Here is a 115,343-nt window from a genome sequence, read left to right on the forward strand (position 1 = left end):
GGCCGGGTTTTTGTTTCCATATGTGCGTGGACCGGGTCGTGGCGGGGCCCCCTCTGGGCGCGGGCGCCCCGCCCGGGGGGTAGCACCCAAAACGGGGGGGGGGCCCCGGCTGGTTTACGGGGGACCCGCGCCGTTCGCACCGGTCAGGGGCGCGTGGTCACCGCGCCGGGCAGATCGGCCAGCGAGCCGAGGGCGGCCCGGTGCCGGTCCGCCGTACCGAGCGCGAGCGCCGTGCTCTTCGCCCGCTTGAGGTACAGATGGACGGGGTGTTCCCAGGTGAACCCGATGCCCCCGTGCAACTGGAGGGCTTCCTCCGCCACCTCGACCACGGCTTCCGACGAGAACGCCTGCGCCACCGCCACTTCGGTACGCATGGTCACGGAGTCCGCGGAGAGGGCGGCAGCGGCGTTGCGGGCGACGGCCCGCGCCTGCGCCACCAGCACCCACAAGTCGGCCAGGCGGTGCTTCACCGCCTGGAAGGAGCCGATGGGACGTCCGAACTGGTGACGCTCCTTCACGTACGCCACCGTCGTGTCCAGGCACCATTGGGCCACGCCCAGCTGCTCGGAGGGCAGCAGCGCCGCGCCCGTGACGAGTGCCTGCTCCACAGCGCGCTCCGCGTCGGCGCCGACGGCGACCGCCGTGGCGGGCGCCGACATCAGGACGACATCGGCGAGCGGACGGGTGAGGTCCAGCGACGTGACCGACCGGCGGTCCACCGCCCGCCCGGCGCAGGACAGCTCGACGGCGTACAGGCCCGGACCGTCCGGACCGGTCGCCGGTACGAGCAGGACATCAGCCGCGAGCGCGTCGGCCACGCCCGGCACCGTGCCGTCGAGTCTGCCACCGGTCTCCCGTACGGAGCCGGGGAGGCCGTATCCGGGCCAGATGGCGAAGGGAACGGCCAAGGCGGCGATCCGCTGCCCGGAGGCGACCGCGGGCAGTATGCGGGTGTCCCCCGCCGCCAGCAGCGCGGCCGTGGCGAGGACGCTGCTGCCCAGGTACGGCACGGGCGCGGCGGCGCGCCCCAGCTCCTCGAGCACGAGGGCGGTCTCGCTCCAGGTGGCACCGGCCCCGCCCAGCTCCTCCGGGACGCTCAGCCCGGCGACCCCGATGCCGTCGGCCAGCAACCGCCACAGCGCCGGGTCGTGGACGCTGTCGGTCTCGACCCGGGCGAGCAGCGCTTCTGGTGGGCAGCGGTCGGCGAGCAGGGCGCGCACCTGGGTGCGCAGGTCCTCCTCGACCTCGCTGTAGAGGAGGTTGACCGTGGGGGAGACTTCGCGGGCGGTGCTCACCTGGGCAGGTCCTTCCATGGTGTGTGCTTGTCGGTCCTGACGTCCTGGGGCAGGCCGAGGACTCGTTCCGCGACGATGGTGCGAAGCACCTCGGTGGTGCCGCCCTCGATGGACAGTCCTTTGCTGCGCAGATAGAGGTAGCCGAACGAACGCTCTGCGATGTCCCGGCCGGGGTCCGGGCGGCGGAACGTCCAGTCGTCGTAGCGCAGCCCCTCCTCCCCGAGGAAGTCGAGGGCGAGCCCGGAGACCTTCTGGTTCAGCCGGGCGAAAGCGATCTTCGTGGCGGACCCCTCGGGGCCGGGCTGCCCGACGGCGAGGCCCTGCCGCAGGCGCTCGGCGGTCAGCCGCAGGGCCTCGGCGTCCACCCACTGCCGTACCAGCGTCGCATGCAGTCCCGGCGTGCGGAGCTCCGGCCGTGCGCGCCAGGCGTCGGCCAGCTTGCCGATCATCCCGCCCTCACGGGGCAGGGGGTCGGCGCCGATGGCGACGCGCTCGTTCATCAGCGTGGTGCCGGCGACCTTCCACCCCTCGCCCACCTCCCCCAGCCGGTGGGAGTCGGGCACACGCACGGCGGTGAGGAACACTTCGTTGAACTCGGCCTCGCCCGTCGCCTGCCGGAGCGGACGTACCTCGACGCCCGGCGCGGTCATGTCGACCACGAAGTAGGTCAGACCCTGGTGCTTGGGGAGGGCGGGGTCGGTCCGGGCCAGCAGGAGCCCCCACCGCGCCTCGTGGGCGTGGGAGGTCCACACCTTCTGTCCGTCGACCACCCAGTCGCCGGTGGCCGGGTCGGGAACCGCCCGGGTGCCGAGCGCCGCCAGGTCGGACCCGGCGCCCGGCTCGCTGAAGAGCTGGCACCACGCCTCCTGCCGGGCGAACAGAGGGCGCAGGAACCGCTGCTTCTGGTCCTGCGTGCCCCACGCGATCAGCACCGGTGCTGCCATGCCGAGAGCGATGACGAAGGTGGAAGGGCTGTCGACGACGGCGCCGGCGGCCTCCAGTTCCGCGTCCAGGACCGGCTGGAGTGCGCGCGGGGCGCCCAGCCCGCCGCAGCCGGGAGGGAAATGGATCCAGGCCAGCCCCGCGTCGTACCGGGCAGACAGGAACGCGGTGCTGTCCATGCCCCGGGGGTCGTTCTCGGCGAGGAAGCGTCTGGCGGTCGACCGGACGAGTTCCGGTGTCCAGGACTTCCCGTCCCTGCCGTTCTGTGGCTTTGTCATTGCCATGGAAATGCCTCTCGTGCGCTCAAGAGAAAAATCCACTCCCCCCTCCCGCAGCCACCGGGAGGGGGGAGTGGATTGACTTTCGGAGGCCGCGAAACCCACCGGCAGTCGGCCAGGCCGTCCCCACGTTCCAGCCATGCCCCATGCAACCGCGCAGGGGGCGCCTTCTCATGAGTGATGTGTACTCTCGGCCGGCTGCCGGCCGAGGGCGGGGCAGACCTCCTCCGGGGCGGAGGCGGACCCGGTGGCCGGCGTGTCCGCATCGGGCTGCGGCTCGTCCGGGCGATCGGCGACGTGGACGACGACGGCGCTGCCGCTGTCCCCGGGCACCGCGGTGATGAACAGGTCCTCGACGAGGGCCTCGGCGAGCGTCAGGCCGTGCTGCTCGATGTAGTGCGCGGCGACCAGCGGCTTGCGTACCGGGGAAGCACTGCGCACGGCGATCGCGATGTGACCCGGGCGGCGGGCCACCTCCAGCATCAGGGGCGGGGCGCTGTGCTCGACGGCTGCGGCGACCAGTTCCTCGACGGCGAGCGCGACGAGGCCGGAGGTCGTCGCCCCGACCCGCCACAGGGCGAGCTGGCGGCGGACCAGACGTCCGGCGGCGGGCGCGGAAACGGGGTCCGGCTGGACGAACCAGGTGTACGCCGCGCCGAGGACGCCGCAGAGGGGAGGCAGGGGCCACACCGCGTCCTCGTCCCGGACGGACTGGGTGGTTTCGGGCCGGGTGGTCATTGCCAACACCCCTCAACTCGGGGACCGAAGCTTTCACCTCCACTCCACCGTTTCGCCGTACCGGCGACATCGGGGCCGCCCCCCAAACCAGCCCCAAGCCCTAAGGCCCCTACCCCCAGACCCCGGCACCGTCAGATGCCGGGATCGTCGTCCGTGATCATCTTCTCGGCGGCGGCGAGCTGCTCGTCGGGCAGCGCGACGGCCCGCCGTGCCGTGGTGTCGATGTGGACTCCCGTGATGACGGTGATCGCGGATACCTCGCCCGTGGCCGCGTTCTCCATCCGGTGGAAGAAGCGGATGGTCTTGGCCCTCACCTCTAGGACCCCCGTGCGCACGACCACCACGTCTCCGGCGTGGAGTTCGCGCCTGTAGGCGATCCGCTGCTCGACGGCGACCATGCCCCGCCCTTGTTCCCGGAGGTAGGAGGGGGTCAGCCCGATCCGGGAGAACATCTGCCAGGTCGCCTCGTCGAACTTGCCCACGTACCACATGACGTTCATGTGGCCCATGTGGTCGCAGTGCCACGGGTAGACAGTTCCTCGGTACATGATGTCCAGGTCCAGCACGTGGAGCGTCTCCTCGGATGTGCGGGGCGCCGGCCGGCGGCGGGTCAGCGCACCGCGTCCGCCCCTTTTGCTTGTAGGGGCCAACTTATGGAGCGGGGCGCGGATGTCTTGAGTAGCGCCTACTCGTCCGGCATGCGGGCCTGCAAGGAGCCGGGACGCCAGGCGGACCGTCGCCGGGGCCGGGGCAGTGCCGCCCACGTCCACCAGGCCGCGTAGCGCAGCCGGGCCGCCACCATGCGGTGGGCATGCCGCCGGGGAAGACGGCCTCCGCCGCCAGTCGCCGGCTCCGGAGCGCGGCCCTGTACCGAGGTGTCCATCACGTCGACGGCCTCTCTGTCACCCTTGCGCCCCGCGGCCGCGTCCGGCCGCGGCCGGACGGCGAGCCCGAACGAGCCGGCCAGCAGGACGCAGGCGACGACGGCGTCCAGCCAGTAGTGATTGGCCGTGCCGACGACCACCAGCAGGGTGACGAGCGGATGGATCAGCCAGAGCCACCGCCACCGACACCGGGAGACGGCTATGAGGCCCACCGCGACGACGACGGCCCAGCCCACGTGCAGGGAGGGCATGGCTGCGTACTGGTTGGCCATCGAGTCGGTGCCGGGGGCGCCGTACACGGAGGGACCGAAGATGCGTCCGGTGTCCACCATGCCGGCCTCGGCCAGCATCCGGGGCGGGGCCAGCGGGGCCACCAGGTGCACCACGAGGGCCGCCGCGGTGAGCAGCACCATCACCCGGCGTACCCAGTAGTAGTGGCGTCGCTTGCGCCAGTACATCCACACGAGGAAGAGACCTGTCGCCGGGAAGTGCACCCACGCGTAGTAGCTGTTGGCCATCTCGGTGAGGCCCGCGCTGCGCAGCAGGAGGTCCTGGACGGCATCCTCGGAAGGCCAGCGCAGCATCCGTTCGAGGTGCCAGACGTCGTGTGCCGTCTCGAAGGCCCTCTCGACGTGTCCGTCCGCGGCGAGGCGGCCGGACTTGTAGGCCAGGAAGAGCACCGCGACCAGCGTCAGTTCCTTGATCGCCGCCCTCCACGCGCCTGGTGCGCCGGATGCCGTGGCCGTCGGACCGGGCGGACTGAACCGTCGGACGGGGCTTCGTGGAGGTACGCGGGTCGGGAGGTGCACGGGAGGATCCTGTCCGGCTATGACGACAACAGCCGGCGCAGATGACGCCGGTCGGATGCGCCGACCTTCTGGTAGATGCGGTACAAGGTGTTGCTGACGGTGCGCGGCGAGACCACCAACTGGCCGGCGATCTCCTTGTCGGTGAGCCCTTGGGCGGCCAGGCGTGCCACGGTCCGCTCCCTCGGTGACAGCGCCGCTGTCTCTCCCAGGAAGTGCAGGGGCGGCGTGGCCACCTCACCGCACTGCGCGAGCAATGAGCGCGCCTGCGCGGTGGATGCCGTCGCCGCGCGGTCCTTGCCGCAGCGGCGCTGCAGCCGGGCCAGCTCGGCGTAGCCCTCGGCCGCGTACAGGAGGGCTCCCGCGTCGGCCAGGACCCGGCACGCCTGTCCCAGCTGTTTCACGTCGCCGGAGCTCACGGCGCGCGCGAGGTGCAGGCGACCGCGCAGGAACGCGCCCTGCAGCGGAATGTCCCGATCGACTGCCGGATGCGCGGGCAGGCCCAGCCTGGCGAGTTCGTGGAAGACGAGGACGGCGTCCGCGTACCTGCCGTCGTCGAGCGCGGCGTCACCCGCGGCGTGCAACAGTCCGGTCGCCACGTCCTGGTCGCCCCGCCGGTGGGCCTGCCAGGCGCGGGCGACGGCGAGTTCCGCACCGTAGAACCCCCCCTCCAGGTCGTCCAGTCGATCGGCCACCTGGCCGTGCGGCGTCGGCGGCAGAGAACTGTGGGCCAGCGCGCTGTGGATGCGCGCCTTGGCGTGCCACGGCTGCCAGCCGACCTGGTAGGCAGGGGTGAAGGCGAAATGGGGGAGCGCGTCGCGGACGCGGCCGCGTTCCTGGAGCGCGATGCCGAGGGCCAGCCCGCGCTGGGCGTCGACGCGTACGCAGCTGCGCTGGGTGACCCGGCGGTATTCGCCGGTCAGGACGGTCTCCGCGTCCTCCAGCCGTCCGACACCCAGCAGGGCGAGCGCGTGCATCTCCTCGAGCGAGTCCTCGCCGAACGGCAGTGACGGCTCGCCGGGTGCGGGGACCCCACGGAGGTCGCGGCGCTCGCGCAGGTCCGCGTACAGATCGAGGGCGTCGTGCGGACGGCCGAGGCGGCACAGGGACCCCATGGCGATCAGTCCCGCCTCCATCCAGTACGGCGCTGTGTGGTCGCGGCAGACGCCTTCGGCGTGGTGGAGGGCGTCCGAGAAGCGCCCGCGCAAGAAGGCCGTCACGGCGGCGAGGGCGACGCACTGACCATCTGCCAGTTCCCTTGCGACACGGTCCGCTTCCTCGTACCGGCCTTCGACGAGGTAGGCCCTTGCCTCGACCGGTGCGAGCAGCGTGGCGTGTTCGGGGTGGCCGAGCCCCACCTTCGCGACGAAGTCGTGCAGGTCCTGGAAGGCGGCCGCGGCGAACATGGCCCGCGCGTTGAGCTCGGCCGCCGCAGCGGTGGGGTGGGCGTCCCACGCGGCCGCCGCCAACCTGACGGCGGTCGGGACGTCGTGGTCCCGGAGCGCCTGTGCCACGCTGTCCAGCAGCAGGCCCTGCTCAGGGATGTCGCCGGCGTCGAGGTGCCACTGGGTGAGGCGGACGCGGTCGACCGGCCGCCGGGCGTCCAGCGGTGGGAGAGCCGCCGCCCATGTCCGCAGATAGTGCCTCCGGCGCAGCGGGGCGACGCTCTGGCGCAGCACATGACCGAGGTAGGGGTGGGCGACGGTCACTGACGACCCGTCCTGTCCCGTCCGGTGGCCCCGGGGGTCCGGCACACGGAGCAGCCCTTGGTCCTCCAGGGCCAGGAGCGTGTCGGCGGGCGCGATCTTCTCCAGGACATGGAGGGGAGCCGGTTCGGCCAGGGCAATGAGTTCCAGCACCTGCCGGCAGTCGTCGGACAGAGGGGAGAGCCGCCGGGCGACCAGCTCCCTCAGCGCCCTGGAGCCGGGTACACCGCTGCCCAGCCGCCATGCCTGACTGTCGTCCTGGACCAGAAGGTTCTGCGCCAGGGCGGCCCGGACCAGTTCCCGGAGCAGCAGCGGATTGCCGGCCGACATCGTGGCCAGCCGCACCACGCTCGGCTGCGTGAGCTGGTGGTCCAGCAGCGCGCTGGCGAGACGCCGGGTGGAGAGGACGTCGAGGGGGCCGAGGTCCACACGGACGAGGTGCTGGTCCTTCCAGAGCGGCGGGAAGTGAGCGGGCACCTCATCGGCGGTGACCGCCAGCAGCAACCGGGCCTGCCGCTGGTGGACGAGTTCACGCAAGGACTCCAGGCCGTCCGGCGGCACCAGATGGGCATCGTCGACCCACAGGATCCGCGGGCGGCGCGAGGCGGCGCGCAGGAGGCGCTGCGCCGCCGCCCGCACTCCCCAGGGGGTGAGGTGCTCGACGTGGTGTGCCGTGGCGCGGGGCACGGCCGGCAGGGCGCCCTCGGCGGAGCGGTCCTCGGCCGCCGGGCCGCCGCCGGGGTCCCCCGAGGAGGACGCGGCGGCCACGATCTCCTCGCCCAGGCGGGTCTTCCCGACGCCCGGGGCGCCGACGATCAGGACCCCACCCGGTCCGGTGGAGGGATGGAGGGCACGCAGTGCGAGGCACAACTCACGGTCACGTCCGACCAGGGCGGGTCGGTCGACCATGGTGAGCTCGGCGGACCCATGGATGAGGTACGGGCCGGCGGAGGGTGCCGTGTGCACGGTCGAGGCCATCGTGATCCCCCATGCGTCGGGTAGGTGGTGGTGAAGTGAGGTCCCGTACGGGCCCTGTCATCGATGCTCCGGCGCGGGCCGTCTCCCTCGCGTTGGGGCAGCACCCCAAGGTTTGGGGCGGCCGGGACGCTGCGCGGGTACTGATGCCGGTGCGGTGCCCTGCTGCCCCTCGGGGCGGTGGAGGTGGTGGTGTTCAGAGGGGCGGGCCACCCGAGGGGAAAGCGTCACCGGGTACGACGGCTCTCCAGCGCCCCGGCAGCCAGGTGTCACGGGCGCCCGGCACCTCGACTGCGGGGCGTCCCGGAGGCTCGACGGCGTGAACAGCGGCGAACGCTCCCGGCACGCGCGGCCACACCGGAGACGTATCCGGTACGCGCCAGCGCGGCGGCGTATCCAGTACGGCGCACGGCGTCCAGGTATCCGGTACGGGGGACGCCGGGGGCGTATTCAGCACCGCACACGGCGGAGGCGTCTCCGGGACGGCGCCGGGCCGACGCGTAACCGGCAACGCGCCCGACGGAGACATATCCGGTACGGCGCTCGGCGGGCAGCCGCGACTGCCGCGCACCGGCGGGCGCCTCCCCGGTCTGCCGTGGCCGGTGGCACCCGCCAGGAAGACGCCCGCAGTCTCGCCGACCGCACTCCTACCGGCGCGCACTGCCCTGCGTCGTTTCCGACGTGGGCGCTGCGTGCTGGCCGCTTCCATGACATCTCCTGGCCGTTCCTGGGCACAACAGGCCACACTGCGAGATCGGTATGCCGTTCGCATCCGTGCGTTCACTGGGCTTGTCGGTGATCGAGCCTCAGGCAGCGGCCGACGGGCCGGGCAAAGGACAAGCGACCTCGGTCCCGGCAGTGGAGTACCGCTTACTCACCGCGCCCGATGGCGCGCTCGTAGCCTTTTTCCGTCACAGCACACGACGAGGCGGCCCTGACGCGGTGGCCCGCGGAGTGCTGGGCGAGCAGGCAGGGCACCGCCGCCGGGTGGCGTCCGCCTGCGTCCGCGCTGCGTGCCGCCCTCGCCCACCCCGGGGAGCCGCCCCGGCCGACGGCGGCCGCGCAGTCCGCTCTCTGGAGGTTTCATGAACACCGCACCGAACGGCGAGTCGATCGCCGACGGTCCCCCGAGGGCTGCCGACAAGGCGCCCCTGCCCCTCGCACTCGCCGCTGTCCTGGCCGTTGTCCAGCTGGTCGTACTGATCGCCTTCGCGTGGCCGGCAGCGCGGATGAGCCCCCATGACGTGCCGGTCGTCGTCGCGGGCGAGGGTCCGGTCTCGGCCGCCCTGCAAGAACAGCTCGAGCGGGCCAAGCCCGGCGCCTTCGACATCTCCACCCGCGCCGACGAGGCCGCCGCTCGGCAGGCACTGCTCGACCGGGACGCCTACGCGGCCGTCGTGGTCCGGGGTAGTGAGGTGAAGGTGCTGGTCGCAACCGCCGCCAGCGCCGCCGTCAGCTCCGCGTTCGGCCAGGTAGCCGCAGAACTCGGCAAGAAGACCGGCGACGACGTCCCGGTCGAGGACATCAAGCCGGCGCCCGCCAAGGACTCGCACGGCGCCGCATTCGCGTCCAGTGTCCTGCCGGTGGTCCTGACCGGCATCATCGGCGGCGTTCTCTTCGCGGTGCGGCTGACCAGCCGCACGTCACGATTCCTGGGCGTCTGCCTGTTCGCCACCTTCGCGGGTCTGGCCACCACGGCGCTGGTGCACGGCTGGATCGGGGCACTGAACGGCTCGTACCTGATGGAGGCGTCGGTCGTCGCGCTGATGGTGATGGCGATATCCGGCAGCGTCGCCGGCCTCGGCTCCGCTCTGGGCCACCCCGGCCTGGGGCTGGGCGCCCTGACGATCCTTCTGCTGGGCAATCCGCTCTCCGGGGTCGCCTCCGCTCCCGAGATGCTCCCGACGCCATGGGGGTCCATCGGACAACTGCTGCCACCGGGTGCGGGCGCGAGCCTGCTGCGGTCCGTCACCTTCTTCGACGGCGCAGGTGCGGCCAAGCCGCTCACCGTTCTCCTCGTGTGGGCCCTCGGAGGCCTGGCGCTGCTGGCTCTGAGCGGTCGTCGAAGGGCTCACCAGGAGGCGCCGGCACTCATGACGGCGTAGTACGGGCGCCTGCCGCACCAGTCCCCTCAGTGGCCTTCCTCCCCCAGGTCACTGAGGGGACTTCGTCGTGCCCGGGGCACCGTGCGGCGCCCGAAGGGGGCCACACGGCGCGCCCCGGTGAGGGGGCATCCTCGCCTTCCGCCGTGAGGGGGCACCTGGGCGGAAGGCGAGGATCCCCCGCCGGCACGGTCGTCCGCCGTCGTCCCTCCGTGCCGGGCCCCCGGCCGACGCCCCCCACGGGGCGGGCCGGGGTCGGGGCGGCCCCTGTCCGCCCTGCTTCTCCGAGTCAACCCCGTCGGACGGCGGGCGACCTGAGGGATCGCTACTCCACGTTTCCCGGAGGCGTGTCTGTCCGGAACGGATGCGAGTAACCACTACCCATGCGCACCGGCGACCGGCGGAAGATCCTGGTTCCACGCGAGACCGCGCAGCTGACCTCTCTGCGCACTCGCCCGGCGGTGCAACCTGACATCCCCCGATCAGGTCGCACCGCCTCTTCTCTGTCCGGCAGGGAGCACGGTGGGCCGGTCCGGAGACCTTGGGGTGTGTTTGGGGAGGACCCCGAGCGCGCAAGCGGCCGGACGTACGGTGATGTGGAAGGCGCCCCCGCCCCCTCACTTGGTCAAGGTGACGCCTCATGCCCTCTCGTATCCATGTTGCCGACTCCGACTTCACCCACCGGACGTCCTGGCCGCTGTCGCTGCGCTGCAAAATCTCGGGGCGTGCCGACGCATGGTGCACCTGCACCGCGCCTGGCCCCGAATTGGAGCCCCGCATGGTGTTCTCCCTGCGGAGGGTCGACATCTCCAAGCTCCGCGCCGCGCGCGCAACCACGGCGCCATCTGCCCGACACTCAGGCTGACGCCGCACCCTCTCCCCCGTCCGCACCCGGCCCGCGCATCCGCGTCCTGTATTCGTACGGATGCCTTACGCCGAGCCCCGTCGGTAGATATGTGACGGCGTCTCGTTCACGAGCCGGGCAGCGGAGCGGCCGCGGACAGATCAGCCACTGCGTCACGACGCCAGCAAGGCACGCCGGGCCGCGATCCGCGACAGCGTCATCGCACGGATGCGTGGGGGCAACGGCTGACGGCCGGAAGCGGCCAGGAGGTGCCCATGCACAGCGCCCGGAGGCTGAGCACTCCGGGCGCGCGTCCAGTTGCGGGGCATTCAGTCGAGCAGTGCCCGCAGGACGGCGAAGCCACGGGCGAGAACCCGCGAGCCGACGAGGTGGGGGACGCGCAGCAGCTCCCTCGGCACCTCCGCGTCCGCTGCACACTTGTGGCCCGCGCGCTCGGATCGGCGAAGCGGAGCTTACGTGGTCCGTCGATCGGTAGACGACGATGCAGCCCCCTGCCCTGGACAGCGTCTGATCACCGCCGGTTCCGACGTGAAGTCATCGCCTGGCTGGAGCGTTACCACGCCGAAGATGGACACCTTTCGGCCCGTGGGGGGCATCGGAGGCGCCGGAACCTTCGCCGGTGATCAGCTGGGCATCGCCGGCCTGCCCGACGGCTCCAGCCGGCTTCTCCTCACCACCCGCTGAGCCCGCACACCGTTGAACGGCGGTGCGCCGCGCCGACACCGAAGGTGCTCGTGGGGACAGCCTGGCAGCGGAGACCGAAGGCACATGCGCAGGAGGTCGTGCGCGCTCGCCGACCGCGGGAGACGCCGCCGCGTCTCGGGTGGCATCAGCCGCTTGGCGAACGGCACGACTCCCTTGCCGCGGGCGCCCCGCGAGAGGTCCGGTGGATGACAGCAGTAGTAACCAGCATTCCGCAGGGCTTCGGTTCATGACAGCGGCGGCCGTGTGGCCGCTTGGACGGTGAGCCGACGCCGGTCCAGATGCTCGTGGAAGAGTCGGCCGACCAGAGCCCCTCCATACACCACGAAACCCACGCCGACCAGCCAGGACTGCAGAACCAGAATGGTCCCGAACGGGCCGTACGTCACCGTGTTCGACGCGATCAGCGGCGAGAAGACGTGCTGGGAGAAGACCCGCAGCCCGAGGAGCCCCAGGGCCGTCGCCGCAGCCCCGGGCACGAGCGCCCGCCAACGAATGCGGCCACAGAGCAGCAGCCGTTGCGACCACCAGAAGAAGACGAACGCACCGACCACATCGACCGCGGCGACCAGCACCGTCTTCAGGGCGGACGACTCCTCGGGGGTGGGCGCGGCGAAGAACAGCAGCAGGGAGCCGGTCAGTACGGCCAGCCAGACGACATGGCGCCACATCGTGTGCCAGCGCGCCGTCGGCAGGTCCCACACTCGCTCGTACCCGATCTGTACGGCCGAGCCGAAGGTCACACCGAACGCGGCCAGCGCGGCGAGGCCGAGCGCCGTGGTGCGCTGCAGCGCCTGCCCCGGCCGGCCGAACATCCGCTCGATCTCCTCCTGCGACACCGCCGACACACCTAGGCCCTGGACCAGCCACTTGGCGAAGCCCTGACCTCTCGCGAGGTCGGCCGCCGCGACGACGACCAACAACGGCAGCAGCGTGAGGAAGCTCAGCGCCGCGAAGCCCATGGCACGGTGCATCAGCTCCATCTCGCGCCCCCGGTTCCAGGCGAGCCCGATCCACGAGGTGAGCACCCGCCGATGGAGCCGAGCGAACCAGTGGCCGTGATGCGCGGCGTGGCCGTCAGCCGACGCACCGAATCTAAGGGGCATGTGCCGTCGACTACCCGTCCGCCGGGCGGGACCCGACGTGCTTGCCTCCGAACGGGTGTCTCCCGGCCCCGTCGATGGAGGAAAATACCGAGGTGCCCGCGATCGACCCCCTGTTCGGCCGGCCGCCGACAATCGCCGACGTCGCCAGGGCCGCTTCCGAGTCCCGTACGACCCTCCCGCACGCCCTCAACGGGCTGGGGAAGGTCGATCTGCGCACCCCGGAAGGGTGAAGCGGATCGCGGCCGAGCCGGGCTACCGGCCCGACCTCCGCGCGCAGCGGCTGCGCAGGGGGCTGGCCAGGGCGATCGCGCTCGCATCGTCGATTCCGTTCGCCGTCGCGGGCGGTCCGTCCCGGCTCGACTTCTCCATAGGGGTGGCCGCGGCGGTCCCCGAGCGGGCGCTCGTGCACGGCTTCGCGCTGGTGCTGGCCCCTCCGGTGACACGCTGGCCACCCAGCAACTCTCCACGGCCCTCGATGCGATCGGCTCGACGCGCCGCCAGTTGGAACAACGACTGCCGGTCGTCGAAGAGGTACGGATCAAACGCTGGAAGCGCCGGCTCAAGGCCCGCGTCTCGGCCGCGCAGCGACGCACCGCTCCGCGCGCAGCGAACCCTGCGCAGCCCGCCCTCGCCCCAGAAGCTGACGCCCTGTCTCACCCTGACCGTCTGCCGATCGAGACCATCGACAAGCTGGCCACCATCGTCCGGCGCGTCCTTCAGGACGCGGCGCGCAGCGGCGGTGCCCTGCTGACGTGGGACCACCTGCATTTCGCCAGCCGCCGACGTTTGCGGCAACGTGCAACTTTCACGATGCACGGCGCTCGTTCCGAGCCTGGCAGGGAGGAGTGCGACAGCAAACCGAGAAATCGCGGAGAGTCTGCTGGGGGTGAGCTGAGAGAGGGTTCGGCTGTCTCAGGAAGTGCCGCTCGGGATCACGCAGTTCTTCGGCTGTTCCTTGCCGGTGGGCCAGCCCAGACCGACGAACTTCAGGGTCCCTCGCACGCCCTGGCCCGGGTTCAGTTCGACCACAGCGACCGGCTTGTCGTACGGATTCCCGCCGCTGGTCAGGCAGATCAGGCCACTCGTGCCCTTCACCCGGTGCACCGACTGGAGTTTCGACCACTCCTGGCGGACGTCCGCGAGGCTGGGCGCCTGCTCGGCGTCGTTGCCCTGTACCTCGTGCAGGGCCGTGCCGATGGTGACGAGGCCGTCGTAGACGAGCATGGTGCGGGAGTCCTCCAGGTTCGGGGTGGAGCCGAGGTCTGTGCCCGCCCTGCTCGTGCTCTTGATCAGGTCGTTGAGGGCGTCCAGGGCCGCCTTGGGCTCCGTGAGGTACTGGGGGAGTTCGTTCGCGGTGGGCTCGCGGTCGTGCGTCGCCTTCCACTGCTTCGTCCAGGCGGCCAGTTCGGTGTCCCAGGCTGCCGGGTGCGCGGGGGCGGCGTACTGGACCGTCACCTTCGCCCCGCCGTCGTCGCCGCGCAGCTGCGCCCAGTCCTTCTCGGACATGGCCTGCCGCAGCGAGGCGGCGTCGGAGCCGCTGACCAGGGTGAAGTGCCGGTCCGCGCAGGTCTGCTTGGCGAGCGTGAGCGCGAAGATCCGCAGGTGCAGCGTGCGCCCCGCGAAGTAGACGGTGTCGGCCGCGGAACCGCAGATGTTGTTGGCGATCTGCTCGAACTGGCCGCCGGTCGAGCCGGCCTCGTCGATCCCCGGGGATTCGAAGGGCATATCGGCGGGACCGGCCGGACCCGTCTCCTTGATCCCCCGGAACGCGCTCGCCAGCGACTCGACGTAGGCATCCGGGCGGGTGTCGTAGACCAGCACCGTCCTGGCGTTCTCCCGGCCCCGCTCGCCGTTGAAGTTGGCCAGGGCCTCGGCCGCGTTGCCGTTGGTTGGGATGATCCGGGCCAGGCCGGGGAATCGTTGCTTCTCCCCGTCGACGTTCGCGATCCCGTCTCCGCTGATCCGGGAGGCGAGCACCGGGACGCCGTTTTCCGTCAGACGTTCTACGGCCTCCTCGGTGGCGTCGAGGGTGAGGTTGAAGCCCGTGACGGCCCGCAGCTTGTCCTTGTCGGATTCGGCCATGTCGAGCAGCGTGCTCACGACCTTGTCCTGATGGCCGTAGCTCAGCCCCGGGTTGGCCAGCACCAGCCGGATCTTGGGCACTCGGCCCTCGCCCGAGTTGGCCTGCCGCTGTCCCAGATACGCGCCCTGGAGGTCGCTGCGCATCTGCCGCCGCAACCCCGCCGTGTCCGACTGGAGGGGCAGCATCATCGCCACGGTGACGTGGGGCTGGTTCGCGATCCTCTTGTTCTCCTCCGAGATGGCCTTGGCCACTGCGCTGATCTCCAGTGTGCCGAAGTCGTAGCCCGCCCCGTCGACGCCGATGCACTCGCCGCCGATCTTCTCGATACCGTCGTGGCAGGTGTCCGGCTTCTGGAGGGCGGGAACGCCGTAGACGCCGGCGGCCACCAGCACCGCCACGCCCGCCAGCGCGTAGAGGATCTTTCCCCACCTGGGCAGTCTGTTCCACCTGGGTATCCAGCCGGGCATCCCCGCTACCTCCTTCGGCCGAGCTGATCGGTGCAGTCGCAGCGGAGCAACGGCTGCTCGTTCGCGGCCAGTTGGCTCCACTCGGTGGCTGTCGGGCCGAGTTCTCCGGCGCCGTCGAAGTCCATGGTCGACAGTTGCCTCAGCAACTGCTCCAACGTGCGGGCCATTTCGCCCCCGGTCGGCCTGGTGCGCTCCTCGCACAGCCATACGGCGTGCAGCAGTTGGTCGACGGTACGGCGCAGCGGCGGTCCGTCCACCGGGACCCGGCCCTGGGCGCGCTTGCGGCGCTCGTCCGCCCCGCCCGGATAGGGCGCCTGGGCGATCTCCAGCAGTTCCTCGCACCACTGACGGGGGCGGCCGGGGAGCGTGGCGGCGAGGTGGCGGACCACGTCGTCGACGCCGCCGGAGACGAGGTGGTGGTTCATCCGGTGGGTCGTCACCGAGTGGAACGCACCGCCGCCCGGCCCGCTCACGGCGTAGTGGTCACGCAGCAGATGGTGGTCGGCGTACCAGGCGGCGCCGGCGCGCTCCAGCCCGTACAGCCGGTGCACCAGCAGCTGGCGCAGTCCGAAGTCCCCGATGAAGTGCCGCCCGCAGCTCGGCCATCCGGTGTCCTTGAGCAGCTCCGCGACCTGATGAGCGGTCAGGCGGTGAACGCGGCCCTCCTGGTGATGGCGCAGCAGGACGTCCGCGCACTCCGGGTCGTGCGCCACCGACAGATGGGTGAGGAGATCGAGCCACTGGTCATGGTGCTCGTCCGGCAGCCGCACCGGCATCTGGTCGAGGATCAGCTCCTGAAGCAGTACGTCCGTCACCGGCCGCTCGGAGGAGTCGTCCGGGTAGTGCAGCTTGGCGTCCAGGATGGCCCGGTCGTTGTCGTCCGTCTCCATCGGGTGGTCGGCGGCAGCGGTGGCCAGCCGGATCACCGTGTGCGGCCGTCCGCCGCTCAGCTGGGCCACGGCGGCGGTGATACGGCGGCGATGCGTACCGCCCTCCCGCTCCGCGCCCAGCTGTATTCGCTCGGTCGCCCGGCGAAGCTGGTCGCCGGTGAGGAAGGGCATCCGCAGCAGGAGCACCCCGGCGGACAGCGGACCCCGGTCCCCCTCCGGGTCCCTGCGGCGGGACCAGGTGGCCGGCACCCCGTCGGCGGGCCGGAACGCCGCCACCTCCCTCGGTGGCAGACCCCCGTGCAGGAAGTCGCCGCCGTCCGCCCGGCGCGCCGTGCCCACGATCACCACGCGGTCGCGCTGCCCGCCCCGGCGGTCGGTGAGCACGGCGCGCAGCAGCCGCTCGCCCAGCGGTTCTTCGGCGTGGTCCAGCAGCAGTCCCGGGCGGCCGACCCTGCCCAGCCAGCCCCCCAGCCCGCCGTACGCCGCCTCCAGATCCTCGCGCAGCGCCCGGAACAGGAAGCGCTCCGCGTCCTCCCGCTTCTCGCCGCCGTCCCGGAAGTCGTCGGCGAGCCTGCGCAGCCCGTGCTTGGGCTGGCCGGCCGCGCCGGGATACTCGCCGTAGATCCGAGTCAGTTCCGCCTCGCCCTGGGGCGTCAGGCGCTCGAAGAGGGTGTCGAGAAGCGCGGTGAGCGCGGCGGCCCCGTACGGGCCGAGTGTCTGTCCGGCCAGGACCTCCAGCATTTTCCGCACGGCCCCGAGGAGCGCGCCGCGCCAGAAGTCGCGCACCCCCAGACCGCGCAGGCGCGGCTGCTGGATCAGCTCCTCGTACCGCTCGACCTCAGTCCTGATCGCCTCACCGGTGCCGCCCGCGACGCCGGTCGCGATCACCGCCAGGCCCGCGAAGAAGCGCGGGAAGGTGAACGCGCCGCCCGTTCCCCGCCACGTGTGCAGCAGCAGGGCGGCCTCGACCAGGGCCTCGGTCACCGCCGAACGGGCACCGGGTTCCGGTCCAGCCCGGTCCGCGTACACCGGTGAGGCGCAGTCCAGACGGATCACCGGCACCTGGCGGGCGAAACGGTCGTGCACCGCCCTCAGCAGCCGCCCCTTGCCCATCCCCGGGCCGCCGGTGAGCAGCACCACGGGCAGGTCGGGGCCGTACAACGACTTGCGCTCGGCACCCGACGGCGACCGCCCTAACAGGCGTGCGAAGAAACCGTCCGCGTCGAGGAGTCTCTCGAAGCCCAGGTCCTCACACACGCATCTCCCCCGTGGATACCCTCCCGCCCAGGAGCGGGTGATCGATGTGGTGGATGGAGATTAGTGGAACACGAGAGCTTCAGCCAGGACAACGGCTGTTATGTGAAAGGAAGTTGGTGGTGGGGATCCAAGGTGCCTGATGTCGTTACTTCATGGCGCGGTGGGGCCGACGCGCCAGTGCTCCGGATGGTATGAGTACGGCCGTCCAGCGCGGTGTTGGCGCCCAGCGTGGCGTCGTACGTGACCGTGTAGCCGCGGTCGGCTTCCTTCGCGTCCAGCGATGGGAACACCCTGCCAAAGATCGCACCTTCTGCGTGCACCAGCCCCGCCGCCGGTCAGGACTGCTCATTGTGGGAGCCGCGACGACGATGGTGCAGAGGTTGGCCACCGCGTTCGCCGACCGGATCTCACGGCGCACCACCAGTTCGGGCACCTTCTCCGGAGGCACCCACTCACTGCGCGCGGAATCGATGGCATCGACCGGCATGTCCCGTACCTGTTCGGCTCGGTCCGACCAACAGAGACGATGGTGACTCGTCGAGATCCCGGTCATCGGGTCGACGGCGAGCAGCAGCCTGCCGCACGCCGCGCGGACCCTCCCGGACCAGAAGGCTCTGACCTGCAATTTCACGCCCGTGCTGGAGTGGCTGGACGCCCCCGGACGGTCCCTACAACCTGTGCCATGTGGTACCGCGAGGCCCGCGCTATGGCACCAGGGACTACTCACCGAGATCCCGGCGCGGACGAACTCAGCCGCCCGGCTGCAGCGCCTTGCCCATGCCCGCGGAGGCTGAGCGGCAAGGGCTTGTCCGAGTTCATCGGAGCGTAGTCAGCACCAAGTCAGCACGGGAGTCAGCACGCCAAAGTCAAATCACCCCGAACAACGCAACACAGACACCGGCAGATCTGCTGCCGATCAAGGCCTCGGTACCGCCCTCGAAGCACCGACATGGGGGCAACATGCACACCCTGCCCCCGAACTATGTAGTCCCACCACATGTGCCCCTGACCAGCAGATTCCTACCGTGTGCGAACACATACCCGTCCCCACCGCACACGAGGAAGTGGCGCACATGGCCTCCGCAACCACCGCTCCCCCACCACCAGGCAATCTCAAGCGCATCGTCGCCGCCAGCCTCATCGGCACCACCATCGAGTGGTACGACTTCTTCCTCTACGGCTCCGCCGCCGCCCTTGTCTTCAACAAGCTGTTCTTCCCGGACTCCGATCCGCTCGTCGGCACGCTGCTGTCCTTCCTCACGTACGCCGTCGGATTCGCCGCCCGTCCGCTGGGCGCGCTTGTGTTCGGGCACTACGGTGACCGGCTCGGCCGTAAGAAGTTGCTGGTGCTGAGTCTGCTGCTGATGGGTGCGGCGACCTTCGCGATCGGGCTGCTGCCGACGCACGCGACCATCGGCACCGCCGCGCCCGTGCTGCTGACCGTACTGCGCCTGGTGCAGGGCTTCGCGCTCGGTGGTGAGTGGGGCGGGGCCGTGCTGCTGGTGTCCGAGCACGGGGACGCGCGGCGTCGTGGCTTCTGGGCCTCGTGGCCGCAGACCGGCGCGCCTGCGGGCCAGTTGCTGGCGACCGGCGTGCTGTCGCTGCTGACGGCCGTGCTGTCGGACAGCGCCTTCGTCAGCTGGGGCTGGCGGATCCCCTTCCTGCTCTCCGGCGTACTGGTGATCGTCGGTTTGTGGATTCGTCTGTCTGTCGATGAATCGCCTGTCTTCAAGCAGGCGTTGGCCCAGGCGGAAGCACGCAAGGTCGCACACGCGGCCACGGCCGAGAAGCTCCCGCTGGTCTCCGTACTGCGGCACCACTGGCGTGATGTGCTCGTGGCGATGGGTGCGCGTATGGCGGAGAACATCAGCTACTACGTGATCACCGCCTTCATCCTCGTCTATGCCACCACCTCGGCCGGCGTCTCCAAGCAGACCGCTCTCAATGCCGTACTCATCGCGTCCGCCGTGCACTTCGCCGTCATTCCGGCCTGGGGTGCGTTGTCGGACCGGATCGGGCGGCGTCCCGTCTACCTGCTGGGCGCGGTCGGCGTCGGGCTGTGGATGTTCCCCTTCTTCTCGCTCATCGACACCGGAGGCTTCGGCAATCTGATTCTCGCCGTGACCGTGGGCCTTGTGCTGCACGGCGCCATGTACGCCCCTCAAGCCGCCTTCTTCTCCGAGATGTTCGCGACCCGGATGCGCTACTCCGGTGCCTCGATCGGCGCGCAGTTCGCCTCGGTGGCGGCGGGCGCCCCCGCCCCTCTGATCGCCACGGCCCTGCTGTCCGACTACGGCAACTCCACCCCGATCGCCCTGTACGTCATCGCCGCGGCCGTCCTCACGGTGATCGCGATCGGCCTGGCCAAGGAGACCCGGCACCGTGACCTGGCCGACATCGAGCCCGCGGACGACGCGGAGCCTGTGACGGCTCGGGCCGCGGACGCGCACTCCGTCTGAGGCATCAAGGGACCTGGTCCTGGAACCGGCCCCCGTACGCCGAGGCGTGCGGGGGTCAGCGCTGTGCAGGTGTCGACAACCGGTGCAGCCGCAGGGCCAGTTGTATCTCGAGGGCGCGGGCGGGGCTCTGCCAGTCTTCGCCGAGGAGACGGCCGACGCGTTCCAGGCGCTGCGCGACAGTGTTCACGTGGACGTGCAGTTCGTCCTTGGTGCGGGCCGGGCTCATCCCGCAGGCGAAGTACGCGTCGAGGGTGCGCAGCAGGTCGGTGCCGCGTCGCTCGTCGTAGGAGACGACCTTGCCGATCGTGCGGTCCACGAAGCCGGCGATGTCGCGGTCACCGGCCAGCAGCAGCCCCACGAATCCGAAGTCCTCGGCGGCGGCGCCTTCCCCGGAGCGGCCGAGCAGCCGCAGGGCGTCGAGACAGCGCCTGCCTTCCTCGTATGCGGCGGCCACGGCGTCCGGGTGGGCGGCCAGGTTCTCGACCGGGGCGGAAGCACCGACCGTGACCGCCTCGTGGACGGCCGTGCCGAGATGGCGGGCTGCGCGGCGGGCCAGGGCGGTCGCCGTGTCCGACGCTTCGAGGGGGAGCAGCAGGACCGTGCCGCCGTCGCGAGCGGCGGCCAGACCGTGCCGGGTGGCGGCGAGGTGGGACGCGGCGGACCACAGGCGTCTGCGGGCGGCTGCCTCCTGTTCGGCGTCGGCCGCGGTGGCTTCGAGGCGGGCGGCGAGGACGACGTGGGTGGCGTCGAGGTCGGCGGCCAGCCGCGCCGCGCGCTCGCGCAGCAGACGCGGGTCACGGTCGCGGGCGTCGAGCAGGTCGTCCAACAGCTCGCCCCGGACGCGCTGTTCGGCCTCGGCGGCCGAACGCCGGGCGAGCAGCAGGAGGGAGGTGACCATCGCGGCCCGTTCCAGAGTGCGCTGGTCGACGGGGTCGAGGCCCGGGTGGCCGCGCAGGACCAGCGCGCCGAGGAGTTCGCCGCCCGCCGCGACCGCGGCGATCCAGTCGTCTTCGTGCCGTACCGCATGGCCTTCTACGCGGGAGATCTCCAGGGCACCGGCCGGTGAGGCGGTGGCCTCCTTGAACTCGACCGTGCCGTCGAGGACTTCGGAGACGGCCGCGGCCACGTCGTGCACACCGCCGCCGCGCAGCACGAGTTCGGCGAGCCGGTCGTGCACGTCCGAGGCCCGTTCGATGACTCCGCTGCGATCACGGATGATCTCGTTGGCCCGCTCCAGGTCGGCGAGGGCCGAGCGGGTCTCGGTGAGCAGGTTCGCCGTGTCGATGGCGGCCGCGGCGAGAGCGGCGAAGGAGCCGAGCAGCGCGATCTGCTCCCGCTCGAAGACCCGGGCGCGCCGGTCCGCCGCGAAGAGGACGCCGATCACATGGTGTCCCAGCATCAGCGGCACCCCGAGAATGGCGACCAGCCCCTCGTCCCGCACGCCGGAGTCGATGGCGAGGGTGTGCTGGAAGCGCTCGTCCTTGAAGTAGTCGTCGGTGACATACGGGCGGGCGGTCTGCGCGACCAGTCCGCCCAGGCCCTCCCCCATGCCGAGCCGCAGTTGCTGGAAGCGGGCGGCGACCGAGCCCTCGGTCACCCGCATATAGGTGTCGCCCCTGGCCGGGTCGTTCAGGCTGAGGTAGGCGACGTCCGTGCCGAGGAGCGACCGGGCACGCTGCACGATCGCCTGCAGTACGGCGTCCAGGTCCCGGAGCCCTGCCAGATCGTGGGCGGTCTCGAAGAGGGCCGACAGCTCGGCCTCACGCCTGCGCCGCCCTTCCAGTTCGGAGCGCACGCGCAGCGCGAGCAGCTTGGCCTGTTCGAGCGCGACGATCCGCTCGGTGTCTCTGCCCTCGGCGCGGGCGAGCAGCACCGGCTGCTCGTAGGCGTCGGCCGACGCACCCCGGGCCAGCAGCTCGAGGAACGGCGCCTCGGCACTGCTCGGGACCGCATCGACGCTGCTCGGGGCCGCATCGACGCTGCTCAGGGGCGCTCCGGCTTGGGCGGCGGAACGCTCGGCGGGCTGCACGTGATCGCGAGACATGCCGACAGGATTACTCATCGCACCGCCACCTCGTCAGCCCTGTGGATAACTCGGAGCTCCACCCGTACCGGACGACCGGTGCGACCGACCGGTGCGACCGACCGGTGCGACCGGCCGGTGCGACCGGTCAGCGGGCCCGATCAGCCCGACCGGTCAGTGCGCTGTCCAGCCACCGTCGAGCACGAGCGAGGTGCCGGTCACGAAGGACGCCGACGGGCTGCACAGGTACGCCACAGCCTCGGCGACCTCCTCCGGTTCGATGAGCCGCTTGACCGCGCTGTCCTGCAGCAGCACCTCGGACAGCACCCGCTCCTCGGAGATGCCGTGCGCCCGGGCCTGGTCGGCGAGTTGCTTCTCGACCAGCGGGGTGCGCACATAGGCGGGGTTCACACAGTTGGAGGTGACGCCGTGGGGGGCGCCCTCCAGGGCGGCGGTCTTGGAGAGTCCCTCCAGACCATGTTTGGCGGCCACATAGGCCGACTTGAAGGCCGACGCGCGCAGCCCATGGACGGAGGACACATTGACGATGCGGCCCCAGCCCTGCCCGTACATATGGGGCAGGGCGCCACGGATGAGCCGGAACGGTGCCTCCAGCATCACGGTGAGCACCGTGTGGAAGACGTCCGGCGGGAACTCCTCGATGGGGCGCACCAGTTGCAACCCTGCGTTGTTGACGAGCACGTCGGTGCCGGCCGCGGCGAGTTCGGCGGCATCCAGGTCGGTGAGGTCAAGGACGTGCGGTTCGACGGCGCCCGCGAGGCCCCGGCCCCGCTCGGCGAGCTCCTCCAGCCCCGCGGCGTCCCGGTCGACCGCTCTGACCTTGGCGCCCGCGCCCGCGAGCCGTAGCACGCAGGCGCGGCCGATGCCGCCCGCGGCGCCGGTGACAAGGGCGGTGCGGCCGCCGAGGTCGAGCGGAGAAGCCGACGACGAGCCTTGAGCGGGAAGAGTGCTGGGCGGGGTCATGGCTCGACCCTAGGCAGCGCCCCCGCCTGACCACATATGGCCACAGCCCATACTTCAGTCCGAGGTCATGGGCTCAAACCACGTGGGTTCATCGCACTGTGCCTGCTTGATCCGGAACAGCTGACGTTCGTCCATCACGGGCAAGGCGTCCACCTCGAACCACCCCACCTCCAGGGACTCGTCGTCGTTCACGCGCGCCTCGCCGCCGACGGCCCGGCAGCGGAAGGTGATGTCCATGAACTGGCACATGTCGCCGTTGGGATAGGTGACCTCGCCCCCGGACCTGATGAGGACGACCCGCTCCGCGGCGCATCGGACACCCGTCTCCTCGTACACCTCCCGCACGGCGGCAGCGGCGGGCTGCTCGCCGGGGTCCGGGATGCCGTTGATCACCGTCCACTTGCCGTTGTCCGCGCGCTGCCCCAGCAGGACCCGTCCCTGGTCGTCGAAGACGACGGCGCTGACGCCCGGAAGCCACAGCAGCTGCTGGCCGGCCGAGGCCCGGATCGTACGAATGAAGTCAGGAGTAGCCATGGCCCCGACCCTAACGGGCTGGTGGCGGCGCCCCCGGCGGGTTCCGGAGGCAGGCGCTCGGCGTACCGCTAGACGTCACCGGCGCGTCGTGTGCGCATCCCGGCGCCGACCGCCCAGCCGACACCGCCCGCGGCGACAACCAACAGCGCGATCTCCGGCAGGATGCCGAGTCGCGTGGCGGGCGTCTCGGTGGAGCGCAGCGGCACCTTCTGGACCAGCGAGTCGGGCACGAACATGCCCGTCCGCTGTGTGATCGTCCCGTCCGGCATGATGATCGCGCTGACACCGCTGGTCACCGGCACGGTGACGGTCCGGCTGTGCTCGACCGCGCGGACGCGGGACATGGCGAGCTGCTGGTAGGTCATCTCGCTGCGGTCGAAGGTCGCGTTGTTGCTCGGCACCGAGATCATCTGGGCGCCGTCGACGACCTCGGAGCGTACGGCCCAGTCGAAGGCGGCCTCGTAACAGGTGACGAGCCCGACCTTGGCGCCGTCCATGGTGAACACGCCCGGCTCGCTGCCCCGGCTGAAGTCCTGGCGGACCATCGAGGTCCAGTTCTCGTTGATCGCCCCGACGAGCGAGCGCAGCGGCAGGTACTCGCCGAACGGCTGGATCTGCCGCTTGTCGTACGTGTCGACGGGCCCCTTGGCCGGGTCCCACAGGATCTGTTCGTTGAGCAGCTTGCCGTCCCGCTCCACGACTCCGCCGACGGAGATGGGCGCACCGATCACCTTGGCCGCCGTGTCGATGACGGCGCGGGCGTCGGCGTTGGCGAACGGGTCGATGTCCGAGGAGTTCTCGGGCCACAGTACGAAGTCGGGCCGGTCGACCTTGCCCGCCTTGACCTCGGCGGCCAGGCGCTCGGTCTCACGCGCGTGGTAGTCCAGTACGGCCCGCCGCTGGGCGTTGAAGTCCAGGCCCGCCCGCGGCACATTGCCCTGGATGACCGCGACGGTCGCGGTGCCGTCCTCCGCCTTGTCGCTGACCAGGGGCCGCGCGGCCACCGCGCCCACCACCGGTACGGCCACGCTCAGCAGGGCGACGGCCGCAGTGGACCGCCGTACGACTCGCGTGCGCCGCGCCTCGACAGCCAGGCGTACGACCTCGTACAGACCGAATCCGCACAGGACGACCGCGAAGCCGAGCACCGGTGTGCCACCCACCGCGGCGAGCGGCAGGAAGACGCCTTCTGCCTGACCGAAGGCGATCTTGCCCCAGGGGAAGCCGTTGAAGGGCGCACGCGCGCGTGCGGCTTCTCCGGCGATCCACAGCGCCGCCGCCCACACCGGCCAGCCAGGCAGCTTCGACACCGCGGCGACGCCGACGCCCACCAGCGCGACAAAGATCGCCTCGATCACGACCAGCGCGAGCCAGGGGCCGGGTCCGACCTCCACGCCGGTCCACACCAGCAGCGGCAGCAGGAAGCCGAGCCCGAAGAGATAGCCGAGGCCGAAGGCCGCCTTCCAGCTGCGGCCGCGCAGCACCCAGCCGAAGACGGCGAAGGCCGGAAGGGCCAGCCACCACAGGGTGCGGGGCGGGAAGCTGACGTAGAGCAGCACTCCGGAGAGCGCCGCGGCGAGGGCGGGAACCAGGCGGCGCGCCAGCCGTGCCGCGCGCGAGGCGGTCGCGATCTGCGGCTCCAACTGGTCCGATTCGCCCACGGAAGTTGCGGTGACGGTCACTCCGGGAGTGTACGGCGGCCGACCTTGGCTCCGACAGCGCGGTCGGATGCCGGCGAGGGCCCGCCCACGCGCGCGTGAGCTCAGGTCCCAGGCCCGCCCACGCGCGCGCGTGAGCACAGGTCCCATGCCGGCTCGCCCACGCGCGCATGAACGCAGGCCCCCGGCCGACGTGCACGGCCCGTCCGCACCCGGGCCGAGCCGCACGGCGCATCCTTGGTCTTTCGTGTGACGCATCGTTCCTGCACGACACGTCCACAAATCGCCCCTCACCCGTTACGGTATGCCGGAGCCTCAGTCGTACCGGCCGGTCAGGTCCGGGCGGCCGGGGCCCGTCACAGGTCGGGGGACCGGGTTCGGGGGGCGGGGTGGATGTCACGGGGATGACGTCTGCGGCAGGTCCGGATGAGGACGACGACAGACGAAACGTTTCCGACGCGACGGGCGTAGTGGTGCTGGGGGCCTGCGCCGCCTGGTCGCTGATCTCGGCTGCCGTGCACGACGGCCGCCCCGAGGGTGTCCTGCTCGCGATCCTCGCCGTGTCCGCCGGTTATGCCGCGGGCCGGATCAGCGGGGCGCTCCTGCCCGTCGCCGCGCCCTGCGCCGGGGCACTGGCCGCGGTGAGCCTGACCCTGACCGTTCCGCACCTCTCCCCCGGGCCGCGGATCGACGTCCCGCTGGGCCATGCCGGGGCCACCGCGGCCGTACTGACTCTCGCCGCCGGCGCCGCCTGCTGCGCAGCCTGGACCACCTCGGCACCGGCCCTGCGACTCGGCCTGCGCGCCCTGGCCGCAGGAATCGCGGTGACCGCGGCGGTGCTGGGCTCGACCAGCGGCTTCATCGCCTGTTCCGCCGTAGTGCTGTGCTCGCTCGCCGCCGGCCACATCCGCCATCGCGCCGTGGGCATCGCGGGACTGGCCCTGGGCGCGACGGCGGTGACCGGCCTGACCTGGACGGTCGCAAGCAACGCGGCGCCCGTCGGACTCACCGCCTGGCTGGAGGGTCAGCTCACCCGGCACCGGATCGAGCTGTGGCACGACGCCGCGCACCTGGCGAGCCGGGACCCTGTCCTGGGCGCGGGCCCAGGGCGCTTCGGCGAGCTCAGTACGACGGCGAGCGAGACGCTGCCGTCCGACGGCAAGCCGCACTCGGCGCTCTTGCAGCAGGCGGCCGAACAGGGACTCATCGGTGTGCTGCTGCTGGCAGCGGCCTTCTGCTGGATGCTGTTCGCGCTGTGGCGCACCGCCCGCCCCACCCCGGTCGCGCTCACCGCGGGCGCGGCCCTGACGGCCCTGGCGGCGATCGCCGCGGTCGGCAACGCGCTCAGCTTCACCACCGTGTCGGTGGGCGCGGGCTTGCTGGCGGGACTGGCCACGGCCCGTCCGATCGTCAAGGAGCCGTCGCCGCGCGAGATCGACGCACACGCGCGTGGCGAGCGACCCGCCCCATGACTCGGAGCGGGATGCAGGGGCCGCCGGCACACCGGGCCGCCAAGGGCTCGGCTCACGGGGAATGTTCTCAGAGCGCCGTGTCGGCCGTTCGGGTCCCCAGCCGGTCCCTGATCACCCGTACAGCTGCCTCCGCGTCGTCCACGGTGACCGTGAACGTGTGCCCGTCCCACAGCTGCAGCACCAGGCCCTCACCACGCCGTACGACCACCGCGGTGCCCTTCTCGGGCCGCCACCGATAGCCCCAGCCGCCCCAGTGGCGCGGCGTGACGTACGGGACGAAGTCGGCGCCCACCACCTCCGACAGGGGGATTCGGCGGCGCGGCACACCGATGTGGCCGCAGCGCACCTCGAGGCACTCCTGGTCGACCCGCAGGGCGACGTGCACGAACGCGAGAGTGCCGAAGAGGACCAGCAGCCCGGCCGCGATACAGCCGACGACGGCCATGACCAGCGGGAGGATGCCGTCCGTCCAGGGCGAGTCGATGGCCAGCTCGATCCCGAGCGCCATGCAGGCGCCGCCGACGAGCGCCAGCAGCCATTGGACCCGGTTGGTCGCCCGCCCGGTCCAGACATCGGGGTGCGGCTTCCTGCCGTGGGGGTGGTCCCTCATGCCTATGAGGTTACTCAGGTTTCGCTCTGCTGGTACCTCGCTGCAGAGGGTGAATGCGCCGACCGGGCCACGACGGAGCGCGCGCGTCCGCTTTCGGACCGCCCGTTACCTGGCGGGGCTGATCGCCTGCAGGAGACGGCCTTCGTCGTAGGCGAGAGCGGGCTCGGGGAGCATTCCCTGGCGGCCGCTCAGCAGCACCGTCAGGGTGCCGTTCGCTTCAGCCGTGGGGGCGGGCTGTTCACCCAGTCGGCGCAGCGCCTGCGCGGCGACCGCTCCGGCGGAGCCGTGCAGGACGAGCGGTGGAAAGCCGGGGCGCTGGACGGCGGCGCGGATGCGGTCGGAGACGAGCTCATAGTGCGTGCAGCCCAGGACGACGGTCGTCACGTCCTCCGGGGTCAGCGCGGCGGCCGCGGCGACAGCGGCATCGATCGCCGTCTGGTCCGCGTGCTCGACCGCCTCGGCGAGGCCGAAGCACGGCACCTCGGTGACGGTGACGCCGTCGGCGAAGTCCTTGATGAGCCCGCGCTGGTAGGGGCTGCCGGTGGTGGCGGGCGTGGCCCAGATCGCGACGGGACCGCCGCCGGCCGCGGCCGGCTTGATCGCCGGGACCGTGCCGATGACCGGAATGGCTGGTTCGAGGCGGGCGCGCAGGGTGGTGAGCGCATGCACGGACGCGGTGTTGCAGCCGACGATCAGCACGTCGGGCCGGTGCGCGGCAGCGGCGTCGGCGACGGCCACGGCACGCAGGGTGAGATCCTCGGGGGTCCGGGGACCCCAGGGCATGCCGTCCGGGTCGAGTGAGAGCACGAGATCTGCGTCGGGTCGCAGACGCCGTACCGCGGCGGTGGCCGCGAGCAAGCCGATTCCGGAGTCCATCAGCGCGATCTTCACCCGGCCACGATAGTCGATGGGCCCTTGCGGGCCCCCGGGGTGGGGCAGACTTCGCGCGTGAGCGCCATCGCGTGGACCGCCGTCGGATCACTCGCCGCTTGGCTGTGGCTGCTGCTGTGCCAGGGCTTCTTCTGGCGTACGGATGTCAGGCTTCCGCATCGGAAGGAACCGGACCGGTGGCCGTCGGTCTGCGTCGTCGTCCCCGCGCGCGACGAGGCCGGGGTCCTTCCGGACGCCCTGCCGTCGCTGCTCGCTCAGGATTATCCGGGGCGCGCGGAGATCTTCCTGATCGACGACGGCAGTTCGGACGGCACCGGGGAGCTGGCGCGTGAGCTCGCGCGGCGGAACGGCGGACTGCCGCTGACCGTGGACTCCCCCGGCGAACCGCCGGCCGGCTGGACCGGCAAGCTCTGGGCGGTGCGCCACGGCATCCGCCTGGCACGCGCGCGTGACCCCGAGTACCTGCTGCTGACGGACGCCGACATCGCGCATGCGTCCGACAGCCTGCGGGAGCTGGTCGCGGCGGCGCGCACCGGGGGCTTCGACGCCGTGTCGCAGATGGCCCGGCTACGGGTGGAGAGTCTGTGGGAACGGCTGGTCGTGCCGGCCTTCGTCTACTTCTTCGCACAGCTGTATCCGTTCCGCCGGATCGGTAAGAAGGGGACACGAACGGCTGCTGCTGCGGGCGGCTGCGTCCTGCTGCGTGCCGAGACGGCCGAGCGGGCGCGGATTCCGGACGCCATCCGGCACGCCGTCATCGACGACGTGGCGCTCGCACGGGCCGTCAAGGGCGGCGGCGGCCACATCTGGCTGGGGCTGGCCGAGCGGGTGGACAGCGTGCGCCCTTATCCCCGGCTGCGCGATCTGTGGCGCATGGTCTCGCGCAGCGCGTACGCGCAGTTGCGGCACAATCCGCTGCTGCTGGCCGGGACGGTCGCCGGGCTGGCGCTGGTCTATCTGGTGCCCCCCGTGGCCTTGGTCTGGGGACTGGCCGGCGGGGACACGGTGACGGCGGCCGTCGGCGGTCTCGCGGGGCTGGTGATGACAGGGACGTATGCGCCGATGCTCCGCTACTACCGCCAGCCGCCCTGGCTCGCCTTCCTGCTGCCGTTCACCGCGTTCCTCTATCTCCTGATGACGGTCGATTCCGCGGTGCAGCACTACCGGGGGCGCGGCGCGGCCTGGAAGGGCCGCACCTACGCACGTCCGGGCGCGGTGCCCGACGAGGGCTGACTACTTGCGGCCGGGTGTCCAGTTCATGCCCCACGCGTACGCGTGGTCGACCGTGCGCTGCGGGCTCACCCCGCGTTCGGGCACCAGGTAGCGGGCCTCGCGCTGCACGACCAGGTCGCTGCCGGTGTTGGTGATCAGCGCGAGCGCGCACACCGTCGAGGGGACCGTGCACTCGTCGAGCGAGAAGTCGATCGGGGCGCCGTGCTGCGGGGTGAGGGTGACCGTGGCGTGCAGGTCGGCGAAGGAACGCGCGCCTTGGTAGATGGTCACGAAGATCAGGATGCGCCGGAAGACCTTCTGGTGGTCGAGGTTGACGGTGAGGTTCTCGCCGCTGGCCACGGCGCCGGTGCGGTCGTCGCCGTCGAGGTGGATGTACGGCGGCTGGTGCAGGGCGCCGTAGGCGTTGCCGAGGGACTGGATGACCCCCTTGCTGCCGTCGGTCAGCTCGTACAGGGCGCACAGGTCGAGGTCGAGGTCGTTGTGCATGGCGACCGGGCGGCCCAGTTTGCTCGCCCAGCCCGAGAACTGCTTGCGCACCTCCCAGTTGAGGTTGACGCTCATGTGGCCCGAGGTCCCGCCCTGCTTGGTCAGCGACACCGAGGGGGCCGCCTTCGTCAGCGTCACCTTGCTCAGGCTGACCGGCGGTGTCTGGGCTGCGGGCGGGGGGACCGGCGGCATGGCCGGCGGCTGCATCGCCGGTGGCGGGGGTGCGGGCGTGGTCGCCGGGGGTGCGGCCGGAGGGGCTCCGGGCGCGGAAGCGGGTGCCGCGCTCTGGGGTTCGTCGACCGCGATGCCGTAGTCGGTGGCCAGTCCCTCCAGCCCGCTGCTGTAGCCCTGGCCGACGGCGCGGAACTTCCAGGCACCCTGACGGCGGTAGAACTCACCGAGGACGAAAGCGGTTTCGACGGTGGCGCCCGCGCTGTCGAAGCGGGCGACGGCGGTGCCCTGGGCGGCCTCCTTGACCTCGATGTAGAGGTCCGGGATCTGGCCGAACGATCCGCCGTCCGCGGAGGCGGCGAGGATGACGGTCTCGATCGCGGGCTCCACGCGCGCGAGGTCGACGAGCACGCTGTCGGTCACCCGGCCGCCGGCGTCCCGCTTGCCCTCGTGCCGGACGGCGCCGGAGGAGTGCTCGGGCTGGTTGTAGAAGACGAAGTCCCCGTCGGAGCGGACCTTTCCGCCGACCAGCAACAGCGCCGAGGCGTCCGCGTCAGGCACGCCCGGGCCGGAGCGCCAGCCCAATTCGACCCGCAGTGCCGTCGTCGGCACCGGAACATTCGATCCTTTCGGCATTGACATGTCCGCCCCCATCACGGGTCACCGTGCCAGGCACGTCCTGGCAGCTCATCGGCTTCTTACAGGGTCAACCTATTCCCCGCGACATCGAACTCCCATGAGTGGCAGACGAACACCGCCGGTCAACCGCCGGTAACCCGCCCGGAACTCGGCATTTACACGATCCGGACGCGGATTGGCGTCCCTTTTTGCCAAGTTCGCTCGCATTGGGGATCCAGCGTCACTGCGGACACATAAAACAACCCTCTTATCGGTCTCCCCAACCAGCACATCGTGGGCTTACCTTATGTGCCATGACCTCCCCCCGCTCCACCTATGGCGGCGGCTACTACTCCGCCTCCTTCCCGGACACCCCGATCTACGACTCCCTCGTGGCCGAGCGGGGCACCCCGCAGATCGCCCCGATCCGGGTGCCCGCCGCGTACGACGCCCCGGGTAGCCACCTGCCCGCGCTCCCGTCGGCACTGCCCGCCCTCCCGGCGGCCCCGTCCCAGCCCTCCTACGGCTATCCGCATGCGCAGCAGCCCGCCCCGCTGCAGCAAGCGCCTGCCGCCTACATCCCGCAGCAGGCCGCACCGCGCGGCTACCCGGGTCCGCAGGCGCAGCAGCCTCGCCCGGTGGCCCCCGGCGGCATGGGCTACGAGGCAATGCGCCCCGCGGCTCCCCGGCCCGCCGCGGCTCCTTACCAGGACCCGTACAACAACCAGCAGTACCGCGGCTACTGACCCCTTCCCCACCGGGTTGTCGTCGCCACCTGGCACGATGGCCCCATGGGGCAAGCGCAGCTGCAATCGATCCACGTTCATCCGGTCAAGGCGTTCCGGGGCACCGCGCCCCGGACGGCCGTCGTGGAGCCCTGGGGGCTGGCCGGAGATCGACGCTGGGCGCTGATCGACGCCGGGGGAAAGGTCGTGACGCAGCGCCAGCAACCGCGCCTCGCGCTGGCCGCCGCCGAGCTGTTGCCCGGCGGCGGTGTCCGCATGTCCGCGCCCGGCATGGACCCGCTGACCGTGCCCGTACCGCACGCGTCCGGCACGGTGCCGATGGAGATCTTCCGCGACAAGGTCGAAGCGGCCCCCGCCGAGGACGAAACCGCACACGCCTGGTGCAGCACGTATCTCGGCATCGAGACGCGCCTCGTGCACATGCCCGATCCCGGCACGTGCCGGCCCGTCGACCCGGAGTACGCCCTGCCGGGCGAGACGGTCAGCTTCGCCGACGGCTACCCGCTGCTGGTCACCACGACCGCCTCCCTCGACGCCCTCAACTCCCTCCTGGCCCGAGGTGATCACCCGGCCGAGGGCCCACTGCCCATGAACCGCTTCCGGCCGAACGTCGTCGTGTCGGGCACCGCCGCCTGGGCCGAGGACGACTGGTCGCGCATCGCCATCGGCGAGGTCACCTTCCGTGTCGCCAAGAAGTGCGGGCGCTGCGTGGTCACCACGACCGACCAGGCCACCGCCGAGCGCGGCAGAGAGCCCCTGCACACCCTGGGCAGGCATCGCCGACTGGGCGGCAAGCTGGTGTTCGGCCAGAACCTGGTGCCCCTCTCCCGAGGCACGATCCGGGCCGGCGATCCCGTCACGGTCCTCGACTGAGGAAGATCTCGCGCGAGCGGCGACGTGCGGGAACCGCGGGCGGGGGCCCGCGCGTTGGGCATTTCGTGAGAAGTTCATGAGAAGCCCTGGCGGCAGGTGATTTCGCTCTCTCTTCGCCGGGCTCGCGGGTGAGCGGCTCCGGGAGGGGCTATCACGGAGCGGGAAGGGGGTGGCAGGACATGCGGGCGATCAGTGGACTCTGGCGCTGGCGGCGCAATCCGCTGTGCCGTGCGACCGATCTGGCCGAGGCCTGGGTCGCCCTTGCGGCCCTGCTGCTGATCCTGGTCGTCACCCCCGTGGTCGGCTCCCTGGTCGGCGGCCTCGCCCAGGACACCCTGCAGGAGTCCGTGCGCGCCCAGCGCGCGTCCCGGCACCTGGTGACGGCGACCGTGGTCCGCAAGCTGGATGGTTCCGCGCTGGACGCCGACCCCGAGGCCACCACCGGACGGGACCGCCGCACCCGCGTCGTGGCCGACTGGACCGCGCCGGACGGCAGCGTGCACCAGGGGCAGGTCATGGCGAGCCTCGACACCCCCCAGCCCGGCGACCAGTTCAAGATATGGACGGACCGACAGGGCCGCACGGTGGCCCGCCCCCTGGACTCCGCGACCGCGTCGACGCACGCCGTACTCGCGGGGGTCGGTGCGGCCCTGCTGGCCATCGGCCTTGTCGAGGGCGGCAGACGGCTGGCCGTCTGGCGCATGGTCCGTCGCCGGTACGCGCGTTGGGACCAGGCCTGGGACAAGGCCGGTCCGGACTGGGGCCGGACCGGGACCGGCAGCTGACGGCCTTATCGCTCTGGTCAACCCACCGCCCGCGCGCACGCTACGGTGGACCGGCCGAACTCTTCGGGAGCAGAACCCGCGTACTACGAGGTGGGGGCACATCAACGCCATGGCACAGGGCACGGTCCAGGTGACGCACACCGGCACATCGCGGTGGCGGCGCCGCACGGGTGAGTACGCATCGCTCGCCGCAGCCCTGGAGGCCGCGACCGACGGTGACGTCCTCACCGTCGCGCCGGGCACCTACCGGGAGAACCTCGTCGTCCAGCGGGCGGTGACCCTGCGCGGTCCCGAGGGCTCCCCGGGCTCGGTGCGCATCGCGCCACTGGACGGTGTGCCGTTGACCGTGCGCGCCTCGGCAGTGGTGCAGGACCTGCATGTCGAGGGCCAGGACGCGGCAGCGCCCGCGCTGCTCGTCGAGGAGGGCACCCCGGAGCTGTCGGACGTCCGTATCGTCACACGGTCCGCGGCCGGGATCGAGGTGCGGGGTGGCGCGCGGCCGACCGTACGCCGCTGCACCGTCGACAACCCCGCGGGCATCGGCATCGCCGTACTCGACGGCGGGGGCGGCGTGTTCGAGGAGTGCGAGGTCGTCGCGGCGGGTCAGGCCGGCATCGCCGTGCGCGGTGGCGCGCACCCCCGCCTGGACCGCTGCCGGGTTCACCACGCCGCGGGCTCCGGGCTGACGGCGACCGGTGAGAACTCCGCTCTGGAAGCGGTGGGTTGCGAGATCTACGAGGTCCGGGGCTCCGGCGTCCAGATCACCGGACGGGCCACCGCCCACCTCACCGACTGCGATGTGCACCGCACCACCGCCGACGGCGTCACGCTGGACACGGACGCCGTGCTGACCCTGGCCGACTGCCGTATCCACGACATCCCGGAGAACGCGGTCGATCTGCGCTCCCGCTCCGTGCTGACCCTGACCCGCACGACGGTGCGTCAGTTCGGTCGCAACGGCCTGTCGGTGTGGGACCCGGGCACGCGCGTGGACGCCAACCAGTGCGAGATCTTCGACAGCACCGGCGACTACCCGGCGGTGTGGGTCAGCGACGGCGCGACCGCCGTGCTGGACTCCTGCCGGGTGCACGACGTGCCGGACGCGCTGTTCGTCCTCGACCGCGGCTCGCGCGCGGACGTCGTGGACAGCGACCTGTCGCAGGTGCGCAACACGGCTGTGTCGGTCAGCGACGGCGCCACCGCGCAGCTCGACGACTGCCGGATCCGGGACGCGGCGACGGGCGCCTGGTTCCGGGACCACGGCAGCGGCGGCACCCTCAACAACTGCACCCTGGACGGCACCCAGACGGGCGTGATCGTCACCAAGGGCGCCGATCCCACCATCGAGCGCTGCACGGTCGAGTCCCCGGCGGAGGCCGGGTTCTACGTGTCGGCGGGCGGCCGGGGCACATTCCTCAACTGCCGGGTGAGGGGCAGCGCCGGCTATGGCTTCCATGTGATCGACGGCTGTCGTACGACGCTGCGGAAGTGCCGTACGGAGCGGTGCGCGCGGGGCGGGTACGAGTTCGCCGAGGGCGGTCCGGACGCGGCCGGGGCAGGCCCCGATGTGGAGGACTGCACCAGCGACGAGAGCGCGGGCCTCAGGCAGCCGCCCTCGGCGCCGGAACCCGCCGTACAGACGGCGCGCCAGTCCCCCGGGCTGCTCGGCGCGATCCCCGGTCAGCGCAGTACCGAGCAGGAGCCGCTCATCGCCGCCGCGGAGCCCGAGAAGCCGTCTCGGACGTCCAAGGCCGTCCTCGGTGAACTGGACGCGCTGGTGGGCCTGGAGAGCGTCAAGCGCGAGGTGCGCGCCCTCACCGACATGATCGAGGTGGGCCGGCGCCGCCTGGAGGCAGGCCTCAAAGCGGCGTCCGTGAAGCGCCACCTGGTTTTCACCGGCTCCCCGGGCACCGGCAAGACGACGGTCGCCCGCCTCTACGGCGAGATCCTCGCCTCCCTCGGGGTCCTGGAGAAGGGGCATCTGGTCGAGGTGTCCCGCGTCGACCTGGTCGGCGAGCACATCGGCTCCACCGCGATCCGCACGCAGGAGGCCTTCGACAAGGCGCGCGGCGGTGTGCTGTTCATCGACGAGGCGTACGCGCTGTCGCCGGAGGACTCGGGCCGGGACTTCGGCAAGGAGGCCATCGACACGCTGGTGAAGCTGATGGAGGACCACCGGGACGCGGTCGTGGTCATCGTGGCGGGCTACACGGCCGAGATGGAGCGCTTCCTGTCGGTCAACCCCGGTGTGGCGTCCCGCTTCTCACGGACCATCACCTTCAGCGACTACGGCCCCGAGGAACTGCTGCGGATCGTGGAGCAGCAGGCCGAGGAGCACGAGTACCGGCTCGGCCCCGGCCTGGCCGAGGCCCTGCTGAAGTACTTCACGGCGATCCCCAAGGGCCCTGCGTTCGGCAACGGGCGTACGGCACGCCAGACCTTCGAGGCGATGGTGGAGCGGCACGCGAGCCGTGTCGCCCAGCTCGACGAGCCGAGCACGGACGACCTCACGCTGCTGTACGACGAGGACCTGCCCGAGCTGGGCTGACCAGGTCGGATCAACCCTCGGCACCGACTTCCGGCCGTTGGGCGGGCAACTGCGGCTTCAGGCGCGCCAGCAGCCGCTCCCGCTCCTCGGCGAACGCCGGGTCCGCCTGGTAGTCGCCGTGGCCGAGGATGGGGGCGGGCAGCGGATGTTCGGGCGTACGGCCGTACGCCAAGGGGTCCTTGAGAGCCGCGCGGTCGACTTCGGGGGTGCAGCTGCCGGGCAGGCGGACCGGGCCGCCGATGGGGTCGGTGACGCGGTACAGATTGCGCCAGCAGTCCAGCTCGGCGTGCAGCGAGGCGAGGGCGGCCGGGCCGAAGTGGGCAGGGAACCAGCGGCCGTAGAGGCGTTCCAGCGGGGAGCCGTAGGTGAGCAGCGCGACCCGCCTGCGGTCGGCCGGCGTCAGCTGCCAGACCGCCGCAGCCGCGAGCACACTGCCCTGGGAGTGCCCGGAGATGACGAGGCGGCGGCCGTCCTCTGCGCGGGTCCAGGTCGCCATCCGCCAGGTCAGGTCGGGCACCGCGCGCTCGGCGTAGCAGGGCGGAGCGAAGGGGTGCGCGGCGCGGGGCCAGAAGGTGCCGACGTCCCACAGGATGCCGATGGTGCGCCGTGCGGAGGCGTCCTTGTAGGCGCGGCGGCCCCAGGTGACGAAGAGTATGAAGCCGAGGCCGATCAGCCACGAACCGAGCGCCTGCGCGGTCTCGGCAGCGCCGTGCACGAAGGCGTACGTCCCGTCGGCGGCCTCGCTGGGTGTCTCGTCGGTCGTCATCGCGCCGACCAGGGCCCCGGCGCCCAGGAGCAGGGTCGCGGTGGCGGCGACGGCGACGACGAGAGGGGCGCGGTCGGTGAGCGTGGCCATCGCGCGCGTGCTCGCGATACGGCGGGTGCGTGCGGCGTCCCGGGGTTCGCCGGCGTAGTCCAGCTCCACCGCGCCCAGCTCGGTACGGCGCAGCAGCCAGGCCCGCCATGCCAGAGCGCCGCAGAGCAGCAGCAGGAGGACCAGCAGCGGCGGGATCACGGACGCCTGCCAGGTCAGCAGGACCGGCGGGCCTGCGAGGGACGCGCGCGTGCCGTCCAGCCAGTCGGCGACCCGCTGGGCGACGCCGCCCGACATCACCCCGCCGAGGGCGCAGGCCAGCATGACCACGGCCGGCCCGCCCAGACCGCGCATCGCGGGGCGCGGGTCGGGCTGGGTGCGGTGCAGGACGTGGGCGACGACGGCGAGCACGATCACGATCAGGCCCTGGAGGAATGCGATGGCGCCGAAGGTGGCGTCGCCCGGGAGGCGGCCCGCCGACTGCCAGCCCGGCCGTTCCCACCCGGCGTACACCAGGGCGAGCGCCAGCAGGGCGAGGGCGGCGAGCGGCAGGCGCCGTACGAGATGCTCGTCGAGTTCCTGGTCGAGACGGTTCTCGCTGCGGCCCCGGCGGCAGACCACCCACACCACGACGGCCGCGCCCGCGAGGATCGCCGCTTCCAGAAGCCATCCCACGGTGTTCAGGAGCGCGGACCCACCGGCTCTGCGGTCGAAGCGGGCAGCTGCCGCGGCGACCGCCGCGGCGACGGTCAGCAGGCCGGCGGCGGTGTGCGCGGCGCGCAGCCGTGCCACCAGGCGACGGCCGTACCAGAAGCCGGGGCGGCCCAGGGAGGTGCCGCCGGACTCCTCGTCCGGCTCGGGCTCGCGGGACATCGGCTGCTGGGATTCGTACGCGCTCCAGGTGCGGCGCGAGAGGTACCAGAGCAGGCCGGTCAGCGCGGCGGGTACCAGGGCCGCGAGGGCGACCCTGCGGCCTGGCCGGCTCCACCAGCCGCCGTCCGAGGCGAGCGGTGACAGAAAGCCCAGCCAGCTGTGCCGGTCGGCGCACGCGCGTGTGCCCGCGCACTGCCAGGCCGTGAGGTCCAGGGCGACCTCACACGCGGCCGCGACGAGCAGCACCGTGAGCGTCAGCCCCGCGAGCCGTACGAGCAGGCCGTACAGCCGCACCGTCCGCGTGCGGTCCTGTGTGGTGGGGCGCATCCAGTGGGCGAGGTTGACCACCATGAACGGCAGTAACAGCAGCCACAGGGCGCGTGCGCTGTTGCCCGAGGTGAGGTTGCACCAGACGTAGGCCTCGGGCACCGGGCTGTCCCGGTGGTCGTCCGGCCGGTCCTCGGCGTCGACGTCGTCGGCGCGGCGGAACACGGCGGCCGTGTCGTCGCCGGTGATCCGCACGGTGCGCGGATCGTCGAGCATCTCCTGCGGTGTGGTGCCGCCGACGCCGTGGACCAGGAGCTCCAGGGCTGCGGCGCGGTCCTGCGCACGTTTCACACTTTTCGCACTTCCCCCGTGACGAGCCTTCGGCTTCTGTCCGTGCGGGCACAAGGATCTCCCCGTGGAAGGTCCCCTACACCCCTCGTCACGGAATCTCCCCGATCCGTGTGAAGAACAGGGGAACGGCAGATGCGGAAGTGACATGCGCGCGTCGGTACGGTCAGTGGCGCGACCCGTACCGTCCCGTGCGAGGATGGGACGTCCCGCGCACCGGGAGGGGCGAGAATGTCCTTATCAGAGCAGGTGCGCAGGGCGTGTCGGACGGCTTGAGGCGAAAGGACCGGAGCGTACGTGAGTGAGAATCAGAACCTCCTCGCGGAGCAGCGGCGCGCCCTGATCCTGGACGAGGTACGGCGCCGAGGCGGGGTGCGCGTCAACGAGCTGACCCGCAAGCTCGGCGTGTCGGACATGACGGTGCGCCGCGACCTCGACGCGCTCGCCCGGCAGGGCGTACTGGAGAAGGTGCACGGCGGCGCGGTCCCGGTGGTCGAGGCCAGCACTCATGAACCGGGCTTCGAGGCCAAGTCGGGTCTCGAGCTGACGGCCAAGGAGGACATCGCGCGGTCGGCGGCCGAGCTGGTCGCGCCGGGCACCGCGATCGCGCTGTCGGGCGGTACGACGACCTACGCGCTGGCCCACCAGCTGGTGGACGTGCCCGACCTGACGGTGGTCACGAACTCGGTGCGGGTGGCCGACGTCTTCCACGCCGCGCAGCGCACGTCGGGCCCCCGGCAGGGAGCGGCCACGGTGGTGCTGACCGGCGGGGTTCGCACCCCCTCCGATTCGCTGGTGGGCCCGGTGGCCGACCAGGCGATCGCGGCGCTCCACTTCGACATGCTGTTCCTCGGAGTGCACGGCATATCGGTTGAGGCCGGCCTGTCCACGCCGAATCTCGCGGAGGCCGAGACCAACCGGCGTCTGGTGCAGTCGGCGCGCCGGGTCGTCGTGGTCGCCGACCACACCAAGTGGGGTGTGGTGGGCCTGAGTTCGTTCGCCGCGCTGGAGCAGATCGACACGCTGGTGACGGACTCCGGTCTCGAGAGCGAGGCGCGCTCGGAGATCGCGGAGCATCTGCGGCTGGTGGTGGCGGGCGAGCCCGACGAGGATGCGGACCTCTGAGACCGGCGACGTCTCACGGTGCAGACAGCTGACGGAGCGCCAGCTAGGGTGGCGTGCCCGGTCCAGCGTCGGCACAGGGGGTTTCGTCCATGGCTCATCTGCTGCGTGAGGTGGGTCTCGACTTCGTCGGGACCGCGCCCGTCCGGCACGTCTTCACCCGGGATATCGCCGCTCCCCCGGAGACGGTCTACCGCGCGCTGGCCGAGGATGTCGCCGGCTGGACGGAATGGTTCTCCGCCGTGACGCTGGCCCGCCCGCTCGATGATGGCGCCCGGCGCGAGATTCGGCTCAAGGGCGGTACGCGTTTCGAGGAGACGATCCTCGCGGCGAAGAGCCCCGAGCTGTACGCCTACCGCATCGACGTCACCAACGTGCCGGGCGCCCGGGCCATGGTCGAGGAGTGGCGGCTCGCCCCGGCGGGGACGGGCACGCGCGTGCAGTGGACGTTCGCGGTGGACGGCACGGCGCCGTTCCGCTTCACCTTCGGCCTCGCGCGGCCCGGCGTCGGCCGGGCGTTCCGGGACGCGGTGACCGCCCTGGACCGACGGCTGGCGTCGTAGGCAGTTCTCCGCGGCCCGGGGATCGTGCAGCGCCGCGGGCCTCGCCCGTCACTCCGGCCAGACGCCCGTCTCCAGCAGTTGCCCGATGGCCGCGGAGTACGGCGCGATGTCCAGGCCCTGCTCGGCGAGCCAGGCGTCGGAGTAGTACTTGTCGAGGTACCGGTCCCCCGGGTCGCACAGCAGTGTCACCACGCTCCCCTGCCGGCCCTCGGCCACCATCTCGGCGACGATCTTCAGCGCGCTCCACAGCCCGGTGCCGGTGGAGCCGCCCGCCTTGCGGCCGATGCCCTGCTCCAGGGCGCGTACGGCGGCGACGCTCGCCGCGTCCGGCACCTTCATCATCCGGTCGATCGCGCCGGGCACGAAGCTCGGCTCCATGCGCGGTCGGCCGATGCCCTCGATGCGGGAGCCGCAGTCGCACGTGACGTCCGGATCGCCGGTGGTCCAGCCCTCGAAGAAACACGAGTTCTCCGGGTCGGCCACACAGATGCGGGTGTCGTGCTGCATGTAGTGGACGTACCGGGCGATGGTCGCCGACGTGCCGCCGGTGCCGGCCGTGGCGACGATCCAGGCGGGCTCGGGGAACCGCTCCAACTCCAGCTGGCGGAAGATGGATTCGGCGATGTTGTTGTTGCCACGCCAGTCCGTGGCCCGTTCGGCGTATGTGAACTGGTCCATGTAGTGGCCGCCGGTGTCCACCGCGAGACGGGCGGATTCCTCGTACATCTTCCGCGAGTCGTCCACGAAGTGGCACTGCCCGCCGTGGAACTCGATCAGACGGCACTTCTCGGCGCTCGTCGTGCGCGGCATGACCGCGATGAAGGGCACCCCGATCAGCTTCGCGAAGTACGCCTCGGAGACGGCGGTCGAGCCGCTGGACGCCTCGATCACCGGGCGGCCCGGCCGGATCCAGCCATTGCACAGGCCGTACAGGAACAGCGAGCGGGCGAGCCGGTGCTTGAGGCTTCCGGTCGGGTGGGTCGACTCGTCCTTGAGGTACAGGTCGATACCCCAGTGCTCCGGCAGCGGGAAGCGCAGCAAGTGGGTGTCGGCCGAACGGTTGGCGTCGGCCTGGACCTTTCGCACGGCTTCTTTCAGCCAGGCCCGGTAGGCGGCGTCGCTCTGGTCGACGTCGAGGGTCACGCCGGACGGGGTCTGCTGAACGGTGCTCACGGCGGTACTCCTCATGCTCGGCCACAACGGCGACTCGCGCGGCCGTCACTTCGAGCATAGACACCTTCCGCACGCTTCTCACCTGCATAAACACGCCTTTGAGAGTCTCAAAGGCACCCCTGGCCCGTGTCGTCACCAAGGCCCCGGGGGCGCATTCGCGCGAGTGCTCCGAGCGCTGCGAACAGGGATGACATGCGTACTGGTGCTCGGCGCGGGACGCGGGCACACTGCTCCGGACGGGACGACGATCCCGAACGGGGTGCACACTGGATCAAGACCAGGGCCGGCACCCGCGCAGGACCAGCCGGCACACCGACGCGCACAAGGGGGCGGGGTATGGCGGAGCCTGAGTTCAGGGCCACGGGCGTGCGGATCGGGAAGCGGCTGCGCTCGCTGACCCGGGCCGGGCAGGTGCGGATCAGCGACGGCAGGGTGCAGCTGCTCACCAGCTACGGCAGCGAGATCGACAGCGCGCCGGTGCAGGCCGTACGGGCCTCCAAGCCCTGGTTCTCGCCGGACGACAAGGCGCTGGCCGACATCAACGGCAAGCGCTACTCGCTGACCCTTGGTGATCACGACCCAGCCCCCGGGGAGGCGGGTCCGCCTGCGGCGCGCCGGTTCATAGAGGCCGTGCGGAAGGCTGCTGGACGTAAGGGCTGAGTCACTGCGAGTTGCGGTACCGCATCCCCTGCGTCACGCTGGTCTCACGTCACTCTGGGTTTACCGGCGATAACGCTGCGAACCAGCCCGCCGGCCACGACAGCAGGCGGCCGTTTCCTCAAGTCCCCTGCTGGATCCGAACTCCGTGTTCTTCCGGACCTCTTCAGTCGGGGAGTCGCAGCCGTGATCAGTTACCCAAGCAGGCACTGCACGGTGGAGCTCCAAGCCCTGCCGTCGCGGATCGGTCAGGTCCGCAGAATCGTATCGGCGCAGTTGCGCTACTGGCATCTGGACGCGTTGATAGACCGCGCCGCGCTCGGTGTGACCGAGCTGCTGACCAACGTCCACCAGCACGCACGGCCGGACAAGATGTGCACCGTGGAGATCGAGGTGCTGCTCGACCGGCTCATGGTCTCGGTGCGCGACCACGACCCGCGGTTGCCGGTCGTGGCGGACGTCAGGGCCGCCGACACGCTCGCCACCTGCGGTCGTGGGCTCGCGATGGTGGCCGCCGTCAGCGAGAGCTGGGGTGTGCGGCCGGACGGCGAGGCCGGGAAGGTCGTGTGGTTCACGCTCCCGACGTCCGCGGCGCCGCGGGCCACGGCCGCGCGACCGCCGCAGCGCAGGACGGCGGACAAGCCCGTGCGCCAGTTCGCGGAGGTCGGGGCGCCGGTCGACCTGCGTCGGCCCGAGCATGCTCCCGCCCGGTCGGCCGTTGCCGGCTGACCGGGCGGTGAGGGGACCTTCGAAGGCGTCGTCGCCGTTGTCATTCGGTGGCGATCGCCCTTAGGACGTCCAGGCGGGCCGCCCGTCGTGCCGGGCGCAGGCCTGCCAGGGCTCCGGCCGTGATGCCGACCAGGGCCACCAGGGCGAGTTGGAGGGGCGGCATCGCGAAGGCGAAGGCGCTGTCGCTCGCCCCGTCGGAGGCCTTGACCAGGACCCAGCCGAGGAAGGCGCCGAGGGCGAGGCCGCCGGCCGTGCCGAAGGCGGCCACCAGGACCGACTCCCAGCGGACCATGGCGCGCAGTTGGGAGCGGGTCTGGCCCACGGCCCGCAGCAGGCCCAGTTCGCGGGTGCGCTCATGGATCGCCAGGGTGAGGGTGTTGGCGATGCCGAGGAGCGCGATGAGCACGGCGAGGGCGAGCAGGGCGTAGACCAGGGTCAGCATCATGTCGATCCCACCGGCCGAGGACTGCGCGTACTCGTCGCGGGTCTGCACGTCGGGGTTGCCGTACTGGTCTGCGACCCTCTCCACCGCCGCCTTGCCCTCGTCCGTGCTCACCCCGTCCTTGAAGGAGACGGCGAGCAGGGTGTCGGCGTCCTGGGTGCGGTGCGGGGCCCAGGCGTCGCGGGTGACGACATAGTCGCCGGCGAGTTCGGACTGGCCGTAGACCGCTCGGACCGTGAAGGTCTCCTGACGGCCGTCGGTGAAGGTGAGGCGGGTCCTGTCGCCGGTCGTCAGGTTCTGCTTGTCGGCCTCCTTCTCGGTGATGGCGATGCCGTCGGTGCCGAGGTCGCGCAGTGAGCCGTTGACGGTGCCGAGGTCGAAGGTGCGCTCCAGGGCGACCGGGTCGGTGACCGTCAACGCCCTTCCCTTGCCGTCGACTTCGGCGACACCCTGTCCGAGTCCGACGGCCGTGTCCACCTCGGGCAGCCGCTGGACCGTGTCGGCGAGGCGGGGGCTCAGGCCGCTGCCGCCCGCGCCGAACGACGGGGTGCTGACGGCCACGTCGCCCGCGAAGGACCGGGACACGGTCTGGTCCATGGTCGCCTTCAGCGAGGCGCCGAAGACGGTGAACAGCGATACGACGGCCACGCCGATCATCAGGGCGCTCGCGGTGGCGGCCGTACGCTTCGGGCTGCGCAGGGCGTTGCGCCGGGCGAGCCCACCGGTGACCCCGCGCAGTCGGTCGAGGGGGCCGCCGAGGATGCGTACGGCCGTCGAGGAGGCGACCGGGCCGAGGATCACGAAGGCGGCCAGGGCGAGGACGGCGCCGGCTGCGGCCAGCCATATGGACGGGGACACCAGGACGCCGGTGAGCGTCACGCCGAGCGCGAGGGCGGTGAGGCCGAGGCCGGTGACGGCGCGGGCGCGGGAGGCGCCGGAGGTGTCGACGGCCGTCTCGCGCAGGGCGGCCAGCGGTGCGGTGCGGCCTGCTCGTGCGGCGGGCAGCAGCGCGGAGCCGAGGCAGACCACGATGCCGACCGCGAGGGGCAGCGCCATGGAGATCGCGCTGATCACCAAGTCGCCCTCGGGGAAGGGGAATCCGATCGCCGGGAAGAGCGCCTGGAGGCCTGCCGCGACGCCGATGCCGCCCGCGAGGCCGGCCACCGACGCGGCGACGGCCACGGCGGTCGCCTCGACGAGGGTCGACGCGGTGACCTGGCGGCGCGAGGCGCCGAGGGCGCGCAACAGGGCGTTCTCGCGGGTGCGTTGGGCGACGACGATCGCGAAGGTGTTGTGGATGGAGAAGGTCGCGACGAGAAGGGCCACGCCGGAGAAGACCAGCAGGAAGGTGGTGAAGATGGTCAGGAACTGGCTGGAGATCATCTCCGTGTTCTCCTCGGCCGACTCCTGGCCGGTGATGGCCTCGACGCCGCTGGGCAGTACGGACGTCAGTTCGTCGACCAGCTGCTGCTGGCTGACGTCCGGTCCGGCCCGCACCTGGATGGCCGACGCCTCGCCGGGGCGGGCGGTGAGGTACTTCTCGGCGTCGGCCTGGGTCATGCCGGTGAAGGTCACCTGGGCCATGCCGTCCTCGCCGCCGAAGGTCGCGAGACCGACGATGGTCACCGCGACCGGATCGGGCGTGCGCAGGGTCGTGGTGTCGCCGATCCTCAGGTCGCCGCGGTCGGCGGTGCCCCGGTTGACGACGACCTCGCCGGACTTCTGCGGAGCGCGGCCTTCGGCCAGGCGGTACGGGTTGAGCTCGGGGTCGTCGATCCAGTTGCCGGCGAGGGTGGGCGGGCCCTGGCCGCCGATGGGGTCGCCGTTCCTGCCGATGAGCTGGCCGGCGCCCTGGATGCTGGGCGCGGCGGCCGCGACGCCGGGGGCCTGCTCGATCGTGCGCACCAGGTCTGTGTCGACCGGTTCGCGTACGCCTTCGCTCTCGCCGGGCGTGGTGATGGCGTCGGCGCTGCGCACGACGGCGTCCGTGCCGCTGGTCGCGTTGCCGAACATCGTGTCGAAGCCGGCCCGCAGGGTGTCGCCCATGACGAGGGTTCCGGCGAGGAACGCGACCCCGAGGAACACCGCGAGGAACGTGCCGGCGAAGCGGCGCTTGTGGGCACGCAGAGAGGACACGCTGAGGCGGACGGAGGCGTTCATGACGGCACCTCGAAGGCTTTCATGCGGTCCAGGACCTTGTCGGCGGTCGGGGATTCCATACGGTCGACCATGCGGCCGTCCGCGAGGAAGACGACCTCGTCGGCGTGGGCGGCGGCCACGGGGTCGTGGGTGACCATGACGACCGTGCGGGCCGTCTGGCGCACCGCGCGGCCGAGCAGGCCGAGCACCTCCTCGCCGGAGCGGGAGTCGAGGTTGCCGGTCGGCTCGTCGGCGAAGACGACGTCGGGGCGCCCGGCGAACGCCCGGGCCACCGCGACGCGTTGCTGCTGGCCGCCGGAGAGCTCGGAGGGCCGGTGGCGGAGCCGGTCGCGCAGGCCGACGACGTCGATCAGCGCGTCGATCCACTCCGGGTCGCCCTTGCCGCCCGCGAGGTCCAGCGGCAGCGTGATGTTCTCCGCCACGGTCAGCGTCGGCACCAGGTTGTAGGCCTGGAAGACGAAGCCGACGCGCTCGCGGCGCAGGAGGGTGAGGCGGCGGTCGTCGAGGCTGCTCAGCTCGGTGTCGCCGATGTGGGCGGTGCCCGAGGTGAGCGTGTCGAGGCCGGCCGCGCAGTGCATCAGGGTGGACTTGCCGGAGCCCGAGGGCCCCATGATCGCGGTGAAGCGGCCGACCGGGAAGTCGACGCTCACCCCGTCCAGGGCCCTCACGCTGGTGTCGCCGGTGCCGTACACCTTCACGGCGTCCACGACACGGGCGGCCGTCGGCGTGCCTGTCGTGGTGGTCGTGACGGTCATGCCGCACCGCCCTTGCCCGTGCGGCCGAACTGCTCGTCCAGGACGGACAGCCGGCGCCAGTACTCGTCCTCGTCGATCTCGCCGGATGCGAAGCGGTGGCCGAGTACGGTGATGGGCGAGTTGTCGTCGGGGGCGGGCCGCCCGGGGCCGTGGCGTCCGCGCCACACCGTGCGGCGCAGCAGCGTGATGCCACCGATCACGACGGCCGCCCAGATCAGCGGGAAGAGGAGGATCCACGGGCCGGGACCGCCGTCGGCGAAGTGTGCCAGGGTCTGCATCTCGAGTCATCTCCCGGGTCGGTTCGGTCGGGTCTTTCGGTGATGTCTCGAGACTGGCGCCGCAAGGGGGCCCGGGTCGTCGTACGGCCAGCGGCAGTGTGCGTACCTCGCGGGGAGTAGGCGGGGCCGGTTCCGCTGCTCCGGAAGGGCTCGACTTCTGTAACTACTAGTATGTACAGTAGCGCCATGAGCACCGCGGACCGACTGATCGAGTCCACCCGCGAACTGCTGTGGGAGCGCGGCTATGTGGGCACCAGCCCCAAGGCGATCCTGGAGCGTGCGGGGGCCGGACAGGGCAGCATGTACCACCACTTCAAGGGCAAGCCGGATCTCGCGCTGGCCGCGATCCGGCGGACCGCCGAGGAGATGCGGGCTACCGCCGCGGGAGTACTCGACGGTCCGGGCACGCCGTACGAGCGCATCGAGGCGTATCTGCGGCGCGAGCGCGAGGTGCTGCGCGGCTGTCCGATCGGGCGGCTCACGATGGACCCGGACGTGGTCGCCAGCGACGAACTGCGGGCGCCCGTCGACGAGACCCTCGACTGGCTGCGCGAGCGGCTCGCCGGGGTCCTCGAGGAGGGCAAGGAGCAGGGCCAGTTCGCGCCCGGGCTCGACGGCGAGTCGGTCGCGGCGACGATCGTCGCGACCGTCCAGGGCGGCTATGTCCTCGCCCGCGCGTCCGGCTCGCCCGCCGCTTTCGAGGTCGGCGTCCGGGGTCTGTTGTCCCTTCTCGCACCGCACTAGGAACCGCACCGGACGCACCTGGAAGGCGGCACGATGCACGCGATGCAGTACCGGCTCCCCCTGCCCGCCGACTACGACATGGAGATCATCCGGCGTCGCGTGGCGGGCAAGGGGCACCTGCTCGACGACTGGCAAGGGCTCGGCTGCAAGGCGTACCTGATACGCGAGCGCGGCGTGCGTGGATCAGCGGTGAACGAGTACGCGCCGTTCTATCTGTGGCACACCGTCGCGGGCATGAACGCCTTCCTCTGGGGCGGCCCGTTCCAGGGCATCGCCGACGACTTCGGACGGCCGTCGGTGAGGCAGTGGACCGTGCTGGCGCACGAGGGCGCCGCTGGTCCGCGTGTGCGGGTGGCGGTGCTGTGGCGTCAACGGGTGCCGGACGGGGTGCAGTTGACGCACCTGGCGGCGGACGCCGGGCGGGAGACCGAGAGGGTGGGCGGCGAGGACGGTGCGGTGCTCGTGGCGGCAGCAGTGGACACGAGCCGCTGGGAGCTGATCCAGTTCTCCCTCTGGGAGAACGAGCCGGCCAACGCCGACGGCGATGTGTACGAGGTGCTGCACATGTCGGCGCCTGGGCGGGCCCGGCTGACTGGCTGACATGGAGAGGCGAAGACATGACTCTGGAAATGCGCGATCGCTGTGAGCGCTGCGAGACGGCGACGCTGCCGCTCGACGCCCCCGCCCGTATCTGCTCGCACGAGTGCACCTTCTGCGTGCCGTGCAGCGAGGCCATGCGGGACATCTGTCCCAACTGCGGTGGGGAGCTGGTCCCCAGACCGCGCCGTTCGTGACGTTCATGCTGTTCGCGACCCTCATGACAAGGAGAGCCTGACCCATGCCCCTCGTCCGCATCGACGCCCTGGGAGCCGACCCTGAGCGGCTCGACGCGCTCGGTCGTGCCGTGCACGACGCCCTGGTGGAGGCCATCGGGATTCCGCCCGATGACCGGTTCCAGGTGCTCGTCGGGCACGACGGCACCCGCAGCACCCTGCGCTACGACGACGGCTATCTCGGCATCCACCGGGACGACGGCCTCGTGTACGTGACCATCACCCTGCGCTCCGGCCGGACGCCCGCGCAGAAGCAGGCGCTGTACCGGCGGATCGCCGAACTCGCCCACGCCTACGCGGGGACCGAGCCTCGCAATGTGTTCGTCAGCCTCATCGAGAACGATCCCATCAACTGGTCGTTCGGCGAGGGAGTCGCGCAGTACGCCGATGCCCCCGCCCCCGTCGACTCCCCCACCTCGATGAGGCTCACGGCTCCCTGAGGTCCAGGCGGCCGATACGGGCCACGTTCTCGCGGTCCTCGGCGTCCTCGCTCGCCTCGCCGGCGAACCAGGCGTCGAGGATCTCCTTGAGCAGCGGCTCCGAGGTCAGCCGCAGGCTGAGGGCGAGGACGTTGGCGTCGTTCCAGCGGCGGGCGCCGTCCGCCGTGTAGCCGTCCGTGCACAGGGCGGCCCGTACGCCCGGCACCTTGTTCGCGGCGATCGACGCGCCCGTGCCGGTCCAGCAGCAGACGACCGCCTGGTCCGCCGTCCCGTCGGCGACCTCGCGGGCGGCCGCTTCCGAGCACGCGGCCCACTGGGGGTCGGAGTCGGGATCCAGGGCGCCGTGCGTGACCACCGCGTGGCCACGCGCGCGCAGCTCGGCAACGAGACTGCGGGCCACGGGTTCGTCCATGTCGGAGGAGACGGAGATCCGCATGTCACGAAGGGTACCCAGGTCCGCGGCCAGGTGTGCGGCCGCGGGCCGGGGGTGCGGTCGTCCCGGCTGCGGCCGAGCATGGAGAGGACCGCCAGGAGACCCGGGGCAGGGAGGTCGGGATGGACGCCGTGGATGTCGTCCAGCGCTTCAACGCCGCGATCAACGACCATGACCTCACCGAGCTGGCCTCGCTGATGTCCGACGACCACACGTTCGTCGACACCGAGGGCGCCACCGTCAGCGGAAAGCAGGCGTGCGTCGAGGCCTGGCGCGGGTTCTTCGCGGCGTTCGCGGACTACCGGAACGTGTTCACCGACCTGACCGTGGGGGACGGGGTCGTCTCGGTGTCCGGGTACTCCCTCTGTTCGCGGCCCGAGCTTGCCGGTCCGGCGCTGTGGACCGCCCGCGTCACCGGTGAGCTGGTCGGCGAGTGGCGGGTGTACCCGGACTCACCGGCGGCACGCCGCGAGCTCGGGCTGCCGCCTGGCGGACTCGTCTAGGCCCTAGGTCAGCGCCCCCAGCGGATCGTCCAGCACCGGCTGCCACGCCAGCTCGGCGGCGCCGACCAGGCTGTTGTGGTCGAGGGTGCATGCGAGGATCGGGACGCTGCCGCTCTGCCCCCAGAGGCTGCGGTCGGCGACGACGGCCCGCAGGCGGCCTGGGTCGGCGTCGAGGAGGGTGGCGTGGAGGCCGCCGAGGATGATGCGGTCCGGGTTGAGGATGTTGACCAGGCCGGCGAGTCCCAGGCCGAGGCGGTCGATGAGGGCCTCGGTGGCGATGCGGATCGCGGGGTCGTCGTACCGGGTGCGGATCAGGTCCTTGGCCTGCTGGAGCAGGGAGACCTCGGGGCCGGGCTCGCGTCCGGCGGCCGTGAGGAACGCCAGCGGGTCGGCCTCGACGTCGAGGCAACCGCGGCTGCCGCAGTGGCAGGGCCTGCCCTCGGGGTTCACGGTGAGGTGACCGACCTCCAGGGCCAGGCCCGAACTGCCGGTGTGCAGACGGCCGTCCAGCACGAGCGCACCGCCGACGCCCCGGTGCCCGGTGGCCACGCACAGCAGGTCGCGGGCGCCGCGCCCCGCCCCGTGCCGGTGCTCGGCGAGCGCGACGAGGTTGACGTCGTTGCCGGTGAACGCCGGTCCGGTGATGCCGGCGGCGCGCACGCACTCAGTGAAGATGCGGCGGACAGGGGCTCCCACGGGCCACGCCAGGTGCAGCGGGTTCAGGGCCAGGCCGTCGGGTTCGGCGACGGCGGACGGTACGGCGAGACCGGCGCCGACGCAGCGCCGTCCGGTCGTGCGCAGCAGGTCGGCGCCCGCCTCGACGACCGACCCGAGCACCTTCGCCGGGTCGGCGTCCACGGTCTCGCAGCCGGGCGCGGTGGCGACGATACGGCCGCCCAGGCCGACCAGCGCCGCCCGGAACCCGTCGGCGTGCACCTGGGCGGCGAGGACGACCGGGCCGTCCTCGGCGACCGCCAGCCGGTGGGAGGGCCGCCCCTGCGAGCCCGCCGCCGCGCCGGGCCGTGCGTCGACCCGGATCAGCCCGAGCGCCTCCAGCTCGGCGGCGACCGCGCCCGCCGTCGCCCGGGTCACGCCGAGCTCGGCGGTCAGGACCGCGCGCGTGGGTGCGCGTCCGGTGTGCACGAGCTCCAACGCGGGTCCGAGCGCGCCGCGCCCCCGGTCCAAACGCGTCCTCGAGGTGGTCCCTTCCCCCGCCGTCCGGGGGTCCGCCTTGCCGCTCATGAGGGCGAGTCTCCCATGATCCGCAGGTCCGGGGGCCTACAGCCCGCTCACTCTGAGCGTGATGTTCAGCCGGCCCGTCAGCCCCAACTCCGGCGGCGCGGTGCCCGGCTGCACCTTTGGCACTCCGTGATAGGCGAGCCGGGAGGGGCCGCCGAACACGAACAGGTCGCCGCTGCGCAGCTCGACGTCCGTGTACGGCCGGCTCCGGGTCTCGGTGTTGCCGAAGCGGAAGACGCAGGTGTCGCCGAGGCTCAGCGACACCACCGGGGCGTCCGACTGCTCGTCGCTGTCGCGGTGCATGCCCATGCGGGCGTCGGCTTCGTAGAAGTTGATCAGGGCGATGTCGTACGCCGTCTCCGGCCCGCCGAACATGTCCTCCCCCACTGTGTCCCGCACCGCACGGCGGCCCAGCTCGCCCAGCCACTCGGGGAACGGCTTGACCGAGGCTCCGTCGCCGTCGACGACCGTGCGGGCGTAGGCGTACGGGTACCAGTGCCAGCCCAGGCAGACCTGGCGGGCGGTCATCGTGCCGCCGCCGGGTGTGCGGACCGTGCGCAGGCCCGCCGGTGGGCGCGCCCACGCGCGGCAGGCCGCCAGCAGCTCGCGCTGGGCCGGCGCGTCCAGCCAGCCGGGCACGTGCACCGCTCCCGGCGCCACCTCCGTGCGCTCGCGGGGGAACAGCTCGGCGTCCATGTCCTCCATCCTCCCCCACCGGCCGTGAGCTGCGGCTCGGCAAGCGGCGCCGCCGCGGTCGCTTAGCCTTGACGCACGATGAACGACCGTATGACGACGCCCTGGGCCGAGCTCGCGCTGTCCCGTTTCCCCGAGGACCCTCGTGACAGGCTGCGCGCCTGGGACGCCTCCGACGAGTACCTCCTCAGGCACCTGGCCGAGCAGGACATCCCGCTGTCCGGCACGGTCGTGGTCGTGGGAGACCGCTGGGGCGCCCTGGTCACGGCGCTCGCGGCGCACCGGCCGGTGCAGATCACGGACTCCTACCTGGCGCAGGAGGCGACCCGGGCCAACCTCGCCCGCCATGGCGCCGAGCCCGGTGACGTCCGGCTGCTCACGACCCAGGACCCGCCGCCGGACCGTGTGGACGTCCTCCTGGTCAGGGTGCCCAAGAGTCTCGCGCTGCTGGAGGACCAGCTGCTGCGGCTCGCGCCCGCGGTGCACGAGGGCACGGTGGTGGTCGGCACGGGCATGGTGAAGGAGATCCACACCTCTACGCTCCAGCTGTTCGAGCGGATCCTCGGCCCGACCCGCACGTCGCTCGCCGAGAAGAAGGCCCGGCTGATCTTCTGCACGCCTCGGCCTGCGGCGGAGCGGCCCACCAACCCGTGGCCGTACACGTACACGCTCCCCGACGGCATCGGTGCGGTGTCGGGACGCACGGTCGTCAATCACGCGGGCGTCTTCTGTGCCGACCGGCTCGACATCGGCACGCGCTTCTTCCTGGGCCACCTGCCCGACAGCGAGGGCGGCCGGCGGGTGGTCGACCTCGGGTGCGGCAACGGCGTCGTCGGTACGGCGATGGCGCTGGCGAACCCTGAGGCCGAGGTGCTGTTCGTGGACGAGTCCTTCCAGGCGGTGGCCTCGGCGGAGGCGACGTACAAGGCGAACGCGGTGCCGGGGCACGCCGAGTTCCGGGTCGGGGACGGGCTGGCGGGCGTGCCGGCCGGGAGCGTCGACCTCGTGCTCAACAATCCGCCGTTCCACTCCCACCAGGCGACGACCGACTCGACGGCCTGGCGGATGTTCACGGGGGCACGGCGCGCGCTGCGGCCGGGCGGTGAGCTGTGGGTCATCGGCAACCGGCATCTCGGCTACCACGTGAAGCTGCGGCGGCTGTTCGGCAACAGTCGACTCGTCGCCAGTGACGCGAAGTTCGTGGTGCTCCGGGCCGTCAAGAAGTGACGGTGCGATCGGCGTCCCCGACGCGGTAGCGGTTCAGGCGGTACGCCTCGATGTCGCGGCGCCGGATCACCGTCACGGCCCGCGGCAGCAGCCGTACGGGGAGCGGGACGGCGCTGCGGACGGCGCCGCGGACGGCGGCGCTGAAGAGCGGAGCGCTCGGCCGGGGAGTGCTCGGTCAGGGGGCCCTCAGCACCCCGATGATCTCGGCCACCGTCCGCACCATCGCCTCCCGTCCCACGCTCAGATACTTGCGTGAGTCGACCGCCTCGGGATGGGCGGCGAGGAATTCGCGGATCGCTGCCGTCATGGCGATGTTGAGTGCCGTGCCGACGTTGACCTTGGCGATGCCGCCCGCGACAGCCGTGGTCAGTTCGTCGTCGGGGACGCCGGAGGAGCCGTGCAGGACGAGGGGGACGTCCAGGGTGGCGGCGAGGCGTTTGAGGAGGTCGTGGTCGAGGGTTGCCGTGCGGGTCGTCATCGCGTGGGAGCTGCCGACGGCGACCGCGAGGGCGTCGACGCCTGAGTCGGTGACGAAGGCGTGGGCCTCGGCGGGGTCGGTGCGGGCGCCGGGGGCGTGGGCGTCGAGGGGCGGCTCGCCGTTCTTGCCGCCCAGCCGCCCCAACTCGGCCTCGATCCAGAGGCCTTGGGCGTGCGCCCAGTCGGCGGCGGCCTTCGTCGCGGCCAGGTTGTCGGCGTACGGCAGGCGGGCCGCGTCGTACATCACGGAGCTGAATCCGGCGTCCGGCGCCTGACGCAGCAGGTCGTCGCTCTGGATGTGGTCGAGATGCAACGCGACCGGGACGGCGGCGCGTTCCGCGGTGGCGACTGCCGCGCGGGCGAGCGGGAGGAGCCGTCCGTAGCGGAACTTGACGGCGTTCTCACTGACTTGGAGCACAACGGGTGAACTCACCGACTCGGCACCGGCGATGACCGCCTCGACGTGCTCCAGGGTGATGACATTGAAGGCGGCGACGGCGGAGCGGGCTGCGGCGGCACGCGTGATGAGCTCACCGGTGGTCACGAGGGGCACGGCCTGTCCTTTTCTCGGCGCGGGAGGGGGACGCACGGCGGCACGCCAGGGGGGTGTCGTCGGGTGCGTCCGGGGCGTGTCACGGAGCGAGGATCACCGAGCGGGTGAGGTGGCGGGGCTGGTCCGGGTCGAGGCCGCGTGCCGCGGCGACGGCGACGGCCAGCCGCTGGGCGCGGACGAGGTCGGCGAGGGGGTCCAGGCGGCCCTCGATCCACAGCCCGCCGATGGAGCGCACCTGTCCGGCCAGCCCCTCGGGCGCCTCACCGAACATCCAGGTCGCGGTGCCGCCGGTGGTGACGCTGATCGGGCCGTGCCGGTACTCCATGGCCGGGTAGGCCTCCGTCCAGGACAGTGACGCCTCGCGCATCTTCAGCCCGGCCTCGTTGGCCAGGCCCACGGTCCAGCCACGACCGAGGAAGGTGAACTGGTCGCACTCCACCAGCCCTTCGGGCAAGGCGTCGGCGAGCGCCGTGCGGGCGTCGGCCACGACCGCGTCGGTGTGCAGGCCGAGGTGGGCGCGCAGCAGGGTGAAGGCGGTGGTCGCGAACCTGGTCTGCACGACGGACCGTTCGTCCGCGTAGCCGAGCACCACGACCTCGTCGGCGACCGCCATGACGGGCGTGTCCGGGTCGGCGGTGATCGCTACGGTCGGTGTGCGCCCCTTCAACCGCCCCAGCAGGTCGAGCACTTCGGTGGTCGTGCCGGAGCGGGTGAGGGCGAGGACACGGTCGTAGGAGCGCCCGTGCGCGAACTCCGACGCGGCGAAGGCGTCCGTCTCGCCACGGCCCGACCCCTCGCGCAGTGCGGCGAACGCCTGCGCCATGAAGTACGACGTCCCGCAGCCCACGACCGCGACCCGCTCCCCCGGCGCCGGCAGCACCCCGCCGAGGCCGGACGCCTCGGCCGCGGCGCGGGTCCAGCACTCGGGCTGGCTGTTGAGCTCGTCCTCGACATGCGTCATGCCGCCATCCTCCGAACGTCTGATGGAGCCTTGCGAGAGGTCATCTGATTGTTCTTGCAAGATAGCTCCCAGTTTCGAGCATAATCAAGCAAACACCGGAAGAAGCGTGCGCTAAGGTCGCGGGAGATCGAGGAGTGGAGGGTGGATGTCGCGCGACGCCCGCTGGAAGGCGCTGCTGGAGCTGCTCGTGGAGCGGGGCCGGCTGGACGTCGAGGAGGCGGCCGCCGAGCTGGAGGTCTCCGCCGCCACGATCCGCCGCGACTTCGACCAGCTCGCCGAGCAGCAGATGCTCGTCCGCACCCGGGGCGGCGCGGTGGTACACGGAGTGTCGTACGAGCTGCCGCTGCGCTACAAGACGGCCCGCCACGCCTCGGAGAAGCAACGCATCGCCAAGGCGGTGGCCGACCTCGTCGCACCCGGCGAGGCCGTCGGGCTCACGGGTGGTACGACGACGACCGAGGTGGCGCGCGCCCTGGCCGTCCGCAGCGACCTCGCGTCCGGATCTCCCGCGCTGACCGTCGTCACCAACGCGCTCAACATCGCCAATGAGCTGGCCGTGCGCCCCCAGTTCAAGATCGTGGTCACCGGCGGGGTGGCGCGCCCACAGTCGTACGAGCTCATCGGGCCGCTCGCGGACGGGGTGCTGTCCCAGATCACGATCGACGTGGCGGTTCTCGGCGTCGTCGGCTTCGACGTCACACACGGCGCCGCCGCGCACGACGAGGCGGAGGCAGCGATCAACCGGCTGCTGTGCGAGCGCGCCGAGCGCGTGGTCGTGGCCGCGGACTCCAGCAAGCTGGGCCGGCGGGCGTTCGCCCGGATCTGCGCGGCCGACGCGGTGAACACGCTGGTCACGGATACGGCGGCCGATCCGGAGACGCTGCGCCGCTTCGAGGAGGCGGGCCTGCAGGTCGTCGCGGTCTGAGGCCCCGGGCCCCGGGATCTCGCCGCCCCGGCCCTTCCCCGGCCGGCCTCACCTACGCTGGGAGCGGGGTACATGGCGGGCCGAGGAGGCTGCGATGAGCACTACTCCGATCGAGACGGGCACACCGGGGGCGTCGCGGTACGTGCCGATCGCCGATCACGGTCTGATCGGCGATCTGCGCAGCGTGGCCCTCGTGGGCATCGACGGCACGATCGACTGGTACTGCTGCCCGGCCTTCGACGCGCCCAGCATCTTCGCGGCGATCCTGGACGCCGAGCGGGGCGGCTGCTTCGAGCTGGCGGCCTCCGTGCCGGCGCGGACCAAGCAGTTCTACTTCCCCGACACGAACGTCCTGATCACCAGGTTCTTCACCGAGGACGGCGTCGGCGAGGTGCAGGACTTCATGCCGGTCGACGGCGATCCGGCCGAGGCCGAGCGGCACCGGCTGATCCGACGCGTGGTGTGCGTACGCGGCTCGATCCCCTTCCGTACGCGCGTCGCGCCCCGTTTCGACTACGGCACCCGGACCCATACCGTCCGCTTGGAGGACGAGGTGGCGGTCTTCGAGTCGGAGGAGCTGGCGATCGGGCTGACCTCCACCGTGCCGCTGGAGATCGACGGGCCGGACGTGCACGCCGACTTCAAGCTCTCCCAGGGCGAGTCGGCGGTGCTGGCGCTGGACCAGATCAGCGGGGCGCTCGCGCTGAAGAGGTGCGCGCGGGCCGAGGCCGAGAGGCAGTTCAACAGCACGGTGGCCTACTGGCGGGACTGGCTCTCCGCCTCCAAGTACCGGGGCCGCTGGCGGGAGATGGTGCACCGCTCCGCACTGACCCTGAAGCTGCTCACCTACGCGCCCACCGGCGCCATCGTGGCCGCGCCGACGACCAGCCTGCCCGAGCAGCTCGGCGGCGAACGCAACTGGGACTACCGGTACATGTGGGTGCGCGACGCCGCGTTCTGCGTGTACGCGATGCTGCGGCTGGGCTTCACGACCGAGGCCGAGGCCTTCATGAAGTTCCTGACCGAGCACGTCAGCCGGGGTGACGGCTCGCCCACCGGTCCGTTGCAGATCATGTACGGCATCGACGGCCGCACCGATCTGCCCGAGCGGGTGATCGACCATCTGGAGGGCCATCTCGGCTCCGCTCCGGTGCGTGTCGGCAACGCCGCCTCCGACCAGCTCCAGCTCGACATCTACGGCGCGCTGGTCGACTCGATCTACCTGTACGACAAGTGGGCGCAACCCGTCTCCAGCAACCAGTGGGACGACGTGTGCGCACTGGTGGAGTGGGTGTGCGCGAACTGGGACCAGCCGGACGAGGGCATCTGGGAGACCCGCGGCGGCCGCAAGAACTTCCTGTACTCGCGGCTGATGTGCTGGGTGGCGATCGAGCGTGGCATCCGCATGGCCAACCGTCGCGGGCTGCCCGCCGATCTGCCGCGCTGGCAGGAGTGCCGGGACAGGATCTACCGGCGCATCATGAGCCGCGGCTGGTCCGAGACCCGCAAGGCCTTCGTCCAGTGCGAGGACAGTGACGTACTGGACGCGGCCGTGCTGATGATGCCCATGGCCAAGTTCATCGCGCCGACCGACCCGAAGTGGCTGTCCACTCTCGACGCCCTCACCGAGGACCTGGTGTCCGACTCGCTGGTCTACCGCTACGACCCGGAGGCGAGCCCCGACGGACTGCGCGGCGACGAGGGCACGTTCTCGATCTGCTCGTTCTGGTACGTCGAGGCCATGGTCCGGGCCGGCCGCGTCGACGAGGGCCAGCTGGCCTTCGAGAAGATGCTGACGTACGCCAACCATCTGGGCCTGTACGCCGAGGAGATCAGCCACACGGGCGAGCAACAGGGCAACTTCCCGCAGGCGTTCACCCATCTCGCGCTGATCAGTGCGGCGTTCAACCTGGATCGTGCCCTGGGCTGAGGTCGGTTCACAGGCCCAACCGACAAGACATCGAACTTAGGTGAGGCTAACCTAAATAGGGTTCCCCAACTCGCCGAAGGGAAACCCGAGATGACGCCTGCCTCGATCTTCCCGTACCTCATGCCGACACCCGCGATGCTGCCCGACGACGCCACCGGGTGGACCCTCGACCCGGTCCGGGCCGCGCTCGTGGTGCTCAACTTACAGCGGCGCTTCGTGCGCGTACTGGATCAGGAGGGTGCCCCGATCACCGAACTCCTCGCGAACACCGGGCGGTTGGTGCGTGCCGCGCACACCGCGGGCGTGCCCGTCATCCACTCGGTGCCCGCCGGGGAACGCGGCCCCGCCCTGTACGTACGACGGCCCGCCGGGCCCGACGGGCCGGCCGACAGGGACGGCGAGGCCTTCGCCGAGCAGGTCGAGCCGCGCACCGGGGACGCCGTGCTCACGGCACGCAAGCACAGCGCGTTCGCCCGGACCCGGCTGGAGAGCCGGTTGCGCGACCTGAAGCGGGACCAGGTCGTCATCACGGGGCTGTTCGCCCGGGTCGGCGTGCTGATGACCGCCGCCGACGCCTGGGTGCAGGACCTGGAGCCCTTCGTCGTCGCCGACGCCATCGCCGACGCGTCGGCCGGCAGCCATGAGTTCGCGCTCGAGTGGGTGGCGGACACGTGCGGCGTGGTGACGTCCACGGATCGGGTGGTGGCCGCTCTCGACCCCGCCGTGCCCGCGGCGGAAGCGGTCTGACCCGCTCAGACGGACGCCGTGCGGCGGGTCAGCAAGGACCGGTGGATCTCCCCGGCGCGGATCGCGGTGGTCGACAGCAGGGTCGAGGTGAGTCCGTGCGTGTGCTCGGTGCCGCCCTGGAGGTAGATCCCGGCGGTGACATCGGGCGCGGTCTCCACGCGGTGGTCGCGCGAGACCCGGAGCGCGTCCCCGTCGTCCCGCAGACAGACCTTCGCCGCCTCGCCGAGCAGGGCGGTGAGGTCGCGCGGCCGGTAGCCGGTGGCGTGCACGAGCACATCGGCCTGAAGGACCTGGCGCTCCCCGGTCGGCAGGAACTCCACCGCCACGTCGAGCCCGGCGGCACCGCGTTCGCGGACGCCTCGGATGCGGGAGACGTTGAGGAAGCGCAGCCGCTCCCGGCCGTTGACCTTCTCCTGGTACGCGGTGGCGTACAGGGACTCGATCAACTCCATGTCGACGACGGAGTAGTTGGTGGAGCGGTGATAGTCGAAGAGGGACTGCTTGACCTCGGAGGGGGCGACGAAATACACGTCCACCGCCTCCGGGTCGAAGATGCGGTTGGCGAACGGGCTGTCGTCGGCCGGCGTGTAGCCGTACTTGGCGAACACCGCGCAGACCTCCGCCTCCGGGAAGGAGCGGTGCAGATAGTCGACGGTCTCGGCGGCGCTCTGCCCCGCACCGAGCACGACCACGCGACGCACCGGCTCACCGGATGCGGCGAGTTCGGTCACGCGAGGCAGTAACTCGCTGTTGTGCCAGACGCGTTCGGAGCGTTCGACGCCGGGCGGCACATGTGGTTCCAGGCCGACCGCCACGCTGATGTCCCGGGCGCGATAGGTCACATGCCGGCCGGGCCGCTCCGGGTCCCGGCAGACGACCTCGAAGTGCGTCACCGTGCCCGTGTCGTCGCGCACGGGGTCGACGGCGGTCACCAGGTGGTCGTACGCCACGAGGTGGCGCACCCGTGCGGCGGCCCACTCGAAGTACTCGTGGAACTCGACGCGGAGCGGGAAGAGGGTCTTCTGGTTCAGGAAGTCGATCAGCCGGCCGCGCTCGCGCAGGAAGCACAGGAAGCTGAAGTCGCTGGCCGGATCGCGCAGCGTCACAAGGTCCTTGAGGAACGACACCTGCATGGTGGCGTCGTCGATGAGCATGCCCCGGTGCCAGCCGAAACACGGCTGGCGCTCCAGGAAGAGGGCGTTGGTCCGACGGTCTGCCGGAAGGTTCGCGTTGTGTTCGTCAATCGCTATGGCCAAGGCGAGATTTGACGGCCCGAAGCCGATTCCGAGGACGTCGTGGATGGTGTCCGATCCCGTGAGCGGTGACTTCACCGTGGCATCGCCTCCCTCAGGCAGCCACATGTTAGATAAGGTTAGCCTTACCTTGCAATGGAGCCTGCCGAAGGGGAGAACCGCATGCGCGTCGCCATGTTCGGCTACCAGACCTGGGGCCACCGCACTCTCCAGGCCTTGCTGGACTCCGATCACGAGGTCGCCCTCGTGGTCACCCACCCCAAGAGCGACCACGCCTACGAGAAGATCTGGGGCGACTCCGTCGCCGAACTGGCCGAGAAGAACAACGTCCCCGTCCTCCTGCGCAACCGACCCGACGACCCCGAACTCCTCGCCGCGGTACGCGAGGCCAGGCCCGACATCCTCGTCGCCAACAACTGGCGCACCTGGCTGCCGCCGGAGATCTTCGACCTCCCCCCGCACGGCACGCTCAACGTCCACGACTCGCTGCTGCCGGCCTACGCCGGCTTCTCCCCCATCATCTGGGCGCTCATCAACGGCGAGGAACGCGTCGGTGTCACCGCGCACCGCATGAACGCCGAGCTGGACGCCGGGGACATCCTGGTGCAGCGCTCGGTGGTGGTCGGACCGAACGACACCGCAACGGACCTCTTCCACCGCACGGTTGACCTGATCGCCCCCATCGTGCGTGAGTCGCTCGACCTCATCGACTCCGGCAGGGCCGCCTCGCACTGGCAGGCCCAGGACCGCCGCCGCGCGAGCTTCTTCCACAAGCGGTCCTCGGAGGACAGCCGCATCGACTGGAACTGGCCCGCGGAGCGCCTGGAACGGCTCGTACGGGCCCAGTCGGACCCGTATCCGAACGCGTACACGTTCCACCGCGGGCAGCGCATAAGGGTCGTCTCGGCCGCCGTCTCCGAGGGCCGCTACGGCGGCACTCCCGGCCGCATCTTCATCCGCGAGGGCGACGGAGTGGTCATCGTGGCCGGCGCAGAGGCCTACAGCGGCCGCCACCCGGGGCTGGTCATCCGGCGGCTGCGCACCGACGACGGCGCCGAGCACGAGGCGACCGACTACTTCCGCACGATGGGCGGTTATCTCACCGGTCAGCCGTGATCGAGCAACGTCAACTACGGCCAAAAACAAAGAAGTTGTCCGATACGCGTTGCTAAGGCAAGGCTTACCTTGCTTTACTGGCGCGCATGTCGAGAAAGCTTCTCAGCACCCTTCTCACCGTCGCCCTGGCGGCCTCCTTGGCAGCCTGCGGCTCCGTCGAAGACGACTCCAACGCCTCCACCGACGCCTCCGGCGACGCGAAGGCGGACTCCTCGTCCGCCTTTCCGGTGTCCATCAAGCACAAGTTCGGCACCACGAAAGTCACCAAGGCTCCCGAGCGGATCGTGGTGATCGGCAACGGCGGCACCGACGACATCGACGCCCTGTACGCCCTCGGCGTCACGCCGGTCGCCGTCTCCAAGGACGCCCTCACCAAGGACGGCGTCTACCCGTGGCTGAAGGACCGGATCGACACCAAGAAGACCGAGCTCCTCGACACCCTGACCGCCGTCGACTACGAGAAGGTCGCGTCCCTCCAGCCCGATCTGATCCTCGCCACCTCCGACTTCACCCTGGACAAGGACTACGAGAAGCTCGCCGCGGTGGCGCCGACCATCGGCTACGAGACGGCCTGGGGTCAGCAGACCTGGCAGGAGCACGTCCAGGTGGTCGCCAAGGCCGTCGGCAAGGAGGAGCGGGGCGCCCAGGTCATCAAGGAGACCGAGGACAGCATCGCCGCGGTGAAGGCGAAGCACCCGAAGCTGCAGGGCAAGACCTACAGCCTGTCCATCGGCAACACCCCGGCCAAGATCTTCACCATCGCCTCCGAGGACGACTTCGCCGCCAAGCTGATGAGCCAGGTCGGAATGAGCCTGCCCCCGGCGGTGAAGAACATCAAGACGGTCAACGGCAGCCCGACCGGTGAGCTGTCATTCGAGCAGCTCGACAAGCTCGACGCCGATCTGGTCGTGATCGCGTTCACCACGCCGGACCTGAAGAAGGCGTTCGAGTCCAGTGACCTGGTGAAGAACATGTCCGCGGTGAAGCAGGACAGGTACGTCGTGACCGATGTCGCGACCATCAGCCAGCTGCGCAGCCCGTCCGCGCTCGGCATCCCGTGGGCGCTGGACAACCTTGAGCCCGGGTTCGAGAAGCTCGACTGAACCGCCCGAGGGGGAAACGGAGGAGGGGTGGGTGCCCGAGCGGCACCCACCCCTCCTTCTCATATGTCGCGCAGTGCAGAGTCGATCTCCGCCGCCGACATGTCCTCGATCTCCAGGTGGATCGCGGCGACCTGTTCCAGCCGCCCGGGCGTCTCCTCCCCGGCGGAGAGCCGCTTGGCCATACCGCCGACCGTGAGGGTGGCGAAGAGCGAGCGTACGGACACCTCCGAGGTGTCCAGCGCCTCACGCAGCCGGCCCACGATCACGGTGGCGAGCACCGAGTCGCCGCCGAGGGCGAAGAAGCCGTCGTCGAGGCCGACGCGTTCGACGCCCAAGACGTCCTGCCAGACGCGGGCCACGACCGTCTCCAGGGCGCTGCCGGGCGCCCGGTGCGCGTCCGTCTCCTCGACCTGCCACAGCTCCTGGACGGCGCGCCGGTCGAGCTTGCCGTTGGAGGTGAGCGGCAGTTCCTCGGCCACGGTGATCCGGGTGGGGACCATGTGCGGCGGCAGTACGGAGCGCGCCCAGTCCCGCAGCACGTCCTCGGCCGTCCCCGCGTCGGCGGCCACCGCGGCCGCCAGCTGGACGCCCTGCCCCCGGGTCAGCCCGGCGACGGCACGCCGTACGGCAGGGTGGCCGGCGAGTGCGGCCTCCACCTCGCCCAGTTCGACACGGAACCCGCGCACCTTGACCTGGTGGTCCCGGCGCCCGAGGAACTCCAGGGTGCCGTCCGGCCAGTACCGCGCGAGGTCACCGGTGCGATACCAGCGCAGTCCGTCCGCCTCGGTGAACTTCTCGGCCGTACGGGAAGGATCGGCCCGATAGCCGAGCGCCACCCCGTCCCCGCCGATCCACAGCTCCCCCGGCACCCAGTCCGGGCAGTCCCGTCCGTGTCCGTCGACGACCCGGCAGCGGACGTTGCGCAGCGGTGTGCCGTACGGCACCGCCCGCCAGTGCGGCGGTACTTGAGGGTTCGTCACTTCACAGACGGTGGAGTGGATCGCGGTCTCCGTCGTACCGCCCAGTCCTGTGAACCGGCAGCCCGGAGCCCGCTCGGCCAGCCGCCCCGGCAGGTCGGTGCCGACCCAATCGCCGCCGAGCAGCACGGCGCGCAGACCGGTGAGTTCACCGGGAGCGGTGGCCAGGAGGAGCATGTCGAGGAGCGGGGGCACGCAGTTGAGGACCGTCACTCGATGCGAGCGCACGAGGTCGGCCCACTGGCTTGCCTCACGCCGGTCGCCGTCGTCCACGAGGACGACCGCGCCGCCCGCGCTCAGCAGCCCGAAGATGTCGTACACGGAAAGGTCGAAGTCCAGGGCGGACAGAGCGAGACAGCGGTCCGAAGCACCCACGCCGAACCTGTCGTTGAGGTCGTCGATGGTGTTCATGGCCGCGCGGTGCGGCACTTCCACGCCCTTGGGCTCGCCCGTCGAGCCCGAGGTGAAGAGCACGTAGGCGGGCTGCGCCTCGTCCACCGGCACCGGCTCCGCGAGGGCCGCCGTGCGCACCGCCTCGGCGACCGGCAGGGCGTCGAGGCCCTCGACCGGGCGTCCGTCGGTCAGTGCGACGCGGAACCCCGCCGTTGCGCGGATACGGTCGCGGCGGGCGGGGGGCTGCTCGACACCGATCGGCACGTAGGCTGCGCCGGCGGCCAGCACGCCCAGCACGGAGGTGATCTGGTCGGGCCCCTTGGGGAGGCTGACCGCGACCGTGTCGCCGGCGCATACTCCCCGCTCACGAAGCGCGGCCGCGGCACGCAGTGCGCGGTCGGCCAACTCACCGTAGGACACGGCGCCTTCGTCGCCCCACAGCAGGGCGGGAGCGTCCGGCTGGTCGGCTGCGCGAGCGAAGAAGCCCTGGTGCAGCAGCCGGTGGCTGCGCGGGCCCGCGGTCGCGTTCACCTTGGTGCGGACCGCCGACTGCTCGGCGGGCAGCAGGGCCGGCAGCGGCCGCTCCCAGACGGTGTCGTCGGTGCCGAGCCGGGTGACGAGCCCGTGGAAGGCGGCGAACATCGCGTCGACCAGGCCGGCCGGGAAGGCGTCCTCACGCACGTCCCAGTTGACGAGCAGGCCGCCGTCGACCTCGGTCACCTGGGCGTCGAGGAGGACCTGCGGCCCCTGGGAGATGATCCAGACGGGCTTGCCGAAGGACCTCCGTACGCCGGAGTCGAAGAGCTCGCCGAGATTGAGGGCGCTCGTGAACACCACGGGCGCCAGGACCTGTTCGCCGCGCAGCCGGGACAGGTCACGCAGGACCTCGACGCCGGAGTAGTCGGAATGCGCCGCGTCGGTGTGCATACGGTCCTGCAGGCGTTGTGCGTGCTCGGTGAACGAGCCCGGCTCGGCCAGGTCGACGTCGAGCAGCACCGAGCTGGTGAAGTCGCCGACGAGCAGGTCGACGTCAGGGTGGGAGCCCCTGCGGTCGAACATCGGCACGTTCAGCAGGAAACGCGGCTGTCCGCTCCAGGCGGCCAGGACTTCCGAGAAGGCGGTCGCCACCGCCATGGCCGGGGTCAGTCCGTGCTGGTGGGCCCGGGCGGTCAGCCGTCGCTTCTCCTGAGGCGGCAGCCAGTGATGCCGCCGGGTCACCCGGGTCGGGTCGGTGCGCTCCGCCTCGGGCACCAGCGGGAGTTCGGGGGCGCTCGGCAGCTCGGGGATCCGTCGCTGCCACCACTGCTGGGCCTGCTCCCGGCTCAGCCGCCGTACGTCCGTACGCTCCGCGAGGTACTCCGGGTAGCTGGTGCGGATCGGGGGGAGCGCGGCGGCGGGGTTCTCGTAGAGCTCGGCGAGGTCGGAGAGCAGCACGCGGTAGCTGAGGGCGTCGGCGGCGAGCATGTCGACGTCGACGTGCAACCGGCAGCCGCCGTCCGGCAGCAGGGAGAGCTGCACGGAGAACACCTCGCCGGCCGCGATGTCCAGACGGGCGTGCGAGGCGGAGTGCCGGACGTCCTCCAGTGCGGCCGCCGCCGCGTCGGCGTCCATCGTGCGCAGGTCGTTGACGACGGTCGCGGGTGGCGCGAGGTCGGGCAGGATCTGCTGGCGGCCGTCGTCGGTGAAGCGGGCGCGGAGCATGCCGTGGCGGGCCGCCAGGGCTCGTACGGCCGCGTCCAGCCGTTCGGGGTCGACGCCTGAGCCGTCGAACTCGACGTAGAGGTGGGCGGCGACGGAACCGAGGGCGGTCTCGTCACCTCGGCCGATCCAGTAGGCGTGCTGCATGACGGCCAGCGGGAAGGGCTCGCGGGGTTCGGGGGCGGGGGGCGGCAGGGCCGGTGTCCGCTCTTCGGGCCGGGCCGCGGCCGGGACGTGTGCCGCCAGCAGCACTCGCCAGGCGCGCAGGGTCGGCTCCTTGGCCAGTTCGGCGAAGCTGACCCGGACGCCTTGCTTGCGCCAGCCGCCCGCGATCTTCATCAGGGTGATCGAGTCCAGGCCCCAGGCGATCAGGCTGTCGTCCTCGCTCGGCGCTGCCTCCGAGCCGAATGTGTCGGTGACCGAACGGAGCAGCTCGTCCGCGGTCGGGTGGTGCTGCGTCACCGGTTCCTCCGAAGTCGTCCGTGGTGGCTCAGAAGTCGTCGATGTCGTTCTCGAAGTCGTCGATGTCGTCCTGGGTCAGTTCGACCAAGGGCAGGTCCGACGGGGTGAGGCCGCCCGCGGGAGCCTCTTCGGCATGCCGGGCGAGGCCGTGCAGGGCGCGCTCCCAGAGGCGGAGCAGCGCGCCCCCCTCCGACTCGTTCAGGAACGCTTCCGGCCAGGAGGCGGCGACATGCAGCCGGGCACCGTCCGTCTCCTCGACGGCCACGGCGTTGATCTCCAGGCCGAAGGCAGCGGGCCCGCCGTTCTGCGTCGGCGGCACCCGCAGCATGGGGGCCTCGGGGGCGAGTTCCCAGGGTTGGCCCGCCGAGCCTGACGCGGTGAATCGGCCGAGGTAGTTGAAGAGGATCTGCGGCTGCGGCAGTTTCTCGAGGATCGGCGCCGTGTCGGGGTTGAGGTGGCGCAGGAGGCCGTACCCGAGGCCGTGATCCGGTACGGCACGCAGCTGTTCCTTGATCCGCTTGAGTGCCGTGCCCGCGGCGGGTCCGCCGGACAGGGCGTCGTCGAGGTCGAGCGGGCCGGGGTCGATGCCGACCGGGTGGAAAGCCGTGAACCAGCCCACTGTGGCCGACAGGTCGACGCCCTCGGCAATGCCCTCCTCGCGCCCGTGCCCCTCCAGGCCGACGAGCAGGGAACCGCCGGTCAGGTCGCCGCGCTGCTCCCGCCAGGCCTCGGCGGCCAGCGCGAAGGCGGTGAGCAGGACGTCGGGGACGGCGGCGTGATAGGCGGCGGGCACCGCGGTCAGCAGCGGTCCGGTGACCTCGGGTGCGAGCACCAGGGTCTGCTCCCGCAGCGCACCACCGGCGTCCGCAGCGCGGTCGAGCAGCGGCCGTCCGCTCTCCAACACGCCGGTCCACCAGGGCAGTTCGCGCACGCGCTCGGCCTTGCGGGCCTCCTCGCCGAGGAGCCTGCTCCAGGTCCGGAAGGACGTGCCGGTGCGCGGGGCGGTCCGCCCCGACCGTCGGGCCTCCGCCAGGTCGGAGGTGATGATCCGCCAGGACACGCCGTCGACGACCAGGTGGTGGGCCACGAGGAGCAGCCGGTGGGTGTCGGTGAACCAGACGGCCTGGAGCATGCGCCCGGCCGCGGGGTCGAGCCGGCCCACGGCGGCGGCCAGCTGATCGTCGAGAGCCGCGTCCCGCACCTGGCTCAGCACATCGCCCGCACGCACCGCCCCTTCGGCAGGCACCACCAACTGTCCGGTCAGCCGGGCGCGCAGGACGTCGTGGCGGTCCAGTACCGCTTGGAGTACGCCGACGGCGGCGTCGTACGTGAGATCCGGCGGGGTCACCAGCAGGACCGCCTGGGCGAGCCCGTCGTAGGAACCGTCGGGGCCGGCCGTCCAGCGCATGACCGGGGTCAGGTCCGCCTCGCCGACCGGCTCCTCGACGGGGCCGGCCTCGGTGCGCCCGGCGGACGCGGCCGCCAGACCTGCCGGGGTCGGCATCTGGAAGACCTGCCGGGGGCTGAGGGCGATTCCCGCCTTGCGGGCCAGGGTCACCAGCCGGATGGAGACGATGCTGTCGCCGCCCAGCGCGAAGAAGTTGTCGTCGACGTCCACGGGCCCCAGCCCCAGGACGGAGCCGAACAACTCGCAGAGCTGCCGCTCGCGTTCAGTGGCCGGCTCCCGGGCCGGCGCACCGGCGGTCGTGGTTCGCGGCGCCGGCAGGGAGCCGCGGTCGACCTTGCCCGAGGGCAGCAGCGGGAAGGCGTCCAGGGCGGTGAGCGTGCGCGGGACCATGTGCTCGGGCAGCCGTTCGCGGACCCAGCCGGGCAGGTCGCCGAGGTCGCCGGCAGCCAGGTAGTAGCCGGCGAGCTGTTTGACGCCCGGGGCGTCCTCCCTGATGACGACGACCCCGCGCCGGACGCCCGGATGCTGTTCGAGGATCGCCTCGATCTCCTCCAGCTCGACCCGCATGCCGCGGATCTTCACCTGGTTGTCCGCCCGGCCGAGGAACTCCAGGGTGCCGTCGCGCTGCCACCTCACCAGATCGCCGGTGCGGTAGAGCCGTTCGCCGGGCGGGCCGAACGGGTCGGCCACCCAGTGGTCGGCGGTGCGGCGAGGGTCGTTCACATAGCCGCGGCCGAGGTAGACGCCGCCGGCGTACAGCTCGCCGGGCACCCCGACCGGCGTCGGCCGCAACCGGTCGTCGAGGACGTAGAGCCTGGTGTTGCCGTTGGGCCGCCCGATGGAGACGGCACTGCGGATCGCGCCGGTGCGGTAGACGACATGGCTGACGCCGATGGTGGCCTCGGCAGGCCCGTACCCGTGGTACATCACCGCGGGGCTCGCGGCACGGAAGCGGGCGAACAGTTCGGGCGTGAGCACCTCGCCGCCGCACCACACGTGCTTGAGCGAGCGGGCCCGCCGGGCGAACCCGTCCAGCTCCAGCAGGAGGTCGAGCATCGAGGAGACGAGGTACGTGAAGGTGACCCGGTGGCGCTCGACGGTGTCGAGGAGGTGGTCGGCGTCGCGTTCGCCTCCCGGCTCGGCGATCACCACCCGGCCGCCGTTCACGAGCGGCAGGAAGATCTCGTTGATGGAGATGTCGAAGCCGAGCGGCGCCTTGAACAGGGCCGCGTCCTCGGTGCCGAAGCCGAGCAACTCGCGCTGCCACAGCAGCCGGTGCGCGATGGCCCGGTGACGGATCATGGCGCCCTTGGGGACGCCCGTGGAGCCGGAGGTGTAGATGACGTAGGCGAGGCCCTCGGGATCGACGGGAACGGCCGGGTTCTCCGGCTCCTGCGGCCCGTCCAGCCGCACCTCCACGAACGGTGGCGCGTCGTCCGCGAGGACTGCTCCGTCACCCTGCCTGCCCAGCACTGCCGTCAGTGCCGCGCTCCGGCACACCTCGGCGATCCGGCGGGCGGGCCAGGACGGCTCCAGCGGGACGAACGCGCCGCCCGCCTTCAGCACGGCGAGCAGCCCTACGACCATCTCCACCGAGCGTTCCAGATGGATGCCGACGCGGTGCTCGGGCCCTACCCCCAGCGAGGTCAGCCGCCGGGCAAGGGCGTTGGCACGGGCGTTGAGCTCGGCGTACGTCAGTCGCGTGCCGCCCTCGATGCCGTACTCCACGGCGGCGAGGTCAGGAGTCCTCGCCGCCTGCTCCTCGACCAGTGCGGTCAGGGTGGTGGCGGGCATGGGGTGCGCGGTGTCGTTCCACTCCCCCAGCATCACGGAGCGCTCGCGCGGGGTGAGGACGTCGGCCAGGGCCACGGACACGTCGGGCGACCCGGCCAGCTCGCCGACCAGCCGCACGAAGCGCTCGACCATGTCCTGCGCGGTCTCCTGGTCGTAGAGGTCACGGCTGAAGACGAGCGCGCCGGTGATGCCGCCGCCGTCCGGACGTTCGAAGACGTGGAAGGCCAGGTCGGTCTTCGCCGTGTAGAAGTCGACACGCAGTTGACGGAGCGTCAGATCAGCGAACTCCCGCGTCCCGTGCGGGGCTTGCTGGTGGGCGAGCATCACCTGGAACAGTGGGTGCCGGCCCATCGAGCGGGTCGGGGCGAGCGCGTCCACCAGCCGTTCGAACGGCAGGTCCTGGTGGGCGTAGGCGTCCAGGTCGGTCTCCCGCACGCGGGCGAGCAGTGTGCGAAACGTCGGGGCTCCGGAGATGTCTGTGCGCAGCACCAGGGTGTTGACGAAGAGGCCCACGAGGTCGTCGAGTGCCGCGTCGCCCCGTCCGGCGACCGGGGTGCCGAGGGGGATGTCGTCCCCGGCGCCCAGACGGCCCAGCAGGACCGCGAGGGCCGCCTGAAGTGCCATGAAGACGGTGCCGCCGGCCTCGGCGGCCAGGTCTCGCAGCCTGCGGTGAGTCTCCGCGTCGAGGGTGAAGTCCACGGCACCGGCGCGGTATCCGGCGACGGCCGGTCGCGGTCGGTCGACGGGCAGCTGGAGCTCCTCCGGCAGCCCCGCCAACCGCTCCGCCCAGTGCTCCAGTTCGGGCACGGCGATGCCACCATCGTCGAGCAACTGCCGCTGCCACAGCGCGTAGTCGGCGTACTGCACGGCGAGCGGCCGCCATCCGGGCAGGATGCCGCGCACCCTCGCGTCGTAGGCCGTCTCCAGGTCGCGCAGCAGCGGTTCCGCCGACCAGCCGTCGGTGGCGATGTGGTGGACGAGCAGGAGCAGGACGTGCTCGTCGGGAGCGAGGGCGTACAGCGTCGCTCGTACGGGAATCTCGGCGTCCAGCGCGAAGGAGTACCCGGCGGCCTCGCGCAGCAGCGCGTCGAGTGCCCCGGCGTCGGCCGGCACCACCTCGAAGGGGACGGCCGCCTCCGGCAGGACCCGCTGGCAGGGCGTGCCGTCGGTGTCCGGGAAAACCGTCCGGAGCGCTTCGTGCCGGGCCACGACATCGTGGAGGGCCGTTCGCAACGCGTCAGCGTCGAGCGCTCCCGTGAGGCGTACGGCGGTGTGGATGTTGTACGTGGGACTCGGGCCCTCCAGCCGGTAGAGGAACCACAGCCTCGCCTGGGCGGAGGACAGCGGCAGTGGGTCCGGGCGGCGGGCCGGCCGCAACGCCGGGCGCCGCTCGGCGGCCGGGGTCACCAGGAGCGGGGCGAGCGCGGCAACGGTCGGTGTGTCGAAGACCGCCCGCAGCGGGACGACCGCGCCGAGCTCGGCGCGGATGCGGGCGACCAGGCGTGTCGCCAGGACGGAGTGGCCGCCGAGGGCGAAGAAGTCGTCGTGGCTGCCGACCGAGGGCAGCCCGAGCAGGTCGGCGAACAGGGTGCACAGGGTCGCCTCCGCCTCGGTGCGGGGGGCGGTGGCGGTGGTGAGGCCGGAGAGGTCGGGGGCGGGCAGGGCCGCGCGGTCGAGTTTGCCGTTGGGCGTGAGCGGCAGGTCGTCGAGGATCACGACGGCGGCGGGCAGCTGGTGCTCCGGGAGCGTCGCCTTGAGGTCCTGTCTGATCCGCAGGGATTCCAGCGCGGTACCGGGCTGGGCAACGGCGTACGCGACCAACCGCGCGTCGCCCGGAGGGTCCTGACGTACTGTCACTGCTGCCTGGGACACTCCGGGCAAGGAGGCCACGGCAGCCTCGGTCTCCCCAGGCTCGACGCGGAAGCCGCGTATCTTCACCTGGTCGTCGGCCCTGCCGAGGAACTCCAGCGCCCCTTGCGCACTCCAGCGCACCAGGTCGCCGGTGCGGTAGAGGCGGGAGCCTGGCGGGCCGTACGGGTCGGCGACGAAGCGGTCGGCGGTCAGGCCGGGGCGGCGGAGGTAGCCGCGGGCGAGCTGGGCGCCCCCCAGATAGAGCTCGCCGGGGATGCCGGGCGGGACCGGACGCAGGTGGGCGTCCAGGACGAGGGTGCGGGTGTTCCACACCGGGCGGCCGATCGGTACGGAGCCGGCGGCGGAGCTCGTCCCCTCGGCGCACGGCCAGGCGGTGACGTCCACGGCGGCCTCGGTGGGGCCGTAGAGGTTGTGCAGTTCGGTACCCGGCAGCGCCTCGGCGCAGCGCTCGGCGAGGTCGGTGGGCAGGGCCTCGCCGCTGCACACCAGCCGGCGCAGGATCCCGCGGGCCTGTTCGGCGGCAGGATCGTCGAGAAAGACCCGCAGCATCGACGGGACGAAGTGCGCGGTCGTGACGCGCCGGTCGCGGATCAGCTCGGCGAGGTAGCCGGGGTCGCGGTGGCCTCCGGGACGGGCGAGCACGAGCACGGCCCCGCTGATCAGCGGCCAGAAGAACTCCCACACGGAGACGTCGAAGCCGGCAGGCGTCTTCTGCAGCACCCGGTCCTCGGGGCCGAGTTCGTACGTGTTCTGCATCCAGAGCAGCCGGTTGACGATTCCGGCGTGCGGGACGACGGCTCCCTTGGGGCGGCCCGTGGAGCCGGAGGTGTAGATGACGTAGGCCGGGTGCTCGGGGCGCAGGGGCTGGAGGCGGTCGGCGTCGGTGAGTTCGCCGGAGTCGAAGGCCGTGGTGTCCGTGTCGAGCAGGAGCAGCGGTACTCCGGGCGGCAGTGTCAGGGCCGTGCCCGAAGCCGTCAGCACGAGTGTCGGCGCCGCGTCCTCCACCATGAACGCGATCCGCTCGGTCGGGTAGCCGGTGTCCAGCGGGACGTAGGCGGCACCGGCCTTGAGCACGGCGAGGAGCGCCACCACGAGGTCGGTTCCGCGGTCCAGGGCCACCCCCACCAGGTGCTCGGGGCCCACGCCGTGGGAGATCAGCAGCCGGGCGAGGCGGTTGGCGCGGGTGTGCAGTTCGGCGTAGTCGAGGGCGGGCCGGCCGTCGTCGGCGACGATGGCGGGCGCGTGGGGGGTGTGGGCGGCCTGCTGGGCGAGGAGGCCGGTGAGGTGGGTGACGGGGACCGGGTGTTCGGTGGCGGTCCATTCCTCCAGGACCTGGTGCTGTTGACCGTCGGTCATCAACTCCAGCCGGGAGACGGGCAGCTCGGGGTCGGTGAGGGCTTCGGCGAGCAGCGTCTCCAGGTGCCGCAGCAGCCGGTCGACGGTGTCCGGGGTGAACAGGCCGCTGCGGTAGGTGGCCTCGATCCGCAGGCGGCCGCCGGTGAGGAACGCTTCCAGGGAGAGGTCGAACTGCGTGGTGTCGTTGTGGACGGTCTCCCACTGAGCCGTCACCCCGGGAAGCTGCGGGCCTTCGAGTCCCTGGGTGAGGAAGAGGAGCATCACGTCGAAGTAGACGGAGCGTCCCGGCTGCCGCTCCGGCCCCAGCTGCTCCACCAGCTTGTCGAAGGGCATGTCCTGGTGGGCGTACCCGTCCGTGCACACCTGCCTCACCCGCTCGACGAGTTCTGCGAAGCCGGGGTCGCCGTCGAGGTCGGCGCGCAGAGCAAGGGTGTTGCCGAAGTTGCCGATCAGCTTCTCGAGACCGGGAAGGTCGCGGTTCATGACGGCGGAGCCGATCGGGATGTCGGTGGCGCCGGTGGTGCGGTGCAGCAGTGCCGCCAAGCCGGCGAACAGCACCATGAAAGGGGTCGCGCCGGCGTTGCGTGCGAACGCCGTGAGCCGGTCGGTGACGTTGGGGGCGAAGGTGTGGAAGCGGCGGTCGCCGTGCATGCTGGGGCGGGCGGTGCGTGGGGCGTCGGTGGGCAGGGCGAGGGGGCGGGGCTCGGGGACCAGGGCTGCGCGCCAGTGGTCGAGGTGTTCGGCCAGTCGCCCGTCGGTCCAGGTGGTGTGCTGCCAGAGCGCGAAGTCGCCGTACTGAAGCGGTAGTTGTTCGAGCCCGGAGGGTTCGCCGGTGGCCGCCGAGCGGTAGAGGGCGGTCAGGTCGCGGGAGAGCGCATTGAACGTCCCTCCGTCCCAGGCGATGTGATGCACGGTCAGGATCAGGGTGTGGTCCTGTTCCGTGCGTTGGATGAGCAGGGTGCGCAACGGGTGGTCGGTGGCCAGGTCGAAGGGGTTCGCCGAAGCTGCGCGGGCGAGTTCCGTCGCGCGGCGGTCCCGCTCCTCCTCCGGCAGCGCGCGCAGGTCGGCGGTGACGAAGTCGACCTCCGCTACGGGGTCCACGATCTGCTCGGGGGTGCCGTCCTCGGCCGCCGGACAGCGGGTGCGCAGAATCTCGTGGCGGCCGATCAGGCCCTGCAGGGCCGTGCGGAGTGCGGCCGGGTCGAGGGGGCCGCGCAGGCGGATGGCCAGGCATACGTTGTAGGCGGGGCTGGTCGGGTCGAGCTGCTGGAGGAGCCACATCCGGGACTGCGCGTACGACAGCGGCAGCCGGGCCGTGCCGGCGGGGCGTCGTGGGATCCGCTCCGAGCGGGCCGCGGTGTCGGCCAGGCCGGCGCTCTGCAGCCTGCGGCGCAGGAGTTCGCGTTTGCGGGCCGCGAGGTCGGCGGTGGGGGTCTCCGTCACTGGTCTCCGCCTTTCAGGAGCAGTTCGAGGGACGTGGTCCAGTGCGCGCTCAGCCGTTGGATCTCCGCGTCGGTGAAGAGCCGTTCCGGCCACTGCCAGCACACCGACAGCTCGGTTCCGGTGATCACCGCGTCGACGACGAGGGCGTAGGGGGCGGGCATCTCGGGGTCGGCGCCGCTGCCCATGGCTCCGGTCTCGGGTGCGCTGGTGAACAGGGCGCTGTCGCCCCGCTCGCCCGTCGTCGGCCGGCCCAGGTAGTTGAACTGGATCTGCGGCTCGGGCAGGGGGGACAGCTGGGCGGCCGTGTCCGGGTTGAGGTGGCGGAGCAGGCCGTAACCGATCCCCTTGTCGGGCACGGCGGCCACCTGGTCGCGTATGCGCCGCACCTGGTCCGCTCCGGGCGCGGGGCCGGGGTCCAGCCGGACCGGGAAGACGCTGGTGAACCAGCCGAGGGTGCTGGACAGGTCGGCGCCGGGCAGGAGGTGTTCCTCGCGGCCGTGGCCCTCCAGGGCGATCAGGAGGGAGGGGTCGGCCGGGCCGGGGGAATCGGGTCCGGTGCGCCATGCGGGCACCGCCAGCGCCAGCGCGGTGAGCAGCACGTCCTGGACGGATGCGGCGGTCAGGGGTGCGGTGAGCTCCGGGCCCAGGGTGGTCCAGTGCCTGCGGATCGTTGCCCTGGTGTCCCGGGCGGGGTCGAGTGGTCCTGCTCCGAGGGGTGGCTCCGGGTGGTCCAGCACCTCCTTCCAGAAGGCGAGTTCGGCCGTTCGGTCCGGCGCCAGGTCCTTCAGGGCCCGCGCCCACTCGCGAAAGGACGTGCCCACGGGCGACAGGTTTCTGCCCGCACGGGCGGCGGCCAGGTCGGCGACCAGAACGCCCCAGGACGCGGCGTCGGTCACCAGGTGGTGCAGCACGACCAGGAGCCGTCCTTCACGACCGGGGCCCGCGTCGAACCACAGGAACCGCGCCGTCGCCCCGGTCGCCGGGTCGAGCTCGGCGACCAGCTCGTCGAACGCCTCCGGCACCAGCGTGCCGATCGCCGTGTGGTCCAGCGGCTCGGCGTCGATCCGGCGTACGCAGTCGGCGGCGCGGGCGAAGCCGACGGGAGCCGCCTCGAAACGCCACGCGCCGTTCTCGGCCCGGGCGAAGGTCGAGCGCAGCAGGTCGTGCCGGTCCAGGACGGCCTGGACGGTGCGGTGCAGCCCGTCGAGGTCCAGGTCGGCGGGCGTACGCAGGAACCTCGCCTGGCTCAGTGCGCGGAGCGGGCCGTCCTGTTCCGTCAGCCAGGTCAGTATGGGGGTGAGGGGGATGTCACCGGTTCCCGCGTCGGGGTCGCCGACCCGGCGTACGGCTGTGCCTGCGCGTTCGGCGGCGTCGACCCGTTCGGCGAGTTCCGCGATCGTGGGACGCTCGAACACGTCGCGCGGTGAGATCGCCAGACCTGCCGCCCGCGCCTGGCTGACCAGCCGCATGGAGACGATGCTGTCGCCGCCGAGGGCGAAGAAGCTGTCGTGAATGCCGACCGTGTCCAGCCCGAGCACGTCGGCGAACAGCGTGGCGAGCCGCTCCTCGGCGGGGTTCCGGGGCGGCTGCGCGGCCGGCCCTGCGGACCGGGAGGGGGCCGGGAGCGCGGCGGTGTCCAGCTTGCCGTTGGGGGTGAGCGGGAAGCCGTCCACCGGGACGAACGCCGACGGCACCATGTAGTCGGGCAGTACGCCTGCCACGGCGCGGCGCAGCAGCTCGGCCGTGTCCTCGGTCTGCTCTGCCGTGTCCTCGGTCTGCGCGGTCGTTTCCTCGGTCTGCCCGGCCGTTTCCTCGGTCTGCCCGGTCGGCGGCGCGGTCATGATGACGTAGGCGACCAGGCGTCGTACGCCGGGCGTGTCCTCGCGGACGACGACCGCGGCCCGCTCGACCAGGTCGTGCTCCAGCAGGACCGCCTCGATCTCGCCGGGTTCGATCCGATAGCCCCTGATCTTGACCTGGTCGTCGACCCGGCCAAGGCACTCCACCAGGCCGTCGGCGGTCCAGCGGGCGATGTCGCCCGTGCGGTACATGCGCGCGCCGGGGCCGCCGGAGAACGGATCGGCGACGAAACGGCCGGCGGTCGCTGCGGGTCGGCCGAGGTAGCCGCGCGCCAGGCCGGCGCCCGCCACGTACAGCTCGCCCTCGACGCCGACCGATACGGGATTGAGGTGCCCGTCCAGGATGTAGAGGGTGCCGCCCGCCACGGGGCGGCCGATCGCGGGGCGCTCGGTGAGGGCGAGGTCGCAGTCCGCGGAGTCGACGGTGCATTCGGTGGGACCGTAGAGGTTGTGCGCGGCGAGTCCTTCGGTGTCGCGCAGGGTGCGCCACAGGTCCGGCGGTACTGCCTCTCCGCCGACGCCCAGCACCTTCAACTCGGCTTGCCAGTGGCTCCCTTGGGCGATCAGCTCGCCGAGCAGGGACGGGGACAGCTCGATGAACTCGATGGCGTGCCGGGTGAGGAAGTCGCGCAGGGCGGCGGGGTCCCGGCGGATGTCGTCGGGCACCAGATGCAGTTCGTGGCCGGCGAACATCCACAGCATGGGTTGCCAGGACGCGTCGAAGGCGACGGGCCAGGCGTGTCCGATCCTCAGTGGGCGTCCGCCCACCGCCGTGGTGGCCGGTTCGTGCAGGGCGGCGTTGTGGGCGGTGAAGAGGTTGGCTATGGCCCGCTGGGGGACGACCACGGCTTTGGGGCGGCCGGTGGAGCCGGAGGTGTAGATGACGTAGGCGGGGTGTTCGGGCAGGAGGGGGGTTTCGCGGTCGGCGTCGGTGAGGTTGGAGGAGGGCGTGTCCGCCAGGCGCGCAAGGGTGTCGGGGGTGTCGAGGAATACGCAGGCCGTGGGTGGGGATGCCGCGGGGTGGCCGGGCGTTGCAGTCGTCGTACTGACGACAGCCACTGGACTCGCGTCCGCCAGCATCCCCGCGATCCGATCCTGCGGCCATGCCGGGTCCAGTGGCAGATAGGCCGCGCCCGCCTTCTGGATCGCCAGCAGGACGGTCATGATGTCCGGGGTCGGCGGCAGGGCGAACGCCACGATCCGTTCCGGCCCGGCGCCCAACTCCACCAAATGGCGGGCCAGTTGGTTGGCGGCTGTGTTCAACTGCTCGAACGTCAGGCTCTGCCCGTCGCCGACCACCGCCACCGCGTCGGGCGTGCGGGCCGCCTGTGCCTCGAAGGCCTCCGGCATCGTGCGGAACCGTACCGGCAGCCGCTCCCCCGCCCCTCCCGCCAGCAGCGCGGTCCGCTCCTCGGCGGCGAGGGCGTCCAGGGCGGCCAAGGGGGCTTCCGGGTCGGCCAGCACGGCAAGAAGCAGGCGCTCGAAGCGTCCGGCGAGTTGCTCCACCGTCGTTCGGTCGTAGCAGTCGGGGCGGAACTCGAAGACGACACTGAGCCGTTGCTCGGCGAGTACGGCCAAGGTCAGTGGATAGTGCGTGGCGCCCGAGCCCTTGACCTCGACGATCCGGAGCCCGGCGGACGCCTCCGCCTCAGCGACCGCGGTCTCGTCGATGGGGTAGTTCTCGAAGACGAGCAGGGTGTCGAAGAGGTCGCCCGCGCCGGCGAGGCGCTGGATCTCTGTCAGACCCAGGTGTTGATGGCCCATGAGTCCCGACTGCTCGTCCTGGAGGCGGCGCAGGAAGGCACCCGCCCGCTCACCGGGCGGCACGGTCACCCGGACCGGCACGGTGTTGATGAACAGGCCGATCATGGACTCCACGCCGGCGAGCTCGGCGGGCCGGCCCGCCACGGTCGCGCCGAACACCACGTCGGTCCGGCCGGTCAGGCGCGCCAGCAGCAGCGCCCACAGCCCCTGTACGACGGTGTTGACGGTGACGCCGAGGCTCCTCGCGAAGTCCTGTACCCGGCCGGTCAGGTGCGCGGTGAGCGGCAGGGTGTGCAACTCAGGCGGCACCGGGACCAACCCGGCGGTCGAGGACGTCAGGACCGTCGGCGTGGCACCGGCCAGCGCCGTGCGCCAGGCGTCGGCGGAGGCCTCCCGGTCCCGGGAGGCGAGCCAGGCCAGGAAGTCCCGGTAGGGCCGTACGGCGGGAAGCGGGGCCGTGGAGCCGGGGGCGAGTTGGGCGGCGTAGAGCTGGAGAAGTTCGCGGACCAGCAGCGGGATGGACCAGCCGTCCAGCAGGAGGTGGTGGTTGGTGAGGACCAGCAGCCAGCGGTCGGGGGCAAGTCCGGCGAGCGTGAGGCGCAGCAGGGGTGGGTCGGTGAGGTCGAAGCGGGCTGCGGCGTCCGCTTCGATCATCCGGGCCGACGCGGCCTCGTCGGAGGCTGCCGCTTCGGTCCAGTGCACGGGGACCTGCTTGAGCACCACCTGTACCGGTTCGTCGAGGTCCTCGTGCAGGAAGGCGCTGCGCAGGTTGGCGTGCCGGGCGAAGAGTTCCTCGGCGGCGGCGCGCAGCAGCGCGGGGCGCAGGGGGCCCTCGATCTCCACCAGGGACTGCATGGTGTAGACGTCCTGGGCGCCCTCGTCGAACAGCGCGTGGAACAGCAGGCCCTGTTGCAGCGGGGAGAGCGGCAGAACGTCTTCGACCAGGGAACCGTCGTCCCCGGGTGCCTTGCTCATCGAGTCCTCCACCTCGCCTTCACGTTGTCGAGCTGCGACTGGCTGAGTGACACGAGCGGGGCGCCGGTGGGAGTGAACTCCTCGGGCGCGGGACCGGTTTCGTCGGGCAGCGCCCGGGCGAGCCCGGCCGGAGTGCGGTGGGCGAAGACGTCTCGGGGGGACAGGGCGAGTCCCGCTCTGCGGGCCCGGTCGGCGAGCCGGACCGACACGATGCTGTCGCCGCCGCGTTCGAAGAAGTCGTCGTGGACGCCGACCCGTTCCAGCCCGAGCGCCTCCGAGAACAGCCCGCACAGCACCTTCTCCGGTTCGGTGCGGGGCGGTTCGAAGGTGGACGTCCGCGTGAAGTCGGGGGCGGGCAGGGCGCGTCGGTCGAGCTTGCCGCTGGGGGTGAGCGGCAGCTCGTCCAGGACCACCACCGCCGACGGGACGAGGTGGCCGGGGAGCCGCTCGGCAAGGGCGCGGCGCAGGGCGAGAGGTTCGAGTTCGCACAGGGCGCCGGGTGCCGCCACGACGTAGGCGACCAGGCGTCGGGATGCCGAGCCGTCCTGTCCGGCCACGACAGCGGCCCGGCCCACACCCGGCAGCGCGCGTACGGCCGCCTCGATCTCGCCGGGTTCGACCCGAAAGCCACGGATCTTCACCTGGTCGTCGGTCCGGCCGAGGAACTCCAGGGTGCCGTCGGGCCGGGACCGTGCCAGGTCGCCGGTGCGGTACAGGCGGCTGCCCGGTGGGCCGAAGGGGTCGGCGACGAAGCGTTCGGCGGTGCGGCCGGGTTGGCTCAGGTAGCCCCGGGCCAGACCGTCTCCGGCCAGGTACAGCTCACCGACTGCGCCGACGGGGGACGGCCGCAGGAACGGGTCGAGGACGTGGGCGCGGGTGTTGGCGATCGGCCGGCCGAGGGGAACCGCGCCTTCGCCGCCGTCGTGGACGTGGGCCAGGCTGTCGCCGGCCGCTTCGGAGCAGCCGTAGAGGTTGATCAGCCGGGTGTGGGGCCAGCGCCGGGTGATGGCGTCGGCCAGTTCGCCGTGGAGGGCTTCGCCGCTGGAGATCCAGGTGCGGACGGAGGAGAAGGTGTCCGGCGGGGCGGATTCGACGAGGGTGGTGAACAGGCTGGGTACTGCGGTGAGGAGCGTGGCCCCGTGGCGGTCGGCCAGGGCGGCGAGGGCTGTCGGGTCGCCGGCCGTCTCGTCGTCGGCGAGCGCCACGGCGTCGCCCGCGACAAGGGCGCCGAGCAGCTCCGTGAGGCCGTCGATGAAGCTCAGAGGGCTCTTCGAGACACGGACGCCGGGCGAGGCGCCGCCCAGCTCGCGGCCCCAGGCAAGGCGGTTGGCCAGGGCCCGCTGGGTTCCGATCACGCCCTTGGGTCGGCCGGTGGAGCCCGAGGTGAAGATGACGTACGCGGGGTGTTCGGGCGACAGCTGCGGTCGACGCGGTCGGCTCACGGCGGCCTCCGCGTCCGGCGCGCACACCAACTCCCGTTTCACGCGGAGCTGTTGCGCGGTCGCCGGATCGCAGATCACCAGGCGCGGTCGGGCGTCGTCGAGCATCAGCGCGATGCGGTCGGGCGGGTAGCCGGGGTCGACCGGCATGCAGACGGCTCCGGCCTTCAGTACTGCGAGGAGTGCGGTCACCAGGACCGGGCTGCGGGGCAGGGCCACACCGATCACGGACTCGGGTCCGGCGCCGCGCGCGGCGAGAGCGGCAGCCAGGCGATCGGCCCGGGCGTCGAGATCGGCGAAGGTCAGGATGGTGTCGCCCTGGAGGACGGCGGCGGCGTCGGGAGTGCGGGCTGCCTGGTCCTCGAACAGGGCGCGGACCGTGGAGTGCGGGAAGGGGGGAGCGTGCCGGAGGGAGAGATCAGGCGGGGCGTGCGGCTCGTCCGCCGGGGGGACGCCGAGGCGGGCGACGGGGGTTGCGCACTCCTGGTCGAACTCGCCGATGAGGAGGTTGAGTTGTTCGGCGACGCGAGTGACCGCAGCCCGGTCCAACACCGTGGGCCGGTGGCTGAGGGTGAGTTTGAGCCGGGTGCCGGGCAGGGCGGTGAGGGTCAGCGGGTAGTGGGTGGCATCGTGGACCGAGACCGCGGTCATGCGCGGTCCGTCGGGGCCGAGCGCGCGGGCGATGCCGTCGTCGTCGATCGGGTAGCTCTCGAAGACCAGCAGGGTGTCGAAGAGGACGGTGTGCCCGGCGGCGCGCTGGATGTCGGCGAGACCGAGGTGCCGGTGGTCGAGCAGGGCGGACTGCTCGGACTGCAGCCGGGTGAGCAGGTCCGCGAGCGGCTCCTGCGGCCGTAACCGCACGCGGACCGGAAGGGTGTTGATGAAGAGGCCGATCATGGAGTCGATGCCGGGGACGTCTGCGTCGCGGCCGGAGACGGTGGCGCCGAGGACGACGTCCGTGCTGCCGGTCAGCCGGCCGAGCAGGACGGCCCACAGCCCCTGGAGCACGGTACTGACCGTGAGTCCGTGGGTGCGGGCGGCCGCGGTCAGCGCCTCGGCGGACTGCTCGGAGAGTTCCCACGTCAGCCGCTCCGGTTCCTCGGCAGGCAGGTTCCGGGTCTCGGGAGCGATGAGTGACGGTCCGTCAAGTCCGGCCAGTGCGGCCTGCCAGGACCGCTCGGCGGCCGCTCGGTCCTGTCGGGCGAGCCAGGCCAGGTAGTCACGGTAGGGGCGGACGCGGGGCAGGGCCTCGAGGTCGCCTCCCGAGGCGTACAGCTGGAAGAGTTCGCGCACCAGGACGGGGGCGGACCAGCCGTCCCAGAGCAGGTGGTGCGAGGAGATCACCAGGCAGTGGTGGAGCTCGTCGAAGGTGATCAGCCGGAACCGCAGCAGCGGCGGGCGGGCCAGGTCGAACCGCTCGGCCCGGTCTTCCGACAGGAACCGCTCGAAGGCCGCCTCGCGCTCCTCAGCGGGCTGCGAGGACAGGTCGGTGACCTGCCAGGGGACCTTGACCGCGGTCCTGATCACCTGGACCGGTCGTCCGGAGCGCTGAGTGCGGAACGCGGCGCGCAGGTTGGCGTGCCGGGAGAGCAGCTTCTCGACGGCCACGCGCATGCGGGGCTCGTCCAACGGCCCTTCGAGGCGGAGGGTCATCTGGCCGGTGTAGACGTCGTGGCCCTGTTCGTCGTACAGGGCGTGGAAGACCATCCCCTCCTGCATGGGCGACAGGGGGAGGACGTCCTCCACGGCCGGGCGGCCGGCCATCAGCCCTCGGCCTGGCGCATGGCCTCGGCCAGGCTGCGCGGGCGCATGTCCGTCCAGTGCCGCTCGATGTGCTCCAGGCAGGCGGTCCTGGTGTCGGGGCCGTGCACCGAGGACCAGCCGTCGGGTACGGGCGCGAAGTCCGGCCACAGGGAGTACTGGCCCTCGTCGTTGACCAGGACGCGGAAGACGCCGCTGTCGTCGTCGAAGGGGTTGGCCATGGCTCAGTTCCTCTCCTGCTGGCCGGCCTGGCGTGGCGCGGGGTGGGTGAAGGTGCCGGAGAACTGGTCGGCCGCACCGGGTACCGGTTCGGCGGGGTCGGCGCCGAGGGCGACGATCCGGTTGGCCTTGTCGACGTGGACGACCCGGGGCCGGTGAGCGGCACGCTCGGACTCGTCGAGCACGGTGAAGGACATGATGATCACGAGGTGACCGGGTTGGACGAGGTGGGCGGCGGCGCCGTTGATCCCGATGACGCCGCTGCCGCGTTCACCGGTGATGGCGTAGGTGGTGAGTCGGGCGCCGTTGTCGATGTCGACGACCTGGACGGCTTCGCCCTCCACGATGTCGGCGGCGTCCATCAGGTCCTGATCGATCGTCAGAGATCCGACGTAGTGCAGATCGGCCTGGGTGACGGTGGCTCGGTGGATCTTGCCGTTCAGCAAGGTGCGGTGCACCATGACCCCCTGAGGAGACAACTTAGGTGAGGCTAACCTAAACGAACATCGCCGGGCGTGGAAGCGGGCGTGGCGGGACGATCGCGGAAGAAGTCCAGGAGCACCCTGTTCACTTCGTCCGGGCGCTCCAGATACCCGTAGTGGCCGCAGCCCTTGATCTCCTGGTAGACGGCACCCGGGATCGCATCGGCGACTTCACGCCCCAGGTGCGGCGGCAGGATGACGTCGTCACCGAAGCCGATCACGAGGCAGGGCGCCTCGACCGCCCGGTAGGCGGCCAGCCGGCCCTCCGGGACCTCCAGGTCCAACTGGGCCCGTACGCCCGGCCCTTGGGGCTGCGGTGAGAACTCGAAGAGCTCCAGCCAGTCCTGGATCTGCCGGTCGTCGTCAAGGGTGGCCGGTGACAGGTTCTGCAGGGCGCGGATCCAGGCGGTGTAGGCCGGCGGCAGTTCCAGCCCGCCGTCATACAGGGCCCGTTCGGCCGCGGCCATCGCGGCCCGCAGCGCGTCCGTACGGCCACGGGTGGCCATCAGCACGCCCTGCTGGACAAGTTGGGGCCGGGCCAGCATCAGCTCCTGGACGACGTACGCACCCATGGAGACGCCGACGAACCGGCACGGTGCGAGTCCGAGGTGCTCGGCCAGGCCCGCCGTGTCGGCCACCAGGTCGTCGATGGTGAAGCCTTCCGGGCACTCGTCGGTCGGTGGAATTCCCCGGTTGTGGAAGGTGACGACCCGGTGGCCGGCGTCGACCAGCGCAGGCACCTGGTGGAGGTGCCACGCCCGGCCCCCGGCGCCCTGACCCATCACCAGGACCACCGGGTCGCCGGCGCCGGTGTCCTCGTAGTGGAGCCGGATTCCGTTGATCCGCGCGCTCGGCATGGTCCTCCGCCCTGTCGTGCGAGGCTGTACCCGTCGGCTGGTCAGTCGGCTGCCGGAGACGCCTCGGCGGGCGCCGCCCAATCGTCCCCGTCGACGTCCGGAGGCCGGCTGAGCGTGGCCTTGCGCAGTCCCGGCATGGCGAGGGCCAGCGCGCCCACACCCGCCAGACAGACCACTCCCCCGAGCACCACGGCCCCGCTCGACGACCCGAGCGCCCTGGCCACCAGGCCCGCCTCGAAGTTGCCGACGGAGGGGCCGGCCGTGGCCTGGGCGAGCCACAGGCTGCCGACCCGGCCCTGGAGCCGGTCCGGTGTGTAGTGCTGGAGGAGCGCCCTGCGCAGGATCTCCGAGGCGGTGTCGCCGAGGCCCGCCAGTGCCAGGAAGACCAGCGCGAGCCACAGGTTGGGGCTGAGGCCGAAGCAGGTGATCGCCACGCCCCACACCGCGACCGCGCCGATCAGCGCCCGTCCGGTGTGGTGTACCCGGCCGGTCCAGCCACTGGTGAGCGCCCCGAAGAAGGACCCCACCGCGGGGGCGGTGTAGAGAAGTCCGACGGCGTACGGACCGCCGCCGAAGTGCTCGGTACCGAGTTCGGGGAACAGGGCGTACGGCATCGCGAAGACCACCGCGCACACGTCGATCAGCAGCAGTCCGGCCACGACCTGGTTGCCGCGCAGGAAGCGCAGCCCCTCGCCCATCGCCTTCAGCGGATGCTGCGTCTCGGCCGGCCCCTCGGGGGCGAGCTTCGGCAGCGGGGCCAGCAGGGCGAGTCCCACGACGTAGATGGCCGCGTCGATCGCAAAGCACATGGCGACGCCGGGCCCTGCCGCGATCACGCCGGCGAGCGACGGTCCGACCATGCCGCCCAGTTGGGCGGTCAGGGTCGTCAGCGCGCCCGCCGCCGCCAGCTGCCCCGGCTGCACCAGGGCGGGCGTGGCCGCCATGAGGGCCGGGCCGCCCAAACCGGCGGTGCCGCCGGCCAGTACCGCCGCCACGAACACGAACCACACCTGCGGGTCCGGCATCGCCGCGTTCACCGCGAGCCCGGCGATGACCACCGCGGTCACCGCCCGGGTGACCAGCATGACCTTGCGCCGGTCCACCCGGTCCGCCAGCAACCCGCCCGTGATCAGGCCGACCAGCAGTGACAGGCCCAGCACCAGGCTCATCAGGCCCACTTGGACCGACGATCCGGTCAAGTGGTAGATCTGCAGACTGGCCGCCACCGAGGTGAGGTGGGTGCCCACCATGGAGATCGCCTGGGTGGCGAAGATCAGTCTGAAGTTTCTGCTGGACCGCAACGGCGCTACGTCGACGACCACTTCCCCCAGCTTCACGCGCGCCCCTGACCCTGTGCCGGGACCACGTAGGGGGCGACGCTACGCAGCTTCTCGCAGGTCTCCTCCAGCTCCCGGGCCGGCGTCGACCCGGCGAGGATGCCGGCACCGGCCCGCAGCCAGGTGCGCCCGCCCTCCTCGAAGAGGCTGCGCAGCACCAGGGCCGCGTCGAGCGATCCGTCACTGCCGGCCCGCAGCACGGCGCCGCTGTAGATGCCACGTGGTTCCTTCTCCAGCCGGGCGATGCAGTCGTACGCCGGTGCCTTGGGGATGCCGGAGGCGGTCACCGCGGGGAACACGGCGCGCAGGGCGTCCCAGGCCGTGGCGGACTCGGCGAGCAGACCGTGCACGCTGGAGCCGAGGTGCTGCACGCTGCCGCGCCGGCGAACGGTCATCAGGTCGCGCACCGAGACGGTACCCGGCCGGCAGACGGTGGCCATCTCCTCCTCGGCGAGTTTGACCGACAGCACGTGTTCGGAGATCTCCTTGGGATCGGCGAGGAGTTCGGCGCGCAGCCGCTCGTCCTCCTGGTCGCCGAAGCCGCGGGCGCGGGTGCCGGCGAGGGGCTGGGTGACGACCTCGCCGTCCGCGCCGACCTCGGCGACGGTCTCGGGGCTGAATCCGGCGACCCGGCGCCCGCCGACGTTCAGCAGGAAGGAGCGGGCGGGGGTGTTGTGCGAGCGGCCGTGGACGTAGGTGCCGACGAAGTCGACCGGGAAGGGCACGTCGACCGACCGGGAGAGTATGACCTTCTGCAGGTCGGAGGTCCGTATCTCCTCGATGGCCTGGGCCACCATGTCCGGGTAACGCCCCTCGCCGTCCGAGACGTCGATGGGGCGGGGTACGGCGGTGCGGGGCGCGTCGGCGCGGTCGAGTAACGCGATCAGCGCGTCCAGCGTCTCCTGGTCCGCGCTGCGGATCACAGCGCTTTCCCGACCGAGCCTCACTTCGCTGTGCGGGACGATCAGATGGAGCAGGTCGTCGTCGCCCGCCCGGTCCGGGCGGCCTGCGTGCAGATGGGAGAACTCGAAGGCCATCCAGCCGTAGGCACTCCAGCCCTCCACGGCCAACTGGCCCAGTTCCTCATGGACCTGGCCCAGTGGATGCGATCCCAGCGGGGCCGCGGTTTCCCTGTCGAGCCATCGGCGGCGGATCTCGGAGCGGCCGACCTGGATCTCGCCGAGCGCCCCTCCGGCGAACCAGACGTCGCCGTTCTGTTCGTAGATCACGTACTGGTCGAACACGCCCGACTCCGCCAGTCTCGCCGCCAACTGGACGGGGTCTCCCGGCAGTTCCGTCTCCGCGCTCCGATAACGCAGCAAGGACCTACCTCCCTGGACTTAGGTTAACCTAACCTAATTCACCAAGACCCTAGCCCCCACGGCGCGGCGCCGTCCAGATCACGCCCCCACGCTTGACCCCGATGAATCATTAGGCAAGCCTTTCCTAAACAGCAGGCGGGAGTTGAGGATGCTCGACGGTTGGGTGCCCTGGCCGGAGCCGTTGGCCGAGAAGTACCGAGCAGAGGGCTACTGGGAAGGCCGACCGCTGGACCGGCTGCTGAGGGACAGCGCCGAGCGCACGCCGCGCCGGACCGCACTCGTCGACGCCGACGGCAACCGATGGACGTACGCCGAACTCGACCTGCGCGCCGATCGCATGGCGGCGGGACTGCGTCGGCTCGGCATCGGCGGCGGGGACCGTGTGGTCGTCCAACTGCCCAACACCGACGCCTTCGTGGTGCTGTTCTTCGCGCTGCTGAGGACGGGCGCGATACCGGTGCTCACCCTGCCCGCGCACCGCGAGAGCGAGATCGTGCATGTCGCCGAGGTGGCCGGCGCCACGGCGTACGCGATCCCGGATCTGCACGACGGCTTCGACCACCGCGCGCTCGCCCGGGGCCTGCGCAAGGCGGTGCCCGGGGTCGAGCACGTGCTGGTGGCGGGCGACGCCGCGGAGTTCACCGCGCTGGCCGACATCGACGCCGAGCCGGTACCGCCGGCCGTGCCCGACCCCGGCGACGTGGCGGTACTGCTGCTGTCCGGCGGCACGACCGGCAAACCGAAGCTCATCCCGCGCACCCACGACGACTACACCTACAACGTCCGCGCGAGCGCCGAGGTCTGCGGCTTCGACCGGGACACCGTGTATCTGGTGGTGCTGCCGACCGCGCACAACTTCGCGCTGGCCTGTCCCGGTCTGCTCGGCACCCTGATGGCCGGCGGCACGGTGGTGCTTGCCCCCACGCCGAGCCCCGAGGACGCCTTCGCGCTCGTCGAGCGGGAGAAGGTCACCGCCACCGCCGTGGTCCCGCCGATCGCGCTGCTGTGGCTGGACGCGGTCGAGTGGGAGGAGGCCGACCTCTCCTCGCTGAGCCTGCTGCAGGTCGGCGGCTCCAAGCTGGGCGCCGAGCCCGCCGCCCGGGTCGAAGCAGCCCTCGGCTGCACGCTCCAGCAGGTCTTCGGTATGGCCGAGGGGCTGCTCAACTACACCCGGCTCGACGATCCGCCGGAGCTGGTGATCGGTACTCAGGGCCGTCCGATGTCACCGGCCGACGAAGTCCGCGTCGTCGACGAGGAGGACCGCGACGTCCCGCCCGGAGAGAGCGGCGAGTTGCTCACCCGCGGCCCCTACACCCTGCGCGGCTACTACCGCGCCGCCGAGCACAACACCCGCGCCTTCACCACCGACGGCTACTACCGCACCGGTGACCTCGTCCGGGTCCTGCCCTCCGGGCATCTCGTCGTCGAGGGGCGGGCCAAGGACCAGATCAACCGGGGCGGCGACAAGATCTCCGCCGAGGAGCTGGAGAACCACATCCTCGCCCATCCCGGCGTGCACGACGCGGCCGTGGTCGGCATGCCCGACGAGACGATGGGCGAGCGCACCTGCGCCTACCTCGTCCCGCGCGGACAGGCCCCGGTTCAGCGGGAGTTGGCCGCGTTTCTCACCGAGCGAGGGGTCGCCGCCTATAAGCTCCCCGACCGGGTGGAGGTCATCGAGGCCTTTCCCCGGACGTCGGTAGGCAAGATCGACAAGAAGGCGCTCGGCCGGCTGATCGCCGAACGCCTCCGCGCGGAGGGCATCGGTGGCAACTGAGGCCGGTAAGGCCCCACTTGTACGGACGGAAGAGCGAGCTGCCAGGCGCCGCAACTCGACCCGGACCCTGGCCGTGCTCGGTGCCCTGCTCCTGCTGATCACCGCCGCCATGCTCAGCCTCGCGGTCGGCTCCCGCGCCCTGTCGCCGGGCGTCGTCATGGACGCGCTGTTCCACGACGACGGGTCGACCGCGGCCTCCGTCATCTGGGACGTCCGCGTGCCGCGCACCCTGGCGGGCATCGCCGCCGGTGCCGCGCTGGGCGTCGCGGGCGCGCTCATCCAGGCGCTCACCCGTAATCCGCTGGCCGATCCGGGACTGCTCGGCATCAACGCGGGCGCGGCCACCGGAGTGGTCCTGTCCATCACGGTGCTCGGCATCACGAGCCTGTGGGCCTCGGTGTGGTTCGCCATGCTGGGCGCGGTGGTGGCGGGTCTGCTGGTGTACTCGCTGGCCTCGGGCGGTCGCGGCGGCGCCACTCCGGAGCGGCTCGCCCTCGGCGGCGCGGTGATCGCCGCCGTGTTCACCGGCGTCAGCCAGACCCTGATGCTGCTCGACGCCCAGGCCCTGGACCAGCTCCGCTTCTGGAGCGTGGGGTCGCTCGCCCGGGCCGACAGCGAGACGCTGACGACGATCACGCCGTTCGTCGTGGTGGGCCTGGTGCTCGCGCTGGCACTGGTCCGGCCGCTGAACGCGCTCGCGCTGGGCGACGACGGGGCCAGGGCGCTCGGCGCGCACGTGGACCGGACGCGCTTCCTGGGCCTCGCCGCCATGACGGTGCTGTGCGGCGCGGCTACCTCGGCCGTCGGGCCACTGGTCTTCGTCGGCCTCGCCGTGCCGCACATCGCCCGCATGATCGCCGGTGCCGACCAGCGCTGGACGCTCCCGCTGTCCACGCTGCTCGCGCCCGCCCTGCTGCTCTTCGCCGACGTCCTCGGCCGGGTCGTCGTACGCCCCGACGAACTGGACGCCGGGGTGGTCACCGCGGTGGTCGGCGCCCCCGTGTTCATCGCGCTGGTCCGCTACCGCAGGACGGTGACGGCATGACGACGCAGGCGGCGCCACGCACCCGTACCCATGTCGTACGGAGCCGCTCGCACCGCATCTCCCTACGCGTGGACGTGCGCGCGGTGACGGTCTGTGTGCTGGTGCTGGTCGCGACCGCCGCGGTCGGTGTCCTGGCGCTCGGCACCGGCGAGTACACGATCTCGCCGCCGGACGTGGTGCGCACGCTGCTGGGGAACGGCAGCCCCCGCACCGACTTCGTGATCAACGACCTGAGGCTGCCCCGTCTGCTGACCGGCATCCTCGTCGGCGCGGCGCTCGGGCTGAGCGGCGCCCTCTTCCAGAGCCTGACCCGCAATCCGCTCGGCAGTCCCGACATCGTGGGCTTCACCTACGGCTCGGCCACCGGGGGCCTGCTGGTGGTACTGCTCGTCGGCGGCACCGGTGGGCAGATCGCCGTCGGGGCGGTGGGCGGGGGCCTCGCGACGGCCGTGCTCGTGTATCTGCTGGCGTGGCGGCAGGGCGTCCACGGCTTCCGGCTGGTGCTGGTCGGCATCGGGGTGAGCGCCCTGCTCCAGGGTGTGAACGCCTACCTGCTGGCCAAGGCCCGCTTCACACAGGCAGCGCGGGCGATGGTGTGGCTCAACGGCAGCCTCAACGGCCGGGGTTGGGACGACCTGCGCCCCGCTGCCCTCGGCCTGCTGGTCGTGCTGCCGCTGGTGGCGCTCGCCTCGAGCAGGCTGAGGATCCTGGAGATGGGCGACGACGTGGCGGGCGGGCTCGGGGTGCCGGTCCAGCGGACCCGGCTGGTGATCCTCGTACTGGGTACGGCGGCCTGCGCGGTGGCCACCGCAGCCGCCGGCCCGATCCCCTTCGTGGCCCTCATCGCCCCCCAGCTGGCCCGCCGGCTCACGCGGGCCCCCGGCCCCAACCTCCTCGCGGCCACCTGCACCGGCGCACTGCTCGTGGTCGCCGCGGACTTCGCCTCCCAGCGCGTCCATGAGTCGGCCCAACTGCCCGTGGGTGTGGTGACCGCGGTGGTGGGCGGGGTGTACCTGGGGTTGCTCCTGCGCAGGCAGCGGCGGGCGGGGCGGATCTGAGCCGCCGCTCAGTGCCCGTGCTCCGCGGTCCCGTCCTCGTGCCCGGTCGCCTCTGACACGGTGGCCGTCACACCTGCCCGCACCGTGAACTGCGCCGTGTGCACCTTGCCTTCGTGCTTGAAGTCGAGGAACAGCCGGTATGTGCCGCTGCTCGGCGCCGTCGCCGTGAACGAGATCTCCGGGCCGGGCTTCGTCCTGCCGTCGCCGGGCTCCCCGGCGGGATGGACGTGGAGGTACGCGAGGTCGCCGGCGCGCAGGGCCACCAAGTGGCCGTAGGCGCCGAGGTAGGGCTGGAGGTCGGTGACGGGGCGGCCGCTCCGCGAAACCTTCAGCTTCAGCTCGCGCTCCTTGCCCGGGCGCAGGACCCCGTCCAGCCGGACGTCGTAGCCGTGGACCTTGGCGGTCGTGTTCGGCGCCGGCATCCGCTGCGGCTCGAAGGGGCCGGCGGCGGCCAGGTCCGCGCCGAGAGTGAGGTTCTCGGCGCCCTTCGTCGCTGGGGTGAAGTCGGCGAAGACGCGGTAGCTGCCGGCGCGGGGCAGTTCGACGGGGATGCTCCAGGTGCCGTCGGCGGCGCGGGTGGGGTGCAGATGGCGGTAGGTGCCCAGGTCGCGTGAGGCCACGATGAGGTGGAGTTCCTTGTCGTGCTCACGTCGGTAGGCGGTGACGGCACGTCCGTCGTCGTCGCGGATGACGAAGCTCAGGTCGGAGCGCTCGCCGGCCGTGAGGCCCGGCGTCCGCAGATCGAGGGTGTAGCCGCCCTCGGAGATCTGCAGCCCGCCGGCCGGTTTCGTCTCGTGCCCCCCATGACCGGCGCCACTCTCCGGTGCGGCCGGCGCCTCGCCGTGGCTCTCGTGACGGGCGGGGGCCGGCTCGTCGACCACGGGGTCGACGCCCTTGCCCACGCCGTAGGCGGTGCCGAAGGTCGCGGCCAGTGCGGCGGCGAACGCGGTGATCCTCAGTCCGGCATGCATGGCGGTCTCCTGCGGGTCGGTCCTTCGATACGATCCTTCACTGCACTTCACAATACCCCTGGGGGGTATCAAGTCAACCCGCTCCCACGCTTGCCTTGGCTACCCCCTAGGGGTATACATGGACATCGGCCAGGATACCCCCACCCCGTACCCCGGTCGACCGCGACAGAGCCCTTCGGGAGGAATCCATGACCACCACCACGTACGCCGTGTCCGGGATGAGCTGCGCCCACTGCAAGGCGACGCTCACCAAGGTCATCGGCGAGCTGGACGGCGTCACCGGGGTCGGTGTCGATCTCGCGACCGGCCAGGTCACCGTCACCAGCGCCGGCGAGCCCGACGACGCCCTGATCACCGAGGTCGTCGACGAGGCCGGCTACGAGCTGACCGGCCGCGCCGCCTGACCCGCACCCCGATCCGCCGGGGCCCGGCCGCACCGGGCTCCGCCCGCACCCCGCACGAGGAGCTGGGATGACCACCACCGCGTCCGACCCCACGACCGAGGTAGAGCTCGCCATCGGCGGCATGACCTGTGCCTCGTGCGCGGCGCGCATCGAGAAGAAGCTGAACCGCATGGACGGCGTGACGGCCACCGTCAACTACGCCACCGAGAAGGCGAAGGTCAGCTACGGCGGTGACGTGTCCGTCCAGGACCTGATCGCCACCGTGGAGAAGACCGGGTACACCGCGCAGGAGCCGGCGCCGCCCGTGCGGGACACCTCCGACGGCACGGACGAACCCGATAAGCTGCGGCCGCTGCGGGAGCGGTTGATCACTGCCGTGACACTCGCCGTGCCCGTCGTGGCGATGGCCATGATCCCGGCCCTGCAGTTCGAGTACTGGCAGTGGCTGTCGCTGACCCTGGCGGCCCCCGTCGTGACGTATGCCGGGTGGCCCTTCCACAGGGCGGCGTTCACCAATCTGCGGCACGGGGCGGCCACCATGGACACACTGATCTCGGTCGGTACGTCGGCCGCGTTCCTGTGGTCGTTGTGGGCGCTGTTCTTCGGCACGGCGGGCGAGCCGGGCATGACCCACCCCTTCGAGCTGACCATCGCCCGCGGTGACGGCTCCGGGAACATCTACCTGGAGGCCGCCGCCGGGGTCGTCGCCTTCATTCTGGCCGGGCGTTACTTCGAGGCCCGTTCCAAGCGCAAGGCGGGCGCGGCGCTGAAGGCGCTGCTGGAGCTGGGCGCCAAGGACGTGACCGTCCTTGGCGCAAGCGGCACCGAACAGACCATACCCGTCACGGAGTTGAAGGTCGGCGACCGCTTCCTCGTGCGGCCCGGCGAGAAGATCGCCACCGACGGGACCGTCGTCGAGGGCTCGTCGGCGGTGGACGCCTCGATGCTCACCGGCGAGTCGGTGCCGGTCGAGGTGACCGTGGGCGACGCGGTCACCGGCGCCACGATCAACGCGGGCGGCCGGCTCGTCGTCGAGGCCACGCGTGTGGGCGCCGACACCCAACTCGCCCGGATGGCCCGGCTGGTGGAGGACGCGCAGAACGGCAAGGCCGCGGCACAGCGGCTCGCGGACCGGATCTCCGCCGTCTTCGTACCGATCGTGATCGCCCTCGCGCTGGCCACCCTCGGCTTCTGGCTGGGCAACGGCGCCGGGCCTGTCGCCGCCTTCACCGCCGCGGTCGCCGTACTGATCATCGCCTGCCCGTGCGCCCTGGGCCTGGCCACACCGACCGCGCTGATGGTGGGCACCGGACGCGGCGCGCAGCTCGGCATCCTGATCAAGGGTCCGGAGGTGCTGGAATCCACGCGCATGGTCGACACGATCGTCCTCGACAAGACGGGCACCGTGACGACCGGCCGGATGACCCTGTTGGCCGTGCACACCGCGGACAACGGCGACGAGGCGGAAGTCCTGCGCCTCGCTGGCGCGTTGGAGCACGCCTCGGAGCACCCGATCGCCCGTGCCGTGGCCGACGGGGCGCTGCAGAAGCTGGGTTCGCTGCCCTCGGCGGAGGACTTCGCGAACGTACCCGGCCTCGGGGTGCAGGGCATCGTCGACGGGCATGCGGTCCTGGTGGGCCGGGAGCGTCTGCTGGCCGAGTGGGCGATGGAACTGCCGGAGGAGCTGCGGCAAGCCAAGTCCGAGGCCGAGGCTGGTGGTCGTACCGCCATCACCGTCGCCTGGGACGGTGAGGCGCGGGCGGTCCTCGAGGTCGCCGACGCGGTGAAGGAGACCAGCGCGGAGGCGATCCGGCGACTGCGCGCCCTCGGCCTCACGCCGATCCTGCTGACGGGCGACAACGAGGCCGTCGCGCACGCCGTGGCCCGCGAGGTGGGGATCGACCACGAGGACGTCATCGCAGAAGTGCTGCCGCAGGACAAGGCCGACGTCATCAAGCGCCTTCAGGGCGAGGGCCGTTCGGTCGCGATGGTCGGCGACGGCGTCAACGACGCGGCCGCGCTCGCCCAGGCCGACCTGGGTCTGGCCATGGGCACCGGCACGGACGCCGCGATCGAGGCGGGCGACCTGACCCTGGTGCGGGGCGACCTGCGCGCCGCCGCGGACGCCATCCGCCTCTCCCGCCGGACGCTCGGCGCCATCCGGTCGAACCTGTTCTGGGCCTTCGCCTACAACGTCGCCGCCCTCCCGCTCGCCGCGGCCGGTCTGCTCAACCCGATGATCGCCGGAGCGGCCATGGCCTTCTCGTCGGTCTTCGTGGTCGGCAACTCGCTGCGCCTGCGCTCGTTCCGGGCCACGAACTGAATCGTCACGCAAAGGGGGCGCCGCTCACGCGGCGCCCCCTTTTCCGTACGGTCACTCAGCGGTTTCTCAGCCGAAGGCCTTCACGGCCTGGTAGTACGTCCAGGCCGTGCTGTTGCAGGCGGTCTGCGACGCACCGCTGTAGCCGGCGCACACACGCTTGAGGTCCTCGTAGAAGGCGCTGTCGAGGCGCGACTTGTTGGCACTGAACGTGCCCAGCGCCTTGTAGTTGCGGTAGCCGAAGTCGTGCCGGGCGCAGGACGTGGAGAAGGGGAAGCCGAACGGGTTGTCCGGCGAGGAGGAGCAGTAGTCCGTGGACCAGTCGAACCCGTACGCGGACCAGGCGGACTGGTTGGAGCGGGCGGCAACCCAGGAGTTGTAGCTCGACGCGCTGGTCTGGGTCCAGTTGGCCAGGACCTGGGGCTTGTCGGCGGGGGCGGCTTCTGCGGCCGTGGCGGTGGCGACGACGGCCATGAGGGAGAGGGCTGATGCGGCAAGACCGGTGGCGAGTGTGCGGTGCATTCCACACCTCCATGAGGCTGCGACCCGCCCGTCGGGTCGCAGGTTCATGACAAGATGATTGACACCCCAACAGTCCGTTTACACCTCATGCGACCTAATGCCCCGTTAACTCTGGGACGTGCGAGGAGATCAGGGGATGAATTCGTGCTCCGCACGACGTGCCCCTGCCTGCCTGCGCCTACCCTCCCTCCGTACGTCCACGGCGGTGACCGCCAGGGCCAGCGGCCCCGGGGCGAGGAACGCGAGCGGCACCAGCATCCAGGCGCACAGGGCCGCGGTCGCCACCGCGAGCAGCACCAGGCCACTGCCGCCCACGTCCTGGACGGAGTCCCGGGCCGCCCCGCGTACGGCCGCACGCCAGTCGGTGAGCGACTCGCGGCGGGCGCAGGCCCTGAGGCCGACCGCGACGGCGCACGCACCGATCGCGGCGGCGAGGACGGCGAACAGCGGCGCACCCGGCAGCCCCGCCCCGGCCAGTGCCAGGTCGCCGGCGAGCAGCAGCACTCCCGCCAGCGCGAGGGCGCCCGCCGCCAGGTCGCCGGTCCGCAGCCGCCGCCGTAGCAGCCTGAAGTACCGTCCGGCGGTGGCGGGCCGCTCCTCGCGTGCGCCGCGCAGCACCGCGCACGCCGTCGACAGGGCCGCAGGTGCGGTCAGCAGCGGCAGACTGGCCACTGCCGTGGCGAGGCCGACGCTGAGTACGTCGGCGAACAGGGTGATGCGGGGGCCGAACACCTCGCCCGCCTCACGCGAGCGCGTCCCGCTCAGCCCACCCGGTCCACTCATGCGGCTCACCCCTTGAGTCCGGAGCTGGCCATGCCCTCCACCAGGAGGCGCTGGAAGGCGAGGAAGAACAGCACGATCGGCAGCAGCGCGATCACGGACAGCGCGAACATCGGGCCGAACGCCGAGGTGCTGGAGGCGTCCACGAACGACCGCAGGGCGAGCGTGAGCGTGAACTTCTCCGGGTCGAAGAGGTAGATGAGCTGGGTGAAGAAGTCGTTCCACGTCCAGATGAAGGTGAAGATCGCCGTGGTGATCAACGCGGGACGGGTGAGCGGCAGCACGATCTTGAAGAAGCTCCGGAACGGGCCGCAGCCGTCGATACGGGCCGCCTCCTCCAGCTCGCGCGGCAGTCCGCGCATGAACTGCACGATGAGGAAAATGAAGAACGCCTCGGTGGCGAGGAACTTCGGCAGGATCAGCGGCCAGTAGGTGTTCACCAGGCCGAGCTGGTTGAAGATGATGTACTGCGGGATCAGCACCGCGTGGTGCGGCAGCATGATCGTCGCGATCATGAACGCGAACAGCGGTCCGCGGAAGCGGAAGCGCAGCCGCGCGAAGGCGTACGCGGCGAGCGAGCAGCTGATCACGTTGCCGAGGACGGCGCCGCCCGCGATCAGCAGCGAGTTGCTCAGCAGCCGCCAGATGGAGACGTCGTTCACGCCGTCCAGGGCGGTCTTGTAGTTGGCCCACTCCAGGTGGCCGGGCAGTAGGTCGAGGCTGGCGATGACCTCGTCGGCGGGCTTGAGCGAGGTGGCCAGCAGCCACGCCAGCGGGTACAGCATGACCAGCAGCGCGGCCAGGCAGCCGACGTGCAGGGCGATCCGCCCCCAGGCAACGGGCTTGCGGACGACCGGATTCGTGGTGGTGGTCATCGGTCCCCCTCGGACGCGTAGAAGACCCAGGAGCGCGAGGTGCGGAACAGCACCGCGGTGACGGCGCCGATGACGAACAGCAGCACCCAGGCCATGGCGGAGGCGTAGCCCATGTGGGAGGCGACGAAGCCGCGGTCGTAGAGGTAGAGGGTGTAGACGAGTGTCGAGTCGGCGGGGCCGCCCTTGCCTGCGCCGATGGCGAAGGCGGGCGTGAAGACCTGGAAGGCCTGGATGGTCTGCAGGACGAGGTTGAAGAAGAGGACCGGGGACAGCATGGGCACCGTGACGGACACGAACTGCCGCCACTTCCCGGCGCCGTCCACGGCCGCCGCCTCGTACAGCTCGCCCGGGATCTGCTGGAGTCCCGCGAGAAAGATGACCATGGGCGCCCCGAACTGCCACACCGTCAGCAGCGCCACGGCGAGCAGCGCCCAGCCCGGCTTGTTGACCCAGCCGCCGGTGCCGAGCAGGTTGTCCACCGTGCCGCCGTCGTTGAAGATCGCGCGCCAGACGAGGGCGATCGACATCGACGCGCCGAGCAGCGAGGGGGCGTAGAACGCGGAACGGTAGAAGCCCTTGCCCCGTTTCATGGACTTCAGGGCGAGTGCCACGCCCAGCGCGAGGGCGAGTTGCAGAGGCACGGCGATGACGACGTACGTCAGCGTGGTCATCACCGAGCGCCAGTAGCGCGGGTCCTCGGTGAACATCTGGACGTAGTTGCGCAGGCCCACCCAGCGCGGCGGGTTGAACAGGTCGTAGTCGGTGAAGGACAGGTACAGCGACACGGCCATCGGCAGCAGGGTCAGGACGATCGCGCCGAACACCCACGGTGAGAGGAACACCCAGGCGGGGCCCTGGGGTTCACGCTTGGGCCGGCGCTTCGGGGCCGGGGTGACCCCGGCTTTCCCGGCGGGGGGCGCGGAGATGTCGGTGGTGGTCATGACCTCAGCTCCGCCTCCGCCTCGGTGACGTAGTTCTCGGCCGCCTCGCGCGGCGACATGCGCTCGTACGACACCTGGTCGTAATCGCGCTGGAAGGTGGTCTGCAGAGCGTTGTCGCCCGAGGGTGGGGCCTGCGGCGGGTCCTTGAGAGAGCCCTCCAGCGACGCCTGGTAGTCGGCGATCGTCCGGTCGAAGTCCTTGAGCTGCGGCTCGATCGCCTCACGGATGGCCTCGTTGACGGGGATGCCACGGGTCGCGCCGAGGATCTGCGCCGCCTCTTCGTCGTTGATGAGGAAGTCGACGAGCTGTGCCGCCTCCTTCGGATGAGCCGTGTTGGCGCCCACCCCGAGGAACATCGACGGCTTGAAGTACTGGCCGGGGGTGCCGTCCTCACCGGACGGCATCGGCGCGAGCGCGACGCCGCTCGGTATGAGGGCGAGGTAACCGCTCGCCGGTGCGTCCCAGTTGGAGTCGGAGACGGCCTCGCCGCGCCCCAGAGGAGTGTTCTCCACGGAGCCGTCGAGCTGGGTGGTCTGCTCGGCGGGCGAGACGACGCCCTCGCGGCGGAGCTCGTCGGTGAAGGTCCACCAGCGGGTCAGGTCGTCGACCGTGAAGCCGAGCCCGCCGTCCTTGGTGTAGAGGGACTTGCCCTGGCCGCGCAGCCAGACCTCGAAGCAGTCCTCGCTCTGCCCGGGGTCGGTGGCGCCGGGCTTGCCGGTCTTCTCCGTCAGGGCCCGCATGGCGTCGGCCCACTCGCTCCAGGTCCAGCTCCCGCCCGGGAGCGGAACGCCTGACTCCTTCCACGCCTTGACGTCATAGGCGACGGTCTCGGTGCCGCGGCCCTGCGGAATCGCGTACTGCCTGCCGTCCAGCCGCCCGGTCGCGAGCAGACCCGCGTCGATCTCGGCGGTGTGCAGTACGGTCTTCTGCTCCGCGAGGTCGAGCAGGACGTCACCGGAGGCGTACTGGTCGATCTGCCGGTAGTCGAGCTGCATCACGTCGGGGGCGTCGCCACCCGCCGCCTGTGTGGCGAGCTTCTGCTTGTAGGCGTCGTAGGCCGAGAACGACGTCTGCACCTGGACGTTCGGGTGCTGTTTCTCGAACAGGGCGACTGCCTGCTCGGTGCGCTCCGCGCGGTCGGGGTTGCCCCACCACGTGTAGCGCAGCACCACCTTGCCGCCGCCGACCGATTCTCCTGATCCGCCGCAGCCGGCCAGCATCGCGCAGAGCACGAGTGCGGCGGCCGACGCGCAGAACCCCTTTGTCCTGTGTCCGGGCATGCCGAGGTCACCTCTCCTTTCCTCGGGCTTTCTGTTTGGCCCCCCTCGGCCCCCCTTGCCCCCCTGGCCCCCTGGCCTGCTCCCCTTCGGCCGGTTACTCGCCGCCGTAAGGCAGCGTCGTCCCGGGCAGGTTGTACTCGTCGCGTCGACCGCACATACCGAAGCCGCCGAGTCTGGTGGGCGCGGCCTCGTACGCGGTCGCGTCGGCGAGATACGCCGGCTCGCCCGCCTCCAGCGCTTCGAGCTGGGCGCCGGTGCGCTCGGCCGTGGCCAGCGCGCCGGCCCGCCACAGCTCCCGCCAGTTCGGCACCTTGGCGCGCACGAGCCGGGCGGCGGCGCCCTGGAACACGGCGTACGGGCCGTTGTCACCGGCGACGAGCGCCTCGCGCAGCGCGAGGTACCCCTCGACGGCGAGGTCCCGGCGGCGACGCGCGGCAGCCGCCGTCTCCGGTCCCGTGCCGGGCGGAAGGGCCGCCGCGGCGGCGTACTTCTCGGGGTCGGCGAGCACCTCGGCCGGGAAGGTGAACACCGCGTCCCCGGCCTCGGGCAGCCCGCTGTTCTGCATCAGCACCGTGATGCGCAGGTCACCGCCCTGGACCATACGGTGCACGGTCCCCGGCGTGAACCAGGCGACCGAGCCGGGCTCCAGGGGGATGTCCCGGTAACCGTCCGGGCTCAGCGTCTGAACGGCCCCTCGGCCGCCGGTGACGACGTACGCCTCCGTGCACACCAGGTGCAGATGCGGGCTGCCACCGCACACACCGTCGGCGGCCTCCCAGTCATAGGCACTGAGGTGCGACAGGCCGACGGCGCCGGGCAGCGGATGCGGAAGGTTCGGCTTCACCACTGCAGCCCCTCCAGGTGAGCGCCCACCTGCTCCCGGTCCCAGGCCCCGTCGGCGACGACCACCCGGTAGCGGTAGGCGAAGGACTCGCCCGGCGGCAGCTCGAACTCCTCGAAGAACGCCCAGGAGAACGCCACCGTCGGGATCGGCTCGGAGCGCACGAACCAGTGCGACTCGTGGATCGCGGACTGCGCGTCGAGGTTCTCGGGCGCGTGCGCGAAGACGAGCGTGGAGTGCCCGTCGATGTCGTCGTGCTCGGCGGTGAAGGCGAGCCACGGGCCCTGTGTGCCCATCAGCTTGCCCGCGTCCGCGCCCGCTCCCCCGTCGAGGTCGGGGCCGAATGCGGTGCCGCCGGTGAAGTCCCGGGGGCCGCGCCACTGCAGTCCGGTGTAGCCGGCCATCTCACGGCCTGCGGTGGTGGGCGAGCCGAAGGCCAGGGGCTCGGCACGGACGTTGGTGAGCCGGATCGACCAGTCCAGGGTCCAGGCCCCGGACTCCTCGTCCACCGAGTGGACGGTCAGCCCGCGCACCTCGCGCGCCCACTCCTCGCCGCCGTTCTCGACCCAGGTGAGCTCCTCGCTGAACGCGAGCCGGTCGTCCTCGACCGTGAACTCGGTGAAGCCGTCGTGCCGCATGGAGCCGACCCGCTCGGGCAGCGGCAGATAGCCCTCGCCGTGGACGTAGCAGTTGCCGCCCCAGAAGTTCTGCCCGGACAGATGGCTCGCCGTCATCTGCAGGCCCTTGTGCCAGCGGTGGTCATGGGGCCGGTAGCCCGTCACGGTGTGCCCGGTGAGGGTGCGCACGGGGTGGGCGTAGGGCTTGCGGGACTCGAACGCCTCCGGGTCGGGGCGGTAGACGTAGCGCAGGATCTCGGTGCCGTTCGCGGCCGTGACGGCGATGTGGTCGCCGTGCGCGTGGGTGACGCGAATGCTCATGCGCGCTCCTTGGGGGCCCAGTGGGGGTGGTCGCCGTGCATGGCGGGGTAGAAGGGGTCGCCGGACCGGATCTCGCCCGCGTGGACCGGGTTTCCCGTGAACGCGGCCTTGTAGAGGGCGGCGGCGAAGTCGAGGGTGGCCCGGGCGTCGGGGCCGCTGCCGGGCGGCCGGACACCGTGGTCGTAGGCGTCGAGGAGGGCGCCGAGCTGCGCCGTGTGGGAGCTGGGCAGGTCCGCAGCGGGGGTGCGCCAGGCGGTGGCGCGCTCGGCGGGGACGTGCGGGGCCGGGGTGTAGACCCAGTCCTCGTTGCGGTGGCCGTAGAGGTGGGTGAGCTCGACCGTGCCGTCGGCGCAGTCGACGCGGATGCGGCTCACCTCCTGCGGGGACAGCACGCTGTTGACGACGGTGGCGAGAGCACCGTTCGCGAAGCGCACGAGGGCCGTCGAGACGTCCTCGCTCTCGGTGTCGTGCACCAGGCGCGCGGCCATGGCCCGTATCTCCGCCCAGGGGCCGAGCAGGTGCAGCAGCAGGTCGAACTGGTGGATGCCGTGCCCCATCGTCGGTCCGCCGCCCTCGGTGGCCCAGCGCCCGCGCCAGGGCACCGCGTAGTAGGCGGCATCGCGGTGCCAGGTCGTCTGGCAGTGTGCGACCAGCGGGGTGCCCAGCTCACCGCTCGTGATCAGCTCACGGGCGTGCACGGCGCCGGAGCCGTAGCGGTGCTGGAAGACCACCGACGCATACGCGCCCGACGCCTCCTCGGCCGCCGCGATGTCGTCGTACTCGGCGAGCGACAGACACAGCGGCTTCTCGCACAGCACCCAGGCGCCCGCCTTGAGCGCGGCGACCGTCTGCTCGCGGTGCAGGGACGGCGGTGTGCCGATCAGGACCAGGTCGGGGCGTACGGCGTCCAGCATCTCGCCGGTCGAGGTGTACCCGGCGACGTCCTCGCCCGCGAGCTCCCGGAAGGCGTTCAGCCGGGCCTGGTCCACGTCGACGGCGGCGACCAGCTCCACCCGGTCGGGGTGCGATCTCAGCGCGGGGAGATGGCTGCCGCTGACGATGGCGCCGGTGCCGATCACCGCGACGCGGCGGCGGGCGGGGCTTGGGGACATGCAGTTCTCCTCGGACGACGGACAGCCCGCTCAGAAAGCGCTTGCACTTCGAGGGCGACCCTAGGCAGGGACGGAATGTAAGGACAACCCCTCTGCGGCGAGATGAGCAAAGCCCGACCCGTCCGGCTCGGCCCGCCTCCCGCACGCTCCCCTTTTCGACCGCCGCTCAAACGACCGAAGACCACAGGGCGATGCAGGGCTTTGGCGCGCTTCAACTCCCCTCTCCAGACGGCCCGTTGACAGTGCACGGCATCCGCGTCACGGTGATGACCCGTCGTGCTCGGGAGGTCACCGATGACAGCAGCCGGCACCGATACCGATTTGGTCAACCGCGTCCGGGCACTGCGCCCGCTCGTCCGCGAACACGCACTGCGCGCCGAGCAGGAGCGGCGGGTCACCCCCGAGGTCGCGGCGGCGCTGACGGACGCCGGCATCCACCGGATGAACGTCCCCCGGCGGTACGGCGGCTACCAGAGCCGGCTGCGCACCCAGGTCGACGCGGTGGCCGAGATCGCGTCGGCGTGCGGCTCGACCGCGTTCAAGACGGTGATCCAGGCCGGCTGCTCCTACATCGCGGCACTCTTCCCGGACGAGGCCCAGGACGAGATCTTCACGGACCCGGACGCGAAGGTGGGCGGCACCCTCGTCCCGGACGCGACGGCAGTCCGCTCGGACGGCGGCTACCTGGTCAACGGCATATCGGGCTTCGCCACCGGCTGCCACGACGCCGACTGGCACCTGCTGACGGTGCGGGTCGAGTCCGAGTCCGGTGAGGGACCACCGGAGCTGCTGTGGACGGCCGTACCGATGGCCGAGCTGGAGATTCTCGACGACTGGTACGTGTCGGGGCTGGCCGGGACCGGTAGCGACAGCGTCGTGGCGCGGGACGTCTTCGTGCCCGCCCATCGGGTCCTGCCGGTCGGGCCGCTGCTGGCGGGCGAGGTCGGGTCGAAGGCCAACGGCGACGAGCCGTTCTACCGGATGCCCGTCCTGCTGATGTTCTGCGCGTGGACCGCGCCCAACGCGCTGGGCCTGGCCCGGTCCGCCCTGGCGGAGTTCACCGAGCGCAGCCGGCGGCGGGGCATCACGTACACCCTGCACCAGCGCCAGAACGAGGCCACGGTCACTCATCTCCAGGCGGCCGAGGCGGCCATGAAGATCTCCTGCGCCGAGCTGCTGACCGCCGAGTTCGTCGCCCTGATCGAGTCACGGGCCGAGTCGGGCGAGCCGTACACGCCCGAGGAGCGGGCCAGGATCCGGGCGCAGAGCGGCTATGTGGCGCGGCTGTGCAAGGAGGCCGTCGATCTGCTCGGCTCCGCGGCCGGGGCGTCGTCGCTGCACCGGGACGTGCCGATCCAGCGGGCGGTGCGCGATCTGCACGCACTGAGCCTTCACTCGTTCGTGAATCCCGCGACCAACCTGGAGATCTACGGCCGGGTCCTGTCCGGAGTGGACCCTGGCACGCCCTTTCTGTAGGCCCCTGGCACTGAGTCACCCCTTGTTCAGGAAGCGCCGCAGCCGGGTCAGCGGCCAGGTGTTGATCACGTCGTCCGTGGTGAGCCAGCCGCGCTGGGCCGTGCCCACGCCGTAGCGCAGGTTGGCCAGATGGGTGACGGCGTGGGCGTCGCTGTCGACGGCGAACTTCACGCCGTGCCGCCTGGCCCGCAGGATGTCCTCGTCGCGCAGGTCGAGCCGGTCGGGATGGGAGTTGATCTCCAGGGCCGTGCCGGTGCGCGCGCAAGCGGCGAACACGGCGTCGAGGTCGACGTCGATGCCGGGGCGCTTGCCGATGAGTCGGGTGGTGGGATGGCCGATGATGTGGACGTGCGGGTTCTCGCAGGCCCGGACGATCCGCCGGGTCAGCGCCTCGCGCCCCTGGTTGAAGTGCGAGTGCACCGAGGCCACGCACAGGTCGAAGCCTGCGAGGAACTCTTGCGGCCAGTCCACGTCGCCTTCGGGGCCGATGTTCAGCTCAGCGCCGTGCAGCACCCGCATGCCGGCCCGTTTGCCGCGCTTGCCGTGCTCGCCGTCGAGCTCGCGGACGCGTTCGCGCTGGGCCGGGATCCGTTCGTCGGTCATCCGCTGCATGGCCATGTCCGGGCCGTGGTCGGTCACCGCGTAGTAGGCGTAGCCGCGCTCGGCGGCCGCGGCCACCATCTCCTCCAGCGGGGCGAGCCCGTCGGTGAGGTCGGTGTGGGTGTGCAGATCGCCCCGGATGTCCTTGTCCTGGATCAGGTCGGGCAGCTCGTCGCGCAGTCCGGCCTCGATCTCGCCCCGGTCCTCACGCAGGGTGGGCGGGATCCAGGGCAGGCCGAGCCGGGCGTACACGTCCTCCTCGGTCTCGGAGACGATCTTCTTGCCGGTCTCGGTGTCGAAGAGCCCGTACTCGGAGAGCTTGAGCTTCTGGCGGACGGCGATCTCCCGGGTGCGGATGTTGTGGGCCTTCGACCCGGTGAAGTACTGCATCGCCGCGCCCCAGGAGTCCGGCGGCACGACGCGCAGGTCGACCTGGAGGCCTCTGTCCGTGCGGACCGACGTCTTCTTCGCGCCGTGCGCGATCACTTCCGAGACGTACGGCAGCTCGGTGAAGGCCCGCATGATCGGCTCCGCCTGCCCCGCCGCGACGAGGATGTCGATGTCGCCGATCGTCTCGCGGACGCGGCGCAGCGAGCCGGCGTAGGAGCAGCGTTCGCAGCCGGTCACCTGGGACATCTCGGCGACGATGTCCTCGGCGAGGCTCATGGCGGCGTCGATCAGGACGCGGTCTCCGGCAGCCTGGAGCAGGGCGATGCCGTGGAGGATGTTCTCCTCGGTCTTCGGCCCGAAGCCCTTGAGGTCGCGCAGCCGCTCCTCGTGGATGGCGTCGGCGAGCTCCTCGGTCGTGGAGATGCCCAGCTCCTGGTAGATGACCAGGGCCTTCTTCGGGCCGAGCGTGGGGATGGCGGTCAGCTGCCGGACGCCGGCGGGGATCTTCGCCCGTAGTTCCTCGACGGCGGACACGCTGCCGCTGGTGAAGTACTCGACGACCTTCTCGGCGATCGACTTGCCGACGTTCGGGATCTCCTTGAGTGCCTTGACGTCGAGCGTGGACACGTCGGCATGGTGGCCGCCGATCGCCCGGGCGGCCTTCTCGTAGACACGTGCCCTGAACGCGTCTCCTCCGGTGATGGAGATCAGATCCGCGTACTCCTGGAACAGTGCGGCGACCTCGTCGTTGGACCGAGCCACACCTCCAGGGTAGGCAAGGTGGGTCCGGGGGGCGCGGTGCGGAGACGAGCGGCCCGTTTCCCGCCCGGCCCCGCCACCGCCTTCTCTACTGGCCCAGGGGTGTGGGGGGAGTCTTCGTCGTGGTGTCGGGTTCGGCTGTCCGGGCCGGGATCGGAGGGTGTGCCGGGGTCGCCAGTTCCCTGGTCAGAGCGTCGGTGATCCTGCGGGCCAGGAGGGGGTCGGCCGGCAGGGTGTGTGCGGCGAACCAGCGGGCCGCCGTGGGGTCGGGGGACGGTTCGACGAACTCGGCACCCGCATAGTCGTCGAGCGGCGGGTCGTAGACGTAGCCCGCGACCACGCCGTGGTCGACCAGGCGTGCCACGAGGGCGTTGCGGTCGTGGACCAGCAGCGGCACCCGGAACAGTCCCGGAGGGCCGTCGTGTGCCGTCCGCTCGCGCAGGGCCGGGGTGGCCCAGGTGGTGCCCGCCAGCAGCGAGACACCGGCCCGGCGGCGGGCGAGGTCACCGTCGAGCAGGGCCATCCGCAGCTCCAACTGCCCCCGTACCAGGGCCCCGTGGCGCGAGCGGAACCCGTGCAGGTCGACCCGTACCCAGGGCTCGTAGGCGGCCAGGCTCGGCGCGTGGCGGGCGCTGCCGGCGAGGCGCGGCGCGTGCAGGGCCATGCGGAAGTCGTCGCGCTCGAGCAGCCCCAGGCGCTGCATCGTGCGCCAGACCGGGCGGACCAGGTGGAGCGAGCGTACGGCGGACCGTGCCAGTGGGCGCAGGGTGGTGGTCAGGTCGTGGCGGAGGCGGCGCGGGGTCAGCAGGTCGTCGCGCAGCAGCTCCAGTTCCCGTCGGGTGCGTACGTCGTCGACGGCGAGGAAACCGCCGGCCATCCCCGCGACATGCTTGGACAGGCTGAACGCCGCCGCCTGTCCGAAGGTGCCGATCGGCTGCCCGTCCACATGGGTGCCGATGGCGTGCGCGGCGTCCTCGATCAGGGGGATCCCCAACTCGTCGCACCGGCGGCGCAGTTCGACGACCCGGTCCGGCATGCCGTAGAGGTTGGTGGTCAGCACGGCGTCCACGTTGCGCCACGTGGTCTCCGGTACGGCGGCCGGGTCGATGTTGCCGTCCCACTGGGACACGGGGGCCTGGACGGGGCGCAGTCCGGCGGCGAGGACGACGAAGAGGATCACGTCGTCGTTCACCGGGGACATCAGCACCCGCCCGCCCGGCCGGCACCAGCGCCGCAGCGCCAGGTAGAGGGCGATTCGGGCCGAGGGCGTGTAGACGCATTCGCGTCCGATGCGCCGTGTCATCATCGCGGCGAGCCGCGATCCGTACGGCATGGTCACCTCTTCCGTGGAAGGGTCCGACGAAGGGCCGCCCGAGGTGGGCGGTGTGCGCTCGTGGGCGTCGTGAGAGGCCCCGTGCAGGAGTTCCTGGGCAGCGAAGGCCGGGGCTACGACGCCGAGGCGGCGAAGGACGAGGGCCGGGCCCCGCTCAGCGGGCGCGGGCTCCCGCTCCTGGCGAGTGGGTCAGGACCGAAGTGCGCAGCGAGCCGACGGTCTTCAGCAGCCGGTCGGCGGGCTCGCGCAGCCCGGGGTGGGCCAGGACCGTGTTCCTGAGGCCGCGCACCGGTCTGCGCCACATCCGGTGTGCCGTCGCCACCGGGTGCGGGCGCACCGCGAACCCTTCGGCCACCCGCAGCTCACGGGACTTCAGCCAGTCCTTGTACTCCTTCTCGCCGCGCCCCATGTCCATGACCGTCACACCGTCCCGGCCCGCGGCGTCGGCCATCCGCAGATGCATCATCAGTCCGGGCGAGTAGTAGCCGAACTCGGGGTCGTAGGCGGTGAACCAGGCCGCGAACACCGTGCGCGACCTCGGCCCGAAGTGTGCGGCGACCGGCCGGTCACCGGCGTACACCACGGACAGGATGCCGGTGAAGTGCTCCTCGCGAACCTGGAAGAGGCGGTCCACCAGGTCGACGATCCACGGCTTGGAGAAGCGGTCCATCCGCCCCGTCCTGCGGTACTGGGCGGACTTCCACCGCATGAGGGTGCGCAGTACGCGCGGGTCGCGCTCGTCGTAGACGAAGCGCACCTCGCCCACGTTCCGCCCCAGGCGCCGCTCCTTCTTCAGCGTCGTCTTGGCGAGCCCCGGGTACGCGCCACGCAGCCAGTCGGCGTAACTGCCCTCGCCGGGCTTGAGGTCGAGCACGGGCGAGGCGAACGTCCCCGTGACGTAGGGGCCGAAGGGCTTTTGCTCCTCGACGAGGTGGTCGAACTCGAAGACGGACAGATTGCAGGCCCGCAGCAGTTCCCGGGTGTCCCAGGTGACGCCCGGCCGGTGCACCAAGGCCTGGCAGTCGGAGAGTCCCAGGCCGATGGCCTTGCCGACGCCGTACGCGTTGCGCTCGTAGGGCAGGAAGCCGACGGCCTCCCCGTCCTCGTGCAGGACCGCCACCCGCGCTCCACCGCGGGACCTGCCGACCCCGATCGCGAACTCGGGCGCCAGGAACGGGTTGGCGTAGTCGGGCGACTCGTCCATCGCCCGGTGCCACGCCCGGCGCAGCGACTCGTTCAGTTCCTCGGGTCTGTGAATCGTGATGGCGCTAGTGGACCGCATGGCGACCGCTCCCCCCAGAATCCCCCAAAGAAGCGCCTAGTGGCGCCTCGCCGCATTTCCCCCAAGTCGAACCTTGCGGCGAGGCTCAAACGTCGCGAAACAGCACGCACGCTGTCAAGATGCCTGATGAATCCTTTAGCTGTGCTTGGTAACCAGGGCGCGACGGCGGCTCGGGTCAGCGGACCGCGACGACGACATGACTGTCGCCGTACTGCCAGACGGTTCCGGCATGGCCGAACCCCGCCTGCCGCAGCAGCCGTTCGTGGGCGGCCGCGGACAGGTGCGCCGCGCTGTCGGTTCCGGCGGCCGGCTGCCGTCGGCATCGGCGTCGGCGTTCGGCGAGGAGGTCGGCCAGCTCGGGATCGGCCGCGGCGGACTTCCACCAGCCGTCCCAGTCCTCGTGCGCCAGGGCGTGCCCCCGCTCGGCGTGGCGGCGTCCGACGCACCTCGCGAGCCCTGCCAGCGCGGTGTCGTCGTGCGGGAAGTGGTCGCCGTTGACGAGGACGCCGCCGGGCCGCAGCAGCGCGGCGAGTTGCCGGTAGGTGCGGTGCAGGGCGTCCGGGCTGAGGTAGTGCAGTGCCGTCGTCGACACGGCCGCGTCGAGCGGGCGGTCGAGACCCAGGGCGTGGGTCCAGCCCTCCTCGCCGATCACCGCGTCGACGTAGCGGGCCGCGTCCGAGTGATGGGTGCGGGCCAGCTCCAGCAGCAGCGGGTCCATGTCCACGCCCACGATGTCCGCGTACGGCAGCCGCCGGGCCAGCCGAGCCGCCAAGGAGCCGGGACCGCAGCCGAGGTCGACGACCAGCGGCCGGTCCGAGCGGCCGGTCACGGCCTGCTCCACGACATCGGCGATCACGGTGAACCGCTCCTCGCGGTCGACTGCGTACCGCTGCTGCTGACGCTCCCAGCGCTCCACCCACCGCTCCGCCGTCGCCAGGCTCAGCCCCATCCCGTCGTGCACCTCGCCGTTCCGCACCCGTCCGCACCGTCTGCGCAGACCCTACAGGTGGAAACGGTTCCCATTCCCTCTGATGACGGTACGTCACCCGAGCGTGGCAAGGACGGTCAATAACCGGTCTACTTCCTCGGCGGTGTTGTAGACGTGCAGACTCACCCGCACCGAGCCGGTCCGCTCCCCCGCGCTGCCCTGGCAGTGCTGGTCGGAGCGGATCATGAAGCCGTGGCTGAAGAGGATGAAGCCGAGGTCTGCGGAGTCGACGGCGCGGTGGCGGAAGGTGACGATGCCCTGGCGTCGCTGCACGGGCGAATCGGCGGCCAGGCTGCTCTGGCAGCCGAGGATCTCGTACGCGTCGAGGTGACGCAGACCGTCGGTGAGGCGGGCCGCCAAGGCGACGGTCCACCGCTCGATCCGGTCGGGGCCGGCCGCGTCCAGCCAGTCCAGGGCGCTGGTGAGGGACGCGATGCCGACGGTGTTGGGGGTACCCGACCAGCCGCCCGGCGTGAACTGCGGCCCGCGGGCCTGACGGGCCCAGACGGCCCCCGTGCCGGGCAGGGCCATGGCCTTGTGCCCCGAGAAGACGACGAAGTCGACGTCCAGATCGGCCACGGACAACGGCAGATGGCCGACGCTCTGGGCGGCGTCCAGGCAGATGACCGCGTCGGGCCCGACCGCCTGCCGGATGCGGTGGATGTTCATGTTGCCGCCGTACACGTGGTGGACATGGCTCGCGGCGACGAACCGGGTCCGCGGGCCCGCCAGTCGGGTGAGCGTGGTGTGGTCGTAGTCGCCGGACGCCCGCTGGTACGGCATCGGCCGCACGCTGATGTGGACGCCCTTTCGGGCCAGTTCCCGCTGGACCTCCAGCCAGGGCGCGATGTTCGCCTCGTGGTCGGCGACCGGGACGACCAGCTCGTCCCCGTCGGCGAGGAGCCCGGGCAGCCAGTCACGGGCGATGGTGCGCAGCCCCTCGGTGGTGCCGCTCGTGAAGTGCACGGCCGAGCATTCCGGAGCGGGGTCGTCGAGGAACAGTTTCACCCGGTCGCGGGCCTGCTCGATCAGCGCTGTGGTCCGGTTGGCCCAGGGGTAGGTGCCGCGTCCGGCGTTGGCGTTGGTCGTGGTGAGGTAGGCGTGGACGGTGTCGAGCACGTCCTGTGGCTTCTGGGCGGTGGCAGCGCTGTCGAGGTAGGCCAGCTCCGGGTGCGCGGTGATGATCGGGAACCGGGAGCGCAGCGCACTCTGCCACGCGCCCAACTCCGCGATGACGTCGGTGCCTTGGGTGCCGGTCCTGGGTGAGGTCATGGCGTCAGTCCCGCACGAGGGGTGCGCCCGCGTCACGCCAGGCGATGATGCCGCCGGTCAGGCTGCGGACGTCAGGATGCCCCATCCGGGTCAGCAGGGCGGCGTGGCGGGCGGACTTCTCGCCGACCGGACAGGCCAGCAGGACGGGACGGCTGCGGCTGAACGGCAGTCCGCCGTGCAGGAGTTCCTCGAAGAGCTCGTCGACGATGTTGACGGAGCCGTCGATGTGCAGGGCGGCGTAGGCGTAGGGGCTGCGCAGGTCGACGACGAGCGGTTCGCCGGTGGCGATCCACTTCTGGGCGTCGCAGACGCCGATGGCCGGTGCCGTGCGCACCTCGGCCTCCGACAGATCGGCCGGGGAGTTCCTGCGCGGCGGGCGGCCGAAGAGGTCGGGGCGCCGCTGCCGGACGTAGCTCAGGTAGCTCTCGACGCGGTCGCAGACGATGAAGACCGCCGACCGCCGCTCCGCGCCTTCCTCGTCGCACCCATCTTCCAACTCCTCGTCGACGGCGCGCAGTTGGCGTACGGCCCCGAAGTAGGCGGCGCCTCCGGTGGGTCCGGCGAGGATGCCGCAGCGGCGGTTGAGGGTCAGCATCCCCTCGATCGCCTCGTCGGCGCCGACCGCCTCGATCGTGTCGTAGGTGCCGGGGTCGAACAGACCCACCTCGTGCGCCTCGTCGATGGTGCGGATGCCGGGGATGAAGTCGGACTTGGCGGCGACCAGGCCGGCGACCCGTACGGCGGGGTCGTGCTCGCGCAGTGCGCGGGCGACGCCCGTGGAGGAGCCGGCGGTGCCCACGCAGGCGATGAACCAGTCCGGGGCCCGGCCGTCCAGGTCCTTGACGATCTCCGGGCCGGTGCCGGTGAAGTGGGCTTCGGTGTTGCGCGGGTTGAAGTACTGGTCGGTGTGCAGATACGTGCTGTCGGGCTCGGAGAGGGTGCGGTGGAACAGGGTGAGCGGGTCGTCGGTCGCGGTCGGGTCCAGGCACTCGCTCTGGCCGGGCAGTTCCTCGATCTGCGCGCCCAGCAGCAGGAGCAGGTCCTTGATCTCGGGGATGCGCATCCGGTTGGTGACGCTCTTGAAGGTCAGGCCGTGCATGCCCGCGAGGACGGCCAGGGCCTTGGCGGTGTTGCCGCTCGACAGCTCCACGACCTGGCCGCCCTCCCCGGCCGCGGCGGCCAGGTGCGGACGCGCCATGTTCCAGGCGGCCCGGTCCTTCACAGATCCGAAGGGATTGAGCAACTCCAGCTTGGCGTACAGGTCGATGTGCCTCAGGCCGTGCACGGCCGGGTCGATGCGCACCAGCGGTGTGTTGCCGATGGCCTCGGTGATGCTGTCGTACCTCACTGCGCTCCCCCCACGGGTGTGGTCGGCCAGTACTGGTCGTCCAGGCACCAGCGCCACGCGTCGCCCTCCTGCCAGGCGGCGACCTTGCGCGCGACGGGCTGGTGCTGGGCACGGGTGGCGTGGAAGTCCATGCAGTAGCCGGCCGTGTTGGCGAAGGCCAGCAGGTCGCCCGGTTCGGGGCGGCGGGGCAGGAAGACCGTGCGGCGGGTGATCAGATCGGACTCCAGACACAGGCTGCCGAAGAGGTGAACGGCGACGGGTTCGGTACGGGTGCCGGCACCGGCGGCTCCGTTCGTCGTGTGCCGTGGCAGGACGACGGGGTCCACGAGCACCCCGTGCTCCTCCAGGGCCACGTCGTCGGCCTTCGCGGCCAGCCGTACGGCAAGAGGACCGCCAATCTCCTGGTCGCGGACCTCCAGCACCTTGGTCAGCGTCAGTCCGCACTGGTCGAGCAGTGCTCGGCCGGGTTCGGTGTACAGGTCGTAGAGGTGCTCGAGGAGCTGGGCCGCCAGGGGGCGGCCGCCGAGGGAAGCGGCCGGGTGCGCGAGCAGTTCGTCGAGGTAGCGGGCGCCGGCGACCGGTCGGTGGGCGGGGTACAGGCCGAGAGCTCCGCGCAGGGTGCCTGCTTCGTTGCGCAGGCCATAGCCGTGGCCGCCGTAGGTCAACGGCGGGCGGGTGCCCAGGACGGCTTCGGTGAGTTCGGTGGTGTACCGGTCCCATTGGCCGCCGTCGGCGAGGTAGTTGGTGCCGAAGCCGCCGCCGAGATCCACGGCCCGGGGCCTGAGCCCGCGGCTCCGGCACTCCTCCAGCACCCGCAGACAGCCCTCCAGCGCCGTGGCCTTCTCGGTGAGGCTCGTCGTGTCCAGGTGGTACGCCACGCCGACCAGGTCGACGACGTCGCCGTGCCGCTCGACGGCCTCCAGCAGCGGGGCCAACTCGCCCACGTCGGTGCCGAATCGGCTCCGTCGGCTCAACACCCGGACGCCGGAGGCCTCGAAGCCCGACAGCCGGAGCAGGATGCGGGTCCTGGGCAGCACGTGTTTGCGTACCAGCGCGGCGAGTTGCTCCAGTTCGCCTCGGGTGTCCAGGCTGACGGTGACCGACGTCCGGGCCGCCAGCCACAGGAATTCCGCGTTCTTCGGCCCCGTCGCCGTGATCCGGTCGGGGGTGAAGCCGGCGCCGAGGGCATGCTGCAGCTCCCCGAGGGAAGCGACGTCCACGCCGGCGTCCGTGGCGGCGAGCCGGCGCAGCAGGGCGCTGGACCGGTTGGCCTTGTGGGCGAGGTACACCTGGCCGGAGAGATGGTGACTGCCGTACACCGCGCGGAACTGCGAGAGGTTGTCGGCGAGTTGGTCGGGCACGACGACGTTCAACGGCGACCCGAGGCCTTCCGCAAGCGTGTGCAACAGGTCCGGGACGTTCAGCAACGAGCGCAGCCGCGACTCCAGCCGCGGTTCGAGAAACAAGGGCTGCCCGCCCATGCCTGGCCCCTCCTCAGCGCTGCGGGCCCGACACTCCGGGCGCTGACGGACACTCCCCGCGGTTTGCCGTATAGCTCCTTTCCCTGGCCGCGCGTGGTCTACGCCCCGTACCTGCCCTGCTGGGCGGTACGTCAACAGGTGGGCTGAAAATCACCGTGCCCCTGACTGACCACGGGCCGGTCCCGGAGCCGCCCATTCCGTGGTAAGGACACTGCAGTTGACGTGACAGACGGGTGGGAGCGCTGTGTTCGGTGGACGTGCGGCAGTCGTCCTGGTCGTGGCGGGTGCACTGGGACTGGCCGGCTGCGCCGACTCGCCCGCACCGCCGCGCTCGGCAACACCCCCGGCGTCGCAGACGCCGGCCTCTCCCGCGCCCTCTCCTTCGGCGTCCCCGGGTTCCTCGACGTCCCCGAGCCCCTCGACGTCCCCGAGCCCCTCGACGTCCCGGGGTCCCTCTCCGGTCCCCGTCACCGGACCGGATCAGGTGCTGGTGACCATGGTGGTCACCGGTGGTTACGCGGGCGTGCACAAGGAGGTGACCCTGCGGGGCGACGGCGCCGTGCACACCGACGACAAGGGGGAACGCGCCGTCCGTCGCACGGGCGCGGCGGAGTTCACGGAGCTGCGGACGCTGCTCGGTGATCCGGCGCTGGACGAAGTCTCCGACGTCACCAGGGACATGGAGGGGGCGGACATGTTCCAGTACACGCTCCGCTTCGACGGCCGGACCGTCATGACGGACCGCTCCGCCGACGAGCCGGCCCTCGACCGGCTCGTCGACGCGCTGAGCGAGTGGCTGCCGCAGCCGTGACCCCAACAGTCGCGCCGGAGCTGACCTGCCAGACCGCGCTCAGCCGGCCTGACCGGCGATGTTGACCATCCACGTGATGCCGAAGCGGTCCGTGCACATGCCGAAGACGTCGCCCCACATCTGCTTGTCCAGCGGCACCGTCACCGTGGCGTCGGCGGACAGCTTCTCCCAGTAACCGCGCAGTTCGGCGTCGTCGTCGCCGCTGAGGCTCACGGAGATGTTGTTGCCGGGCCGGTGGTCGTCCATCGGGGTGTCGGCGCCCATCAGGGTGAACCCGTTGGGGGCCTCCAGCATGCCGTGCATGATCTTGTCGGCCATCGGAGTGTCCTTCTGACCGAACTCGCCGTAGGTGTTGAGCACCAGGGTGCCCCCGAAGACGTCCTTGTAGAACTCCATCGCCTGCCGGGCATCGCCGGCGAAGGTGATGTAGGGGTTGAGTCGCGAGGCCATGGATCCTCCAGGAATAGGGCCGGAAGCCGACTGCAAGGAACGTAGCGCGGGCCACTGACAACGGCCCGCGCACACGACCACATGGCCTACGGCGCACCGCCTACAGGGTGCGTTCCAACCGGTCCGCCACCAGCTTCACGAACCGCGCGGGGTCCTTCGGCTGACCGCCCTCGGCGAGCACCGCCAGCGTGTGGAGCAGGTCGGCGGACTCGGCGAGCTCGGAGCGGTCCTCGCGCTCCTTGTACGCCTGATTCAGGCCCTTCACCAGCGGATGGCCCGGGTTGAGCTCCAGGATCCGCTTGGTGCGCGGCACCTCCTGGCCCATCGCCCGGTACATGTTCTCCAGGGCCGGCGTCAGATCGTGCGCGTCCGAGACGACGCAGGCCGCGGAGACGGTGAGCCGCGCGGACAGGCGCACCTCCTTGATGTCCTCGTCCAGTTGCTCCTGCATCCAGCCGAGCAGGGCGGCGTAGTCCTCGGCCTGCTTCTCGCGCTCCTCGCCGGCCTTCTCGTCGTCCCCGGCCGCCAGGTCGATCTCACCCTTGGTGACGGAGCGCAGCCGCTTGCCCTCGTACTCGCCCACGGCGTCGACCCACACCTCGTCGACGGGGTCGGTGAGCAGCAGGACCTCGATGCCCTTGTCGCGGAACGCCTCCATGTGCGGGGAGTTCTCGATGCTCTGCCGGGACTCGCCGGTGATGTAGTAGATGTCGTCCTGGCCGTCCTTCATCCGCTCGGCGTACTGGGCCAGGGTGGTCGGCTCGTCGTCGCCGTGGGTGGTGGCGAAGGACGACACGGCGAGGATGGCGTCGCGGTTCTCGGTGTCGGAGAGCAGCCCCTCCTTCAGGACGGTGCCGAACTCCCGCCAGAACGTGGCGTAGCGGTCGGCGTCCTTGGTCATGAACTCCTTGACCGTGGACAGGACCTTCTTCGTCAGCCGGCGCTGCATCATCCGGATGTGCCGGTCCTGCTGGAGGATCTCGCGGGAGACGTTCAGCGAGAGGTCGGCCGCGTCGACGACGCCCTTGACGAAGCGGAGGTACGGCGGCAGCAGCGCCTCGCAGTCGTCCATGATGAAGACGCGCTTCACATAGAGCTGCACGCCACGCTTGAAGTCGCGCGTGAACAGGTCGTGCGGGGCGTGGGAGGGGACGAACAGCAGGGCCTGGTACTCGAAGGTGCCCTCCGCCTGCAGCCGGATCGTCTCCAGCGGCTCGCGCCAGTCGTGGCTGATGTGCTTGTACAGCTCGTGGTACTCGTCGTCGGAGACCTCGTCGCGCGAACGCGCCCACAGGGCCTTCATGGAGTTCAGCGTCTCGGGCTCGGGCGCGGTGTCCGCGTCACCTTCACCGTCACCCTCGCCGGGGGCGGCAGCCTCCGGGACCATCCGGATCGGCCAGGTGATGAAGTCCGAGTACCGCTTGACGATCTCCCTGATCTTCCAGGGCGAGGTGTAGTCGTGGAGCTGGTTCTCGGGGTCGGCGGGCTTGAGGTGGAGCGTGACCGACGTGCCCTGCGCGGCGTCGGCGACCGTCTCCAGCGTGTACGTGGCCTCGCCGCGCGACGTCCAGCGGGTGCCCTGGCTCTCGCCGGCCCGCCGGGTCACCAGCGTCACCTCGTCCGCCGCCATGAAGCCGGAGTAGAAGCCGACACCGAACTGGCCGATCAGCCCCTCCGCCCCTGCCGCGTCCTTGGCCTCCTTCAGCTCCTGAAGGAAGGTGGCCGTGCCGGAGTTGGCGATGGTGCCGATGAGCTTGCCCACCTCGTCGTACGACATCCCGATGCCGTTGTCCCGCACCGTGAGGGTGCGGGCCTCCTTGTCGACGTCGATCTCGATGTGCAGGTCTGACACGTCGGCGTCGAGGGCGTCGTCCCGCAGCTTCTCCAGGCGCAGCTTGTCGAGCGCGTCGGATGCGTTGGAGACGAGCTCCCGCAGGAAGACATCCTTGTTCGAGTAGACCGAGTGGATCATCAGCTGGAGCAGCTGACGGGCCTCTACCTGGAACTCAAACGTCTCGGTCGGCATGGTTAGCGACTACCTCACAGGTTCTGTCACCGGAACTGGTCGCAGTCACTGTAAGACACGAGGTCAGCGCGGAGTGCCGGGATACGGAACGTAGCCCTTGCGGTTCAGACGAGGTGGGCGAAGACGACCAGGTTCGCCGTGTAGTCCCGGACCTGACGGTCGTAGTCCCCCGCACACGTGATGAGGCGGACCTGGGCCCGGGCGGTGTCGCGGTACACGCGCTCGCTGGGGAAGGTGTCCTTGTCGAAGGTCTCCGCGCTGTCGACCACGAAGGACGCCTTGCGCCCGTCGGCCCGCAGCACCTGGAAGCGGTCCCCCTTCCGCAGCTCGCTCAGCCTCGCGAAGACCGCGGCGGAGGTCGCCGTGTCCACGTGTCCGGCGATGATCGACGTGCCCGTCTCACCGGGGGACGCCCCCTTGGCGTACCAGCCGACGAGGTTGGTGTCGTGGGCCGGCGGGGGGTTGAGCCGGCCGGCACTGCCGACGGCCAGGTCGGTGAAGGGCGCGTCGACCGAGATCTTGGGGATGAGCAGCCGCACCGGCCGGGACCGCGCCAGATGCTTGCCCACGGGGCGCCGGGCCGGCGAGTCCGACCTGGCTCCCGGTGGGGCATGGGATTCGGCCTCCCCCGGCGCCTGCGATCCCACCGCCGGCAGGGCCTTTGGCGCACGGCCGCCGTCGGATGCCCCGTCCTGGGCGCCGGGCAGGGTCACCACCAGCACCAGGGCGGCGACCACGCTCCAGAACGTCGCCGCGGCCGCGCGCCTTATCCGCCGCGAGGTCGCGGAACCGGTGTCGGAACGGGCCGGGTCGTTCTCGGGGGACGAGGGACAGCCGGCGGCCATGGGGCACCACCTCACTCAGGCACAGCAGCGGACACAGCAGGGGAAGCAGGACGAGGAAAGCAGGGGGACGACCCGCGGGACCGCCGCGACGCACGGCGCACGTGCGGCGGCCACAGCGGCTATGTCATCCGGCATCGGTCACGCCACGGATCCGGCAGCCTTCTTGCGACGGAGCACGTACATGCCGGCGCCGGCGGCACCGAGCACGGCCAGACCACCCGCGGTGACACCCGGCGAGGCGAGACCGCCACCGCCCGTGTGCATACCGCCACGCGGCCCGTCGTGGTCGCCACCACCCCACGACTCCTTGTCGTGGTCGCCGCCGTACGAGTCGTTCTCGTGGTCGCCCTTCCACGAGTCGTCGCCGTGGTCCTCTTCCTTCCACGAGCCCTTGTCGTGGTCGCCGTGTCCCTCGTCCTTGCTGCGGTAGCTGTCCGGGTCGTGCTTCGGGTCCTTGTCGCCGCCCCAGTCGTCACCGTTGGTCACGGCCGCAAGCGCTCCGCCACCGGTGTGCACCCCACCGTGCGGCTTCTCGTGCTTGCTCTCCTCGTCGTACTTGCCCTCCTCGTCGTGCTTGCTCCCCTCGTCGTGCTTGCCCTCCTTGTCGTGCTTGCTCTCCTCGTCGTGCTTGCTCTCCTCGTCGTGCTTGCTCTCCTCGCCCTTGTCCTTGTAGCCGTCCGAGTCGTCCTTCTCCTTCTCCTTCTCCTTGTCCCCGCCCCAGTCGTCACCCTTGAACAGGGCCGCAAGCGCTCCACCACCCGTGTGCATCCCGCCACGCGGCTCGTCGTGCTTGCTCTCCTTGTCGTGCTCCTTGCTGTAGGAGTTGTCCTCGTGCTTCTTGTCGGAGGACTCCTCCTCGTGCTTCTTGCCGGAGGACTCCTCCTCGTGGTCCTTGCTGTAGGAGTCGCTGTCGTGATCCTTGCTGTGGGAGGTGTCTTCCTGGTCCCAGTCGCCCGTCGTGATGGCGTGGGCGGCGGGCGCGATCGCCAGAGCGGCCGTGGCCGTCGCGGTGGCGAGCAGCATGCGGACAGAGCGCATAGTGAGTCCTTCCGTCACGGCCTGGGCGGCTGACGCTTCATCACCACTGGAGCCAGGCCTGACGTGATCCACCGTCAGCCAATCCACCGGGTCGCACCATTCGGAGCGATCACATGGGTTACGACCACACCCCTACGGCCCTACGACGCCGTCCACCGGGCGCCCGGGGAGCCGCGGCCCCCAGCGGAGGTTTGCCCGGGCCATAAGTGGTGAGACGCGTGGGATGCCGAAGCACACCGTCACGGCTCCCGCGCCTGTCACAGCCCTATCACCTGCGCCTTCGCAGCAGCGGGACGCCTTCTTCGACAACGCCAAGTACGCGGCGATCGTCCTGGTGGCGGTCGGCCATGCGTGGGAACCGCTGCGGGACGGCAGCCGGACGGTCAGCGCGCTGTACATGCTGGTGTACGCCTTCCA

87 protein-coding genes and 1 pseudogene (1 of these 88 running past the window's edge) are annotated in these 115,343 nt (G+C 71.4%); 32 read left to right on the top strand and 56 right to left on the bottom strand.

The window, feature by feature from the left end; translation table 11 throughout:
* Window positions 1-143 precede the first annotated feature (143 nt).
* The 6 genes from ACFY5C_RS10430 to ACFY5C_RS10455 form a co-directional block, all read right to left on the bottom strand.
* Window positions 144-1,313, bottom strand: coding sequence for an acyl-CoA dehydrogenase family protein (locus ACFY5C_RS10430; protein WP_389442863.1), 1,170 nt, complete (start codon window positions 1,311-1,313; stop codon window positions 144-146).
* Window positions 1,292-2,515 carry an acyl-CoA dehydrogenase family protein gene (locus ACFY5C_RS10435; RefSeq protein WP_389442865.1) on the bottom strand — a complete coding sequence of 408 codons (1,224 nt, stop codon included), beginning with the start codon at window positions 2,513-2,515 and terminating at the stop codon, window positions 1,292-1,294. Before ACFY5C_RS10435 ends, ACFY5C_RS10430 begins: the two co-directional genes overlap by 22 nt.
* 171 nt (window positions 2,516-2,686) lie before the next feature.
* Complete coding sequence (locus ACFY5C_RS10440) at window positions 2,687-3,253, bottom strand: ATP-binding protein (protein WP_389442867.1); 567 nt, start codon at window positions 3,251-3,253, stop codon at window positions 2,687-2,689.
* Window positions 3,254-3,384: 131 nt separating this feature from the next.
* Window positions 3,385-3,819 (bottom strand): acyl-CoA thioesterase, encoded by a 435-nt coding sequence (locus ACFY5C_RS10445; protein WP_389442868.1) that lies wholly within the window; start codon window positions 3,817-3,819, stop codon window positions 3,385-3,387.
* A gap of 119 nt (window positions 3,820-3,938) precedes the next feature.
* Window positions 3,939-4,841, bottom strand: a complete 903-nt coding sequence (locus ACFY5C_RS10450) for a phosphatase PAP2 family protein (protein WP_389443375.1) — start codon at window positions 4,839-4,841, stop codon at window positions 3,939-3,941.
* Between the two features lie 122 nt (window positions 4,842-4,963).
* Entirely contained in the window at window positions 4,964-7,627 is a 2,664-nt protein-coding gene (locus ACFY5C_RS10455; protein ID WP_389442870.1) for a LuxR C-terminal-related transcriptional regulator, read from the bottom strand.
* A 1,082-nt stretch (window positions 7,628-8,709) separates the two neighbouring features.
* Between ACFY5C_RS10455 and ACFY5C_RS10460 the strand changes: the two genes are divergently transcribed.
* Window positions 8,710-9,729, top strand: coding sequence for an ABC transporter permease (locus tag ACFY5C_RS10460; protein ID WP_389442872.1), 1,020 nt, complete (start codon window positions 8,710-8,712; stop codon window positions 9,727-9,729).
* A 1,791-nt stretch (window positions 9,730-11,520) separates the two neighbouring features.
* Here the strand turns inward: ACFY5C_RS10460 and ACFY5C_RS10465 are convergent.
* Window positions 11,521-12,399, bottom strand: coding sequence for a YhjD/YihY/BrkB family envelope integrity protein (locus ACFY5C_RS10465; protein ID WP_389442874.1), 879 nt, complete (start codon window positions 12,397-12,399; stop codon window positions 11,521-11,523).
* Window positions 12,400-12,473: 74 nt separating this feature from the next.
* Between ACFY5C_RS10465 and ACFY5C_RS10470 the strand changes: the two are divergent.
* Window positions 12,474-12,838: pseudogene (locus ACFY5C_RS10470) on the top strand (LacI family DNA-binding transcriptional regulator); the annotation flags it as partial.
* Between the two features lie 473 nt (window positions 12,839-13,311).
* Here the strand turns inward: ACFY5C_RS10470 and ACFY5C_RS10475 are convergent.
* Window positions 13,312-14,949 (bottom strand): amino acid ABC transporter substrate-binding protein, encoded by a 1,638-nt coding sequence (locus ACFY5C_RS10475; protein ID WP_389442876.1) that lies wholly within the window; start codon window positions 14,947-14,949, stop codon window positions 13,312-13,314.
* A gap of 5 nt (window positions 14,950-14,954) precedes the next feature.
* On the bottom strand, window positions 14,955-17,096 hold the full coding sequence (locus tag ACFY5C_RS10480) for a hypothetical protein (RefSeq protein WP_389442878.1): 2,142 nt from the start codon (window positions 17,094-17,096) through the stop codon (window positions 14,955-14,957).
* Window positions 17,097-18,169: 1,073 nt separating this feature from the next.
* Here ACFY5C_RS10480 and ACFY5C_RS10485 point away from each other — a divergent pair.
* Window positions 18,170-19,555 carry an MFS transporter gene (locus ACFY5C_RS10485; RefSeq protein ID WP_389442880.1) on the top strand — a complete coding sequence of 462 codons (1,386 nt, stop codon included), beginning with the start codon at window positions 18,170-18,172 and terminating at the stop codon, window positions 19,553-19,555.
* A gap of 55 nt (window positions 19,556-19,610) precedes the next feature.
* Here the strand turns inward: ACFY5C_RS10485 and ACFY5C_RS10490 are convergent, their stop codons facing one another.
* The 4 genes from ACFY5C_RS10490 to lnt all read right to left on the bottom strand — a co-directional run bounded on the left by ACFY5C_RS10490 (window position 19,611) and on the right by lnt (window position 24,778).
* Complete coding sequence (locus ACFY5C_RS10490; protein ID WP_389442882.1) at window positions 19,611-21,599, bottom strand: helix-turn-helix domain-containing protein; 1,989 nt, start codon at window positions 21,597-21,599, stop codon at window positions 19,611-19,613.
* Window positions 21,600-21,752: 153 nt separating this feature from the next.
* The gene (locus ACFY5C_RS10495) at window positions 21,753-22,562 is read right to left on the bottom strand and encodes a 3-hydroxybutyrate dehydrogenase (RefSeq protein ID WP_389442884.1); all 810 of its coding nucleotides are present in this window, start codon (window positions 22,560-22,562) and stop codon (window positions 21,753-21,755) included.
* 54 nt (window positions 22,563-22,616) lie between these two features.
* The gene (locus ACFY5C_RS10500; RefSeq protein WP_389442886.1) at window positions 22,617-23,096 is read right to left on the bottom strand and encodes an NUDIX domain-containing protein; all 480 of its coding nucleotides are present in this window, start codon (window positions 23,094-23,096) and stop codon (window positions 22,617-22,619) included.
* A 68-nt stretch (window positions 23,097-23,164) separates the two neighbouring features.
* Entirely contained in the window at window positions 23,165-24,778 is a 1,614-nt protein-coding gene (gene lnt, locus ACFY5C_RS10505; RefSeq protein WP_389442888.1) for an apolipoprotein N-acyltransferase, read from the bottom strand.
* A 380-nt stretch (window positions 24,779-25,158) separates the two neighbouring features.
* Here lnt and ACFY5C_RS10510 point away from each other — a divergent pair, with 380 nt between their 5' ends.
* On the top strand, window positions 25,159-26,226 hold the full coding sequence (locus ACFY5C_RS10510) for an O-antigen ligase family protein (protein WP_389442890.1): 1,068 nt from the start codon (window positions 25,159-25,161) through the stop codon (window positions 26,224-26,226).
* A gap of 67 nt (window positions 26,227-26,293) precedes the next feature.
* Here the strand turns inward: ACFY5C_RS10510 and ACFY5C_RS10515 are convergent, their stop codons facing one another.
* A complete protein-coding gene (locus ACFY5C_RS10515; protein ID WP_389442892.1) occupies window positions 26,294-26,836 on the bottom strand; it encodes a hypothetical protein in 543 nt (180 codons plus the stop codon).
* A gap of 105 nt (window positions 26,837-26,941) precedes the next feature.
* Complete coding sequence (locus tag ACFY5C_RS10520; RefSeq protein WP_389442894.1) at window positions 26,942-27,727, bottom strand: glutamate racemase; 786 nt, start codon at window positions 27,725-27,727, stop codon at window positions 26,942-26,944.
* 57 nt (window positions 27,728-27,784) lie between these two features.
* On the opposite strand from ACFY5C_RS10520, the gene ACFY5C_RS10525 reads away from it, so the two are divergent.
* Window positions 27,785-28,960: a glycosyltransferase gene (locus tag ACFY5C_RS10525; RefSeq protein ID WP_389442896.1), complete on the top strand. Its 1,176-nt coding sequence runs from the start codon at window positions 27,785-27,787 to the stop codon at window positions 28,958-28,960.
* Here ACFY5C_RS10525 and ACFY5C_RS10530 read toward each other — a convergent pair whose 3' ends face one another.
* The gene (locus tag ACFY5C_RS10530; RefSeq protein WP_389442898.1) at window positions 28,961-30,253 is read right to left on the bottom strand and encodes a TerD family protein; all 1,293 of its coding nucleotides are present in this window, start codon (window positions 30,251-30,253) and stop codon (window positions 28,961-28,963) included.
* Between the two features lie 296 nt (window positions 30,254-30,549).
* On the opposite strand from ACFY5C_RS10530, the gene ACFY5C_RS10535 reads away from it, so the two are divergent.
* The 4 genes from ACFY5C_RS10535 (at window position 30,550) to ACFY5C_RS10550 (ending at window position 35,187) form a co-directional block, all read left to right on the top strand.
* Window positions 30,550-30,981: a DUF6643 family protein gene (locus ACFY5C_RS10535; RefSeq protein WP_328883507.1), complete on the top strand. Its 432-nt coding sequence runs from the start codon at window positions 30,550-30,552 to the stop codon at window positions 30,979-30,981.
* A gap of 45 nt (window positions 30,982-31,026) precedes the next feature.
* Entirely contained in the window at window positions 31,027-31,854 is an 828-nt protein-coding gene (locus ACFY5C_RS10540; protein WP_389442900.1) for an MOSC domain-containing protein, read from the top strand.
* 179 nt (window positions 31,855-32,033) lie between these two features.
* A complete protein-coding gene (locus ACFY5C_RS10545) occupies window positions 32,034-32,639 on the top strand; it encodes a hypothetical protein (RefSeq protein WP_389442902.1) in 606 nt (201 codons plus the stop codon).
* 109 nt (window positions 32,640-32,748) lie between these two features.
* Window positions 32,749-35,187, top strand: a complete 2,439-nt coding sequence (locus tag ACFY5C_RS10550) for a right-handed parallel beta-helix repeat-containing protein (RefSeq protein WP_389442904.1) — start codon at window positions 32,749-32,751, stop codon at window positions 35,185-35,187.
* A gap of 10 nt (window positions 35,188-35,197) precedes the next feature.
* Here ACFY5C_RS10550 and ACFY5C_RS10555 read toward each other — a convergent pair whose 3' ends face one another.
* Complete coding sequence (locus ACFY5C_RS10555; protein WP_389443377.1) at window positions 35,198-37,417, bottom strand: hypothetical protein; 2,220 nt, start codon at window positions 37,415-37,417, stop codon at window positions 35,198-35,200.
* Between the two features lie 369 nt (window positions 37,418-37,786).
* Here ACFY5C_RS10555 and ACFY5C_RS10560 point away from each other — a divergent pair, with 369 nt between their 5' ends.
* Entirely contained in the window at window positions 37,787-38,614 is an 828-nt protein-coding gene (locus ACFY5C_RS10560; RefSeq protein ID WP_328883502.1) for a DeoR/GlpR family DNA-binding transcription regulator, read from the top strand.
* An 89-nt stretch (window positions 38,615-38,703) separates the two neighbouring features.
* Window positions 38,704-39,174: an SRPBCC family protein gene (locus ACFY5C_RS10565; RefSeq protein WP_389442905.1), complete on the top strand. Its 471-nt coding sequence runs from the start codon at window positions 38,704-38,706 to the stop codon at window positions 39,172-39,174.
* A 48-nt stretch (window positions 39,175-39,222) separates the two neighbouring features.
* Here the strand turns inward: ACFY5C_RS10565 and ACFY5C_RS10570 are convergent, their stop codons facing one another.
* On the bottom strand, window positions 39,223-40,347 hold the full coding sequence (locus tag ACFY5C_RS10570) for a PLP-dependent cysteine synthase family protein (RefSeq protein ID WP_389442907.1): 1,125 nt from the start codon (window positions 40,345-40,347) through the stop codon (window positions 39,223-39,225).
* 336 nt (window positions 40,348-40,683) lie between these two features.
* On the opposite strand from ACFY5C_RS10570, the gene ACFY5C_RS10575 reads away from it, so the two are divergent.
* Window positions 40,684-41,007 (top strand): hypothetical protein, encoded by a 324-nt coding sequence (locus tag ACFY5C_RS10575; protein WP_328429540.1) that lies wholly within the window; start codon window positions 40,684-40,686, stop codon window positions 41,005-41,007.
* 183 nt (window positions 41,008-41,190) lie between these two features.
* Window positions 41,191-41,733 (top strand): ATP-binding protein, encoded by a 543-nt coding sequence (locus tag ACFY5C_RS10580; RefSeq protein ID WP_389442909.1) that lies wholly within the window; start codon window positions 41,191-41,193, stop codon window positions 41,731-41,733.
* Window positions 41,734-41,773: 40 nt separating this feature from the next.
* On the opposite strand, the gene ACFY5C_RS10585 is transcribed toward ACFY5C_RS10580, so the two are convergent.
* From ACFY5C_RS10585 to ACFY5C_RS10595, 3 genes are read right to left on the bottom strand one after another with little or no spacing between them, the layout of a single operon-like run.
* Window positions 41,774-44,335 (bottom strand): ABC transporter permease, encoded by a 2,562-nt coding sequence (locus ACFY5C_RS10585; RefSeq protein WP_389442911.1) that lies wholly within the window; start codon window positions 44,333-44,335, stop codon window positions 41,774-41,776.
* Window positions 44,332-45,090 (bottom strand): ABC transporter ATP-binding protein, encoded by a 759-nt coding sequence (locus ACFY5C_RS10590; RefSeq protein WP_389442913.1) that lies wholly within the window; start codon window positions 45,088-45,090, stop codon window positions 44,332-44,334. Before ACFY5C_RS10590 ends, ACFY5C_RS10585 begins: the two co-directional genes overlap by 4 nt.
* Window positions 45,087-45,368 carry an SHOCT domain-containing protein gene (locus ACFY5C_RS10595; protein WP_389442915.1) on the bottom strand — a complete coding sequence of 94 codons (282 nt, stop codon included), beginning with the start codon at window positions 45,366-45,368 and terminating at the stop codon, window positions 45,087-45,089. The genes ACFY5C_RS10590 and ACFY5C_RS10595 overlap by 4 nt, the downstream gene beginning before the upstream one ends.
* Before the next feature lie 171 nt (window positions 45,369-45,539).
* Between ACFY5C_RS10595 and ACFY5C_RS10600 the strand changes: the two genes are divergently transcribed.
* From ACFY5C_RS10600 to ACFY5C_RS10615, 4 genes are read left to right on the top strand one after another with little or no spacing between them, the layout of a single operon-like run.
* Window positions 45,540-46,112 carry a TetR/AcrR family transcriptional regulator gene (locus ACFY5C_RS10600; protein ID WP_389442917.1) on the top strand — a complete coding sequence of 191 codons (573 nt, stop codon included), beginning with the start codon at window positions 45,540-45,542 and terminating at the stop codon, window positions 46,110-46,112.
* Window positions 46,113-46,145: 33 nt separating this feature from the next.
* Window positions 46,146-46,712 carry a DUF4865 family protein gene (locus tag ACFY5C_RS10605; RefSeq protein WP_389442919.1) on the top strand — a complete coding sequence of 189 codons (567 nt, stop codon included), beginning with the start codon at window positions 46,146-46,148 and terminating at the stop codon, window positions 46,710-46,712.
* Between the two features lie 17 nt (window positions 46,713-46,729).
* The gene (locus ACFY5C_RS10610) at window positions 46,730-46,906 is read left to right on the top strand and encodes a DUF1272 domain-containing protein (protein ID WP_389442921.1); all 177 of its coding nucleotides are present in this window, start codon (window positions 46,730-46,732) and stop codon (window positions 46,904-46,906) included.
* Window positions 46,907-46,950: 44 nt separating this feature from the next.
* Window positions 46,951-47,385, top strand: a complete 435-nt coding sequence (locus ACFY5C_RS10615; RefSeq protein WP_389442923.1) for a tautomerase family protein — start codon at window positions 46,951-46,953, stop codon at window positions 47,383-47,385.
* Here the strand turns inward: ACFY5C_RS10615 and ACFY5C_RS10620 are convergent.
* The gene (locus ACFY5C_RS10620; protein WP_389442925.1) at window positions 47,372-47,821 is read right to left on the bottom strand and encodes an RpiB/LacA/LacB family sugar-phosphate isomerase; all 450 of its coding nucleotides are present in this window, start codon (window positions 47,819-47,821) and stop codon (window positions 47,372-47,374) included. The two genes, ACFY5C_RS10615 and ACFY5C_RS10620, sit on opposite strands and share 14 nt — an antisense overlap.
* Before the next feature lie 119 nt (window positions 47,822-47,940).
* Here ACFY5C_RS10620 and ACFY5C_RS10625 point away from each other — a divergent pair, with 119 nt between their 5' ends.
* Entirely contained in the window at window positions 47,941-48,321 is a 381-nt protein-coding gene (locus tag ACFY5C_RS10625; RefSeq protein ID WP_389442927.1) for a YybH family protein, read from the top strand.
* 3 nt (window positions 48,322-48,324) lie between these two features.
* On the opposite strand, the gene ACFY5C_RS10630 is transcribed toward ACFY5C_RS10625, so the two are convergent.
* Both ACFY5C_RS10630 and ACFY5C_RS10635 read right to left on the bottom strand, forming a co-directional pair.
* Window positions 48,325-49,563: an ROK family protein gene (locus ACFY5C_RS10630; protein WP_389442928.1), complete on the bottom strand. Its 1,239-nt coding sequence runs from the start codon at window positions 49,561-49,563 to the stop codon at window positions 48,325-48,327.
* A 36-nt stretch (window positions 49,564-49,599) separates the two neighbouring features.
* The gene (locus tag ACFY5C_RS10635; RefSeq protein WP_389442929.1) at window positions 49,600-50,256 is read right to left on the bottom strand and encodes an alpha-ketoglutarate-dependent dioxygenase AlkB family protein; all 657 of its coding nucleotides are present in this window, start codon (window positions 50,254-50,256) and stop codon (window positions 49,600-49,602) included.
* Between the two features lie 90 nt (window positions 50,257-50,346).
* Between ACFY5C_RS10635 and ACFY5C_RS10640 the strand changes: the two genes are divergently transcribed.
* Window positions 50,347-51,480 carry a methyltransferase gene (locus ACFY5C_RS10640; protein WP_389442930.1) on the top strand — a complete coding sequence of 378 codons (1,134 nt, stop codon included), beginning with the start codon at window positions 50,347-50,349 and terminating at the stop codon, window positions 51,478-51,480.
* A 175-nt stretch (window positions 51,481-51,655) separates the two neighbouring features.
* Here ACFY5C_RS10640 and ACFY5C_RS10645 read toward each other — a convergent pair whose 3' ends face one another.
* A complete protein-coding gene (locus ACFY5C_RS10645; protein WP_389442932.1) occupies window positions 51,656-52,510 on the bottom strand; it encodes a ketose-bisphosphate aldolase in 855 nt (284 codons plus the stop codon).
* Between the two features lie 79 nt (window positions 52,511-52,589).
* Window positions 52,590-53,471, bottom strand: coding sequence for an SIS domain-containing protein (locus tag ACFY5C_RS10650; protein WP_389442934.1), 882 nt, complete (start codon window positions 53,469-53,471; stop codon window positions 52,590-52,592).
* A 145-nt stretch (window positions 53,472-53,616) separates the two neighbouring features.
* On the opposite strand from ACFY5C_RS10650, the gene ACFY5C_RS10655 reads away from it, so the two are divergent.
* The 3 genes from ACFY5C_RS10655 (at window position 53,617) to ACFY5C_RS10665 (ending at window position 57,073) form a co-directional block, all read left to right on the top strand.
* Window positions 53,617-54,396 carry a DeoR/GlpR family DNA-binding transcription regulator gene (locus ACFY5C_RS10655; protein WP_389442936.1) on the top strand — a complete coding sequence of 260 codons (780 nt, stop codon included), beginning with the start codon at window positions 53,617-53,619 and terminating at the stop codon, window positions 54,394-54,396.
* A 94-nt stretch (window positions 54,397-54,490) separates the two neighbouring features.
* Complete coding sequence (locus tag ACFY5C_RS10660; protein ID WP_389442938.1) at window positions 54,491-56,326, top strand: glycoside hydrolase family 15 protein; 1,836 nt, start codon at window positions 54,491-54,493, stop codon at window positions 56,324-56,326.
* A 90-nt stretch (window positions 56,327-56,416) separates the two neighbouring features.
* Window positions 56,417-57,073 carry an isochorismatase family protein gene (locus ACFY5C_RS10665; RefSeq protein ID WP_389442939.1) on the top strand — a complete coding sequence of 219 codons (657 nt, stop codon included), beginning with the start codon at window positions 56,417-56,419 and terminating at the stop codon, window positions 57,071-57,073.
* Window positions 57,074-57,078: 5 nt separating this feature from the next.
* On the opposite strand, the gene ACFY5C_RS10670 is transcribed toward ACFY5C_RS10665, so the two are convergent.
* Complete coding sequence (locus ACFY5C_RS10670; protein WP_389442941.1) at window positions 57,079-58,404, bottom strand: lysine N(6)-hydroxylase/L-ornithine N(5)-oxygenase family protein; 1,326 nt, start codon at window positions 58,402-58,404, stop codon at window positions 57,079-57,081.
* 84 nt (window positions 58,405-58,488) lie between these two features.
* On the opposite strand from ACFY5C_RS10670, the gene ACFY5C_RS10675 reads away from it, so the two are divergent.
* A complete protein-coding gene (locus tag ACFY5C_RS10675; RefSeq protein ID WP_389442943.1) occupies window positions 58,489-59,442 on the top strand; it encodes a methionyl-tRNA formyltransferase in 954 nt (317 codons plus the stop codon).
* A gap of 86 nt (window positions 59,443-59,528) precedes the next feature.
* Complete coding sequence (locus ACFY5C_RS10680) at window positions 59,529-60,545, top strand: ABC transporter substrate-binding protein (RefSeq protein ID WP_389442945.1); 1,017 nt, start codon at window positions 59,529-59,531, stop codon at window positions 60,543-60,545.
* A gap of 59 nt (window positions 60,546-60,604) precedes the next feature.
* On the opposite strand, the gene ACFY5C_RS10685 is transcribed toward ACFY5C_RS10680, so the two are convergent.
* From ACFY5C_RS10685 to ACFY5C_RS10725, 9 genes are read right to left on the bottom strand one after another with little or no spacing between them, the layout of a single operon-like run.
* Window positions 60,605-64,075 carry an amino acid adenylation domain-containing protein gene (locus ACFY5C_RS10685; protein WP_389442947.1) on the bottom strand — a complete coding sequence of 1,157 codons (3,471 nt, stop codon included), beginning with the start codon at window positions 64,073-64,075 and terminating at the stop codon, window positions 60,605-60,607.
* 28 nt (window positions 64,076-64,103) lie between these two features.
* A complete protein-coding gene (locus ACFY5C_RS10690) occupies window positions 64,104-71,948 on the bottom strand; it encodes an amino acid adenylation domain-containing protein (protein ID WP_389442949.1) in 7,845 nt (2,614 codons plus the stop codon).
* Window positions 71,945-76,546 (bottom strand): amino acid adenylation domain-containing protein, encoded by a 4,602-nt coding sequence (locus tag ACFY5C_RS10695; RefSeq protein WP_389442951.1) that lies wholly within the window; start codon window positions 76,544-76,546, stop codon window positions 71,945-71,947. Before ACFY5C_RS10695 ends, ACFY5C_RS10690 begins: the two co-directional genes overlap by 4 nt.
* Window positions 76,543-79,749 carry an amino acid adenylation domain-containing protein gene (locus tag ACFY5C_RS10700; protein WP_389442953.1) on the bottom strand — a complete coding sequence of 1,069 codons (3,207 nt, stop codon included), beginning with the start codon at window positions 79,747-79,749 and terminating at the stop codon, window positions 76,543-76,545. Before ACFY5C_RS10700 ends, ACFY5C_RS10695 begins: the two co-directional genes overlap by 4 nt.
* Window positions 79,749-79,967 (bottom strand): MbtH family protein, encoded by a 219-nt coding sequence (locus ACFY5C_RS10705; RefSeq protein ID WP_389442955.1) that lies wholly within the window; start codon window positions 79,965-79,967, stop codon window positions 79,749-79,751. Before ACFY5C_RS10705 ends, ACFY5C_RS10700 begins: the two co-directional genes overlap by 1 nt.
* A 3-nt stretch (window positions 79,968-79,970) precedes the next feature.
* Window positions 79,971-80,426: an aspartate 1-decarboxylase gene (panD, locus tag ACFY5C_RS10710; RefSeq protein ID WP_389442957.1), complete on the bottom strand. Its 456-nt coding sequence runs from the start codon at window positions 80,424-80,426 to the stop codon at window positions 79,971-79,973.
* Between the two features lie 29 nt (window positions 80,427-80,455).
* Window positions 80,456-81,304, bottom strand: a complete 849-nt coding sequence (locus tag ACFY5C_RS10715) for an alpha/beta fold hydrolase (protein WP_389442959.1) — start codon at window positions 81,302-81,304, stop codon at window positions 80,456-80,458.
* Between the two features lie 41 nt (window positions 81,305-81,345).
* On the bottom strand, window positions 81,346-82,641 hold the full coding sequence (entS, locus tag ACFY5C_RS10720) for an enterobactin transporter EntS (RefSeq protein WP_389442961.1): 1,296 nt from the start codon (window positions 82,639-82,641) through the stop codon (window positions 81,346-81,348).
* A complete protein-coding gene (locus tag ACFY5C_RS10725) occupies window positions 82,638-83,963 on the bottom strand; it encodes a salicylate synthase (protein WP_389442962.1) in 1,326 nt (441 codons plus the stop codon). Before ACFY5C_RS10725 ends, entS begins: the two co-directional genes overlap by 4 nt.
* A 148-nt stretch (window positions 83,964-84,111) precedes the next feature.
* Here ACFY5C_RS10725 and ACFY5C_RS10730 point away from each other — a divergent pair, with 148 nt between their 5' ends.
* From ACFY5C_RS10730 to ACFY5C_RS10740, 3 genes are read left to right on the top strand one after another with little or no spacing between them, the layout of a single operon-like run.
* Window positions 84,112-85,740, top strand: a complete 1,629-nt coding sequence (locus tag ACFY5C_RS10730; RefSeq protein ID WP_389442964.1) for a (2,3-dihydroxybenzoyl)adenylate synthase — start codon at window positions 84,112-84,114, stop codon at window positions 85,738-85,740.
* On the top strand, window positions 85,730-86,785 hold the full coding sequence (locus ACFY5C_RS10735; RefSeq protein ID WP_389442966.1) for a FecCD family ABC transporter permease: 1,056 nt from the start codon (window positions 85,730-85,732) through the stop codon (window positions 86,783-86,785). The genes ACFY5C_RS10730 and ACFY5C_RS10735 overlap by 11 nt, the downstream gene beginning before the upstream one ends.
* The gene (locus ACFY5C_RS10740; RefSeq protein ID WP_389442968.1) at window positions 86,782-87,843 is read left to right on the top strand and encodes a FecCD family ABC transporter permease; all 1,062 of its coding nucleotides are present in this window, start codon (window positions 86,782-86,784) and stop codon (window positions 87,841-87,843) included. Before ACFY5C_RS10735 ends, ACFY5C_RS10740 begins: the two co-directional genes overlap by 4 nt.
* Window positions 87,844-87,851: 8 nt before the next feature.
* Here ACFY5C_RS10740 and ACFY5C_RS10745 read toward each other — a convergent pair whose 3' ends face one another.
* Window positions 87,852-88,814, bottom strand: coding sequence for a hypothetical protein (locus tag ACFY5C_RS10745; RefSeq protein ID WP_389442969.1), 963 nt, complete (start codon window positions 88,812-88,814; stop codon window positions 87,852-87,854).
* Window positions 88,815-89,002: 188 nt separating this feature from the next.
* Here ACFY5C_RS10745 and ACFY5C_RS10750 point away from each other — a divergent pair, with 188 nt between their 5' ends.
* Complete coding sequence (locus ACFY5C_RS10750) at window positions 89,003-89,218, top strand: heavy-metal-associated domain-containing protein (protein WP_389442971.1); 216 nt, start codon at window positions 89,003-89,005, stop codon at window positions 89,216-89,218.
* Window positions 89,219-89,285: 67 nt separating this feature from the next.
* On the top strand, window positions 89,286-91,541 hold the full coding sequence (locus tag ACFY5C_RS10755) for a heavy metal translocating P-type ATPase (RefSeq protein ID WP_389442973.1): 2,256 nt from the start codon (window positions 89,286-89,288) through the stop codon (window positions 91,539-91,541).
* A gap of 66 nt (window positions 91,542-91,607) precedes the next feature.
* Here ACFY5C_RS10755 and ACFY5C_RS10760 read toward each other — a convergent pair whose 3' ends face one another.
* The 8 genes from ACFY5C_RS10760 to ACFY5C_RS10795 form a co-directional block, all read right to left on the bottom strand.
* On the bottom strand, window positions 91,608-92,060 hold the full coding sequence (locus ACFY5C_RS10760) for a phospholipase (RefSeq protein ID WP_389442974.1): 453 nt from the start codon (window positions 92,058-92,060) through the stop codon (window positions 91,608-91,610).
* A gap of 129 nt (window positions 92,061-92,189) precedes the next feature.
* The gene (locus ACFY5C_RS10765; RefSeq protein ID WP_389442976.1) at window positions 92,190-92,843 is read right to left on the bottom strand and encodes a hypothetical protein; all 654 of its coding nucleotides are present in this window, start codon (window positions 92,841-92,843) and stop codon (window positions 92,190-92,192) included.
* A gap of 5 nt (window positions 92,844-92,848) precedes the next feature.
* Window positions 92,849-93,715, bottom strand: a complete 867-nt coding sequence (locus tag ACFY5C_RS10770; RefSeq protein WP_389442977.1) for a carbohydrate ABC transporter permease — start codon at window positions 93,713-93,715, stop codon at window positions 92,849-92,851.
* Complete coding sequence (locus ACFY5C_RS10775; protein WP_389442979.1) at window positions 93,712-94,656, bottom strand: carbohydrate ABC transporter permease; 945 nt, start codon at window positions 94,654-94,656, stop codon at window positions 93,712-93,714. The genes ACFY5C_RS10770 and ACFY5C_RS10775 overlap by 4 nt, the downstream gene beginning before the upstream one ends.
* Window positions 94,653-95,936 (bottom strand): ABC transporter substrate-binding protein, encoded by a 1,284-nt coding sequence (locus ACFY5C_RS10780; RefSeq protein WP_389442981.1) that lies wholly within the window; start codon window positions 95,934-95,936, stop codon window positions 94,653-94,655. The genes ACFY5C_RS10775 and ACFY5C_RS10780 overlap by 4 nt, the downstream gene beginning before the upstream one ends.
* Window positions 95,937-96,030: 94 nt before the next feature.
* A complete protein-coding gene (locus ACFY5C_RS10785; RefSeq protein WP_389442983.1) occupies window positions 96,031-96,783 on the bottom strand; it encodes a cupin in 753 nt (250 codons plus the stop codon).
* Window positions 96,777-97,715 carry a PmoA family protein gene (locus tag ACFY5C_RS10790; RefSeq protein WP_389442985.1) on the bottom strand — a complete coding sequence of 313 codons (939 nt, stop codon included), beginning with the start codon at window positions 97,713-97,715 and terminating at the stop codon, window positions 96,777-96,779. Before ACFY5C_RS10790 ends, ACFY5C_RS10785 begins: the two co-directional genes overlap by 7 nt.
* On the bottom strand, window positions 97,712-98,827 hold the full coding sequence (locus ACFY5C_RS10795) for a Gfo/Idh/MocA family protein (RefSeq protein WP_389442987.1): 1,116 nt from the start codon (window positions 98,825-98,827) through the stop codon (window positions 97,712-97,714). The genes ACFY5C_RS10790 and ACFY5C_RS10795 overlap by 4 nt, the downstream gene beginning before the upstream one ends.
* 294 nt (window positions 98,828-99,121) lie before the next feature.
* Between ACFY5C_RS10795 and ACFY5C_RS10800 the strand changes: the two genes are divergently transcribed.
* Window positions 99,122-100,303, top strand: coding sequence for a flavin-dependent monooxygenase (locus ACFY5C_RS10800; RefSeq protein ID WP_389442988.1), 1,182 nt, complete (start codon window positions 99,122-99,124; stop codon window positions 100,301-100,303).
* Window positions 100,304-100,318: 15 nt separating this feature from the next.
* Here the strand turns inward: ACFY5C_RS10800 and polX are convergent, their stop codons facing one another.
* The 7 genes from polX to ACFY5C_RS10835 form a co-directional block, all read right to left on the bottom strand.
* Window positions 100,319-102,055, bottom strand: a complete 1,737-nt coding sequence (gene polX / locus ACFY5C_RS10805; RefSeq protein WP_389442990.1) for a DNA polymerase/3'-5' exonuclease PolX — start codon at window positions 102,053-102,055, stop codon at window positions 100,319-100,321.
* Between the two features lie 85 nt (window positions 102,056-102,140).
* On the bottom strand, window positions 102,141-103,385 hold the full coding sequence (locus ACFY5C_RS10810; protein ID WP_389442992.1) for a DegT/DnrJ/EryC1/StrS family aminotransferase: 1,245 nt from the start codon (window positions 103,383-103,385) through the stop codon (window positions 102,141-102,143).
* 154 nt (window positions 103,386-103,539) lie between these two features.
* Window positions 103,540-104,667, bottom strand: coding sequence for a GNAT family N-acetyltransferase (locus ACFY5C_RS10815; RefSeq protein WP_389442994.1), 1,128 nt, complete (start codon window positions 104,665-104,667; stop codon window positions 103,540-103,542).
* Between the two features lie 175 nt (window positions 104,668-104,842).
* Window positions 104,843-105,616 carry a class I SAM-dependent methyltransferase gene (locus ACFY5C_RS10820; RefSeq protein WP_389443379.1) on the bottom strand — a complete coding sequence of 258 codons (774 nt, stop codon included), beginning with the start codon at window positions 105,614-105,616 and terminating at the stop codon, window positions 104,843-104,845.
* Between the two features lie 93 nt (window positions 105,617-105,709).
* Window positions 105,710-106,927 (bottom strand): aminotransferase class V-fold PLP-dependent enzyme, encoded by a 1,218-nt coding sequence (locus tag ACFY5C_RS10825; protein WP_389442996.1) that lies wholly within the window; start codon window positions 106,925-106,927, stop codon window positions 105,710-105,712.
* A gap of 4 nt (window positions 106,928-106,931) precedes the next feature.
* Window positions 106,932-108,275, bottom strand: a complete 1,344-nt coding sequence (locus ACFY5C_RS10830; RefSeq protein ID WP_389442998.1) for a pyridoxal-phosphate dependent enzyme — start codon at window positions 108,273-108,275, stop codon at window positions 106,932-106,934.
* Window positions 108,272-109,756 carry a Y4yA family PLP-dependent enzyme gene (locus tag ACFY5C_RS10835; RefSeq protein ID WP_389443000.1) on the bottom strand — a complete coding sequence of 495 codons (1,485 nt, stop codon included), beginning with the start codon at window positions 109,754-109,756 and terminating at the stop codon, window positions 108,272-108,274. Before ACFY5C_RS10835 ends, ACFY5C_RS10830 begins: the two co-directional genes overlap by 4 nt.
* A 490-nt stretch (window positions 109,757-110,246) precedes the next feature.
* On the opposite strand from ACFY5C_RS10835, the gene ACFY5C_RS10840 reads away from it, so the two are divergent.
* Entirely contained in the window at window positions 110,247-110,567 is a 321-nt protein-coding gene (locus ACFY5C_RS10840) for a hypothetical protein (RefSeq protein WP_389443002.1), read from the top strand.
* Window positions 110,568-110,606: 39 nt separating this feature from the next.
* On the opposite strand, the gene ACFY5C_RS10845 is transcribed toward ACFY5C_RS10840, so the two are convergent.
* From ACFY5C_RS10845 to ACFY5C_RS10860, 4 genes are all read right to left on the bottom strand, one after another.
* Window positions 110,607-111,017: a VOC family protein gene (locus ACFY5C_RS10845; protein WP_389443004.1), complete on the bottom strand. Its 411-nt coding sequence runs from the start codon at window positions 111,015-111,017 to the stop codon at window positions 110,607-110,609.
* 100 nt (window positions 111,018-111,117) lie between these two features.
* A complete protein-coding gene (gene htpG, locus ACFY5C_RS10850) occupies window positions 111,118-113,043 on the bottom strand; it encodes a molecular chaperone HtpG (protein WP_389443006.1) in 1,926 nt (641 codons plus the stop codon).
* A gap of 104 nt (window positions 113,044-113,147) precedes the next feature.
* Window positions 113,148-113,888, bottom strand: coding sequence for a class F sortase (locus ACFY5C_RS10855; protein WP_389443008.1), 741 nt, complete (start codon window positions 113,886-113,888; stop codon window positions 113,148-113,150).
* 138 nt (window positions 113,889-114,026) lie between these two features.
* On the bottom strand, window positions 114,027-114,926 hold the full coding sequence (locus ACFY5C_RS10860) for a hypothetical protein (protein WP_389443010.1): 900 nt from the start codon (window positions 114,924-114,926) through the stop codon (window positions 114,027-114,029).
* A gap of 223 nt (window positions 114,927-115,149) precedes the next feature.
* Here ACFY5C_RS10860 and ACFY5C_RS10865 point away from each other — a divergent pair, with 223 nt between their 5' ends.
* Window positions 115,150-115,343: the beginning of an acyltransferase family protein gene (locus ACFY5C_RS10865; RefSeq protein ID WP_389443012.1), read on the top strand. 901 nt of this gene lie beyond the right edge of the window; the window shows 194 of its 1,095 coding nt (coding positions 1-194); it begins with the start codon at window positions 115,150-115,152; its stop codon lies off the right edge, out of view.

It is taken from the genome of Streptomyces sp. NPDC012935 (assembly GCF_042900345.1).
Classification (GTDB): domain Bacteria; phylum Actinomycetota; class Actinomycetes; order Streptomycetales; family Streptomycetaceae; genus Streptomyces.

Excerpts from the sequence above, each read along its gene's own strand:
- ACFY5C_RS10430 (WP_389442863.1), bottom strand. The coding sequence starts at position 1,313 with ATGGAAGGACCTGCCCAGGTGAGCACCGCCCGCGAAGTCTCCCCCACG.
- ACFY5C_RS10435 (WP_389442865.1), bottom strand. The coding sequence starts at position 2,515 with ATGACAAAGCCACAGAACGGCAGGGACGGGAAGTCCTGGACACCGGAA.
- ACFY5C_RS10440 (WP_389442867.1), bottom strand. The coding sequence starts at position 3,253 with ATGACCACCCGGCCCGAAACCACCCAGTCCGTCCGGGACGAGGACGCG.
- ACFY5C_RS10455 (WP_389442870.1), bottom strand. The coding sequence starts at position 7,627 with ATGGCCTCGACCGTGCACACGGCACCCTCCGCCGGCCCGTACCTCATC.
- ACFY5C_RS10460 (WP_389442872.1), top strand. The coding sequence starts at position 8,710 with ATGAACACCGCACCGAACGGCGAGTCGATCGCCGACGGTCCCCCGAGG.
- ACFY5C_RS10465 (WP_389442874.1), bottom strand. The coding sequence starts at position 12,399 with ATGCCCCTTAGATTCGGTGCGTCGGCTGACGGCCACGCCGCGCATCAC.
- ACFY5C_RS10475 (WP_389442876.1), bottom strand. The coding sequence starts at position 14,949 with ATGCCCGGCTGGATACCCAGGTGGAACAGACTGCCCAGGTGGGGAAAG.
- ACFY5C_RS10485 (WP_389442880.1), top strand. The coding sequence starts at position 18,170 with ATGGCCTCCGCAACCACCGCTCCCCCACCACCAGGCAATCTCAAGCGC.
- ACFY5C_RS10490 (WP_389442882.1), bottom strand. The coding sequence starts at position 21,599 with ATGTCTCGCGATCACGTGCAGCCCGCCGAGCGTTCCGCCGCCCAAGCC.
- ACFY5C_RS10495 (WP_389442884.1), bottom strand. The coding sequence starts at position 22,562 with ATGACCCCGCCCAGCACTCTTCCCGCTCAAGGCTCGTCGTCGGCTTCT.
- ACFY5C_RS10500 (WP_389442886.1), bottom strand. The coding sequence starts at position 23,096 with ATGGCTACTCCTGACTTCATTCGTACGATCCGGGCCTCGGCCGGCCAG.
- ACFY5C_RS10510 (WP_389442890.1), top strand. The coding sequence starts at position 25,159 with ATGACGTCTGCGGCAGGTCCGGATGAGGACGACGACAGACGAAACGTT.
- ACFY5C_RS10515 (WP_389442892.1), bottom strand. The coding sequence starts at position 26,836 with ATGAGGGACCACCCCCACGGCAGGAAGCCGCACCCCGATGTCTGGACC.
- ACFY5C_RS10530 (WP_389442898.1), bottom strand. The coding sequence starts at position 30,253 with ATGCCGAAAGGATCGAATGTTCCGGTGCCGACGACGGCACTGCGGGTC.
- ACFY5C_RS10535 (WP_328883507.1), top strand. The coding sequence starts at position 30,550 with ATGACCTCCCCCCGCTCCACCTATGGCGGCGGCTACTACTCCGCCTCC.
- ACFY5C_RS10540 (WP_389442900.1), top strand. The coding sequence starts at position 31,027 with ATGGGGCAAGCGCAGCTGCAATCGATCCACGTTCATCCGGTCAAGGCG.
- ACFY5C_RS10545 (WP_389442902.1), top strand. The coding sequence starts at position 32,034 with ATGCGGGCGATCAGTGGACTCTGGCGCTGGCGGCGCAATCCGCTGTGC.
- ACFY5C_RS10550 (WP_389442904.1), top strand. The coding sequence starts at position 32,749 with ATGGCACAGGGCACGGTCCAGGTGACGCACACCGGCACATCGCGGTGG.
- ACFY5C_RS10555 (WP_389443377.1), bottom strand. The coding sequence starts at position 37,417 with ATGCTCGACGATCCGCGCACCGTGCGGATCACCGGCGACGACACGGCC.
- ACFY5C_RS10565 (WP_389442905.1), top strand. The coding sequence starts at position 38,704 with ATGGCTCATCTGCTGCGTGAGGTGGGTCTCGACTTCGTCGGGACCGCG.
- ACFY5C_RS10575 (WP_328429540.1), top strand. The coding sequence starts at position 40,684 with ATGGCGGAGCCTGAGTTCAGGGCCACGGGCGTGCGGATCGGGAAGCGG.
- ACFY5C_RS10585 (WP_389442911.1), bottom strand. The coding sequence starts at position 44,335 with ATGAACGCCTCCGTCCGCCTCAGCGTGTCCTCTCTGCGTGCCCACAAG.
- ACFY5C_RS10590 (WP_389442913.1), bottom strand. The coding sequence starts at position 45,090 with ATGACCGTCACGACCACCACGACAGGCACGCCGACGGCCGCCCGTGTC.
- ACFY5C_RS10595 (WP_389442915.1), bottom strand. The coding sequence starts at position 45,368 with ATGCAGACCCTGGCACACTTCGCCGACGGCGGTCCCGGCCCGTGGATC.
- ACFY5C_RS10600 (WP_389442917.1), top strand. The coding sequence starts at position 45,540 with ATGTACAGTAGCGCCATGAGCACCGCGGACCGACTGATCGAGTCCACC.
- ACFY5C_RS10605 (WP_389442919.1), top strand. The coding sequence starts at position 46,146 with ATGCACGCGATGCAGTACCGGCTCCCCCTGCCCGCCGACTACGACATG.
- ACFY5C_RS10610 (WP_389442921.1), top strand. The coding sequence starts at position 46,730 with ATGACTCTGGAAATGCGCGATCGCTGTGAGCGCTGCGAGACGGCGACG.
- ACFY5C_RS10615 (WP_389442923.1), top strand. The coding sequence starts at position 46,951 with ATGCCCCTCGTCCGCATCGACGCCCTGGGAGCCGACCCTGAGCGGCTC.
- ACFY5C_RS10620 (WP_389442925.1), bottom strand. The coding sequence starts at position 47,821 with ATGCGGATCTCCGTCTCCTCCGACATGGACGAACCCGTGGCCCGCAGT.
- ACFY5C_RS10625 (WP_389442927.1), top strand. The coding sequence starts at position 47,941 with ATGGACGCCGTGGATGTCGTCCAGCGCTTCAACGCCGCGATCAACGAC.
- ACFY5C_RS10630 (WP_389442928.1), bottom strand. The coding sequence starts at position 49,563 with ATGAGCGGCAAGGCGGACCCCCGGACGGCGGGGGAAGGGACCACCTCG.
- ACFY5C_RS10635 (WP_389442929.1), bottom strand. The coding sequence starts at position 50,256 with ATGGACGCCGAGCTGTTCCCCCGCGAGCGCACGGAGGTGGCGCCGGGA.
- ACFY5C_RS10640 (WP_389442930.1), top strand. The coding sequence starts at position 50,347 with ATGACGACGCCCTGGGCCGAGCTCGCGCTGTCCCGTTTCCCCGAGGAC.
- ACFY5C_RS10650 (WP_389442934.1), bottom strand. The coding sequence starts at position 53,471 with ATGACGCATGTCGAGGACGAGCTCAACAGCCAGCCCGAGTGCTGGACC.
- ACFY5C_RS10655 (WP_389442936.1), top strand. The coding sequence starts at position 53,617 with ATGTCGCGCGACGCCCGCTGGAAGGCGCTGCTGGAGCTGCTCGTGGAG.
- ACFY5C_RS10660 (WP_389442938.1), top strand. The coding sequence starts at position 54,491 with ATGAGCACTACTCCGATCGAGACGGGCACACCGGGGGCGTCGCGGTAC.
- ACFY5C_RS10665 (WP_389442939.1), top strand. The coding sequence starts at position 56,417 with ATGACGCCTGCCTCGATCTTCCCGTACCTCATGCCGACACCCGCGATG.
- ACFY5C_RS10675 (WP_389442943.1), top strand. The coding sequence starts at position 58,489 with ATGCGCGTCGCCATGTTCGGCTACCAGACCTGGGGCCACCGCACTCTC.
- ACFY5C_RS10680 (WP_389442945.1), top strand. The coding sequence starts at position 59,529 with ATGTCGAGAAAGCTTCTCAGCACCCTTCTCACCGTCGCCCTGGCGGCC.
- ACFY5C_RS10695 (WP_389442951.1), bottom strand. The coding sequence starts at position 76,546 with ATGAGCAAGGCACCCGGGGACGACGGTTCCCTGGTCGAAGACGTTCTG.
- ACFY5C_RS10700 (WP_389442953.1), bottom strand. The coding sequence starts at position 79,749 with ATGGCCGGCCGCCCGGCCGTGGAGGACGTCCTCCCCCTGTCGCCCATG.
- ACFY5C_RS10705 (WP_389442955.1), bottom strand. The coding sequence starts at position 79,967 with ATGGCCAACCCCTTCGACGACGACAGCGGCGTCTTCCGCGTCCTGGTC.
- panD (WP_389442957.1), bottom strand. The coding sequence starts at position 80,426 with ATGGTGCACCGCACCTTGCTGAACGGCAAGATCCACCGAGCCACCGTC.
- ACFY5C_RS10715 (WP_389442959.1), bottom strand. The coding sequence starts at position 81,304 with ATGCCGAGCGCGCGGATCAACGGAATCCGGCTCCACTACGAGGACACC.
- ACFY5C_RS10730 (WP_389442964.1), top strand. The coding sequence starts at position 84,112 with ATGCTCGACGGTTGGGTGCCCTGGCCGGAGCCGTTGGCCGAGAAGTAC.
- ACFY5C_RS10740 (WP_389442968.1), top strand. The coding sequence starts at position 86,782 with ATGACGACGCAGGCGGCGCCACGCACCCGTACCCATGTCGTACGGAGC.
- ACFY5C_RS10745 (WP_389442969.1), bottom strand. The coding sequence starts at position 88,814 with ATGCATGCCGGACTGAGGATCACCGCGTTCGCCGCCGCACTGGCCGCG.
- ACFY5C_RS10750 (WP_389442971.1), top strand. The coding sequence starts at position 89,003 with ATGACCACCACCACGTACGCCGTGTCCGGGATGAGCTGCGCCCACTGC.
- ACFY5C_RS10755 (WP_389442973.1), top strand. The coding sequence starts at position 89,286 with ATGACCACCACCGCGTCCGACCCCACGACCGAGGTAGAGCTCGCCATC.
- ACFY5C_RS10760 (WP_389442974.1), bottom strand. The coding sequence starts at position 92,060 with ATGCACCGCACACTCGCCACCGGTCTTGCCGCATCAGCCCTCTCCCTC.
- ACFY5C_RS10765 (WP_389442976.1), bottom strand. The coding sequence starts at position 92,843 with ATGAGTGGACCGGGTGGGCTGAGCGGGACGCGCTCGCGTGAGGCGGGC.
- ACFY5C_RS10770 (WP_389442977.1), bottom strand. The coding sequence starts at position 93,715 with ATGACCACCACCACGAATCCGGTCGTCCGCAAGCCCGTTGCCTGGGGG.
- ACFY5C_RS10775 (WP_389442979.1), bottom strand. The coding sequence starts at position 94,656 with ATGACCACCACCGACATCTCCGCGCCCCCCGCCGGGAAAGCCGGGGTC.
- ACFY5C_RS10780 (WP_389442981.1), bottom strand. The coding sequence starts at position 95,936 with ATGCCCGGACACAGGACAAAGGGGTTCTGCGCGTCGGCCGCCGCACTC.
- ACFY5C_RS10790 (WP_389442985.1), bottom strand. The coding sequence starts at position 97,715 with ATGAGCATTCGCGTCACCCACGCGCACGGCGACCACATCGCCGTCACG.
- ACFY5C_RS10795 (WP_389442987.1), bottom strand. The coding sequence starts at position 98,827 with ATGTCCCCAAGCCCCGCCCGCCGCCGCGTCGCGGTGATCGGCACCGGC.
- ACFY5C_RS10800 (WP_389442988.1), top strand. The coding sequence starts at position 99,122 with ATGACAGCAGCCGGCACCGATACCGATTTGGTCAACCGCGTCCGGGCA.
- ACFY5C_RS10810 (WP_389442992.1), bottom strand. The coding sequence starts at position 103,385 with ATGCCGTACGGATCGCGGCTCGCCGCGATGATGACACGGCGCATCGGA.
- ACFY5C_RS10815 (WP_389442994.1), bottom strand. The coding sequence starts at position 104,667 with ATGCGGTCCACTAGCGCCATCACGATTCACAGACCCGAGGAACTGAAC.
- ACFY5C_RS10820 (WP_389443379.1), bottom strand. The coding sequence starts at position 105,616 with ATGGGGCTGAGCCTGGCGACGGCGGAGCGGTGGGTGGAGCGCTGGGAG.
- ACFY5C_RS10825 (WP_389442996.1), bottom strand. The coding sequence starts at position 106,927 with ATGACCTCACCCAGGACCGGCACCCAAGGCACCGACGTCATCGCGGAG.
- ACFY5C_RS10835 (WP_389443000.1), bottom strand. The coding sequence starts at position 109,756 with ATGGGCGGGCAGCCCTTGTTTCTCGAACCGCGGCTGGAGTCGCGGCTG.
- ACFY5C_RS10845 (WP_389443004.1), bottom strand. The coding sequence starts at position 111,017 with ATGGCCTCGCGACTCAACCCCTACATCACCTTCGCCGGCGATGCCCGG.
- htpG (WP_389443006.1), bottom strand. The coding sequence starts at position 113,043 with ATGCCGACCGAGACGTTTGAGTTCCAGGTAGAGGCCCGTCAGCTGCTC.
- ACFY5C_RS10855 (WP_389443008.1), bottom strand. The coding sequence starts at position 113,888 with ATGGCCGCCGGCTGTCCCTCGTCCCCCGAGAACGACCCGGCCCGTTCC.
- ACFY5C_RS10860 (WP_389443010.1), bottom strand. The coding sequence starts at position 114,926 with ATGCGCTCTGTCCGCATGCTGCTCGCCACCGCGACGGCCACGGCCGCT.